Source organism: Streptomyces sp. Tue6028, from assembly GCF_002300165.1.
Taxonomy (GTDB): domain Bacteria; phylum Actinomycetota; class Actinomycetes; order Streptomycetales; family Streptomycetaceae; genus Streptomyces; species Streptomyces siamensis.
Map to the genome: position 1 here is coordinate 56,129 of NZ_MLCE01000005.1, position 110,399 is coordinate 166,527.

Annotated in this window: 112 protein-coding genes, 2 pseudogenes and 1 riboswitch (2 of these 115 running past the window's edge); of the genes and pseudogenes, 59 read left to right on the top strand and 55 right to left on the bottom strand. The window is 72.5% G+C overall.

Annotated features, from left to right (window positions below; all coding sequences use genetic code 11):
- The 3 genes from rocD to BKI49_RS04020 form a co-directional block, all read left to right on the top strand.
- Positions 1–39: the end of an ornithine--oxo-acid transaminase gene (gene rocD / locus BKI49_RS04010; RefSeq protein ID WP_095932797.1), read on the top strand. It extends 1,200 nt beyond the left edge of the window; 39 of the gene's 1,239 nt are visible here — the last part of the coding sequence; the start codon falls outside the window, past its left edge; the stop codon is at positions 37–39.
- 100 nt (positions 40–139) lie between these two features.
- Positions 140–865, top strand: a complete 726-nt coding sequence (locus tag BKI49_RS04015) for a lysophospholipid acyltransferase family protein (RefSeq protein ID WP_095932798.1) — start codon at positions 140–142, stop codon at positions 863–865.
- 63 nt (positions 866–928) lie between these two features.
- Positions 929–1,942, top strand: coding sequence for an NAD-dependent epimerase/dehydratase family protein (locus BKI49_RS04020; protein ID WP_179332334.1), 1,014 nt, complete (start codon positions 929–931; stop codon positions 1,940–1,942).
- A gap of 103 nt (positions 1,943–2,045) precedes the next feature.
- On the opposite strand, the gene BKI49_RS04025 is transcribed toward BKI49_RS04020, so the two are convergent.
- From BKI49_RS04025 to BKI49_RS04060, 8 genes are all read right to left on the bottom strand, one after another.
- Positions 2,046–3,614: an alpha/beta hydrolase gene (locus BKI49_RS04025; protein WP_373557517.1), complete on the bottom strand. Its 1,569-nt coding sequence runs from the start codon at positions 3,612–3,614 to the stop codon at positions 2,046–2,048.
- A gap of 199 nt (positions 3,615–3,813) precedes the next feature.
- Positions 3,814–4,572 carry an urease accessory protein UreD gene (locus BKI49_RS04030; protein ID WP_095932917.1) on the bottom strand — a complete coding sequence of 253 codons (759 nt, stop codon included), beginning with the start codon at positions 4,570–4,572 and terminating at the stop codon, positions 3,814–3,816.
- 266 nt (positions 4,573–4,838) lie between these two features.
- Positions 4,839–5,516, bottom strand: coding sequence for an urease accessory protein UreG (gene ureG, locus BKI49_RS04035; RefSeq protein ID WP_095932801.1), 678 nt, complete (start codon positions 5,514–5,516; stop codon positions 4,839–4,841).
- A gap of 53 nt (positions 5,517–5,569) precedes the next feature.
- Positions 5,570–6,244 carry an urease accessory protein UreF gene (locus BKI49_RS04040; protein ID WP_095932802.1) on the bottom strand — a complete coding sequence of 225 codons (675 nt, stop codon included), beginning with the start codon at positions 6,242–6,244 and terminating at the stop codon, positions 5,570–5,572.
- A complete protein-coding gene (locus BKI49_RS04045) occupies positions 6,244–7,965 on the bottom strand; it encodes an urease subunit alpha (protein WP_095932803.1) in 1,722 nt (573 codons plus the stop codon). The genes BKI49_RS04040 and BKI49_RS04045 overlap by 1 nt, the downstream gene beginning before the upstream one ends.
- Positions 7,958–8,269 carry an urease subunit beta gene (locus BKI49_RS04050; protein WP_095932804.1) on the bottom strand — a complete coding sequence of 104 codons (312 nt, stop codon included), beginning with the start codon at positions 8,267–8,269 and terminating at the stop codon, positions 7,958–7,960. Before BKI49_RS04050 ends, BKI49_RS04045 begins: the two co-directional genes overlap by 8 nt.
- 14 nt (positions 8,270–8,283) lie before the next feature.
- A complete protein-coding gene (locus BKI49_RS04055) occupies positions 8,284–8,586 on the bottom strand; it encodes an urease subunit gamma (protein WP_095932918.1) in 303 nt (100 codons plus the stop codon).
- Positions 8,587–9,573: 987 nt separating this feature from the next.
- On the bottom strand, positions 9,574–9,852 hold the full coding sequence (locus BKI49_RS04060) for a type II toxin-antitoxin system Phd/YefM family antitoxin (RefSeq protein WP_028800395.1): 279 nt from the start codon (positions 9,850–9,852) through the stop codon (positions 9,574–9,576).
- A 220-nt stretch (positions 9,853–10,072) separates the two neighbouring features.
- Here BKI49_RS04060 and BKI49_RS04065 point away from each other — a divergent pair, with 220 nt between their 5' ends.
- The 3 genes from BKI49_RS04065 to BKI49_RS04075 all read left to right on the top strand — a co-directional run bounded on the left by BKI49_RS04065 (position 10,073) and on the right by BKI49_RS04075 (position 12,043).
- Positions 10,073–10,708 carry an ATP-dependent Clp protease proteolytic subunit gene (locus BKI49_RS04065; protein ID WP_095932805.1) on the top strand — a complete coding sequence of 212 codons (636 nt, stop codon included), beginning with the start codon at positions 10,073–10,075 and terminating at the stop codon, positions 10,706–10,708.
- Positions 10,709–10,715: 7 nt separating this feature from the next.
- On the top strand, positions 10,716–11,024 hold the full coding sequence (locus tag BKI49_RS04070) for a hypothetical protein (protein ID WP_095932806.1): 309 nt from the start codon (positions 10,716–10,718) through the stop codon (positions 11,022–11,024).
- A 377-nt stretch (positions 11,025–11,401) separates the two neighbouring features.
- Positions 11,402–11,566: riboswitch (cyclic di-AMP (ydaO/yuaA leader) on the top strand.
- Between the two features lie 3 nt (positions 11,567–11,569).
- Positions 11,570–12,043 carry a C40 family peptidase gene (locus tag BKI49_RS04075; protein ID WP_095932807.1) on the top strand — a complete coding sequence of 158 codons (474 nt, stop codon included), beginning with the start codon at positions 11,570–11,572 and terminating at the stop codon, positions 12,041–12,043.
- A gap of 124 nt (positions 12,044–12,167) precedes the next feature.
- Here the strand turns inward: BKI49_RS04075 and BKI49_RS04080 are convergent, their stop codons facing one another.
- Entirely contained in the window at positions 12,168–12,785 is a 618-nt protein-coding gene (locus tag BKI49_RS04080) for a LysE family translocator (RefSeq protein WP_095932808.1), read from the bottom strand.
- Positions 12,786–12,895: 110 nt separating this feature from the next.
- Between BKI49_RS04080 and BKI49_RS04085 the strand changes: the two genes are divergently transcribed.
- Positions 12,896–13,822, top strand: a complete 927-nt coding sequence (locus BKI49_RS04085; protein ID WP_095932809.1) for a LysR family transcriptional regulator — start codon at positions 12,896–12,898, stop codon at positions 13,820–13,822.
- An 8-nt stretch (positions 13,823–13,830) separates the two neighbouring features.
- Here BKI49_RS04085 and BKI49_RS04090 read toward each other — a convergent pair whose 3' ends face one another.
- Positions 13,831–14,289 carry an ATP-binding protein gene (locus tag BKI49_RS04090; protein WP_095932810.1) on the bottom strand — a complete coding sequence of 153 codons (459 nt, stop codon included), beginning with the start codon at positions 14,287–14,289 and terminating at the stop codon, positions 13,831–13,833.
- 213 nt (positions 14,290–14,502) lie between these two features.
- Here BKI49_RS04090 and BKI49_RS04095 point away from each other — a divergent pair, with 213 nt between their 5' ends.
- The gene (locus BKI49_RS04095; protein ID WP_095932811.1) at positions 14,503–15,360 is read left to right on the top strand and encodes a helix-turn-helix domain-containing protein; all 858 of its coding nucleotides are present in this window, start codon (positions 14,503–14,505) and stop codon (positions 15,358–15,360) included.
- A 9-nt stretch (positions 15,361–15,369) separates the two neighbouring features.
- The gene (locus BKI49_RS04100) at positions 15,370–15,594 is read left to right on the top strand and encodes a DUF397 domain-containing protein (RefSeq protein WP_095932812.1); all 225 of its coding nucleotides are present in this window, start codon (positions 15,370–15,372) and stop codon (positions 15,592–15,594) included.
- A gap of 21 nt (positions 15,595–15,615) precedes the next feature.
- Here the strand turns inward: BKI49_RS04100 and BKI49_RS04105 are convergent, their stop codons facing one another.
- Positions 15,616–16,740 (bottom strand): 8-amino-7-oxononanoate synthase, encoded by a 1,125-nt coding sequence (locus tag BKI49_RS04105; RefSeq protein ID WP_095932813.1) that lies wholly within the window; start codon positions 16,738–16,740, stop codon positions 15,616–15,618.
- A gap of 160 nt (positions 16,741–16,900) precedes the next feature.
- On the opposite strand from BKI49_RS04105, the gene bioB reads away from it, so the two are divergent.
- The 4 genes from bioB (at position 16,901) to BKI49_RS04125 (ending at position 21,164) form a co-directional block, all read left to right on the top strand.
- Positions 16,901–18,142, top strand: coding sequence for a biotin synthase BioB (gene bioB, locus BKI49_RS04110; protein ID WP_095932814.1), 1,242 nt, complete (start codon positions 16,901–16,903; stop codon positions 18,140–18,142).
- The gene (locus BKI49_RS04115) at positions 18,135–19,415 is read left to right on the top strand and encodes an adenosylmethionine--8-amino-7-oxononanoate transaminase (RefSeq protein ID WP_095932815.1); all 1,281 of its coding nucleotides are present in this window, start codon (positions 18,135–18,137) and stop codon (positions 19,413–19,415) included. Before bioB ends, BKI49_RS04115 begins: the two co-directional genes overlap by 8 nt.
- Position 19,416: 1 nt before the next feature.
- The gene (gene bioD, locus BKI49_RS04120; RefSeq protein ID WP_095932816.1) at positions 19,417–20,133 is read left to right on the top strand and encodes a dethiobiotin synthase; all 717 of its coding nucleotides are present in this window, start codon (positions 19,417–19,419) and stop codon (positions 20,131–20,133) included.
- A 311-nt stretch (positions 20,134–20,444) separates the two neighbouring features.
- Positions 20,445–21,164 carry a class I SAM-dependent methyltransferase gene (locus BKI49_RS04125; protein ID WP_095932817.1) on the top strand — a complete coding sequence of 240 codons (720 nt, stop codon included), beginning with the start codon at positions 20,445–20,447 and terminating at the stop codon, positions 21,162–21,164.
- Between the two features lie 100 nt (positions 21,165–21,264).
- Here BKI49_RS04125 and BKI49_RS04130 read toward each other — a convergent pair whose 3' ends face one another.
- Positions 21,265–21,639: a fic family toxin-antitoxin system, toxin component gene (locus tag BKI49_RS04130; RefSeq protein WP_095932818.1), complete on the bottom strand. Its 375-nt coding sequence runs from the start codon at positions 21,637–21,639 to the stop codon at positions 21,265–21,267.
- A 4-nt stretch (positions 21,640–21,643) separates the two neighbouring features.
- Entirely contained in the window at positions 21,644–21,883 is a 240-nt protein-coding gene (locus BKI49_RS04135) for a toxin-antitoxin system antitoxin component (protein WP_028800409.1), read from the bottom strand.
- A 219-nt stretch (positions 21,884–22,102) separates the two neighbouring features.
- On the opposite strand from BKI49_RS04135, the gene BKI49_RS04140 reads away from it, so the two are divergent.
- From BKI49_RS04140 to mug, 10 genes are all read left to right on the top strand, one after another.
- Positions 22,103–23,002 carry an ABC transporter ATP-binding protein gene (locus BKI49_RS04140; protein WP_095932819.1) on the top strand — a complete coding sequence of 300 codons (900 nt, stop codon included), beginning with the start codon at positions 22,103–22,105 and terminating at the stop codon, positions 23,000–23,002.
- Between the two features lie 7 nt (positions 23,003–23,009).
- Positions 23,010–25,577, top strand: coding sequence for an ABC transporter permease (locus tag BKI49_RS04145; protein ID WP_095932820.1), 2,568 nt, complete (start codon positions 23,010–23,012; stop codon positions 25,575–25,577).
- Between the two features lie 66 nt (positions 25,578–25,643).
- Positions 25,644–26,525, top strand: coding sequence for an LLM class F420-dependent oxidoreductase (locus BKI49_RS04150; RefSeq protein WP_095932919.1), 882 nt, complete (start codon positions 25,644–25,646; stop codon positions 26,523–26,525).
- 108 nt (positions 26,526–26,633) lie between these two features.
- The gene (locus BKI49_RS04155) at positions 26,634–27,059 is read left to right on the top strand and encodes a GNAT family N-acetyltransferase (protein WP_095932821.1); all 426 of its coding nucleotides are present in this window, start codon (positions 26,634–26,636) and stop codon (positions 27,057–27,059) included.
- 218 nt (positions 27,060–27,277) lie between these two features.
- Positions 27,278–28,603 carry a hemolysin family protein gene (locus BKI49_RS04160; protein WP_095932822.1) on the top strand — a complete coding sequence of 442 codons (1,326 nt, stop codon included), beginning with the start codon at positions 27,278–27,280 and terminating at the stop codon, positions 28,601–28,603.
- The gene (locus tag BKI49_RS04165) at positions 28,600–29,613 is read left to right on the top strand and encodes a hemolysin family protein (protein WP_095932823.1); all 1,014 of its coding nucleotides are present in this window, start codon (positions 28,600–28,602) and stop codon (positions 29,611–29,613) included. The genes BKI49_RS04160 and BKI49_RS04165 overlap by 4 nt, the downstream gene beginning before the upstream one ends.
- A gap of 301 nt (positions 29,614–29,914) precedes the next feature.
- Positions 29,915–30,697 (top strand): SGNH/GDSL hydrolase family protein, encoded by a 783-nt coding sequence (locus BKI49_RS04170; RefSeq protein WP_095932824.1) that lies wholly within the window; start codon positions 29,915–29,917, stop codon positions 30,695–30,697.
- Positions 30,698–30,757: 60 nt separating this feature from the next.
- Positions 30,758–31,108, top strand: a complete 351-nt coding sequence (locus BKI49_RS04175; protein WP_095932825.1) for a DUF4326 domain-containing protein — start codon at positions 30,758–30,760, stop codon at positions 31,106–31,108.
- A 59-nt stretch (positions 31,109–31,167) separates the two neighbouring features.
- Positions 31,168–32,610 (top strand): adenylosuccinate lyase, encoded by a 1,443-nt coding sequence (purB, locus tag BKI49_RS04180; protein ID WP_095932826.1) that lies wholly within the window; start codon positions 31,168–31,170, stop codon positions 32,608–32,610.
- Positions 32,607–33,155 carry a G/U mismatch-specific DNA glycosylase gene (gene mug, locus BKI49_RS04185; RefSeq protein WP_095932827.1) on the top strand — a complete coding sequence of 183 codons (549 nt, stop codon included), beginning with the start codon at positions 32,607–32,609 and terminating at the stop codon, positions 33,153–33,155. The genes purB and mug overlap by 4 nt, the downstream gene beginning before the upstream one ends.
- Before the next feature lie 29 nt (positions 33,156–33,184).
- Here mug and BKI49_RS04190 read toward each other — a convergent pair whose 3' ends face one another.
- Genes BKI49_RS04190 through BKI49_RS04200 form a run of 3 tightly spaced genes read right to left on the bottom strand, consistent with a single transcriptional unit; the run spans position 33,185 to position 35,330 of the window.
- Positions 33,185–33,628: a hypothetical protein gene (locus BKI49_RS04190; RefSeq protein ID WP_095932828.1), complete on the bottom strand. Its 444-nt coding sequence runs from the start codon at positions 33,626–33,628 to the stop codon at positions 33,185–33,187.
- Between the two features lie 41 nt (positions 33,629–33,669).
- Entirely contained in the window at positions 33,670–34,392 is a 723-nt protein-coding gene (locus BKI49_RS04195) for an ABC transporter permease (RefSeq protein WP_095932829.1), read from the bottom strand.
- A 2-nt stretch (positions 34,393–34,394) separates the two neighbouring features.
- Positions 34,395–35,330: an ABC transporter ATP-binding protein gene (locus tag BKI49_RS04200; RefSeq protein ID WP_095932830.1), complete on the bottom strand. Its 936-nt coding sequence runs from the start codon at positions 35,328–35,330 to the stop codon at positions 34,395–34,397.
- A gap of 108 nt (positions 35,331–35,438) precedes the next feature.
- Here BKI49_RS04200 and BKI49_RS04205 point away from each other — a divergent pair, with 108 nt between their 5' ends.
- The 3 genes from BKI49_RS04205 to BKI49_RS04215 all read left to right on the top strand — a co-directional run bounded on the left by BKI49_RS04205 (position 35,439) and on the right by BKI49_RS04215 (position 38,538).
- A complete protein-coding gene (locus tag BKI49_RS04205) occupies positions 35,439–36,605 on the top strand; it encodes a sensor histidine kinase (protein WP_095932831.1) in 1,167 nt (388 codons plus the stop codon).
- 14 nt (positions 36,606–36,619) lie between these two features.
- The gene (locus BKI49_RS04210) at positions 36,620–37,282 is read left to right on the top strand and encodes a response regulator transcription factor (protein WP_028800423.1); all 663 of its coding nucleotides are present in this window, start codon (positions 36,620–36,622) and stop codon (positions 37,280–37,282) included.
- A 98-nt stretch (positions 37,283–37,380) separates the two neighbouring features.
- Positions 37,381–38,538: an ROK family transcriptional regulator gene (locus BKI49_RS04215; protein ID WP_095932832.1), complete on the top strand. Its 1,158-nt coding sequence runs from the start codon at positions 37,381–37,383 to the stop codon at positions 38,536–38,538.
- 48 nt (positions 38,539–38,586) lie between these two features.
- Here the strand turns inward: BKI49_RS04215 and BKI49_RS04220 are convergent, their stop codons facing one another.
- Positions 38,587–39,348, bottom strand: coding sequence for a GntR family transcriptional regulator (locus BKI49_RS04220; RefSeq protein WP_095932833.1), 762 nt, complete (start codon positions 39,346–39,348; stop codon positions 38,587–38,589).
- Positions 39,349–39,676: 328 nt separating this feature from the next.
- The gene (locus tag BKI49_RS04225; RefSeq protein WP_095932834.1) at positions 39,677–40,561 is read right to left on the bottom strand and encodes an RNA polymerase sigma-70 factor; all 885 of its coding nucleotides are present in this window, start codon (positions 40,559–40,561) and stop codon (positions 39,677–39,679) included.
- Between the two features lie 113 nt (positions 40,562–40,674).
- On the opposite strand from BKI49_RS04225, the gene BKI49_RS04230 reads away from it, so the two are divergent.
- Entirely contained in the window at positions 40,675–41,328 is a 654-nt protein-coding gene (locus BKI49_RS04230; protein WP_095932835.1) for an NADPH-dependent F420 reductase, read from the top strand.
- A gap of 243 nt (positions 41,329–41,571) precedes the next feature.
- Complete coding sequence (locus tag BKI49_RS04235; RefSeq protein WP_095932836.1) at positions 41,572–42,402, top strand: alpha/beta fold hydrolase; 831 nt, start codon at positions 41,572–41,574, stop codon at positions 42,400–42,402.
- A gap of 525 nt (positions 42,403–42,927) precedes the next feature.
- Here BKI49_RS04235 and BKI49_RS36405 read toward each other — a convergent pair.
- Positions 42,928–43,341: pseudogene (locus BKI49_RS36405) on the bottom strand (hypothetical protein); the annotation flags it as partial.
- On the opposite strand from BKI49_RS36405, the gene pdxR reads away from it, so the two are divergent.
- On the top strand, positions 43,332–44,783 hold the full coding sequence (pdxR, locus tag BKI49_RS04245; protein WP_095932837.1) for a MocR-like pyridoxine biosynthesis transcription factor PdxR: 1,452 nt from the start codon (positions 43,332–43,334) through the stop codon (positions 44,781–44,783). The pseudogene BKI49_RS36405 and the gene pdxR overlap by 10 nt on opposite strands.
- 318 nt (positions 44,784–45,101) lie before the next feature.
- Positions 45,102–46,697, top strand: coding sequence for an alkaline phosphatase D family protein (locus BKI49_RS04250; RefSeq protein ID WP_095932838.1), 1,596 nt, complete (start codon positions 45,102–45,104; stop codon positions 46,695–46,697).
- Positions 46,698–46,802: 105 nt separating this feature from the next.
- Here BKI49_RS04250 and BKI49_RS36290 read toward each other — a convergent pair.
- A pseudogene (locus BKI49_RS36290) lies at positions 46,803–46,877 on the bottom strand (pentapeptide repeat-containing protein); the annotation flags it as partial.
- A gap of 223 nt (positions 46,878–47,100) precedes the next feature.
- On the opposite strand from BKI49_RS36290, the gene BKI49_RS04260 reads away from it, so the two are divergent.
- The 3 genes from BKI49_RS04260 to BKI49_RS04270 all read left to right on the top strand — a co-directional run bounded on the left by BKI49_RS04260 (position 47,101) and on the right by BKI49_RS04270 (position 52,787).
- On the top strand, positions 47,101–48,501 hold the full coding sequence (locus tag BKI49_RS04260) for an SWIM zinc finger family protein (protein ID WP_095932839.1): 1,401 nt from the start codon (positions 47,101–47,103) through the stop codon (positions 48,499–48,501).
- Positions 48,498–51,149 (top strand): DUF7824 domain-containing protein, encoded by a 2,652-nt coding sequence (locus BKI49_RS04265; protein WP_095932840.1) that lies wholly within the window; start codon positions 48,498–48,500, stop codon positions 51,147–51,149. The genes BKI49_RS04260 and BKI49_RS04265 overlap by 4 nt, the downstream gene beginning before the upstream one ends.
- Before the next feature lie 198 nt (positions 51,150–51,347).
- Positions 51,348–52,787 carry a GNAT family N-acetyltransferase gene (locus BKI49_RS04270; RefSeq protein WP_095932841.1) on the top strand — a complete coding sequence of 480 codons (1,440 nt, stop codon included), beginning with the start codon at positions 51,348–51,350 and terminating at the stop codon, positions 52,785–52,787.
- Between the two features lie 129 nt (positions 52,788–52,916).
- On the opposite strand, the gene BKI49_RS04275 is transcribed toward BKI49_RS04270, so the two are convergent.
- On the bottom strand, positions 52,917–54,143 hold the full coding sequence (locus BKI49_RS04275; RefSeq protein WP_373557518.1) for a trans-sulfuration enzyme family protein: 1,227 nt from the start codon (positions 54,141–54,143) through the stop codon (positions 52,917–52,919).
- A 60-nt stretch (positions 54,144–54,203) separates the two neighbouring features.
- Here BKI49_RS04275 and BKI49_RS04280 point away from each other — a divergent pair, with 60 nt between their 5' ends.
- Complete coding sequence (locus tag BKI49_RS04280) at positions 54,204–54,776, top strand: Lrp/AsnC family transcriptional regulator (protein WP_257004613.1); 573 nt, start codon at positions 54,204–54,206, stop codon at positions 54,774–54,776.
- 61 nt (positions 54,777–54,837) lie between these two features.
- Entirely contained in the window at positions 54,838–56,529 is a 1,692-nt protein-coding gene (locus BKI49_RS04285) for a DUF885 domain-containing protein (RefSeq protein ID WP_095932842.1), read from the top strand.
- Between the two features lie 43 nt (positions 56,530–56,572).
- Here the strand turns inward: BKI49_RS04285 and BKI49_RS04290 are convergent, their stop codons facing one another.
- Both BKI49_RS04290 and BKI49_RS04295 read right to left on the bottom strand, forming a co-directional pair.
- Complete coding sequence (locus BKI49_RS04290; protein WP_095932843.1) at positions 56,573–57,088, bottom strand: immunity 21 family protein; 516 nt, start codon at positions 57,086–57,088, stop codon at positions 56,573–56,575.
- Positions 57,089–57,156: 68 nt separating this feature from the next.
- On the bottom strand, positions 57,157–57,747 hold the full coding sequence (locus BKI49_RS04295; protein WP_095932844.1) for a rhodanese-like domain-containing protein: 591 nt from the start codon (positions 57,745–57,747) through the stop codon (positions 57,157–57,159).
- A 201-nt stretch (positions 57,748–57,948) separates the two neighbouring features.
- Between BKI49_RS04295 and BKI49_RS04300 the strand changes: the two genes are divergently transcribed.
- Complete coding sequence (locus BKI49_RS04300) at positions 57,949–58,395, top strand: Lrp/AsnC family transcriptional regulator (protein ID WP_095932845.1); 447 nt, start codon at positions 57,949–57,951, stop codon at positions 58,393–58,395.
- Positions 58,396–58,555: 160 nt separating this feature from the next.
- Here the strand turns inward: BKI49_RS04300 and BKI49_RS04305 are convergent, their stop codons facing one another.
- The 5 genes from BKI49_RS04305 to BKI49_RS04325 form a co-directional block, all read right to left on the bottom strand.
- Positions 58,556–61,558, bottom strand: coding sequence for an AAA family ATPase (locus BKI49_RS04305; RefSeq protein ID WP_095932846.1), 3,003 nt, complete (start codon positions 61,556–61,558; stop codon positions 58,556–58,558).
- A complete protein-coding gene (locus BKI49_RS04310; RefSeq protein WP_095932847.1) occupies positions 61,555–62,718 on the bottom strand; it encodes an exonuclease SbcCD subunit D in 1,164 nt (387 codons plus the stop codon). The genes BKI49_RS04305 and BKI49_RS04310 overlap by 4 nt, the downstream gene beginning before the upstream one ends.
- Positions 62,719–62,812: 94 nt before the next feature.
- The gene (locus tag BKI49_RS04315; RefSeq protein ID WP_095932848.1) at positions 62,813–63,439 is read right to left on the bottom strand and encodes a YigZ family protein; all 627 of its coding nucleotides are present in this window, start codon (positions 63,437–63,439) and stop codon (positions 62,813–62,815) included.
- A 218-nt stretch (positions 63,440–63,657) separates the two neighbouring features.
- Positions 63,658–64,200 (bottom strand): SixA phosphatase family protein, encoded by a 543-nt coding sequence (locus BKI49_RS04320; RefSeq protein ID WP_095932849.1) that lies wholly within the window; start codon positions 64,198–64,200, stop codon positions 63,658–63,660.
- On the bottom strand, positions 64,197–65,006 hold the full coding sequence (locus BKI49_RS04325) for a hypothetical protein (protein WP_095932850.1): 810 nt from the start codon (positions 65,004–65,006) through the stop codon (positions 64,197–64,199). The genes BKI49_RS04320 and BKI49_RS04325 overlap by 4 nt, the downstream gene beginning before the upstream one ends.
- A 499-nt stretch (positions 65,007–65,505) precedes the next feature.
- Here BKI49_RS04325 and BKI49_RS04330 point away from each other — a divergent pair, with 499 nt between their 5' ends.
- From BKI49_RS04330 to BKI49_RS04340, 3 genes are all read left to right on the top strand, one after another.
- A complete protein-coding gene (locus BKI49_RS04330) occupies positions 65,506–67,362 on the top strand; it encodes a TIGR03767 family metallophosphoesterase (protein ID WP_095932851.1) in 1,857 nt (618 codons plus the stop codon).
- Between the two features lie 84 nt (positions 67,363–67,446).
- Positions 67,447–67,854: a CoA-binding protein gene (locus BKI49_RS04335; RefSeq protein ID WP_095932852.1), complete on the top strand. Its 408-nt coding sequence runs from the start codon at positions 67,447–67,449 to the stop codon at positions 67,852–67,854.
- 98 nt (positions 67,855–67,952) lie between these two features.
- The gene (locus BKI49_RS04340; RefSeq protein WP_095932853.1) at positions 67,953–68,393 is read left to right on the top strand and encodes a GNAT family N-acetyltransferase; all 441 of its coding nucleotides are present in this window, start codon (positions 67,953–67,955) and stop codon (positions 68,391–68,393) included.
- A 37-nt stretch (positions 68,394–68,430) separates the two neighbouring features.
- Here the strand turns inward: BKI49_RS04340 and BKI49_RS04345 are convergent, their stop codons facing one another.
- Positions 68,431–69,279, bottom strand: a complete 849-nt coding sequence (locus tag BKI49_RS04345; protein ID WP_095932854.1) for an alpha/beta fold hydrolase — start codon at positions 69,277–69,279, stop codon at positions 68,431–68,433.
- A gap of 183 nt (positions 69,280–69,462) precedes the next feature.
- Here BKI49_RS04345 and ppk2 point away from each other — a divergent pair, with 183 nt between their 5' ends.
- Positions 69,463–70,347, top strand: a complete 885-nt coding sequence (gene ppk2, locus BKI49_RS04350) for a polyphosphate kinase 2 (protein ID WP_095932855.1) — start codon at positions 69,463–69,465, stop codon at positions 70,345–70,347.
- Positions 70,348–70,460: 113 nt separating this feature from the next.
- On the opposite strand, the gene BKI49_RS04355 is transcribed toward ppk2, so the two are convergent.
- On the bottom strand, positions 70,461–70,820 hold the full coding sequence (locus tag BKI49_RS04355; protein WP_179332330.1) for an ArsR/SmtB family transcription factor: 360 nt from the start codon (positions 70,818–70,820) through the stop codon (positions 70,461–70,463).
- A 17-nt stretch (positions 70,821–70,837) separates the two neighbouring features.
- Here BKI49_RS04355 and BKI49_RS04360 point away from each other — a divergent pair, with 17 nt between their 5' ends.
- Entirely contained in the window at positions 70,838–72,049 is a 1,212-nt protein-coding gene (locus tag BKI49_RS04360) for a cation diffusion facilitator family transporter (protein ID WP_257004614.1), read from the top strand.
- Between the two features lie 66 nt (positions 72,050–72,115).
- Here BKI49_RS04360 and BKI49_RS04365 read toward each other — a convergent pair whose 3' ends face one another.
- On the bottom strand, positions 72,116–72,673 hold the full coding sequence (locus tag BKI49_RS04365; RefSeq protein ID WP_095932856.1) for a YbaK/EbsC family protein: 558 nt from the start codon (positions 72,671–72,673) through the stop codon (positions 72,116–72,118).
- 175 nt (positions 72,674–72,848) lie between these two features.
- On the bottom strand, positions 72,849–73,421 hold the full coding sequence (locus BKI49_RS04370; RefSeq protein WP_028800452.1) for a helix-turn-helix domain-containing protein: 573 nt from the start codon (positions 73,419–73,421) through the stop codon (positions 72,849–72,851).
- A gap of 102 nt (positions 73,422–73,523) precedes the next feature.
- Between BKI49_RS04370 and BKI49_RS04375 the strand changes: the two genes are divergently transcribed.
- Complete coding sequence (locus tag BKI49_RS04375; protein ID WP_095932923.1) at positions 73,524–74,381, top strand: EamA family transporter; 858 nt, start codon at positions 73,524–73,526, stop codon at positions 74,379–74,381.
- Positions 74,382–74,434: 53 nt separating this feature from the next.
- On the opposite strand, the gene BKI49_RS04380 is transcribed toward BKI49_RS04375, so the two are convergent.
- Positions 74,435–75,232, bottom strand: coding sequence for an acyltransferase (locus BKI49_RS04380; RefSeq protein WP_257004616.1), 798 nt, complete (start codon positions 75,230–75,232; stop codon positions 74,435–74,437).
- A 128-nt stretch (positions 75,233–75,360) separates the two neighbouring features.
- Here BKI49_RS04380 and BKI49_RS04385 point away from each other — a divergent pair, with 128 nt between their 5' ends.
- Positions 75,361–75,894: a gamma carbonic anhydrase family protein gene (locus BKI49_RS04385; RefSeq protein ID WP_095932858.1), complete on the top strand. Its 534-nt coding sequence runs from the start codon at positions 75,361–75,363 to the stop codon at positions 75,892–75,894.
- A 138-nt stretch (positions 75,895–76,032) separates the two neighbouring features.
- Here BKI49_RS04385 and BKI49_RS04390 read toward each other — a convergent pair whose 3' ends face one another.
- On the bottom strand, positions 76,033–76,689 hold the full coding sequence (locus BKI49_RS04390) for a DedA family protein (protein ID WP_095932859.1): 657 nt from the start codon (positions 76,687–76,689) through the stop codon (positions 76,033–76,035).
- Between the two features lie 239 nt (positions 76,690–76,928).
- Here BKI49_RS04390 and BKI49_RS04395 point away from each other — a divergent pair, with 239 nt between their 5' ends.
- From BKI49_RS04395 to BKI49_RS04405, 3 genes are read left to right on the top strand one after another with little or no spacing between them, the layout of a single operon-like run.
- A complete protein-coding gene (locus BKI49_RS04395) occupies positions 76,929–77,393 on the top strand; it encodes an SRPBCC family protein (protein WP_095932924.1) in 465 nt (154 codons plus the stop codon).
- Entirely contained in the window at positions 77,390–77,728 is a 339-nt protein-coding gene (locus BKI49_RS04400) for an ArsR/SmtB family transcription factor (RefSeq protein ID WP_095932860.1), read from the top strand. The genes BKI49_RS04395 and BKI49_RS04400 overlap by 4 nt, the downstream gene beginning before the upstream one ends.
- Positions 77,729–77,775: 47 nt before the next feature.
- Positions 77,776–78,216, top strand: a complete 441-nt coding sequence (locus tag BKI49_RS04405) for an SRPBCC family protein (protein ID WP_095932861.1) — start codon at positions 77,776–77,778, stop codon at positions 78,214–78,216.
- A gap of 98 nt (positions 78,217–78,314) precedes the next feature.
- Here the strand turns inward: BKI49_RS04405 and BKI49_RS04410 are convergent, their stop codons facing one another.
- Positions 78,315–78,752 carry a DUF4442 domain-containing protein gene (locus BKI49_RS04410; protein ID WP_095932862.1) on the bottom strand — a complete coding sequence of 146 codons (438 nt, stop codon included), beginning with the start codon at positions 78,750–78,752 and terminating at the stop codon, positions 78,315–78,317.
- A gap of 85 nt (positions 78,753–78,837) precedes the next feature.
- On the opposite strand from BKI49_RS04410, the gene BKI49_RS04415 reads away from it, so the two are divergent.
- The 3 genes from BKI49_RS04415 (at position 78,838) to BKI49_RS04425 (ending at position 82,626) form a co-directional block, all read left to right on the top strand.
- Positions 78,838–79,872, top strand: a complete 1,035-nt coding sequence (locus tag BKI49_RS04415; RefSeq protein WP_095932863.1) for a DUF8017 domain-containing protein — start codon at positions 78,838–78,840, stop codon at positions 79,870–79,872.
- Positions 79,873–79,958: 86 nt separating this feature from the next.
- Positions 79,959–80,987, top strand: a complete 1,029-nt coding sequence (locus BKI49_RS04420; RefSeq protein WP_095932864.1) for a DUF8017 domain-containing protein — start codon at positions 79,959–79,961, stop codon at positions 80,985–80,987.
- A 235-nt stretch (positions 80,988–81,222) separates the two neighbouring features.
- Positions 81,223–82,626 (top strand): MFS transporter, encoded by a 1,404-nt coding sequence (locus tag BKI49_RS04425; protein WP_257004617.1) that lies wholly within the window; start codon positions 81,223–81,225, stop codon positions 82,624–82,626.
- Here BKI49_RS04425 and BKI49_RS04430 read toward each other — a convergent pair.
- From BKI49_RS04430 to BKI49_RS04445, 4 genes are all read right to left on the bottom strand, one after another.
- Positions 82,588–83,433 (bottom strand): spermidine synthase, encoded by an 846-nt coding sequence (locus BKI49_RS04430; RefSeq protein WP_095932866.1) that lies wholly within the window; start codon positions 83,431–83,433, stop codon positions 82,588–82,590. The two genes, BKI49_RS04425 and BKI49_RS04430, sit on opposite strands and share 39 nt — an antisense overlap.
- A 106-nt stretch (positions 83,434–83,539) precedes the next feature.
- Positions 83,540–84,382: a patatin-like phospholipase family protein gene (locus tag BKI49_RS04435; protein WP_095932867.1), complete on the bottom strand. Its 843-nt coding sequence runs from the start codon at positions 84,380–84,382 to the stop codon at positions 83,540–83,542.
- A 127-nt stretch (positions 84,383–84,509) separates the two neighbouring features.
- On the bottom strand, positions 84,510–85,679 hold the full coding sequence (gene tuf, locus BKI49_RS04440) for an elongation factor Tu (protein WP_095932868.1): 1,170 nt from the start codon (positions 85,677–85,679) through the stop codon (positions 84,510–84,512).
- 317 nt (positions 85,680–85,996) lie between these two features.
- Complete coding sequence (locus BKI49_RS04445) at positions 85,997–86,731, bottom strand: DNA alkylation repair protein (RefSeq protein WP_095932869.1); 735 nt, start codon at positions 86,729–86,731, stop codon at positions 85,997–85,999.
- 49 nt (positions 86,732–86,780) lie between these two features.
- Here BKI49_RS04445 and BKI49_RS04450 point away from each other — a divergent pair, with 49 nt between their 5' ends.
- The gene (locus tag BKI49_RS04450; RefSeq protein ID WP_095932870.1) at positions 86,781–87,581 is read left to right on the top strand and encodes a TVP38/TMEM64 family protein; all 801 of its coding nucleotides are present in this window, start codon (positions 86,781–86,783) and stop codon (positions 87,579–87,581) included.
- A 367-nt stretch (positions 87,582–87,948) separates the two neighbouring features.
- On the opposite strand, the gene BKI49_RS04455 is transcribed toward BKI49_RS04450, so the two are convergent.
- Positions 87,949–89,118: a thiolase family protein gene (locus BKI49_RS04455; protein WP_095932871.1), complete on the bottom strand. Its 1,170-nt coding sequence runs from the start codon at positions 89,116–89,118 to the stop codon at positions 87,949–87,951.
- A gap of 102 nt (positions 89,119–89,220) precedes the next feature.
- Between BKI49_RS04455 and BKI49_RS04460 the strand changes: the two genes are divergently transcribed.
- A complete protein-coding gene (locus BKI49_RS04460) occupies positions 89,221–89,682 on the top strand; it encodes a winged helix-turn-helix transcriptional regulator (RefSeq protein WP_095932872.1) in 462 nt (153 codons plus the stop codon).
- Positions 89,683–89,848: 166 nt separating this feature from the next.
- Here BKI49_RS04460 and BKI49_RS04465 read toward each other — a convergent pair whose 3' ends face one another.
- From BKI49_RS04465 to BKI49_RS04475, 3 genes are read right to left on the bottom strand one after another with little or no spacing between them, the layout of a single operon-like run.
- A complete protein-coding gene (locus BKI49_RS04465; RefSeq protein ID WP_373557519.1) occupies positions 89,849–90,574 on the bottom strand; it encodes a cupin domain-containing protein in 726 nt (241 codons plus the stop codon).
- Positions 90,571–91,512 carry a DUF6807 domain-containing protein gene (locus BKI49_RS04470; protein WP_095932873.1) on the bottom strand — a complete coding sequence of 314 codons (942 nt, stop codon included), beginning with the start codon at positions 91,510–91,512 and terminating at the stop codon, positions 90,571–90,573. The genes BKI49_RS04465 and BKI49_RS04470 overlap by 4 nt, the downstream gene beginning before the upstream one ends.
- The gene (locus BKI49_RS04475; RefSeq protein ID WP_179332331.1) at positions 91,509–92,780 is read right to left on the bottom strand and encodes a Gfo/Idh/MocA family protein; all 1,272 of its coding nucleotides are present in this window, start codon (positions 92,778–92,780) and stop codon (positions 91,509–91,511) included. Before BKI49_RS04475 ends, BKI49_RS04470 begins: the two co-directional genes overlap by 4 nt.
- Before the next feature lie 333 nt (positions 92,781–93,113).
- Here BKI49_RS04475 and BKI49_RS04480 point away from each other — a divergent pair, with 333 nt between their 5' ends.
- Together BKI49_RS04480 and BKI49_RS04485 are read left to right on the top strand one after the other, a co-directional pair.
- Positions 93,114–93,989 (top strand): undecaprenyl-diphosphate phosphatase, encoded by an 876-nt coding sequence (locus tag BKI49_RS04480; protein WP_095932875.1) that lies wholly within the window; start codon positions 93,114–93,116, stop codon positions 93,987–93,989.
- A 161-nt stretch (positions 93,990–94,150) separates the two neighbouring features.
- Positions 94,151–94,330 (top strand): hypothetical protein, encoded by a 180-nt coding sequence (locus BKI49_RS04485; protein WP_028800472.1) that lies wholly within the window; start codon positions 94,151–94,153, stop codon positions 94,328–94,330.
- Positions 94,331–94,612: 282 nt separating this feature from the next.
- On the opposite strand, the gene BKI49_RS04490 is transcribed toward BKI49_RS04485, so the two are convergent.
- On the bottom strand, positions 94,613–95,353 hold the full coding sequence (locus BKI49_RS04490; protein WP_095932876.1) for an SDR family NAD(P)-dependent oxidoreductase: 741 nt from the start codon (positions 95,351–95,353) through the stop codon (positions 94,613–94,615).
- A 238-nt stretch (positions 95,354–95,591) separates the two neighbouring features.
- On the opposite strand from BKI49_RS04490, the gene BKI49_RS04495 reads away from it, so the two are divergent.
- Positions 95,592–96,086 (top strand): nuclear transport factor 2 family protein, encoded by a 495-nt coding sequence (locus tag BKI49_RS04495; protein WP_095932877.1) that lies wholly within the window; start codon positions 95,592–95,594, stop codon positions 96,084–96,086.
- A 211-nt stretch (positions 96,087–96,297) separates the two neighbouring features.
- On the top strand, positions 96,298–97,893 hold the full coding sequence (gene lnt, locus BKI49_RS04500) for an apolipoprotein N-acyltransferase (protein WP_095932878.1): 1,596 nt from the start codon (positions 96,298–96,300) through the stop codon (positions 97,891–97,893).
- Here lnt and BKI49_RS04505 read toward each other — a convergent pair.
- Positions 97,811–98,722, bottom strand: coding sequence for a Gfo/Idh/MocA family protein (locus BKI49_RS04505; RefSeq protein ID WP_095932879.1), 912 nt, complete (start codon positions 98,720–98,722; stop codon positions 97,811–97,813). The genes lnt and BKI49_RS04505 overlap by 83 nt on opposite strands.
- A 16-nt stretch (positions 98,723–98,738) precedes the next feature.
- A complete protein-coding gene (locus BKI49_RS04510) occupies positions 98,739–100,085 on the bottom strand; it encodes an FAD-dependent monooxygenase (protein WP_095932880.1) in 1,347 nt (448 codons plus the stop codon).
- A gap of 125 nt (positions 100,086–100,210) precedes the next feature.
- Between BKI49_RS04510 and BKI49_RS04515 the strand changes: the two genes are divergently transcribed.
- On the top strand, positions 100,211–100,801 hold the full coding sequence (locus BKI49_RS04515; protein ID WP_095932881.1) for a TetR/AcrR family transcriptional regulator: 591 nt from the start codon (positions 100,211–100,213) through the stop codon (positions 100,799–100,801).
- 142 nt (positions 100,802–100,943) lie between these two features.
- Positions 100,944–101,405 carry a hypothetical protein gene (locus BKI49_RS04520; protein ID WP_095932882.1) on the top strand — a complete coding sequence of 154 codons (462 nt, stop codon included), beginning with the start codon at positions 100,944–100,946 and terminating at the stop codon, positions 101,403–101,405.
- Positions 101,406–101,531: 126 nt separating this feature from the next.
- On the opposite strand, the gene BKI49_RS04525 is transcribed toward BKI49_RS04520, so the two are convergent.
- From BKI49_RS04525 to BKI49_RS04555, 7 genes are all read right to left on the bottom strand, one after another.
- Positions 101,532–102,089, bottom strand: a complete 558-nt coding sequence (locus tag BKI49_RS04525; protein ID WP_095932883.1) for a hypothetical protein — start codon at positions 102,087–102,089, stop codon at positions 101,532–101,534.
- 207 nt (positions 102,090–102,296) lie between these two features.
- Complete coding sequence (locus tag BKI49_RS04530) at positions 102,297–102,980, bottom strand: uracil-DNA glycosylase (protein WP_095932884.1); 684 nt, start codon at positions 102,978–102,980, stop codon at positions 102,297–102,299.
- A 243-nt stretch (positions 102,981–103,223) separates the two neighbouring features.
- Positions 103,224–104,807: an ABC transporter substrate-binding protein gene (locus tag BKI49_RS04535; protein WP_095932885.1), complete on the bottom strand. Its 1,584-nt coding sequence runs from the start codon at positions 104,805–104,807 to the stop codon at positions 103,224–103,226.
- 362 nt (positions 104,808–105,169) lie between these two features.
- Positions 105,170–105,931 (bottom strand): SDR family oxidoreductase, encoded by a 762-nt coding sequence (locus BKI49_RS04540; RefSeq protein WP_095932886.1) that lies wholly within the window; start codon positions 105,929–105,931, stop codon positions 105,170–105,172.
- A gap of 17 nt (positions 105,932–105,948) precedes the next feature.
- Positions 105,949–106,710 carry a 3-oxoacyl-ACP reductase FabG gene (gene fabG, locus BKI49_RS04545; RefSeq protein ID WP_028800483.1) on the bottom strand — a complete coding sequence of 254 codons (762 nt, stop codon included), beginning with the start codon at positions 106,708–106,710 and terminating at the stop codon, positions 105,949–105,951.
- Positions 106,711–106,913: 203 nt separating this feature from the next.
- Positions 106,914–107,297, bottom strand: coding sequence for a DUF3037 domain-containing protein (locus BKI49_RS04550; protein WP_095932887.1), 384 nt, complete (start codon positions 107,295–107,297; stop codon positions 106,914–106,916).
- On the bottom strand, positions 107,294–108,076 hold the full coding sequence (locus BKI49_RS04555) for a HipA family kinase (RefSeq protein ID WP_095932888.1): 783 nt from the start codon (positions 108,074–108,076) through the stop codon (positions 107,294–107,296). Before BKI49_RS04555 ends, BKI49_RS04550 begins: the two co-directional genes overlap by 4 nt.
- 237 nt (positions 108,077–108,313) lie before the next feature.
- Here BKI49_RS04555 and BKI49_RS04560 point away from each other — a divergent pair, with 237 nt between their 5' ends.
- Positions 108,314–108,787, top strand: a complete 474-nt coding sequence (locus tag BKI49_RS04560; protein WP_095932889.1) for a Rieske (2Fe-2S) protein — start codon at positions 108,314–108,316, stop codon at positions 108,785–108,787.
- 18 nt (positions 108,788–108,805) lie between these two features.
- On the opposite strand, the gene BKI49_RS04565 is transcribed toward BKI49_RS04560, so the two are convergent.
- A complete protein-coding gene (locus tag BKI49_RS04565; RefSeq protein ID WP_095932890.1) occupies positions 108,806–109,444 on the bottom strand; it encodes a cysteine hydrolase family protein in 639 nt (212 codons plus the stop codon).
- A 144-nt stretch (positions 109,445–109,588) separates the two neighbouring features.
- On the opposite strand from BKI49_RS04565, the gene BKI49_RS04570 reads away from it, so the two are divergent.
- Positions 109,589–110,056: a pyridoxamine 5'-phosphate oxidase family protein gene (locus BKI49_RS04570; RefSeq protein WP_095932891.1), complete on the top strand. Its 468-nt coding sequence runs from the start codon at positions 109,589–109,591 to the stop codon at positions 110,054–110,056.
- 228 nt (positions 110,057–110,284) lie between these two features.
- On the opposite strand, the gene BKI49_RS04575 is transcribed toward BKI49_RS04570, so the two are convergent.
- A protein-coding gene (locus BKI49_RS04575) for a LysR family transcriptional regulator (RefSeq protein WP_095932892.1) crosses the window boundary here: on the bottom strand, positions 110,285–110,399 show its end. It continues 788 nt past the right edge of the window; only the last 115 of its 903 coding nucleotides appear in the window; its start codon lies beyond the right edge, outside the window — the gene reads right to left on this strand; the stop codon is at positions 110,285–110,287.

A 110,399-nucleotide genomic window follows, 5' to 3' on the forward strand; every position in this document is an offset into this window, starting at 1 on the left:
CTCGGGGCTCTGGAGAAAGTTCTGACGCAAGGGGTCTGATACCGGCCACGAGGCCACAGAGAGTGACACCGGAATGGTTACGCCCGGCGACGGCCGCGCCTACACTGATCGCTCCCCGGGGGAAACGAGGAGTGCCCCAGTGTTTTATTACGTGCTCAAATACGTGCTTCTGGGTCCGCTGTTGAGACTGGTCTTCCGGCCTCGGATCGAGGGCCTTGAGCACGTACCGTCGTCGGGCGCGGCCATCGTCGCCGGCAACCACCTGTCGTTCTCGGACCACTTCCTGATGCCCGCGATCCTGAAGCGGCGCATCACCTTCCTCGCGAAGGCCGAGTACTTCACGGGTCCCGGCATCAAGGGCCGGCTCACCGCGGCCTTCTTCCGCAGCGCCGGGCAGATCCCCGTGGACCGCACCGGCAAGGAGGCGGGCCAGGCGGCGATCCGCGAGGGCCTCGGCGTACTGCGCAAGGACGAATTGCTGGGCATCTACCCGGAAGGGACCCGTTCGCATGACGGCCGTCTCTACAAGGGCAAGGTCGGCGTCGCGGTGATGGCCCTCAAGGCCCGGGTCCCGGTGATCCCCTGCGCGATGATCGGCACCTTCGAGGCGCAGCCGCCCGGCAAGGTCATCCCGAACATCCATCCCGTCGTCATCCGCTTCGGCAAGCCCCTCGACTTCTCCCGCTACGCCGGGATGGAGAACGAGAAGGCGATCCTGCGCGCGGTCACCGACGAGATCATGTACGCCATTCTCAGCCTCTCGGAGCAGGAGTACGTCGACCAGTACGCGGCCGTCGTGAAGGCCGAGGAGGCCGAGGAGAAGGCGGCGAACGCCCGCAAGTTCCGACGGATGCCGCTGAGCTGAGCGGAACGGAATCCACCTGCACCGGACGTACGTCCTGTACATTTTTTACGTATGAGACGTGCTGTGGTGATCGGAGCGACCGGACAGATCGGACGCGCGGCCGTGGACGCGCTGGCCCGCGACGGCTGGGACGTGACGGCCGCGTCCCGCGGCGGAGGCCGCGACGACGGCTGGCCCGCGCAGGTGCGCGCCGTCGGGCTGGACCGCGCGCAGGACACCGCCCTGGCCGCGGCGGTCGGTGACGGCTGCGACGTGCTGGTCGACGTCGTCGCCTACGGAGCCGAGCACGCACGCCAGTTGACGGGGCTCGCCGGCCGCGTCGGCTCCGCCGTGGTGATCTCCAGCGTGTCGGTCTACGAGGACGACAAGGGGCGCGGCTTCGACACGCAGTCGGAGCCGGACGGATTCCCCGAGTACCCGGTGCCGATCCCGGAGAGCCAGAGCACCGTGCGGCCCGGCGACGGCACGTACAGCACGCGCAAGGCGGCCCTGGAGCGCGATCTCCTCGCCGCGGGCGACCGGTTGCCGACGACCCTGCTGCGCGCGGGTGCCGTGCACGGCCCGAACTGCCGTACGCCCCGCGAGCTGTACTTCGTCAAGCGCAATCTGGACGGCCGCCGTCGGCGCGTCCTCGCGTTCGGCGGCCTGAGCCGCTTCCACCCGGTGAGCGTCCACACCGTCGCCGAGCTGATCCGGCTGGCGGCCCGGCGGCCGGGGTCGCGCGTCCTGAACGCCTGCGACCCCGAGGCGCCCACGGTGGCGGAGATCGCCGCTTCGATCGACGCGGCGATGGGCGTGCGGGCCGAGGACGTGCTGGTGGACGGTCCGCCCCCGGCGCCCACGGTCGGTGACACGCCATGGACGGTGCCGCTGCCCGTCGTCTGCGACATGCGTGCCGCCGAACGGGAGTTGGGCTACCGCCCGGTGGTCCGGTACGCCGACAGGCTCCCCGAGACCATCGCCTCGATCGAACGCCGACTGGCCGGCCGGGACTGGCGGGAGGCCTACCCCGACATGGTCCGCGCGTACGGCGACCTCTTCGACTACGCGGCGGAGGACGCTTGGCTCGCGTCCTGAGCGAGAGGTCCGACCCGACAGGAGCCGGGCCGGACCGCGCGTGGAACGACCGGAACGAGTGAGGGGGCGGCCGGAGTCCGGCCGCCCCCTTCCCGCAGGCGGGTTACGGCTTCGGCGTGGCGTGCGGCGCGCAGGTCACGTCGGCCGCGTCCGTCCGGCCGGAGAGCAGGTAGCCGTCCACCCGCTCGTTGATGCAGGGGTTGACCAGCCCGGTCACACCGTGCGAGCCCGCGCCCTGCTCGGTGATCAGGCGGGAGCCCTTGAAGCGCTTGTGCAGTTCGACGGCGCCGGCGTACGGGGTGGCGGCGTCACGCGTGGACTGCACGATCAGGACGGCGGGCAGGCCCTTGCCGGTCTTGACGTTCACCGGGGTCTGCTGCTTGGCGGGCCAGGTGGCGCACGGCAGGTTCATCCACGCGTTGGCCCAGGTCATGAACGGGTAGTCCTTGTGGAGCCGGGTGTTGTCCCGGTCCCACTTCTGCCAGCTGGTGGGCCACTGGGCGTCGGTGCACTCGACGGCCGTGTAGACGGCGTTGCCGTTCTCCGAGGCGATGTTGCCCGCGGTGTCCGACAGGTCGGGGGCGGCCGCGTCGACGAGCGCCTGCGTGTCACCCGCGACGTACTTGCTGAACACCGTCGCGACCGGCACCCAGGAGGAGTCGTAGTACGGCGCGCTCTGGAAGAAGGAGATCAGCTCGGCGGGGCCGACGACGCCTCCGAGGGGGCTCTTCTTCGCGGTGGCCCGCAGCTTCAGCCACTGGTCCTGGACCTCGGCCCGGGTGTCGCCGAGGTGGAAGGTGGCGTCGTTCTTGGCGACCCAGTCCTGCCAGTCCTTCCAGCGGCCCTCGAAGGCGATGTCCTGCTCCAGGTTGGCCTGGTACCAGATGTTCTCCCTCGACGGGTTGACGACGCTGTCGACCACCATGCGGCGGACGTGCCCCGGGAAGAGCGTGCCGTAGACGGCTCCCAGGTACGTACCGTACGAGACGCCCAGGTAGTTGAGCTTCTTCTCACCGAGGGCGGCCCGGATGACGTCGAGGTCGCGTGCGGTGTTCGGCGTGGTCATGTGCGGCAGCATCGCGCCGCTGCGCTCGGCGCAGCCGTCGGCGTACTCGGCGGCCAGCTTGCGCTGGGCACGCTTGTCCGCCTCGCTGTCCGGGACCGGGTCGGCCTTCGGCGCCTTCACGAACTCCTGCGGATCGATGCAGGAGATGGGGGCCGAGTGGCCGACACCGCGCGGGTCGAAGCCGACGAAGTCGTACGCCTTGGCGGTGTTCGCCCAGACGGGGCTCTTCGTGGTCACGCGGCGCGGGAAGCGCATGCCGGAGCCGCCGGGGCCGCCGGGGTTGTAGACGAGGGCGCCCTGGCGCTCGTCCTTGGTGCCCGTGTTCCCGATACGGTCCACGGCCAGCTTGATCTGCTTGCCGTTCGGGTGGGCGTAGTCGAGCGGGACGCTGACCCAGCCGCACTGGATCGGCTTCTCCAGGCCCCAGTCCGCGGGACAGTCCTGCCAGTCGACGCCGGCCTTGGCCGCCCGCTCCGCGGCGATCGCCGCTCCGCGCTGCTCCCGGTCCTGCCCGTGACGCGACGCGGCGGTGGCCGACGGAGCCGTGACGGCTCCGGCGATCAGGGTCGCCGTGACGAGCGCTCCGGCCGAACCGAGCGCCGTCATCCGTCTCGACGGTCTCTTAGCCCTCAAGTGTGGCCTCCCCGTACATCGTTGCGATTGGTAGGGGGATCCTTTCGGCTGTGAGGTCCCTGAGAACAGATGCGACAGGGCTTCTTTACTAATCCGATAACCGGTGCGCGTTGTGCCGTTGAGCGGAGACGTCTCCGTCCGTCCACGAACAACGGGCCACCGCGGCCCGCGGTCAGCCGAGCAGGCGCAGCGCCTCGTCCAGCACGCGCCGCAGTCCGAGCCCGTCGGGTGCGAGTGCGGTGACGAGCACGGCGGGCCCGGCGAGCGGAGCCAGCGCCGCGTGCTCCCCCAGCATGCGGGGCTCGGGCAGGTGGTCGGCGAACTCCGGGCGCACGACCACGAGTTGGCCCACCGCGCGCAGCCTGGCCAGGACGGCGGGGCCGTCCCAGCCACCGGGCGCGCCCGGACCGCAGGCCAACTCCTGGTCCAGCAGCACCCGTCCGTCCAGTCGCACGACAAGACGGCTGGTGAGCCGACCGGGTTCCTCGCCCACGCGCCCGAGCACCTGTTCCTCCCGGAACACCAGCCGGGCGCGTCCCTGGAGGTCGATCCGTGAGGAGACGCACAGGTCGCTGCCGCCGGCGGAGATCAACTGCTCGGGAAGCCAGTGCAGTTCACCTCCGTCGGCGACGGAGAGCCGGACGTCGTAGCGCGCCTCGCCCTTGTTCTGGCCGGGCAGCGCGATCGTCGCGGCGGCCGACCCCACCCTCAGGCGCGCGCCCTCGTCGGCGTGCGCCTCGACGGTGAGGTGGTCGCCACCGAGCGGGCCGCTCATCGCTCCGACGAGCATGACGCGGGCCTCGGCGCCGTGGGACCGGATGCGGCGCACCGCGAGCGGGCCCTCCCCCTCCAGCACGGGCAGCGAGGTGCCGCCCCGGCCGTCGTCCCTTGCGGCGATCCGCGCGGTCGCCCGCACGCCCGCCGTCGTCAGGCGACCTGCCCGGCCCGCGCCACCCGGCCGACTCGGGCGCCCCGGCCCGCTGCCGTCCGCCGACGGCGTCCCCCCGTGCGGCGGGCCGGCACCGTCCACCGGGTCGGCACCGCGCACCGAACCGGCACCGTCCACCGGACCGGCACCGTTCGCCCGGCCGACGTCGCGCACCGGACCGACACCGTTCACCCGGCCGACGTCGCCCACCGGACCGACCTCGCCCGTCCGGCGCGCGCTGTCCATCCGGTTCACGCCGTCCATCCGGTTCACGCCGTCCACGCGGCGAGCCGCTCCCGCACCCAGCCGGCGACGGCCGCGACCCCGTCCTCGGTACGCAAGGACTGGAAGACGACCGGGAGTTCGGCGCGCTGCGCCTTCGCGTCCGCCGCCATCCGCCCCAGATCGGACCCCACGTGGGGTGCGAGGTCGGTCTTGTTCACGACGAGCAGATCGGCGGTGGTGACACCGGGCCCGCCCTTGCGCGGAATGTCGTCGCCGCCCGCGACGTCGATCACGAAGATCTGCGCGTCGACGAGCCCCTTGGAGAAGGTGGCCGTGAGGTTGTCACCCCCGGACTCCACGAGGATCAGGTCCAGCGGACCGACCTCGTCCTCCAGGTCCTCGACCGCTTCGAGGTTCGCGGAGATGTCGTCCCGGATGGCGGTGTGCGGGCAGGCCCCGGTCTCGACGGCGGCGATCCGCTCGGGCGGCAGCACCGCCTCCCGCAGCAGGAACTCCGCGTCCTCCCGCGTATAGATGTCATTGGTGACGACGGCGAGGGACAACTCGTCGCGCAGCGACCGGCAGAGCGCGGCGACGGTGGCGGTCTTCCCCGAGCCGACCGGCCCGCCCAGCCCGATCCGCAGGGCACGGCGTGCCCCGTCCGGACGATGGGCGTCGGCGCTGACAGCGGACGCACCGTCATGGGTGTGATCGAGATGCACGATGAGTCTCCAAGGTGGTGTGAGGGCAGCGGCGGCGAGGGGGCGGGGTGCGCCTACGACGCGAAGAGGCGTACGGGCCAGGCCGCGTGCGCCTGAGCGCCGATCTCCAGCAGCGGGGCCGAGGCCGCGGGCAGCACGTCGACGCCGTGGTCGAGCACGCCCCGCGCGGCAGCGGCGGCCGCGCCGGCCACCCGGTCCAGTTCCGGCGCCAGTCGGGCCAGCACCGCGCTGGCGTCGAACGGATCGAGGCTCAGCAGCCGCACGGTGGCCGTCGCCGGCCCGCTGACACTCTCGTACGCGGAGCAGTACGCGGCGTCGTCCGCCGCGAGGCCGGCGGCCCGGGCCGTCACGCCGAGAACGACGGGCTGGTGCGCGCCCTTGGGGAACTCCCTGGCCAGCGCCTCGAGTTCGGCCGAGGGCCAGGCCGCCCGAGCCGCTCTCATCAGCTGTCGCCCGAGCCGTCGCGCGGCGGCCCGCAGGGCAGGTGACGGTGTCCGGGCGTCGGCGGCGGCGTCCAGGGCCGCCGGGTCGGCCCCGAGCGCCGCCGCCGCGGCCAGCGAGGCCGAGACGAGACCGGCCGTGTGCAGCCGGCCTCGGCAGAAGTCCTCCAGGCTCGCCGCCCCGGTGACCCGTCCGGACTTGACGGCCGCCTCCGCCCCGCCGGAGTGGGCGTGCCCTCCGGCGGGGAAGCGTCCGTCGGCCAGGACCAGTAGTGCCGCGCGGGACATCAGAAGAGGAAGTAACGCTGGGCCATGGGCAGTTCCGCGGCCGGTGTCGCCTCGACCAGTTCGCCGTCGATGTGCACGGCGAAGCTGTCCGGGTCGATCCGCACCCGCGGTCGCGCGTCGTTCTCGCGCATGTCCGCCTTGGTCACCGCCCGGGTCGACTCGATGGCGACGAACCGCTTCCCGAGGGAGAGCCGTTCGGGCAGCCCGTCCTCGATGGCGAGCGGTGCGACGAAGTTGAACGAGTTGGCGGCCGGTGCCCTCCCGACGGCGCCGTACATCGGCCGGGGCAGGATCGGCTGGGGAGTCGGGATCGACGCGTTGGCGTCGCCCATCTGCGCGTACGCGATCTGGCCGCCCTTGATGACGAGGTGCGGCTTGACCCCGAAGAAGGCGGGCTCCCACAGCACCAGGTCGGCGAGTTTGCCCGGCTCGACGGAGCCGACCTCGCGGGCGAGGCCCTGCGCGAGCGCCGGGTTGATCGTGTATTTGGCGACATAGCGACGCACCCGGTGGTTGTCCGCGCGCCCGTCACCCGACAGGGCGCCGCGCCGCTGCTTCATCACGTGGGCCGTCTGCCAGGTCCGCATGATGACCTCACCGACGCGTCCCATCGCCTGGGAGTCCGAGGAGATGATCGAGATGGCGCCGAGGTCGTGCAGTATGTCCTCGGCCCCGATCGTCGACGGCCTGATCCGGGACTCGGCGAACGCCAGGTCCTCGGGCACCGCCGGGTTCAGGTGGTGGCACACCATCAGCATGTCGAGGTGTTCCTCGGCGGTGTTGACGGTGTAGGGCCGGGTGGGGTTGGTGGAGCTGGGCAGCACGTAGGGCTCGGCGACCACGGTCATGATGTCCGGCGCGTGCCCGCCGCCCGCACCCTCGGTGTGGTACGCGTGGATGCCGCGTCCGCCGATCGCGGCCAGTGTGTCGCCCACGAAACCGGCCTCGTTGAGGGTGTCCGTGTGGATGGCGACCTGGATGCCCGTGCGGTCCGCGACGGTGAGCGCGGCGTCGATCGCCGCGGGCGTCGAGCCCCAGTCCTCGTGGATCTTCAGGCCCAGCGCGCCGCCGCGGATCTGCGACAGCATCGCTTCGTGCGAGACGGTGTTGCCCTTGCCCAGCAGGCCGAAGTTGAGCGGGTACTGCTCCATCGCCTCCAGCATCCGGGCCAGGTGCCAGGGGCCGGGCGTGACGGTGGTCGCCTTGGAGCCCTCGGCGGGCCCCGTGCCGCCGCCCACGAGCGTGGTGATCCCGGAGGCGAGTGCCTCGTCGGCGATCTGCGGGCAGATCAGATGCACATGCGCGTCGATGGCACCCGCGGTCAGGATGCGCCCGTTGCCCGCGATGATCTCGGTCTCGGGGCCGATCACCAGATCGGGGTGGACGCCGTCCATGGTGTCCGGGTTGCCGGCCTTGCCGATGCCGGTGATCCGGCCGTCGCGGATGCCGAGGTCGGCCTTGACGATTCCCCAGTGGTCGACGACCACGACACCCGTGATGACGGTGTCGGGCGTGCCGTCCGCGCGCGTGGCACGCGACTGCCCCATGGACTCGCGGATGACCTTGCCGCCGCCGAACACCGCCTCGTCACCGGCGAGTCCGGGACCGCCGGACCGGTCCTCCTCGATCTCGATCAGCAGGTCGGTGTCGGCGAGGCGGATGCGGTCGCCGGTGGTGGGGCCGAACAGGTCGGCGTACGCGGCGCGCGAGATCTCAGGCATCGAGGGCACCTCCGGTCTCACCGCGCAGTCCGGGCACCACACGGGCACCGGCGAGCGGGACGAGTTCGACGTCGACGGGGATCCCCGGCTCGAAGCGCACGGCGGTGCCGGCGGCGACGTTCAGCCGCTTGCCGCGCGCCGCGGCACGGTCGAAGTCCAGGCCTGGGTTGGCCTCGGCGAAGTGGTAGTGGGAGCCGACCTGGACGGGCCGGTCGGCGGCGTTGAGGACGGTCAGCCGGGTGACTTCGCGACCCTCGTTGAAGACGACGGGCCCGTCGGCGTAGAAGATCTCTCCGGGAATCATGGCGCTGCTCCCCGTCAGACGATGGGGTCGTGGACGGTGACGAGCTTGGTGCCGTCCGGGAAGGTCGCCTCGACCTGGACGTCGTGGATCATCTCGGGGATGCCCGACATCACGTCGTCGCGGGTGAGGATCTTCCGGCCGGAGGCCATGAGTTCGGCGACGGTACGTCCGTCCCGCGCGCCTTCGAGGATGTGCGACGTGATGAGGGCGACGGCCTCGGGGTGGTTCAGTTTCAGTCCGCGGGCCCGGCGCTTCTCGGCCACGTCGGCGGCCACGTGGATCAGCAGCCTCTCTTGCTCGTGCGGGGTCAGTTGCACGGCGTACCACCTCACAGTCCTCGCTCCGGACCGTGCGGGGTCCGGTGGCCGCAGCCACCGAAACCCCTGGTGGCGTGGATGCGCACGCTAGTTGGCCGGGGTTTCAGGGACGTTAACCGGCCTGTGGCCGAGTGTCGGCCCGCCGGCGGGCCGCGCCGGACCCACGGGGCGCCTCGCGGCGTGCGGGTCGTCGCGGGGATCTCCGGTGCCGCGGTGCCGGGGCCGGCGTGTCGCACCGCGGGTCCCGGGCGGGCGTGATCGAGGCCCGCGCCGGGCGTCGGGGTCGGCACGCCCGGTCACGGTCCCCCCGCCGTCGACCGCGCTCGACCGTCTCGGCCGGGCAGCCGCAGCTCGCCGTGGACGCCGGGCGGCGCGGCGGTCCGTGTGTCGTGGCGCGGAACCGGCCCCGCGCGTCGCGCCGTCGGGCGCGCTCTCCGTGCCGCCGCGGCCACTCCGCCGGAACACGGGCTGCCGACGCGCGGGGAGCCGTGGAACCCACCCCGGGGCGACGAAGCCAGCGTCCGGGACGCCGCCGCGGGCCGGACCGTATACGGCATGTCGCGGCCGCCCCGTTCGGCCCGGTCGCGGTCGTGCCCCTACGGCCGGTCTCGGCCGCGTCAGTACGACGGGACGGGGCCCGACGCGATACGGCGCACCTGAACGGCGGAAAACGAGGAGCGACGCGATACGGCGCACCTGAACGGCGGAACGCGGAGCGACGCGATAGGGCCGGTCGTGACCGCGTCAGTACGACGGGACGCGATACGGCGCGCCTCAACGGCGGAACGCGGAGCGACGCGATACGGCCGGTCGTGACCGCGTCTGAGCGACGGGACGGCGGCGACACGATGCGGCCGATCGGCGCCGTCCCTGAACGACGGAACAGGGCGACCCGACGCGACCGGTCGTGGTCCTGCCCCGCGCGGGCGCGCGTCCACCCCGCCGTGCGGCGGCGGGCGCACGGCACGCGGACCGCGCCGGTTCCGTCTAGGAGGCGCTCGGCCCCCGGTGCTCGGCAGCGATACCGAAGCGCTGGCGCTCGCGCGGCGCCGACGCGACCTCGCGAACGCTGGAGAGGGAGCTGATCACCTGCTCGTCGGCGGGGTCCTGGAGTTCCTCGAGGCGTTCCAGGTCGGCGGCGGAGACCAGCGCGACGAGAGGCTTCCCGTGCCGCGTCACCACGACGCGCTCACCGCCGTACACCACGCGGTTGATCAGGTCGGCGAGCTCAGCCCTGGCTTGCGTCACCGGAATCTCGTAGGCCATGCCGTCCAGCTTAGACCGGTGTCCCGAACCCACCCGGAGCGAACGATCTCTCCCCGGCCGGTCCCGTGCACCCCCAGGGCCCCACCCGTGTACTCCGCCGGGCCCCACCCGTGCCCCCCGGGCTCCTCCCGTCCGTGTTTTCGCTGTCAGCGAGTGCCCATCGACAAGCTCTGTACGTCCTGTACATTTTTCACAGAGTCCCTCAGAGGAGGCGCGCACCATGTCCGAACCGTCCGCCCGCTACGTCCTGCCCGAGTTCACCGAACGCACCAGCGCGGGACACCGGACCCTGGATCCGTACTCGAAGCTGCTCGACGAACGGATCGTGTTCCTCGGGACGCCGATCGACGACACGTCGGCGAACGACGTGATGGCGCAGTTCATGCATCTCGAATATCTGGCCCCGGACCGCGACATCTCGCTGTACATCAACTCCCCGGGCGGCTCGTTCAGCGCGATGACCGCGATCTACGACACGATGCAGTTCGTCACCTGCGACGTGGAGACGACCTGCCTCGGACAGGCCGCGTCGGCCGCGGCCGTCCTGCTCGCCGGCGGCACACCGGGCAAGCGGTTCGCCCTTCCGGGTGCCCGTGTCCTCATCCACCAGCCCTCGTTGCCCGAACCCGTCCAGGGTCAGGCGAGCGACCTGGCCATCCAGGCCGAGGAGTTGATCCGAACCCGCGGACAGCTGGAGGAGATGCTCGTCCGGCACACGGGCCAGAGCCCTGAGCGGGTCGCCGCCGACATCGAACGCGACAAGATCCTCGACGCACCGGCGGCGGTGGCGTACGGACTGATCGACCGGATCATCCCGAGCCGCAAGAGCTCGCGCAGCACGCCCGGCGGGAGGTGACCGGCCGATGCTCCCACCGGAACTGCCCCCGCTCCCGGCGCTCACGCGCGCCGAGTCCGAGTTGATCGACCGTTACCTCGACGTCGTCGACCTGCTCGGCCGCATCAACCCGGCGCGCCCGGGCGACACCTACCGCGGCCTCAGGGCCGCTCAGGCACTGGTGGTCAAGGCGACCGCACTGCGTGACGCGCTCACCCTGATGCACCAGCGCGGCGAGAGCGAGGTGCACGCCCCGACGCTCGCGCAGGCACTGCGCGTGCTCGACGGCGAGCGGCGCGCGTCCCGGGTCACCGTGCCGCCCTGCTCCGGAAGTTGACGCGCCACGGGCGCGCACACCCGGGCCGCGACGTACGCCGACGGGCGAGACGTCCGGCCCGGGTTTCAAACGGACCAGAAGGATTACCCCCCGTTGGAGTATCTGCGGGTCCTTTGTACGACGCCCCCGAGTTGCGCAACGCGCGTGGTCATGAGCCGGAATTTAACGTTCCGTTGCAGGTACGGGCGTCGTCGCGCACCTCAACACCCGCCCGAACAAAGGGGTGTCCACCCGAACGGGTGAGTGGTGAGTAACGCCACAAATCACCGGTTCCGCTCGGCATTTCCGACTCTCATGCGTGAAGATCCCTTCCGACGACAAGCCCCCGCCACAGCGGCGGGGCGATCCGGGCGGACGCCGAGTCCTGCCGCCGCCCGGATGTCCGGTCGACAGAAGTGGATCGGCAGGAGTGGAGGACCCAGCACGACGGGCCGCCGGAGAGATCCGGGCGGTCCTTGGGGTGAAGCCGCAGTACGCGGCCGGGCTACTTCGCCAGCCCGAATCCGACAGGTCATCCTTCACAGGCGGCTGACGAAGGGTTGCGCATGACTGCGCTCAATCGTGTCCCGTCGCTGTGGACCCGGGCCGGTACGGCCTCGGCTCTGACCATCGCCGCCGTCGGCGGCAGCCTGGTGGTCCCCGGCGCCGCTCCCGACGCCGAGGCGGCCACCGTGGCGACGAAGGCACTCCAGGTCGCGGCCTCGAAGAAGGGCGCCCCCTACAAGTGGGGGGCCACCGGACCGCGTCGCTTCGACTGCTCCGGGCTGACCCTGTACTCGTTCAAGAAGGCGGGCAAGAAGCTCCCTCGAACGGCCGCGGCGCAGTACAACAAGACCCACCACATCTCGGCCTCGCACCGCAAGGCCGGAGACCTGGTGTTCTTCCACTCGGGCCGGAGCGTGTACCACGTCGGCATCTACGCCGGGAAGGGAAAGATCTGGCACTCCCCGAAGACCGGGGACGTCGTGAAGCTGCAGAAGATCTGGACGAGGAGCGTCTGGTACGGACGGGTGAGCTGATCCACCCTTCGGTGGCGGCGGCGCGGGGCCGCCGCCACCGAAGGGCGTGCGACAGGAGACCGCGAGGGCTCGCTCGGCGGGCCGCCGGCGCGATCGGCGCCGCCCCGGCCCGTGAGGCGTGCGCTCAGCTCCTCAGGGGCTCCAGGACGAGGACCAGACCGAGCATCGTCAGGGCCGAGCCGGTGACCGCCTCCACGGCCCGTGCGGCGCGCGGTGCGCGCAGCCACCGCCCGAGCCGGTCCACGAGGAGCGCCACCGCCGGGAACCACACCAGGCCCAGGACCACCACGATCAGTGCCAGCAGCAGGGTCCGCGGCATCGCGGGACTGCCCGCCGGCACGAACTGCGGCAACAGGCTGAGGAACGTGATCGGGGCCTTCGGGTTGAGCGCGTTGGTGACGAAGCCCTGCCGCAGCGGACGCGCGCTGCCCCCGGTCGCCTCCGCGGCCTCCTCGCGCGACCGCACCGGCGAGCGCAGCGTCCGCACCCCGAGGTAGAGCACGTAGACACCGCCGAGCAGTTGCAGTGCCCGGAAGAGCGCCGGCACGGCGGTGAGCACCGCGGCGACCCCGGCGACGGCGAGCGCCGTGTGCAGGAGCAGTCCACCGACGATGCCGAGCGCGCTGGCGAGGCCGGCCCGGCGCGAGACCAGGCCGTTGCGCACCACGACGGTGAAGTCCGCACCCGGCACGGCGACCATGCCCGCGGCGACTGCTGTGAAGGCGATGAGCTGAGCGTCCATGGACCCCAGATTGCCTCTGCCGGGCCTTCAGCAGGTATGTCGAATATCCTGGGTCGGTCTTAAGCATTCGTTTAGAGCGGCGCGGTCGCGGCGAGATCCGGGGTGGTCCCATGTACGACCCGACGCGGCTCGCGGCGCTGGTCGCGGTCGCCGAGGCGGGGTCGATCACCCGGGCCGCCGAACGGCTCGGTTACACCCCTCCCGCGCTCTCCCAGCAGCTGGCGAAGCTGGAGCGCGAGGCGGGCGCGACGCTCCTCGTCCGGTCCCATCGCGGGACGCGGCTGACGGGCGCCGGCGAGCTGCTGGTGGCGCGGGCGCGCCGGGTGCTCGACGAGATGGAGCGGGCCCGGCACGAGCTGGCGCACCTGGCCGGCCTGTCCGGCGGCACACTGCGGGTCGGCACCTTCCAGACGGCGGGCATCCATCTGCTGCCGCCCGTGCTGAGTGCCTTCCGCCGGACCTACCCGGACGTGGAGCTCGCGGTCGCCGACTACGAGCCGCCCGCCGGTGTGGCGGCCGTCGCGGCGGGCGAGGTCGACCTGGCCCTGACACACACCTACGAGCCCGCGGCCCCCGTCGCCGTCCCGTCGTCCGTGAGCCTGGAGCCGGTACTGGTCGAGGAGCTGGTGCTGGTGACCGCCCCGGGGCACGTCCTGGCGGGCGACTCGGCCCGGCTCCCGCTGGGCGAGCTCGCGGGTCAGCCGCTGATCAGCATGGCTCCGAACCATCCACCCCGGCAGGGTGTGGAGGCGGCACTCGCCCGCGCGGGGGCCACCCCCGCGGTGCTGGTCGAGACTCCGGTCTACGCGCTTGTGTGCGCCCTGGTGAGCGCGGGGCTCGGGGTCGCGGTCGTGCCGGAGATGGTCGCCAGGACGGCGGCGACTCCGGTGGGGACGCGCCTGCTGGAGCCGGGAGATCTGCGCCGTACGATTTCGGTCGTCCATGGGACCGACGAGACGTCACCTGCCGCCGACGCGTTCCGTGCGCTGCTGCGCGGCACCTTCGAACGGGCCGGCCGCCACCGCCCGGACAACTGAGCCGTCGCTCAGGGCTCTTGCGGGCCCCCGGCCACCACCGGCTGGACCCGTGCCGTCCAGGGCAGTTCGATCGAGACGGTCTTGCCGCCCTCGCGGGTGGGCCGGACGGTGAGTCTGCCGCCGCACTCGGCGGTCAGCCAACGGATGATCACCATGCCGCGTCCGTTGTCCTGTTGGACGGCCGCCGGAAGCCTCTTGGGGAAACGCGGGTGACTGTCGGTGACTCCGAGGCGAAGCTGTTCGTCCCGTTCCAGCCGGACGTCGACGGTGAAGGTGGGCGACTGCCCGAACGTGTGCTGGACTGCGTTGGTGGCGAGTTCGGAGACGATGAGCCGTACGGTGTCGGCGACTTCGGAGTCGCACGGCAGACCCCATTCGACGAGTACGTCGGCGACGAACTTGCGGGCCGCGGAGACCGAGGCGGGATCGCTCGGCAGGGTGACGGATGCTTCCTGGTGATCTGCCATGGCGACGTCGTCCCTTTCCCACGGGACCGGGAGTCCGACACGGAGCGGATGGTTCGAGTACGGTCCCGGACTGGTGCTTCGCGCCAGACTGCCATTACCGGGCCGGTCACGGGTGCGATCCACCAAGATATGCATATATCTGTCGCTCGAAGCGGTGAACTCTGCGACGGCAGAGCGTATTTGGGCGGCTCGGAAGGAGTAAGGAGTACGGCCATGCAGCACGGTCCCGCGGTGCGCCGCCGCAAGCTCGGTGCCGAACTGCGCGCGCTGCGCGCCGACGCGGGCCTCACGAGCGGTGAGGCCGCCCGGCTCCTGGGCTGGCACCAGTCGAAGGTGAGCCGGATCGAGACCGGGACCAGCGGTGTGAAGCCCACGGACGTGACACGGCTGCTGGACGTCTACGCGGTCGAGGACCCCGAACTGCGCGACCTGCTGACCGTGTTGGCGGGCGCCGAGGACGACGGCAGGCATCACTGGTGGCACGCCTACCGCGGGGTGCTGCCGCCGGCGTACCGGGACTTCATCAGTCTGGAGTCGCAGGCGCGCGGGATGCGGACGCTGGAGACGTCCGTCGTACCCGGACTGCTCCAGACGCCCGAGTACGCGCGCGCCGTGACACGGGCCGCCGTCGACGGCCTTGAGGACTGCAAGCTCGACGCGCTCGTCGAGGTGCGCCTCGCCCGGCAGGACGTGCTGCGCTCGTGTCCGCCGCTGGAGCTGAACGCCGTCCTGGACGAGGCGGTGTTACGGCGCGAGGTCGGCGGACCCGAGGTGATGGCGCACCAGTTACGGCGGTTGCGCGAGGCCGCGGCGCTGCCCCAAGTGCGGCTTCAAGTACTACCGTTCACCGCCGGAGCGCACATCGGCGTCACCGGGCCTTTCGTTATCTTCTCATTTCCGAACACAACTGATCTGGATGTGGTTGTTCTCGACCACTTGACGAGTAGCCTCTATCTCGAGCGGAAAGAAGACCTTCAGGCCTACAGCGAGGCCTTCGACGCTCTTCAGTTCCACGCCCTTTCGCCCGAGGAATCGTTGGACTACATCGCCGGGATAGCTGACGGCGCGTAAGGAGGCACCATGTCTGCACTGCCTCGGAACGTACCTTCCAGTACCTCACTCCACGACGCACGGTGGCTGCGCAGCAGTCGCAGCACGGGAATGAACAACTGCGTCGAGACGGCACGGCCCGGCCCGGGCCCCTGGTCCGGACTGGTGGCCGTGCGCGACTCCAAGAACACGACGGGACCCGCCCTGCTGTTCGCCCCCGCCGCCTGGGAGGGCTTCATCAGCGGACTCGGCTGACCCCGTACCCGCACACCGCGATCACCGCGTCCGGCTGATCACGCTCACGGCGTGCTCGATCTGCTCCTCGGTGAGGTCCGCGCGAGCGGTCAGCCTCAGCCGTGAGATGCCGTCGGGCACGGACGGGGGACGGAAGCACCCGACGGCGAGTCCCGCCTCACGACAGTCGGCCGCCCAGCGCACCGCTCGCTCGGGGGACGGCGCGCGCACGGAGACGACGGCGGCGTCCGGCCGTACGGCTTCGAGGCCCTCGGCCGTCAGGCGGGTGTGCAGGACCGTCGCCACCGCGCGCGCCCGGAGCGCGCGTTCCGGCTCCCGGCGCAGCAGCCGCAGAGCCCCCAGAGCGGCTCCGGCCGCGGCGGGTGCGAGGCCCGTGTCGAAGATGAACGTACGGGCCGCGTTGACCATGTGGTCGATGACGGCAGCCGGGCCGAGGACCGCGCCGCCCTGGCTCCCGAACGACTTCGAGAGCGTGACCGTCACGACGACGTCCGGCGCTCCCGCGAGCCCCGCCGCGTGCGGCGCGCCCCTGCCGCCGTCGCCCAGGACACCGAGTCCGTGCGCGTCGTCGACGACCAGTCCGGCCCCGTACTCCCGGCAGGCGTCCGCGAGTTCGGCCAGCGGAGCGGCGTCCCCGTCGACCGAGAAGACCGTGTCCGAGACGACGACGGCGGGCCCCTGGTGGGTGCCGAGCGCCTTGCGTACGGCGTCGGGGTCGGCGTGCCCGACCACCTGTGTGGTGCCCCGGGCGAGCCGGCAGCCGTCGATCAGCGAGGCGTGGTTGCCCGCGTCGGAGACGACCAGTGAGCCGTGCGGTGCGAGGGCGGTGACGGCGGCGAGGTTGGCCGCGTAGCCGGAGGAGAAGACGAGGGCGGACTCGAAACCGCAGAAGTCGGCCAGTTCGCGTTCCAGCTCGCCGTGCAGTTCGGTCGTCCCCGTCACGAGGCGGGAGCCGGTCGCGCCGCCGCCCCACCGGTGCGCGGCGTCCGCCGCCGCCCCCGTGACCTCCGGGTGCCGCGCCAGTCCGAGGTAGTCGTTGCTCGCGAGGTCGAGGAGCGGCGAGTCGGCGGGGCGCGGACGCAGCGTGCGGACGAGTCCGGCGGCGCGACGCGCCCGGGCCTGCTCGTCGATCCAGCCGAACGCCATGTGTCCTCCGGACCGTAGGGGCGGGTGTTTTGTAGGCAGTGCACAGACCCTAGCGGCCGGGCCAGCGGGCCAGGGTGTGGCAATACCCACACGTCGAACCGTCTCTCTTGTGCAAACTCTCCTTGGCCGGGAGTGGTCGCATAAGCAAGGATCGGGCCTCATGGACCTGCTGAACACGCTGGTGGACAAGGGGCTTCGGCGCGAGCTGCCGACCCGCGACGAGGCGCTGGCCGTACTGGCCACCTCCGACGACGACGTGCTGGACGTGGTGGCCGCGGCCGGCAAGGTGCGCCGGCAGTGGTTCGGCCGACGGGTGAAACTCAACTACCTCGTCAACCTCAAATCGGGCCTGTGTCCGGAGGACTGCTCCTACTGCTCGCAGCGGCTCGGCTCCAAGGCCGACATCCTCAAGTACACCTGGCTCAAGCCCGACGAGGCCTCTCAGGCCGCGGCGGCGGGTCTCGCCGGCGGCGCCAAGCGGGTCTGCCTGGTGGCCAGTGGGCGCGGTCCGACGGACCGTGACGTGGACCGGGTCTCCGACACCATCAAGGCGATCAAGGACCAGAACGAGGACGTCGAGGTGTGCGCCTGCCTCGGCCTGCTCTCCGACGGCCAGGCCGAGCGGCTGCGCGACGCGGGCGCGGACGCGTACAACCACAACCTGAACACGTCCGAGGGGACGTACGGGGACATCACGACCACCCACACGTACGCCGACCGGGTGGACACGGTCCAGAAGGCGCACGCGGCGGGACTGTCCGCCTGCTCGGGCCTGATCGCCGGCATGGGCGAGTCCGACGAGGACCTCGTCGACGTGGTGTACGCGCTGCGCGAGCTCGACCCGGACTCCGTTCCGGTGAACTTCCTGATCCCCTTCGAGGGCACCCCGCTCGCCAAGGAGTGGAACCTCACGCCGCAGCGCTGTCTGCGGATCCTCGCGATGGTCCGGTTCGTCTGCCCGGACGTCGAGGTCCGTATCGCGGGCGGCCGCGAGGTCCATCTGCGCAGCATGCAGCCGCTCGCCCTGCACCTGGCCAATTCGATCTTCCTCGGCGACTACCTCACCAGTGAGGGCCAGGCCGGCAAGGCGGACCTGGAGATGATCGCCGACGCGGGCTTCGAGGTGGAGGGCGCGGGCGAGGTCACGCTGCCCGAGCACCGGGCAGCCGCGGGCGGCGGCTGCGGCTCGCACGCGGACGCGGACGCCGGATGCGGTTCGCAGGAAGGCGCCGGATGCGGCTCGCACGCGGACGCCGGGTGCGGCTCGCACCAGGGCGGCGGCGTGTGCGGCTCCGCCCCGGCGGCCGCCGCCACCGTCACGGAGCAGCCCTCCGACGCGCGCACCGACCTCGTCGCCGTACGCCGTCGCGGGGCCGGAACGGATCTCGCGCCCAATGCCTGAGTTGTCCGTCAGGGAACTGCTCGACCTCGACCGGCGCCATGTGTGGCACCCCTACGGGCCGATGCCGGGACGTCAGGAACCGCTCGTCGTGGAGTCGGCGAGCGGTGTCCGGCTGCGCATGGCGGACGGTTCGGGCGAGCTGATCGACGGCATGTCCTCCTGGTGGTCGGCCATCCACGGCTACAACCACCCGGTCCTCAACGAGGCCGCACGCGGTCAACTGGACCGCATGAGCCACGTGATGTTCGGCGGACTCACCCACGAACCGGCCGTACAGCTGGCGAAGCGTCTTGTCGACATGTCGCCCGAGGGGCTGGAGCACGTCTTCCTCTGCGACTCCGGCTCGGTCTCGGTCGAGGTCGCCGTCAAGATGTGCCTCCAGCACTGGCGCTCGCTCGGCCGCCCGGGCAAGCAGCGGCTGCTGACCTGGCGTGGCGGCTACCACGGGGACACCTGGCAGCCGATGTCCGTGTGCGACCCGGAAGGCGGGATGCACGAGCTGTGGCAGGGAGTCCTCCAGCGCCAGGTGTTCGCCGAGGCGCCGCCCGCCGAGTTCGACGAGGCCTACGCCGACCGGCTGCGTGAGCTGATCGGGCGGCACGCCGACGAGCTCGCCGCGGTGATCGTGGAGCCGGTGGTGCAGGGCGCGGGCGGGATGCGGTTCCACTCCCCCGAGTACCTGCGGGTGCTGCGCGAGGCGTGCGACACGCACGACGTGCTGCTCGTCCTCGACGAGATCGCCACCGGCTTCGGCCGGACGGGCGCGCTGTTCGCCGCGGACCACGCCGGTGTCACTCCGGACGTGATGTGCGTCGGCAAGGCTCTGACCGGCGGCTACATGACGATGGCGGCGACCCTGTGCACCCCGCGGGTCGCCGACGGCATCTCGCGCGGCGAGGTTCCGGTGCTCGCGCACGGGCCCACCTTCATGGCCAACCCGCTGGCCGCCTCGGTCGCCTGCGCCTCGATCGACCTGCTGCTCGCCCAGGACTGGCGGACCGAGGTCAAGCGGATCGAGACGGGTCTGCGGGACGGGCTCGCGGAAGCCGCCTCGGTACCCGGGGTACGGGAGGTACGGGTCCTCGGCGCGATCGGTGTCGTGCAGCTCGACCACGAGGTGGACCTGGAGGCGGCGACGGCTGCCGCGGTCCGCGAGGGCGTGTGGCTGCGGCCGTTCCGCGACCTCGTCTACACGATGCCGCCGTTCGTGACGGGTGACGAGGACGTGGCACGGATCGCTCGCGCGGTCCGCGCCGCGGCACGGGAGGGATGACATGCCGGTACTGGTGATCACCGGGACGGGCACGGAGGTCGGCAAGACGGTCACGACCGCCGCCGTGGCGGCCGTGGCCCTCGCCGCCGGTCGTTCCGTCGCCGTGCTGAAGCCCGCGCAGACGGGTGTGGGTCCCCGCGAGTGCGGTGACGCGGACGAGGTGGCCCGGCTCGCGGGCCCCCTGACCACGCGCGAACTCGGCCGTTTTCCTGAGCCGTTGGCGCCCGCCACGGCCGCGCGGCGGGCCGGCCTCGTCCCGGTGCGGCCGCAGGAGGTCGCGGACGCGGCGGGCAAGCTGGCCGCCGACCACGACCTCGTGCTCGTCGAGGGCGCGGGCGGACTGCTCGTACGGTTCGACGACGAGGGCGCGACGCTGGCCGACGTGGCGCGGCTGCTCGACGCGCCCGTGCTCGTGGTCGCCGCGGCGGGCCTCGGCACCCTCAACAACACGGAGCTGACGGCCCGTGAACTCCGGCGGCAGGGGCTGGACTTCGCCGGAGTGGTCATCGGCAGCTGGCCCGACTCCCCCGACCTGGCCATGCGGTGCAATCTGGCGGATCTGCCGGAGGTGTCGGGCGGGCCGCTCCTCGGCGCGATCCCGGCCGGCGCCGGCGCGCGGGCCCCGCTCGACTTCCGTGCCCGGGCGGCGAGCTGGCTCGCCGGGCCGCTCGGCGGGACCTGGGACGCGCACGCCTTCACCGCGACACATCCCGCCTGAGGCGACTTCGAGGGCGGGGTACGTCCGGGGCGGCGATGCGCCCGGAGGTGCGGCGCGCGCCGCTACGTCCGGGGTGCGGAGCCGGAGTCTTGGGCGTGCGGCACCGGTACGTCCGGACGGGCCGAGCCGGCGTTCCGGCCGTGCGAAACCGGTACGTCCGGACGGGCCGGGCCGCCGTCCTGGCCGTGCCGATCGGGTGTCCCCGTACGGCTGTTCCGGTGCGCCGCGGCGGCTCGTGGGCCGGGTCGCGCGTGCGGCGGAGCTCCCGGGGGGACAATCACGGTAGGGCGCGTCGTCCCGGGAGGTCTTTCATGCCGTTCACGCCGCTCAGCCCGGCCGGCTCCCGCAAGGTGGCACGAGACGCGGTGCACCATCCCCTCTTCGCCCGCTACTACGCCCGCATCAGCGTGGCGGCCGAGACGCGGATGGGCATGGGCGGGATCCGCGACCGGCTGCTCGCCGGACTGTCCGGGCGGGTCATCGAGATCGGGGCGGGCAACGGCCTGAACTTCGCGCACTACCCGCACACCGTCTCTGAGGTCGTCGCCATCGAACCCGAGCGGCTGCTGCGGCAGTTGGCGGTCGAGTCGGCGCTGCGTTCCGAGGTGCCCGTCGACGTCGCACCCGGTACGGCCGAGGCCCTGCCGGTCAAGAGCGAGGCCTTCGACGCCGCCGTGGTGTCGCTGGTCCTCTGCAGCGTCCGCGACGTGCGGCGCGCCCTCGCCGAGCTGCAGCGCGTGCTGCGACCGGGCGGCACCCTGCGGTTCTTCGAGCACGGCAGGGGCGGCGGACCCGCGATGACCTTCACCCAGCGCGGCCTGGACCGCACGGTCTGGCCCCGCCTCACCGGCGGCTGCCATCTGGCCCGCGACCCGGTCGCCGCGCTGCGGGACGCCGGGTTCGAACTCGGCCCGTACCGGCGGCTGATGATGCCCGAGAAGGGGCCGCGGCTGCCCACCTCGTACTGCGTGCTGGGCACGGCGTGGCGCCCTCGCCTCACCGAGCCGGAGAAGCCGGGGCCGACGGTGTGACCGCAACGGCCGGCGGCAGGAGCGATCGGCGCGGCAGTTGCGGCCTGTGCGGCAGGACCGGCCGACGCGACCGAAGCGGCCCGCGCCGCCGATCCCGTACTCACAGGCTCCAGCGGCGCAGCTCGTACGCGATGTCGTGCACCGTCGCCTCACCGCTCTTCACCAGACGCGCCAGCTCGCGCACCTGCTCGGGCGAGGTGACGACCTTCAGCCCGCTCGCGACGAGATAGGCGTACGCGACGGCCGAGGCGAACATGGCGTTGGAGCGTTCCAGAGCGGGGACGTGCAGCAGCAGCTGGAGCAGCGCGGCGGCACGGGCGTGCGGACTGTCGTAGACGGGGATGCCGAATATCTCCGCCTCGTGCCGGCTGACGGCGGCGACGAGCGCTCCCCAGTCCGTGACCTGGGGATCCCCGGGTGTCTTCTGTTCGGCGATCATGAGGAGCCAGGCAAGGTCGACTCTGAGATTGCTCAACGGATCAACGACGACCTTCGCGCGTGCCTTCTCGGTCCGCGCCGAACTCCTCGGCGAAGACGGATTCGTATTGCTTCATGAAATCGGCGGCGGCCTCCACGAACGTGTGGCCGACCTCCCCGGTGTCCTGCCGGACCAGCTCTTCGATGTAGCGGTTCACACTCATCCCGCGCTCCAGCGCTCGCTCGCGGGCGGCGCGGGCCGTGCCCTCGTCCACCCGTACGTTCAGCTGAGTCTTGGCCATGCTTCGAAGCTAGCGCCGGATCGCTAGCACCGGCAAGGGGGGCCGGCGCATCCGGGGGTGGAGTGCCCCGGGTGGAGCATGGCCCTTACACCGGCATCGTGGGCACGACCTGCGGTGGAGGCCGACCGGCACCTCGGGGGGATACCAAGTGTGCCCCCGGTCACATTAGGCTCTGCCGGGACATAAGGAGTCGGGACGTCGATCGCTGAGGAGGCGGCCTTGTCCACACCTGCTGCGGAGCATGCTCTCGGGCGCGCGGAGGGGGACCAGATCGCCGCCCGCGCCCGGGGCCTGACCAAGGCCTACGGCTCGGGCGAGACGACGGTGCTCGCCCTCGACTCGGTCGACGTGGACATCGCGCGCGGCCGCTTCACCGCGGTGATGGGCCCGTCGGGGTCCGGGAAATCCACCCTCATGCACTGCCTGGCGGGGCTCGACACGGTCTCGGCCGGTCAGGTGTGGCTGGGCGGCACCGAGATCACCGGCCTGAAGGAGCGCGAGCTGACCCGGCTGCGGCGGGACCGCATCGGCTTCATGTTCCAGTCGTTCAACCTGATCCCGACGCTGAACGCGGCGGAGAACATCACGCTGCCGATGGACATCGCGGGCCAGAAGCCCGACCAGAAGTGGCTCGACCAGGTCATCGACACGCTGGGGCTGCGCGCACGGCTGAAGCACCGGCCCGCCCAGCTGTCCGGCGGCCAGCAGCAGCGCGTCGCCTGCGCCCGCGCGCTCGCCTCGCGCCCCGAGCTGATCTTCGCGGACGAGCCGACCGGCAACCTGGACTCCCGTGCGGGCCTGGAGGTCCTCGGCTTCCTGCGCGAGGCGGTCGACGACCTCGGCCAGACCGTCGTGATGGTCACGCACGATCCCGGTGCCGCCGCCCACTCCGACCTGGTGCTGTTCCTCGCCGACGGACGGATCGTGGACGAGATGGAGCGCCCCACGGCGGACGCCGTCCTGGAGCGGATGAAACGCTTCGACACGATCCGGGTGACCTTCGACGGCGCGGGCGACGGACCCGGCATCGACACGGCGCCCGCCACCGGCAGTGTCGGCCGTCCGGGCGAGCCCGGCGACTCCATCGAATCCAGCGACGTGACCCTGGACAAGGACTGAGGCGGTCGTGCTCAAGGCGACACTGCGAAGCTTTCTCGCGCACAAGGGGCGGCTGCTCCTCTCGGCGCTGGCCGTCGTGCTGTCCGTCGCGTTCGTCGCGGGCAGCCTCATCTTCTCCGACACGGTCACCCGTACCTTCGACCGGCTCTTCGCCTCCACCGCGGCCGATGTGACGGTGGAACCGAAGAACGACCTGGACTCGCAGATCCCGACCGGCGCCACCCAGACGGTGCCCGCCTCGCTCGCGGACCGGCTGGCGAAGGTCGACGGCGTCGCCGCGACCCATGTGGACGCGGCCGTCGAGAACGCCACAGTCGTCGACGCCGACAACAAGTCGGTCGGCCCCACCACCGGCGCCCCCACCATCGTGACCAACTGGGAGGTCACCGAACGCAGTCCGGTGAAGCTGACCTCCGGCCACGAGCCGAGGGGTGACGGCGAGGCACTCCTGGACGCGGACACCGCCGAGAAGAAGCACGTCGGCGTCGGTGACACCCTGACGGTGCAGGCGCAGCCCGGCTCGTTCAAGGTGCGGATCGTGGGCATCGCCACTTTCACCACCACCAACCCCGGCGCCGCGCTGCTGTTCCTCGACACACCGACCGCGCAGACCAAGCTGCTGGGCAGTCCCGACGCCGCGACGAGCGTCTCCCTGGACGCGGCACCGGGGGTGAGCGACGCCGTCCTCAAGCAGCGCGTCGCCGCCGAGCTGGGCACCCGGACCTACGAGCTGAAGACGGCCGAGGAGCAGGCCAAGTCCTCCTCCGAACAGCTCGGGGGCTTCCTGGACGTCATCAAGTACGTGATGCTCGGCTTCGCGGGCATCGCGGTCCTGGTGGGCATCTTCCTGATCGTCAACACCTTCTCGATGCTGATCGCCCAGCGCACCCGTGAGCTGGGGCTGTTGCGCGCGCTGGGCGCGGACCGGCGTCAGGTACGCCGGTCCGTGCTCACCGAGGCGCTGCTGCTGGGTCTGGTCGGCTCGACGCTCGGGCTGGCCGCCGGAATCGGTCTCGCGCTCGGGCTGATCAAGCTGATGTCCGCGTTCGGCATGAACCTCAAGTCGACCGAGATGGTGATCGGCTGGGCCACCCCCGTCTCGGCGTACGTGGTCGGCGTCGGCGTCACCTTCGTGGCGGCCTATCTGCCCGCGCGGCGCGCGGCCGGCGTCTCCCCCATGGCGGCCCTCGCGGACGCCGAGATCGCCGGCGTGGGGCGGCCCCTGCGGATGCGCGCCGTGGTGGGTTCGGTGGTCGGCGTGGCCGGTGTGGCCGCGCTCGCGGGGTGCGCCGCCTCGTCGAAGACCTCGACGGCCGCCTCTCTGCTGGGCCTGGGCGTCGTCCTGACGCTCATCGCGACGGTGATCGCGGGCCCGCTCCTGGTGCGGCCGGTGATCCGGGTCCTGGGCGGGGCCTTCCCGGCCCTGTTCGGCTCGGTCGGCCGGATGAGCCAGCGCAACGCGCTGCGCAATCCGCGTCGCACGGGCGCCACCGCGGCGGCCCTGATGGTGGGCCTCGCCCTGGTCGGCGGGATGTCCGTGGCGAGCGCGTCGATGACCAAGTCCTTCGACCAGCAGATCGACAAGACGCTCGGCGCGGACTTCGTGATACAGAACAGCAACTTCCAGCCCTTCTCGCAGGAGCTCACGGACAAGGTCCGCGGCACGGACGGCGCCGGGCTGGTGGTCCGTCAGCGGTTCACGCCGGTCGCGGTGCGGCTGCCGGACGGGAAGCGCGTCGAGACGACCGCGGCGGCCTACGATCCGCGACTCGACGAGGTCGCCCACGTCACGTACGCGCAGGGCGACACGGCGGCGGCGCTCGGCGACGGCCGTATCGCCATGGACAGGAAGTTCGCGAAGGAGCACGACGTCCGGGTGGGCAGCACCGTCCCTGTCGAGTTCCCCGCCGGCCGCAACGCCCGCCTGACGGTGGGGGCCCTCACCGACCAGGACTCCGGCGAGGGCTTCGGTATGCAGGGTGGCCTGTTCTTCGGCTTCGGCACCATCGAGAAGTATGTGCCCGGCGGGCAGGACTCCGCGCTGTACGTGAACGCGGCGTCGGGCACCACGCCCGACCAGCTGCGCACGAACCTGGAGAAGGCCCTCGACCCGTATCCGCAGGTGCAGGTCCGCGACCAGGCCGACTACAAGAAGCTGATCCACGATCAGATCGCGGTACTGCTGTATCTCGTGTACGCGCTGCTCGGGCTCGCGATCGTCATCGCGGTGCTCGGGGTGGTCAACACCCTGGCGCTGTCGGTCGTGGAGCGCACCCGTGAGATCGGTCTGCTGCGCGCCATCGGGCTCGCCCGCCGTCAGCTGCGCCGGATGATCCGGCTCGAGTCGGTGGTGATCGCCGTGTTCGGAGCGGTTCTCGGTCTGGCGCTGGGTCTCGTCTGGGGCGTCTGCATCCAGCAGGTCCTCGCCCTGCAGGGCATGAAGGCACTCGCCATCCCGTGGGCGACGATCGTCGCCGTCGTGGTCGGTTCGGCGGTGGTGGGCATCGTCGCCGCCCTGCTGCCGGCCCTGCGCGCCTCCCGGATGAACGTGCTGGCCGCGATCGCGCACGAGTGAGGTACCCGCCTCCTGTCCGCCGCCCGGGCGCAAGTCGACCGTGACCGAGGAGAGTTCATGTCCCGCCTGTTGCGTCCCTTCCGTTTCGGCGTCAGCCTGCTCGCACCCGCCCCGGTCGACGAGTGGCACGCGAAGTGCCGCCGGGCGGAGGACCTGGGATACGACGTGATCACGGTGGCCGACCACCTGGGCCTGCCCGCGCCGTTCCCGGCCCTGGTGGCCGCCGCTCAGGCGACCGAGCGGCCGCGCCTCGGCACGTTCGTGCTCAACGCGGGCTTCTGGAACCCCGCGCTGCTGGCCCGCGAGGTGGCCACCACGGACGCGCTGACGGGCGGGCGTCTCGAACTGGGCCTGGGCACCGGCTACGTGGAGGCGGAGCACCGGACGGCCGGACTGCCCTGGGGCACACCACGTGAGCGCGTCGACCATCTCCAGTACACCATCGAGGAGTTGGAGCGGCTCCTGAGCTCGGAGGACCACCAGCCGCGCCCCGTCCAGTCGCCCCGGGTCCCGCTGCTGATCGGGGCCAACGGCGACCGGATGCTGCGGCTCACCGCCGAGCACGCCGACATCGCGGCGTTCACCGGGGCGCGCACCCTGCCGGGCGGCAGACTGGAACCGGTCACGGCCGCGGAGCTCGACCAGCGCGTCGCCGTGTACCGGGAGGCGGCGGCCGGGCGGAAGGAGCCCGCCGAGCTCAACCTGCTGATCCAGATCGTCACCGTCGCCGAGGACCGCTCCGAGGCGATCCGGCCGTGGCTGCCCCGTATCCCCCAGCTGACGGAGCAGCAGGTCCTGGAGCTGCCCATCGTCCTGGTGGGCACGCTGGAGGAGATCACCGAGCGGTTGCGGACGCAGCGTGAGCGGTACGGCATCTCGTACCTCACGGTCCTGGAGCCCCACATGGAGGCGTTCGCTCCTGTCGTCGAGGCGTTGCGCGGCGCATGAGAGCCCGCCTCGCACACCCCGCGCGTCCTCGGCGACGGCGGTGTCGACGACCGTGTCCGGATGATGGAATTCCGTGCCACCGTCCGGACCGGGTGATGGGATCGCCGCATGACTGAGCTGCGGATACGGGCCGCCGCGCCCGCCGACGTCGACGCCGTGCTGGGCTTCTGGAAGGTGGCCGCGGAGGGGACGAGCATCAGCGACGACCGGGACGGCGTCGAACGGCTGGTGGCCCGCGACCCGGAGGCGCTGATCCTCGCCGAGCGCGACGGAGAACTCGTCGGCACGGTGATCGCGGGCTTCGACGGGTGGCGGTGCCATCTGTACCGCCTGGCGGTGCATCCGGAACGGCGCCGGCTGGGCATCGGCTCCGCGCTCCTCGCGGCCGCGGAGGAACGCTTCGTACGGCTCGGAGGACGGCGCGGGGATGCCATGGTGCTTCAGCGGAACGAGACCGCGCACCATGCCTGGCGCGCGGCCGGGTACAGGTCCGAAGAACACTGGCGGCGCTGGGTGAAGCCGCTCTCCGGCTGAGAGGTGCGGCGGGGGCGCCGCCCGGGAACATCCCCGACCGGAACACTTTGCCCGTCCTTTACCATTGGAAGATCACTCGATCATCCGATGACACATGAAAGGTGTGAGCGTCCGCCCATGGGCGAGCCTCCCAGTAGCCGATGCCGTGATCCGCACGGCGACCGCCGACGTCGCGCGGTCCTCCCGTCCCTGGCCGACCATGGGACGGAGGTGACCCGATGACCGAAGTGCTCCTCCTCCTGGTGGCGGTGCTGCTGTCCCTCGCCTGTGGCGCCTTCGTCGCGGCGGAGTTCTCGCTGACCACCGTGGAGCGCAGCGAGCTGGAGCGCGCCGCGGAGCGCGGTGAACGCGGTGCGTCCGGCGCCCTCAAGGCCGTACGGAACCTCACCTTCCAGCTCTCCGGCGCCCAGCTCGGCATCACCGTCACCAACCTGGTGGTCGGCATGCTCTCGGAATCCTCGATCGCGAAACTGATCGCGGGTCCGCTGGAGGCCGTCGGCATCTCCCCCTCCGCGTCGCAGTCGGTGGCCCTGGTCATCGGTACGGCACTGTCGACGATCTTCCTGATGGTCGTCGGCGAGCTCGTGCCCAAGAACTGGGCGATCTCGTCACCCCTCGCCGTGGCCAAGCGGGTGGCGACACCACAGCGCTGGTTCAGCGCCGCGTTCCGCCCGTTCATCACGCACCTGAACAACACGGCCAACCGTGTCGTACGCCGCTTCGGCCTCGAACCCGCCGAGGAGCTGGCCTCCGCGCGCGGGCCGCAGGAGCTGGTGGCACTCGCCCGGCACTCCGCCAAGGAGGGCGCCCTGGAGGCGGACACCGCCGAGCTCTTCGTGCGCACGCTGAACCTGGCCGACCTGACGGCGGAGAACGTGATGACCCCGCGCGTCCAGGTCATCGCGCTGGACGTCCAGGCGACCGCAGAGGACGTGGCGAACGTGACCCGGGCCACGGGCCTGTCCCGCTTCCCCGTATACCGCGGCAGCCTCGACTCGGTCGTCGGCGTCGCGCACATCAAGGACGTACTGACCGTGCCGGCCGAGCGTCGCGCGCAGACGTCCGTCTCCCAGATCGTGCGCGAGCCCCTCCTCGTCCCCGAATCGCTCACCGTCGACCGGCTGCTCGACCGGCTGGCCGGCAAGCGCACCATGGCCGTGGTCATCGACGAGTACGGCGGGACGGCCGGGGTCGCCACCCTGGAGGACATCGTCGAGGAGGTCGTCGGCGAGGTGCGGGACGAGCACGACCCGCACGAGACACCGGACCTCGCCCCGGTCGGCCAGGACGAGCACGGCCGCGAGCTGTACTCGGCCGACGGCTCCGCCCGCATCGACCAGCTCGCACGGGTCGGGCTGCGGGTGCCCGAGGGCCCGTACGAGACGCTCGCCGGCTTCGTCGCCGCCGAGCTCGGCCGCATTCCCGCCGTCGGCGACACCGTCGAGGTCGCCGACTGGCGGCTCGACGTGGTGGACGCCTCCGGGCGGCGCGCCGCCCGGGTACTGATGCACGCGCCGAGCGACCAGGAGGAGGGGGCGCGATGACCGCCGTACAACTGCTGATCGGCCTCGCGACGCTCGTCGTGAACGCCTTCTTCGTGGGCGCCGAGTTCGCGCTGATCTCGGTGCGCCGCAGCCAGATCGAGCCACACGCCGAGCAGGGCGATCGGCGGGCCCGCAGCGTGCTGTGGGGACTGGAGCACGTGTCGGCGCTGCTCGCCGCCGCGCAGCTCGGCATCACCCTGTGCACGCTGGTCCTCGGCATCGTCGCCGAGCCCGCGATCGCCCACCTGCTGGAGCCCGTGTTCCACGCGATGGGAGTGTCGTCGAGCGCCGGTCACGCGGTCTCGTTCGTTATCGCGCTGACCCTGGCGACGTATCTGCACATGCTGCTCGGCGAGATGGTGCCGAAGAACATCGCGCTCGCGGAGCCGGTGCGCACCGCGCTGCTGCTCGGCCCGCCGCTGGTCGCGCTCTCCCGGGCGCTGCGCCCGGTGATCTTCACGGTCAACGCCTTCGCGAACGGACTGCTCAAGGTGATGCGGGTGGAGGCGAAGAACGAGGTCTCCGCGACCTTCTCCGACGACGAGCTGGCCCGGCTGGTGCAGGACTCCGGCGCCGCGGGGCTCATCGACGACCGCGCCAAGGAGCGGCTGCACGACGCCCTGGAGCTCGGCCGCAGGCCGGTGTGCGACGTGGTGCTGCCACTGGAACGCGTCGTCTACGCGCGCGTGGGCGTCACCCCGGAGCAGCTGGAGCGGCTGTCCGCCGAGTCGGGCTTCTCCCGCTTCCCCGTCGTCGACGACGGCCGCCGCATCGTGGGCTACCTGCACGTCAAGGACGCGCTCGACGCGACACCGCGCGACCTGCCGTTCCGTGTCCAGGACATGCGGTCCATCGCGCGGGTCCGCGAGACCACCCCGCTCGACGACGTCCTCACGGCCATGCGGCGCAGCCGCACGCATCTCGCGGCCGTCATGGGCAGCGACGGGCGGCTCGCGGGGCTGGTCACGATGGAGGACGTACTGCGGGAGCTGTTCGGTCAGCCGGCCTAGCGGACGCCCCGGGCGGACCGTCGTGGACCCCGATGGTGGCCCGGGCCGTGCGCGGGTGGGCCTGCCGTGCGCTCCGACGCGCCGGGGGTTCCTCGGGCGTCGGGGCCCCCGGCGTTCGGCCCCTCCCAGGGGCTGCTCCGGGGGCTGCCGGGGTCGGAACGCGGCAGGCGTCCCCCCGGGCGTTCGCCCCGAAGGGCGGCTCCCGAAGTCCCGGCGCGCCACGCGTCTCCGGTCGAGGTGGGGCGGGGGCGACGGCCCGACCGACCGACAAGTATGTGATCGGGTTACCATCTTTGGCGCCATGCAAACGAATGCCACCTACACCAGCCTCGTCGCGGTCGGCGACTCCTTCACCGAGGGAATGTCGGACCTGCTGCCCGACGGTTCATACCGCGGATGGGCCGATCTCCTCGCGAACCGGATGGCGGCCCGAAGCCCCGGTTTCCGGTACGCCAACCTCGCGGTGCGCGGCAAGCTCATCCAGCAGATCGTCGACGAGCAGGTGGACGTGGCAGCCGCGATGCGGCCCGACGTCATCACCCTGGTCGGCGGGCTCAACGACACGCTGCGGCCCAAGGTCGACATGGGGCGTGTCCGCGGTCTCCTGGAGGAGGCCGTGGAGCGGCTGGCCCCCGCCTGCGAACAGCTGGTGCTGATGCGCAGCCCGGGCCGCAACGGTCCGGTGCTCGAACGCTTCCGGCCCCGCATGGAGGAACTCTTCGCCTGTGTCGACGACCTCGCGGCACGGCACGGCGCGCTCGTGGTGGACCTCTACGGAGCGCCGTCGCTGGCCGACCCCCGTCTGTGGGACGTGGACCGGCTCCACCTGACGCCCGAGGGGCACCGCAGGGTCGCGGAAGCCGTGTGGCAGACCCTCGGCCACGAGCCGGAGGACACCGCCTGGCGGACGCCGATGGCGGCCACGGCCCCGCCGCGCTGGCTCGCCCGGCGCACCGCCGACGCGCGGTTCGCCAAGCAGCACCTGCTGCCGTGGATCGGGCGCCGGCTGACCGGCCGGTCCTCCGGCGACGGCCGTCCGGCGAAGCGGCCGGAACTGCTGCCGTACGAGGGGCCGGCGGCATAGCCGCCGACACCCGGACGGCGCCGTGGGGTACACAGGAGTCGTACCGCTGAAGGGAGCCCCGTGCCCACGACCGTGATCAACCTGAAGGGCCACATCCGCGAGTTCGGTCCCCGGCTGGAAACCGCCCCCGACGATCTCGTCTACGTGGGCCGCCGCTGGACCATGGGCCATTGGGACCTTCAGCAGCACCCGCTGTACAACCCGTTCGCGCCCGACACCGCCACCAAACGGCGCGACGGCACCCGCGCCGAGGTCATGGTGAAGTACCGGGCGTATCTGCTGGAACGGCCCGAGCTGCTGGAGCTGGTGCCTGCTCTGCGCGGGAAGACGCTGGCCTGCTGGTGCGCTCCCGAGCTCTGCCACGGTGACATCCTGGCCGAGATCGCGGACGGGTCGGCGCGGGACTCGTAGCTTCCCACGAACAACCCCGCGGCGCTGGCCTGCAGGAATCGCCAGTAGAATCCGTACACGTGACTGCTGCGCCTGCAAAGCCCCGTATCCCCAACGTCCTCGCCGGACGCTATGCCTCCGCCGAGCTCGCCACGCTCTGGTCCCCCGAGCAGAAGGTCAAGCTGGAGCGTCAGCTCTGGCTGGCCGTGCTGCGGGCCCAGAAGGACCTCGGGATCGAGGTTCCGGACGCCGCCATCGCCGACTACGAGCGTGTCCTCGACCAGGTCGACCTCGCGTCGATCGCCGAGCGCGAGAAGATCACGCGCCACGACGTGAAGGCGCGGATCGAGGAGTTCAACGACCTCGCCGGGCACGAGCACGTGCACAAGGGCATGACCTCCCGCGACCTCACCGAGAACGTCGAGCAGCTGCAGATCCGGCTGTCGCTGGAGCTGATGCGCGACCGCACGGTGGCCGTGCTGGCGCGTCTCGGCAAGCTCGCCGGCGAGTACGCCGAGCTGGTCATGGCCGGCCGCTCGCACAATGTGGCCGCTCAGGCGACCACCCTCGGCAAGCGTTTCGCGACCGCCACGGACGAGCTGCTCGTCGCGCACGCCCGGGTCGAGGAGCTGATCGGCCGCTACCCCCTGCGTGGCATCAAGGGCCCGGTCGGCACCGCGCAGGACATGCTCGACCTGCTGGGCGGGGACGCGGCGAAGCTCGCGGACCTGGAGCAGCGCATCGCCGGGCACCTCGGCTTCTCGCAGGCCTTCACCTCCGTCGGCCAGGTCTACCCGCGCTCCCTCGACTACGAGGTCGTGACGGCCCTCGTGCAGCTGGCGGCGGCCCCGTCCTCGCTGGCCAAGACGATCCGTCTGATGGCCGGGCACGAGCTGGTCACCGAGGGCTTCAAGCCGGGCCAGGTCGGTTCCTCGGCGATGCCGCACAAGATGAACACCCGCTCCTGCGAGCGCGTCAACGGCCTGATGGTCATCCTGCGCGGCTACGCGTCGATGACCGGCGAGCTGGCGGGCGACCAGTGGAACGAGGGCGACGTGTCCTGCTCCGTGGTGCGCCGGGTAGCGCTGCCCGACGCGTTCTTCGCGCTGGACGGTCTGCTGGAGACCTTCCTCACCGTGCTCGACGAGTTCGGCGCGTTCCCGGCCGTCGTCGCGCGCGAGCTGGACCGCTACCTGCCGTTCCTCGCGACGACGAAGGTCCTGATGGGCGCGGTGCGCGCGGGCGTCGGCCGCGAGGTCGCCCACGAGGCCATCAAGGAGAACGCCGTCGCGTCCGCCCTCGCCATGCGTGAGCAGGGCGCCGAGCGCAACGAACTGCTCGACAAGCTCGCCGCGGACGAGCGCATCCCGCTCGGTCGCGCCCAGCTCGACGAGCTGATGGCGGACAAGCTGTCCTTCACCGGTGCCGCGGCCGACCAGGTCGCCGTCGTCGTGGGCCGGGTCGAGGAGATCGTGAAGCAGCACCCGGAGGCCGCCGGCTACACGCCGGGAGCGATCCTCTGACGCGGCTCACACCCGCGGACCTCGAGGCCGCCCGCGACCGGCTGGTGCCGGATGTCGTCGCGGACGGCCTCGACGTGCTGTTCTGCGGTATCAATCCGGGTCTGATGACGGCCGCGACGGGTCACCACTTCGCCCGCCCCGGCAACCGCTTCTGGCCCGTGCTGCACCTCTCCGGCTTCACTCCCCGGCTGATGAAGCCGGCGGAGCAGCAGGAGCTGCTGTCCTACGGGCTCGGCATCACCAATGTGGTGGCGCGGGCCACCGCCCGGGCCGACGAGCTCGGTGCCGACGAGTACCGCGAGGGCGGGCTGCTGCTGGCCGCCAAGGTGGAGCGGCTGCGGCCGCGGTGGCTGGCGGTGGTGGGCGTGACCGCCTACCGGGCAGCGTTCGGTGAGCGCGGGGCCCAGGTGGGGCCGCAGGACCGGACGTTCGGATCCAGCCGCGTGTGGGTGCTGCCCAACCCCAGTGGGCTCAACGCTCATTGGACGGCGGCGACGATGGCCGAGGAGTACGCCCGGCTGCGGGAGGCCGCCGCCGAGGGGTGACGCGCCCCAGGAGTGACGGGCCCGACGGGTCAGGGTGGGTCGATCTCCGTGATCACGGCGAGGAGCTGGAACGGCAGCTCCTTGTCCCACTGGGAGACTCCGAGGGCCACCCAGCGGTCGTGGTGATCGGGCTTCCACAGGTGCACGTCCGGTACGTGCGAACTCAGGTCGCCCCACGGCTCGGGTATGTCCTCGCCGCTCGCCGTCCGCCCGAACACGCTTCTCAGGCTGATCCGCTGAGGTGCTCCCCAGCGGCGGGTGAGCAGCTCCGACAGACCGTCCCGGTCGGCCTCGTACTGCTCCTCCGTCTCCTCCCATGCCGTGCCGTCGTCCTCCCAGAAGTCCTCGCTCGTCGCCAGTTCGGCTATGTGGTAGCCGGGTCCTGCGGTGCCGACGTCCGACCGGCTGTGCTCCGCCGGGAAGTCCGCGGAGCACAGCCGCTCGATCGTGGCGAGGTGCTGCGCGCTGGTCATGCCATCCAGTAAAGCGGCTGCCACTGACAATTGGCGTCCCGTCAGGCGTCCCGGCGCCGCATGCTCCACGCTCCGGCCGTCAGGGCCGCCGCCGCCCAGAGCGCCGTGACGCCGAGGCCCGTCCAGGGGCCGAGGGCGCCGTCCCAGTTCTCGTGCAGCACCACCTGGCCCGCCTTGTCCGGCAGGAAGTCCGCCACGGTGCCCGACGCTCCGCCGACGACGAAGGACACGATCAGGAGGAACGGGATCAGGATGCTCAATGTGGCGACTCCACTGCGCAGGACGGCCGCGATTCCCGCCGCGAAGAGGGCCATCAGCGCCAGATAGACGCCGCAGCCGACAGCGCCGCGCAGTTCCTCGCCCCACGTGAGCGTGCTCGCCCTGGAGCCGAGCACCGCCTTGCCGACGGCCAGGCTCACACCCCCGGAGACCAGACCGATCACGAGGGCGGGACTGCCCACGGCCACGGCCTTGGCCGCGAACCACCGCACGCGGTCGGGAACCGCGGCGAGCGAGAGGCGCAGGGCACCTCCTTGGAATTCCGCCGAGACCGCCTGCGCGCCGAAGGTGATCGCCGCGATCTGTCCGAAGCTGACGCCGAAGAACGTGGAGAACAGCGGGTCGAACTCCTCCCCGGAGTCGTCCAGTCCGGCGAGGGCGGAGAAGGCGGTGGTCGCGAGGAGGACGGCCGCCAGCCCCCACAGGAGCGACCGCAGCGTACGGATCTTGATCAACTCCGAGCGGAGTGCGGGTGCGAACGTCATGGTCAGGCCTCCTGAGTCTGCGGCGTGGTCGGGGTGGCGGCGAATTCGGTCTCGACGCCCGTCAGATCCAGGTAGGCCTGCTCCAACGTGGCCTCTTCCGACGCGAGTTCGAGGATCGGGAGGTGCGCTGCCGAGGTGAGGCGGCCGATGTCCTCCACGCGTGCGTCGAAGGCCGTCCAGCGGCCGCCCTCGCCCTCGACGGCCTCGATGCCGTGCCGGGCGAGCAGGTCGCCCAGCGCGGCTCCGTCCGTGGTGCGCACCCGCACCCGGGGCTGCACGCGCGCGTGGATGAACTCACGCATGGGCATGTCCGCCAGGAGCCGGCCGCGGCCGAGGACCACGAGGTGGTCGGCGAAGGACGCGGTCTCGTTCATCAGATGGCTGGAGACGAGGACGGTGCGGCCCTCGCGGGCCAGCTCGCGCAGCAACTCCCGGATCCAGATGATCCCTTCGGGGTCGAGCCCGTTCGACGGCTCGTCGAGCAGCACCACCGGCGGGTCCCCCAGGAGGGCGGCCGCGATGCCGAGGCGCTGACGCATCCCCAGGGAGTACGTCTTGACCCGGCGCCGGGCGACGGAGCCGAGTCCCGACTGTTCCAGCACCTCGTCCACCCGCCGTTCCGGGATGCGGTTGCTCGCGGCGAGCGCCCTCAGGTGGTCACGGGCGGTCCGCGAACCGTGTGCGGCCTGTGCGTCGAGCAGGGCGCCCACGTGGCGCAGGGGCTCGTCGAGCGTGGCGTAGGCACGGCCTCCGACGGTGGCGGTGCCGGACGTGGGCCGGTCGAGGCCGAGCACGAGCCGCATGGTGGTGGACTTTCCGGCGCCGTTGGGACCGAGGAATCCCGTGACACGGCCCGGGAGAACGCTGAAGGTGAGGTGGTCGACGGCGCGCTTGGTGCCGTACTCCTTGGTCAGGTCCTGGACGTCGATGCTGGTCATGGCGACAGCGTGGCCGGTGCGGACCGGGTAGGGCCTCCCCCGCCGGTGGAGATCGTCTCCCCCGCTCGGGGGAGGTCCGTTGTCAGTGGCTCCTGGCACGATGACGCAATGGCCCGCTTTCTGCGCCCGCTGGTCCGGGGGACGACGTACACACGACTGCTGCACCTGTGGGTGCCGATGCTGTTCGTCTCCGTGTGGTTGTTCATCGACATGTCGAAACCGTGGGTGCCGGCCGCCCTGCTCGTCCCGCTGGGGCTGATCCCCGCGGTGCGCCGGGGTGAGGGAGTACAGGCGCGCTACATGCTGGCGCCCGGGGAGCGGGAGACCCCGGAGTCGGCCTTCTCCGTCTCGCCCGCGGTCACCTGGCGCGACCGGCTGCGGACGGTGCTCTGGCTGGAGGCGCGCATGGGCCTCGGGTGGGTCCTGGCGCCCGCCACGGTCTGGCTGCCGGCGACGGCGGTCGTCCTCACCCAGGCCTCGTTCCGGTCGGTGTCGATCGACACCCCGATCGCGACGCTCCATGCCGATCCGCACTGGGCGTACGCGCTGCTCGTCCCGCTGCCGCTGATCGCGCTGTACGGCGTGGTCGTCGGGCTCGGTGAGCTGATCACGGCGATCGCGCGCCGGCTCCTCGGCCCCTCGCCCACCGAGCGGCTCGCGGCGCTGGAGGAGCGCACCGAGCAGCTGCTGGAGCGCAATCGCATCGCCCGCGAGCTCCACGACTCGATCGGACACGCGCTGACCGTCGCGGTGGTCCAGGCCGGAGCGGCCCGCGCGGCCGGTGACCCCGCCTTCACCGAGCGAGCGCTGGCGGCCATCGAGGACACGGGCCGTGCCGCCCTGGAGGATCTGGAGCGCGTGCTGGGCGTGTTGCGGGAGGCGGAGCGGCCGGTGAGCAGCCGCCCCACCCTGGCCGATGCCGACCGGCTCCTGGAGTCGGCGCGCGCGTCCGGGGCCAAGGTCGACGCCGAGGTCACGGGCCCGTTGGACACGGTGCCCGGTCCGGTGTCCCGGGAGGGTTACCGCATCCTCCAGGAGTCGCTCACCAACGTGTTGCGGCACGCGGGCAGCGTCCCCGTCCAGGTGCGTGTCGAAGTCCGGGACGAGTCGCTGGAGCTGGAAGTCCGCAATCTGCTGACCTCGGACATACCGGGGCCCGGCCGGGGCAGCGGGCTGCGCGGCATACGGGAACGGGCAGCGTTGCTCGGCGGTCGCGCGCGGACGGGTCCGGACCAGGGCGAATGGCAGGTGCATGCAGAGCTGCCGCTGAGTTGATCTAGGCTGGCCGGATGCCGGTCACCGTTCTTCTCGTCGACGACGAACCCCTCGTACGCGCGGGTCTGCGCGCCGTCCTGGAGGCGCAGTCCGACATCGAGGTCGTCGGGGAGGCGGCGGACGGTGCCGCGGTGATCCCCCTGGTGCGGCAGCTGCGTCCCGACGTGGTCGCGATGGACGTCCGTATGCCCCTGCTGGACGGCATCGAGGCGACGCGCGCGGTGCTGCGCACAGTGAGCGATCCGCCGAAGATCCTCGTGGTGACGACGTTCGAGAACGACGAGTACGTCTACGAGGCGCTGCGCGCGGGAGCGGACGGGTTCCTCCTGAAGCGGGCGCGACCGGCCGAGATCGTGCACGCGGTGCGACTGGTCGCCGAGGGCGAGTCGCTACTGTTCCCTTCGTCCGTAAGGCAGTTGGCCGCCGAGTACGGCGACACTTCGGGCAATCCCGCCGCCCGGGCCGCCATGGAGCGGGCCGCGCTGACCGAGCGGGAGGCGGAGGTCCTGCGCCTGATGGCCAGGGGTCTGTCGAACGCGGAGATCGCCGCACGGCTGACCGTCGGCACCGAGACGGTGAAGTCCCACGTCAGTGCCGTACTGGCGAAGCTGGGGGCCCGGGACCGCACCCAGGCGGTCATCGCGGCGTACGAATCGGGGTTCGTGGCACCGGGCTGATCACGACGCGCCGACGGTGAAGGGGTCCCGGCACTCGCCGGGGTGCGCCCCGCCGAGTACGATCCGCCCAACACGCGCGCGAGCTGGGAGGACGGACGTTGGGGCGGTTGACCGGCGGGGACCCCTCTCTGCTGCGAAGGATCAATTCCGCGGTGGTGCTGCACGCACTGCGCGCCACGGACTGCGCGACCCTCACCGAGATCACCCGGGTGACCGGACTGTCCCGGCCGACGGTCGAGGGCGTCGTCGAGGGCCTCATCGAGAACGGACTCGTCGTCGAGAAGGCGGCCGAGGAAGGCGCTGCACGGCGCCAGGGGCGTCCGGCGCGCAGGTTCCGCTTCCGGGCCGAGGCCGGCCATCTGCTGGGCCTGGAGATCGGCCCGCACCGGGTCGCCGCGCTCCTCGCCGACCTGGACGGCCGGGTCATGGGCGCCATGGCGAAGGACGTCGACGAGGCCGCGTCTGCGGACGAGCGGCTCGAACGGCTGCGGGTGGCCGTCGCGGAGCTGCTGCGCCGGGCGGGCGTCTCCCGCAACTCCCTGCGTGCGGTCGGCGTGGGCAGCCCCGGGATCGTCGAGGCGGACGGCACCGTGCGGCTGGGCACGGCGCTGCCCGAGTGGACGGGCCTGCGGCTGGGCGAACGGCTGAGCCGTTCCTTCAAGTGCCCGGTGCTGGTCGAGAACGACGCCAACACGGCAGCGGTCGCCGAGCACTGGAAGGGCGCGGCCACCGAGTCCGACGACGTGGTGTTCGTCCTCGCGGGACTGAGTCCGGGCGCCGGCTCGCTGATCGGCGGCCGGCTGCACCGTGGGTACGGGGGCGCGGCCGGCGAGATCGGCGCGCTGCATCTGCTGGGGCGCGACGTCACCCCGGAGACCCTGCTGTCCACGACGGACGAGCCCTTGCACCCGCTGGACGAGCAGGCCGTGGCCGAGGTCTTCGCCCTCGCGCGCAACGGCGACCAGCGGGCCCGCGCGGCCGTCGACCGTTTCATCCAGCGCCTGGTGCACGACGTGGCGGCACTCGTCCTCGCCCTCGACCCCGAACTGGTCGTCATCGGCGGCTGGGCGGCCGGGCTGGACGGTGTACTGGAGCCGCTGCGGCGCGAGTTGGCGCGCTACTGCCTGCGCCCGCCGAAGGTGACGCTGTCGATGCTGGGCGAGGCCGCCGTGGCGACGGGCGCCCTGCGGCTGGCCCTCGATCACGTGGAGGAGCAGCTGTTCGCGGTCGAGGGCACCGTGACGGCGCGCCGCTGACCCGCGAAGCGCGCCGCGCCCCGGGCGTGACCGGGGCACGACGTGGGCTCAGGAGGCGCGGCGCTCCGGGTCGTGATGTATCTCGACCCCGCCGGAGTCGCCGAAGGTCAGCCGGCAGGTGTCGGCCCGGTACGTGGCGACGGAGACCGCGGCGGTACGCCCCTCGGCGAAGAACCGGGTCGTGACGACGAGCACGGGAGCTCCGGGGAGCCGGTCGAGCTCCTTGGCGTCGTCCGCGCGCGCGGAGCCGAGCTCCACCGCCCGATCCTGGTTCTCCAGGTCCAGCCGCTGGAGCTCGCGCAGCACGGCACGCGCGCGTGCCGCCCCCGAGGGCGCGTCTATGGCCGACAGGTCCGGGACCGAGGACGCCGGCACGTAGAGCAGCTCGGCGGCGACCTGCTGACCGTGGGTCACCCTGGAGCGACGCACCGTGTGGACCTGTTCGCCGTGTGCCGTCTCCAGGAAGCCGGCCACCGAAGCGGGCGGCGCCGCCACCGTGCAGTCCGTAGCCTGCCACGCGTCGTCGGCCGCACCCGGCCAGGTGTGCTGCGCGGATCCCACGGCCACGCCCACGCGCGGCGGCGCGACGGTGGTGCCGACACCACGGCGGCGCTGGAGCCTGCCTTCCAGTTCGAGCTGTTCGAGGGCCTGCCGCAGGGTGGCCCGGGCCACGCCGAAGCGGGCCGCCAGGTCACGTTCGTTGGGCAGGATCTCGCCGACCGAGAACTCGGAGTCCAGTGCCTCACTGAGCACGGTCTTGAGATGCCAGTACTTAGGCTCCGGCACCGATTCCAACTGCGTGGTCCCCACCCTGTCCTCCGCAATCGCCGTGGCCCGGCGGCGTTTTAGCGCCCTTGTTTATTAAAGGTTCTTGCACTATCTCTGCGACGATAGGCCCGGCCCCACCCTTGGTCAAGACCAATCCTCGATCCCTTACGCAGTGCACAGGCGCGTTGCCGCAGAGCGTTCACGGGGCGTTCTCACGGGGCGATCTTCCGGACACAACGCCGAAAGCCCCCGTCCAGAGGACGGAGGCTTTCGGCCACGTACGGGGGCGATCCGGACGGCGCGCGCCGACACGGGCCGCCACGCCCGGCCCGCCACGCCCGGCCCGCGGCGGCTCAGCCGCGGATGCGGCTCATTCGACGTCGAGCGCCAGCAGCTTCTCGGGGTTGCGCATGATGTAGATGCACTGGATCCGGCCGTCCACGACGTCCAGTTGGAAGACGCTGTCGGGCTTCGTACCGGACATGATCACGAGCGCGGGGCCGCCGTTGATCTCCAGGAAGCGGAACGAGACGTGCGGTACGCCCTTCTTCGCGGCGCCCTGCAGGAACCGCCCCACCTTGTCGGCGGACTCGATGACCCGCAGCGGAGCCTGCGACCGCCCGCCGCTGTCGCCGACGAGGCGGACGTCGGGGGCGAGCATGGCCATGAGCCCTTCCAGGTCGCCGTCCGCGGCGGCGGCGAGGAACCGCTCGGTGAGGTCGCGGCGTTCGGCGGGATCGACCTCGTACCGCGGCCGGCGCTCGTCGACGTGCTTGCGCGCCCGCCCGGCGAGTTGGCGCACCGCGGGCTCCTCGCGGTCGAGGACGGCGGCGATGTCCGCGTACGGGTAGCCGAACGCCTCCCTGAGGACGAAGACGGCCCGCTCCAGCGGCGAGAGGGACTCCAGGACGACGAGGACGGCGAGCGAGACCGAGTCGGCGAGGACGGCCCGCTCCGCGCTGTCGGGGACGGTGTCCGCGAAGTGCGTGACGTACGGCTCGGGAAGCCACGGCCCCACGTACGCCTCTTTGCGCGACTGCACTTGGCGCAGTCGGTCGATGGCGAGCCGGGTGGTGACGCGGACCAGATAGCCGCGCGGCTCGCGCACGTCCGAGCGGTCGGCGCCGGACCAGCGCAGCCAGGCCTCCTGCACCACGTCCTCCGCGTCGGCGACCCTGCCGAGCATGCGGTAGGCCACCCCCGTCAGCAGGGGGCGGTGCTCTTCGAAGACGTCGGTCGCCGTGTCGGGTGCCACGGCTCCATCCCACCCGACGCATCCCGTCATGTCCAGGCGGATTCGGTCGCCGCCGGAGCAGAATGACCCGCGGGCCACCGGTGGCCGGCGGCCCCGACCCTGGAGGAGTGACGATGCGGTACGCGGTTCTGGGCACGGGCGAAGTGGGACGCACCCTCGGCGGCAAGCTGATCGAACTGGGTCACGAGGTGTCGTTGGGTTCGCGGGTGAAGGACAATCCGGCAGCCGTGGAGTGGGCCGACAGCATGGGCCCCGGCGCGGGCCACGGTACGTTCGCGGAGGCGGCGGCCTTCGGCGAGGTCGTCGTGAACGCGGTGGGCGGCCGGGTGGCCCTCACCGTGCTGCGTTCCGTCGACGAGGAGCATCTGGACGGGAAGATCGTCCTCGACGTGTCCAACCCCATCGCCTTCGAGGAGGGGCAGGTGCGTCTGGCCCCCGTCGAGTCGGACAGCGTGGGTGAGCAGATCCAGCGGGCCTTCCCGAACACACGCGTGGTGAAGAGCCTGAACACCATCAACTGCTATCTGATGGTCGACCCGGCGCTGGTGCCCGGGGAGCACCAGATCTTCGTGTCCGGTGAGGACCAGGTCGCGAAGGAGCAGGTGACGGCGCTGCTCGGGGAGTTCGGCTGGCCTCCGCACCGCGTCATCGACCTCGGTGGCATCCGCACGGCCCGGGCCGCGGAGATGATGCTGCCGCTGTGGCTGACGCTGTTCCAGCACATCGGGCACCCCGAGTTCAACGTGGAGGTGCGCAGGGCGCGTTGAGCACGGTGAGCGCGGGGCCGCGTGGACGCATGCACCCGGCCCCGCGCCGCCCTCAGGACCTCGGACCACCCTCAGGACCCGTGTCCCCGTGTCCCCATGTCCGCGACCCCCGCGACCGCGACCCGCGAGTCCGCGTCCCAGGGTTCTCGGCGCGGGGGCTACCCGTCGGTAGCAGTTGCTGACAAGCTGTCTACAAGACTGTCCGTCAGCGTGTCCCATGCGTCCCAGACGAGGAGCAGCCCCATGTCCGCCACGGTCTCGTTCAGCCTCCCCACTTCGCGCGGCCCCAGGACCGTCACCGTCTCCTACGCGCGCGTGGGCACCGGTGAACCGCTCCTGCTGCTGCACGGGATCGGTCACCACCGGCAGGCCTGGGACCCGGTGCTCCACATCCTGGCCGCCGAACGTGACGTCATAGCCGTCGACCTGCCCGGCTTCGGAGAGTCCCCGGCACTGCCCGACGGGCTCACCTACGACCTGTCGACGGTGGTGCCCACGCTGGGCGCGCTCTGCGAGGCACTCGGCATCGAACGGCCGCACGTGGCGGGCAACTCGCTCGGCGGGCTGCTGGCCCTGGAGCTGGGCCGCGAGAAGCTCGTACGGTCCGTCACCGCGCTCTCGCCCGCCGGCTTCTGGTCGCCGGTCGAGCGGCGCTACGCGTTCGGGGTGCTGAGCGCCATGCGGGTGGGGGCCAGGAGGCTGCCGCTCCCGGTGGTCGAGCGGCTGTCGCGGACGGCCGCCGGACGGGCGGCGCTGACGAGCACCATCTACGCCCGGCCGGGGCGCCGTTCACCCGAGGCCGTCGTCGCCGAGACCCTGGCGCTGGCCCACGCCGAGGGATTCGCCGAGACCCTCAGGGCGGGCACCACGGTCCAGTTCACGGACGACGTCCCGGGCCTTCCCGTCACCGTGGCCTGGGGAAGCCGTGACCGGCTGCTGGTGCGCCGCCAGGGGATCCGCGCCAAGCACATCATTCCGCGTGCCCGGCTGGTGCGGCTGCCCGGTTGCGGACACGTCCCGATGAACGACGATCCCGCGCTCGTCGCCCGCGTCATCCTCGACGGCAGCCGCTGAACGGCGCCCGACGAGAGCCAGGGCACCGGAGCCGAGGGCGACTCCGGCGCCCACCAGGCCGCTTCCGACGGCCTGCGCGGCTCCGTAGGCGCCCGTGCCGACGAGCGGCGCGCTGCACGCCGCCGCGACGGGGATGAGGCCGGAGAACAGGGTCGCGCGCTCCGCGCCGATGCGCTGCACGCCCATGTACCAGCACACGAACCCGACGACCGTGACGACCGCCGCCTGCCACAGCAGCGCGGCGGTCTCGGTGGCGTCCGGCACCCGCAGCCACGCGCTGCCGCCCGTGAGCAGCCCCGTCACGGCCGACTCCACGGCGGCGACCCCGCAGACGGTGGCCGACAACAGCCGTGGCCCCAGCGGCCGCAGGACGGGTACGGCCAGGACCGCGAAGCCCACCTCGCCGCACAGCGCGCCCACGGAGCAGGCGATGCCCGCGGCGTCCGTACGGCCCCACCCCTGGACCGTGAAGGCGCCCAGTGCCACGAGCAACGACCCGTACAGGACGCGGCGTCGAGGCCGGCGTCCCTCCTGGAGGGGCACGACGACCGCCACGACGACCGGGGCACAGCCCACGAAGACACCCGGGACCGCGGGTTCCGCCGTCCGTTCGGCGGCGATCACCGCGAGGTTGAAGCCGACCATGCCGACGGCCGCGAGCAGCGCGAGACGGCTCCACCGACGCGCGTCGAGGGAGCGCAGTCGCGTCATGGAGCCCCGGCCGACCAGGGGCAACAGCAGCAGGCAGGCCAGTCCGTAGCGGAGGAACTGCCCACCCGCGTACGGGTAGTGGCCCAGGACGCTGTTGGCGGTGAAGGAGCCTCCGACGAGGACACAGGCGAAGGCGGCGAGCAGGGCGCCTCGGGCGGTGGTGGGGTTCATGAGGGCGACGCTATGAAGGCGCGTGGTCCGGTTTAAGGTCCACTTCCATGACGTCATCGGGGACCAATCACAGCGAACCGGCGGGGCCCGGGCCCTCGGACGGTGCTCCGTGGGCGGCCGCCTGGGAACTGCTACTTCCGGCCGCTTCGGCCCCCGCACGCGCGCGTGGCCGGACCCTTCAGGCGGCGCTCCGCGAGGCGGTCCGCACGGGCCGGCTCGCTCCGGGGACCCGGCTGCCGTCCAGCCGCGAGCTCGCCGCCGACCTCGGCGTGTCACGGGGCCTGGTCACCGAGGCGTACGAGCAGTTGACGGCCGAGGGCTACCTGCGCAGCGACCGGGGGGCCGGGACCTGGGTCGGCGACGCGGTCCGGGCGGCCGGTCCCCGCGCGCGTGACCTGGCCCCGCGGAGCTCCGGAGCGCGGGCCGACTTCGTGCCCGGTACGCCCGACCTGTCGCTGTTCCCGCGCACCGCGTGGGCGGCCGCGCACCGCGGCGTGCTGGCCGAACTGCCGCACCACGCCCTGGGTTACCCCGATCCGCGCGGGCTGCCCCGGCTGCGCATCGCGCTCGCCGAGCTGCTCGCGCGGCGCCGCGGCGTGGTCGCCGATCCGGAACGGATCGTCGTGGTCTCAGGAGTGGCGCAGGCCATGGCCCTGCTCGGATTCGTGCTGCACGCGCGCGGGCTGCGCACCGTCGGCGTGGAGGACCCCGGCAGTCCCGAGCACGGTGCGCTGTACGCCTCCGCCGGCATCGGCACCGTACCGCTGCCGCTCGACGGCGAAGGACTGGCCGTCGGCCCGCTGAAGGCCTCGGGGGTGCGCGCGGTGGTGACGACGCCGGCTCATCAGTTCCCCACGGGCATCGCCTGCTCGGCGCGGCGCCGCGCCGAACTCCTCGACTGGGCCCGCTCGCTGGACGGGCTCGTGATCGAGGACGACTACGACGGGGACTTCCGCTACGACCGTGCCCCCGTGGGCGCCCTCCAGGGGCTCGACCCGGGGCACGTCGCCTACACCGGGTCGGTCAGCAAGTCCCTCGCCCCGGGCCTGCGGCTCGGCTGGCTGCTCGTACCGGCCTCGCTCTCCGAGGAGGTCGTCGAACGCAAGCGCACCATGGACCTGGGGAACCCGGTCGTCGACCAGGCGCTCCTCGCCCGCTTCCTGGAGCGCGGGGACTACGACCGGCAGCTCCGCCGCTGCCAGCGCGCCTACCGGGAACGGCGCGACGCCCTCGTGGCCGCGCTGGCCTCGCACTTTCCCGGTACCGAGGTGTCCGGTGTCGCGGCCGGCCTCCACGCCATCGCGGCCCTGCCCGGGCGGTACGGGCCACTCGACCGTTTCCTGGAACGCACCCGTGCGGCGGGCGTGGCCGTGCGTCCGCTGGCGCAGTACGGGACGGCGGTCGAGGACGGCTTGCGGCTGGTGCTGGGGTACGCCCATCTGTCGCCCGCGCGGATCCGCGACGGGGTGGCGCTGATGGCGGACGCGGTGCGCGACTGATCCCGTCGGCGCGTTCCCACTCCCGGCGCGCATGAGCGCACGCGGACCCGCCGCGCACGAGCACACCCACCTCGGCGCGCTGGAGCGCACGGACCCTCCGCCCGCGACCGGGGCCCTGGAGCACACGGACCCGCCGCCCGCGACCGGGGCCCTGGAGGTCCTGTCCCGTGCCTCGATGCCCACCGGTGTCCGCATGCCCGGAACGGCGGTTCCCCTGCCCCTGGGGCCAGTTGTTCACTTGTGGTTTCCGTGTGCGCTGCGGCGCACCAGTAGTTGTGGCACTGCACACCGGCCGGATCCGTCCCAGGAGGCGCATTCATGTCGCACCGTCCGCCAAGCCACTTCCCCGGTCGTCGCAGCGTGCTGCGCGGCTCCCTCGCCGCGTCCGCGGCGCTCGCCCTGCCCACCGCGCTCGGCTCGGCACCGGCGTTCGCCCTGTCCGGACGGCCCAAGGCGGGGTGGGGCGTCCAGGCGGGCGACGTGACCGCCGACTCCGGCCTCGTGTGGGTCCGCTCCGACCGCCCCGCGCGGATGATCGTCGAGACGTCGGCGACCGAGTCGTTCCGCCGTTCCCGCAGATGGCAGGGGCCGCTGCTCGGCGCGGACACGGACTTCACGGGGACCACCAGGCTGCGCGGGCTGCCCGCCGGCGAGCAGATCCACTACCGCGTCCTGCTCGCGGACCCCGACGACCCGCGGCGCACCGGCGAACCGGTGACCGGCACCTTCCGCACGACGCCCGCCGGACGGCGGCGTGGCGTGCGCTTCCTGTGGTCGGGCGACCTGGCGGGACAGGGCTGGGGCATCAACCCCGACATCGGCGGCTACCGCATCTACGACGCCATGGCCCGGCTCGATCCGGACTTCTTCCTGTGCAGCGGCGACAACATCTACGCCGACGGACCGATCGCGGCGACCGCGACGCTCCCCGACGGCAGCACCTGGCGGAACATCACGACCGAGGAGAAGTCCAAGGTCGCCGAGTCGCTGGCCGAGTTCCGCGGCAACTTCCGCTACAACCTGCTGGACGAGAACCTGAAGCGCTTCAACGCCCAGGTGCCGTCGATCATCCAGTGGGACGACCACGAGGTGCGCAACAACTGGTACCCCGGCGAGGTGATCGCGGCCTCGGACACGCGCTACACGGAGAAGAGCGTCGACGTGCTGGCCGCTCGTGCCCGTCGCGCCTTCAGCGAGTACTTCCCGCTCTCCACACTGCGGCCGGGCGACAAGGACGGCCGCGTGTACCGGGTCATGCGCCACGGCCCGCTTCTGGACGTCTTCGTGCTCGACATGAGGACCTACCGCAACGCCAACTCCCCCGACACCCAGACCACCGACCCGCAGGGCATCCTCGGCGCCGAGCAGCTGGAGTGGCTCAAGCGCGAGCTGTCGCGGTCGCGCGCGGTGTGGAAGGTGATCGCCTCCGACATGCCGCTCGGCCTGGTCGTGCCGGACACGACCGAGGGGAAGCCGAACATCGAGGCCGTGGCACAGGGCGACCCCGGCGCGCCCCTCGGACGCGAGTTGCAGATCGCGGAGCTGCTGCGGTTCGTCAAGCACCGGCGGATCACCGGTACCGTCTGGCTGACCGCCGATGTGCACCACACCTCGGCGCAGCACTACCAGCCCTCGCGGGCCGCCTTCACCGACTTCGAGCCGTTCTGGGAGTTCGTGTCCGGGCCTCTCAACGCCGGAGCCTTCCCGGCGAGCGCGCTGGACGGCACGTTCGGACCGGAGCGGGTGTTCGTGAAGGCACCGACCGCGTCGAACGTCTCGCCCGCGGGCGGATACCAGTTCTTCGGCGAGGTCGACATCGACGGAGACAGCGGCGAGCTCACGGTGCGGTTGCGGGAGCAGGACGGGACCGTGCTGTTCACGCAGGTGCTCCAGCCGGGGCGCGTGGGCCAGTAAGGTCTCGCGGCTCCCGTACCCTCGAGCGGGTGGGCCGCGCACCGGAGTCATCCCCCGGTGCGCGGCCCGCCTGCCTGCCGTGCGGACCGACTCGGCGCGGCTCAGGTCGACTCGGCTCAGCTCGGCGCGGCTCAGGTCGACTCGGCTCAGGTCGACTCGACTCAGGTCGACTCGGCTCAGCTCGGTGCGGCAGGGCCGCGCGGCTCACTCGGCCCGGCGCGGCCCGGCGCGGCGCGGCGTGACTCACCTCGGCCCTCGCCGGGTGGCTCGGCCCGGCACGGCGTGGGTCAGGGCGCGGTACGGCTCGGCGCGGCGGTGGTCGCTCGGCGCGGCCCAGTCCGGACCGTCCGCAAGTACGCGCAGGTCAGAGCCGATTGTCAGTGGTCACCTCTACGGTTTTTCCATGACGCGATCTTTCCAGGCCGTGGCCTACACCCGACCCTCCGCGCTGGAGTCCGCACCGGGCGGACAGCGGCTGGGACTTGAGACCTCGCAGGGCGCGACGCCCACGGGGATCGAGGCCCACCCGCGCTTCTTCGCGGGCTTCCTGACCTCCCCTCAGGTCGCAGCGGCCGGGCTTCTGGCGGTGGCCGACGTCGCCGCGGCCCGCTACTACCAGCGGCAGTTGAGCGCGTCCCTGGACCCGGTGGTCACGGGCAACGGCGACCGGCTCCGCTTCGAGTCCTTCTCCGGCTGCGGCGGTGTGTACGCGCGCCTGGACGTCCTGACCCCGGGTCTCGACGGCGGCGAGGTCGGCCACGGCACGACCAATGTCGACGTCAACAACCCGCTGCGCGAGGCGCTTTCCCGCATCGGCACGGACGATCCGCTGCACCTGCGGGTCGGCCCCGACGACATGACGGTGACCACGCTGGACGGCCCCGTCGTCGAGAAGAAGGTGCCGCTGCCGGACCGCTGGTTGCGGGGGTTCGCCGAGGCCCAGGTGACAGCGGCCGGTTTCGACCTGCGGGCCGATCTGCCGGCGGCCGAGGCAGTGCGTTTCCTGCGCTCGCTGCCGCGCGGCACCGCGCGCGGCGCGTCGCGTGGAGCCCATTGGGTGGTGCCGACGGGGCGCGGCCTGCGGCCCACGACCCGCCCGGTGCCGGGGGCGGTGTGCCTGCCCGGTCCGGACCGTCTGATCGCCCTCCAGCGGGTGCTGCGCCACGCGTCGGCGCTGCGGGTGTACGGCCCTCCGGTGACCGGCGAGACCACCGCCGCGGCCTGGGAGGTCGTCCTGCCGGGGATGCGCCTGACGCTGACGCTGTCGCCCGACTCCGCTCGCGGGTTCTCCGGGGAGGGCGGGGTGCTGGACGCCCTCGCGACCGACGAGGCCGCCGAGGACGCGGAGTTGATCGCCGTGCTGCTGGCCTGGGAGCCGCGCGTCGACGTGGGAGACCTCGCCGTCGCCTCCGGCCTGCCGGCCGAGCGGGTGCGCGCCGCCCTGGTCCGCCTCGGCACCTCGGGCCGCGTGGGGTACGACACTGCGGAGGCGGCGTACTTCCACCGCGAGCTGCCGTACGACGCCGAGCGGGTGGAGCGCCACAATCCGAGGCTGCGGTCGGCCCGGGCCCTGGTCGCCGCGGGTGCGGTCGCCCTGGACGGCACGCTCGGCACGGTGACCGCCGAGGACGGCCACGTCCACCGAGTGCGCGACGACGCGGGGACGCTGAGCTGCTCCTGCCTGTGGTGGGCCAGATACCGGGGAGGACGCGGACCGTGCAAGCACGCGCTGGCGGTGCGCATGGTGCGGCGGGGAAGCACGACGGGGCAGCGGGAGACGCGGATCGACGGGGGTGTGCGATGAGTCGCGAGGCACTGGTCACAGCGGTACGGGCGGGGCAGACGATCGAGGTCACCGGCCTCCTGGACGGGATGACGGATGCCGAACGACGGGCGTGCCTGCCCGCGTTGAAGGAGCTGCGCAAGGAGTTGCGGGGCGCTCCGTGGAGCGCCCCGTCCCGCAAGGCCTATCCCGCGCTGCACGCGGCCGGCGCGGCATGCCACACGGGCGCCGCTGGGGCGGCCACCTGGATCGCGGCGGCCGACATGCGCTGGTCCCAGGCCTCCCCCGGCGTGCTCCTGCACGTCCTGGGCGACCGTGAGCCCGAATGGCTCAGCGGCGTGGCCCACCGACTCGCGCAGCGGCCGGTCACCTCCCGGGTGCCGTACGCGTTGACGGCGGGCCTGGTGCGGCTGTCGGGCTGCGAGACGCCGACGACCGACGCGCATGTGACGGGCTGGTTCGAGCACATCGGAAGCGCGTGGCACCAAGGCGACACCGTGGTCGAGCGCCTCCGCCGGGAGCCGCACCTGCCGGTCATGGTCGCCGCGCTCTTCGAGTCCCTGGAGGTGACCGGCCGGGTCGGGTGGCTGTTCGGTGACGGTCCGGACAGCTGGTACAGCGCACTCGCGCGGCTCACCCGGGAAGGCGCCCTCGACCGCAAGGTCATGGTGGACGCCTGTGTGGCCCGGCTGCTGCGCGGTGGCGCGGCCGCCGACCAGCGGCTGTTCCTGCGCCTGTTGACCTGCCTCGACCTGACGCGGGACGAGGAGCGGGAGCGGTCGGCGGACTGGACGGCACTGGCCTGCGACGCGGCGTCGCCGGTGGCTTGGCACGCCCAGTCCGTACTGGCTTCCCTCGTCCTGGACGGCGAGCCGGCGCTCCGGCTGCTCGCCGAGATGACCTCGGGGGTGCTGTTCCGGCCGGAGAAGAAGCTCGTCCGGGCCCAGCTCATCCTGTTGGGCAAGGTGCTCAAGCGTGATCCGTCGAGCGCGCCCGACCTCCTGCCGGCGGTGGCGCAGGCGTTCGGGCACCAGGACACGGAGGTGCAGGAGCGCGCGCTCAAGCTCGTGGAGCGGCACTTCGCCCGGCTGGACGGAGCGGACGGTGCCCGTGAGCGGATCGCCGAACTGGCGGCGGAGTTGAGTCCCGGGCCACGTGCCCGGGCGGAGCGGCTGCTGGGCGCCGGTGTGGTGGATTCCGCGCCGGTGGTCCACGCGGAGGTGCTGCCGCCTGTGCCGGAGCGCCCACGGCTCGCGCCGGCGCCGGGATCGGCGGTGGAGGTGGCCGAGGAGGTCGGCGCCCTGCTGGCGTCGGGCGGCGACGTCGCCACGTTCGAGCGCGCGTTGGACGGTCTGGTCCGGCATGCGCACGACGATCGGGAGGCGCTGCTGGAGGCCCTGCGTCCCGCCGTCGCACGGCGCTGGTGGGTGGACGCCGACGTCTCCGACACGCAGGTGGACCGGTACTTCCGGGAGTCGCCCCACGGCCTGGAGGTCCTCCTCGCGGCGTTGCTCGGGCGGGTGCGGACGGCCACGCTCCACGCGGCGGTGCAGCAGAGGCCGGACAGGGGCGACTGCCCGCACCGTGCCCTGTCCCGTGTCTTCGACGCGCGTCTGTGGGAGGTGGCCCATCGGATCCGTACCGATCCGCTGCCGTTCCTGCTGGCCACCCCCAGCTGGTCGACGGGGCTGCTGGAGCCGGACGAACTGGTGGCACGCCTGGCCGAGTACCGGCGGCTCGACGCCCGGGCGGGAGCGGCGGACTTCGCCCAGGCACTGCTGCGTGTCCGGCGGGACGGCGACGGGGCGCCGGCGGCCGCGGCGGCACGAGCACGGGCGCTCGGCACACCCGAGGGGTACCGGCTGGCCCAGTGGCTCACCGCGCAGGGCCCGCGTCTCCCGCTGAGCCGCCGGCGGACCGCGGGCGCCCGCATCCTGCTGGAGATGGGCGAACTCGACGAGATACAGGGACAGTTCCCGCCGGAGTTCCGGCGGCTGGGACGTCCGCAGTCCGTCTTCAAGAACCGCACGTACTGCCCGCACTGGGACCGGGCGGAGCGGCAGCACTGGTCGGCGGTGCTGCCCGGCCGCCGGGAGATGGTGGCGGCCCGCGTGCTCGGCGACCTCGCCTCGGCCGCCGTGGACGACAGCCGGAAGGAGGCCGCGATTCTGCCCCTGCTGGCCGAGGCCGACGGCGAGGCGGGCGAGGCCCTGCACCTGTGCGTGGCGTACGGGCTGGCGGCGCGCGACCCGGAGGACCGGCTGTGCGCCGTGGACGCCCTGCTGGTCCTGGCTGCGCGCGGTCAGCTCGACGCGGAGCGGCTCGGTGCCGATCTCGGCCAGTTGGTGCGCCGCGGTTGTGTGAAGCCGCTGCGGCTCGCCGAGTCGATACGCACCGCGGCGGCGACCGGCGCGTACGCCACCGTTTGGTCGGTGCTCCGTGACGCGCTGCCGATCCTGCTGGCCGACCTCGCGACGGACGGTACGGGCGGCAGTGCCACCCGCGGGCTCGGGGACCTGCTGGAGGTCGCCGCGGACTGCGCCGAGCGGTCGGGGGCACGCGGCGATCTGGCACATCTCGCCCGGGCCGCCGGGCGGCGCGGCTCGTCGCGGCTGGTCACCCAGGCCCGCCGCCTACGGATCGCGCTGACACAGGAGGCAGCCGCCTGACGTAGGCCCGGCCCGTCGGCGGCATGACCCGAGGGGGACGCACCGCTTCTGACGAGTCTCGTGACCAGTGCGGAACACGAGCGGTCCGGGCCGAGCAAAGGACCCTTAAAAAGAACTGCAAAAGGGGCAGAACGACACTTAACCGATCAGTCACAAAGCGTTCGTGATCACGCAACACCGTTCCTTCACAGTGGCTGTATGACTCCTGACATGTCTGATGTGACCCGTGCGAAGCACGGGCGCCCCATACACCACTGGCGGCGGGACGTCGTCGAACTCGCCGCCCTGTTCACGGCCGTGGCCGTCGCCGACGCCGTCGCCAACCTGATCGGGCACGGGCCCGACGGCCCTGCCCTGCTCGTGATCTCGGCGGTGATCCTGGTCGCCACGGCCGGCTTCCACATCTGGTGGGCACGGCGCCACGGCCACGCCCCGCCGGCGGACGATACCGGCGCCCGGCCCGGCGCCCACGGGCGACGGGCCGGGCGCTCCGGAGAGCCCGCCGCGACCCCGCAGACCACCGCCGGGGAGACCGTGCTGTGGCGGATGCGTACGACGGTGCAGGACGCGCCGGGTTCGCTGGCGGCGCTGTGCACGGCACTGGCCGGGCAGCGGGTCGACATCCTGAGCCTGCAGACGCATCCGCTGGCGAAGGGCACCGTGGACGAGTTCCTGCTGCGCGCCCCCGCGGACCTGGACGCCGCCGAGATCACCCGGGCCGTGTCCCGGGCGGGCGGTGCCGGGACGTGGATCGAGCGCGCCGACGCCCACGACCTGGTGGACGCTCCGACCCGGGTGCTCGGCCTGGCCACTCGCACAGCACTCGACGCCGCCGAACTCCCCCTCGCTCTCCGGCAGTTGCTCGGCCGCTGCACCATCCGGTCGCTGCCCGGCAAGTCGCCGGTCTCCGGACGGGTGGAGGAGGGCGCGCCCGTGGAGGGTGCCCTGGAGGGCACCGTCATGCGGCTGCGGGCCCCGGAGGGCGGTGTGATCACGGTGGAGCGGCCGTATCTGCCGTTCACGCCGACCGAGTTCGCGCGGGCGAGGGCGCTGGTGGAGCTGGACGCGCGGCTCGGTCCGCGGATTCCGCGCAGCCAGGACGTACTGACGCTGCCCGAAGGCAACGCCATCACCGTGCGACGGGCCGACGGGTCCGACGTCGAGGCGGCCAAGGCGATGCACGAGCGCTGCTCCGCGCGGACGCTGAGCATGCGGTACCACGGCCCGGTGGGCGACGCGGACCGCTACCTCACCCACCTGCTCAGCCCGCGCTTCGGTCGCACCCTGGCAGTGCAGACCGCGTCGGGCCGCATCGTCGGGCTCGGACACCTCCTCTGGGACGGGGACGAGACGGAGATCGCGCTCCTCGTCGAGGACGACTGGCAGCGGCGCGGCATCGGCAGCGAGCTGCTCGGCCGACTGGTGGCCCTGGCCGTCGAGGCCGGCTGCGAGAGCGTGTACGTCGTGACGCAGGCCTCCAACACCGGCATGGTCGCCGCCATGCGCGGCCTCGGTCTCCCCCTCGACTACCAGATCGAGGAGGGCACCCTGGTCATCACGGCCCGCCTGGAGCCGGCCGGCCCGGCGCGGCTGCCGCAGGGCGAAGAGCAGCGCGGGGAGCGCGTCGCGCGCGACTGACCGTGTCCCGTACGGACGCCTCGCCGTCCGGCCCCCCGTGGGTCCGGACGGCGAGGTCGAGCCGGGCGTCCGCCGTCACTCGGACCGGCCCGGCTCCTCCCCCGCTCCCACCCCCGGCGTGCCGCTCCCCTACGCCACGGGCACCGTGTTCCCCAACGCCGCGTCGAGGTCGGCCCAGAGGTCGTCGACGTCCTCCAGGCCGACCGACATCCGCAGCAGCCGGTCGCTGACGCCGGCGTCGTGGCGGTCCTGCTCGGGCACGATGCGGTGGCTGATCGAGGCCGGGTGCTGGATCAGGCTGTCCACGCTGCCGAGGCTCACGGCCGGGGTGACCAGACGGACCCCGGCGATCACGTCGTGCGGGTCCCCGTGGACCTCGAACGCGATCATGGCACCGCCGATGTGCGGGTAGTGGACGCGGGCGACGCGCGGATCGGCGGCGAGGCGCCGGGCGAGTTCGGCGGCGTTCGAGGACGCGGCCCGCACGCGTACGGGAAGCGTGGACAGGCCGCGCAGCAGCAGATATCCGGCCAGCGGATGCAGGACACCACCGGTCGCGAACCTCACCTGGCGCAGCCGTCGGGCGAACTCCTCGTCGCAGGCCACCACGCCGGCCATCACGTCACCGTGGCCGCCGAGGTACTTGGTCGCGCTGTGCAGGATCAGGCGCGCGCCGTGTTCGGCGGGACGCTGCAGCACGGGGGTGGCGAACGTGTTGTCCGCGAGCAACGGCACGGAGCCGCAGGCGTGCGCGACGGCCCTGAGGTCCACCTCGGCGAGCGTCGGGTTGGCCGGCGACTCGACCATCACCAGACCGGTGTCCGGCCGCAGTGCGTCGGCGATGCCCGCCGGATCGACCCAGGTGACCTCGCTGCCCAGCAGACCCGCCGTCAGCAGGTGGTCGCTGCATCCGTACAGCGGGCGTACGGCGACGACGTGCCGCAGGCCCATCGCGTTCCTGACCAGCAGGACGGCGCTCAGCGCGGCCATGCCACTGGCGAAGGCGACCGCGCTCTCGGTGCCTTCGAGCCGGGCGAGCGCGGTCTCGAAACGGGCGACGGTCGGATTGCCGAGCCGTGCGTAGACGGGCGGACCGTCCGGTTCGGCGCCGTCCGCGGCGAACGCGTCGATGCGGGCGGCCTCGCCCCGGCTGTCGTACGAGGGGTAGGTCGTCGACAGATCGATGGGCGCGGCGTGAAGTCCCTGGGCGGCGAGATCGTCCCGCCCGGCGTGCACGGCCTCGGTGGCGAGCGCCCGGACCAGGGGCGCGGCGGACACCTGACGGGTTCCGTTCAGGTCGTCCCGGGCGTCGCGAGTGCCATATGCGTCATATGCGTCGTACACAACGGAGTCCATGCCGCGAAGCCTGAACACCGAACGGACCGTGAGCGCCACATCCCGTGTTACGTTCGCGCCATGGCCGATTCCGTCGTACTCGATCCGGTGGATCTTCATCTGCTGCGGCTGTTGCAGAACGACGCCCGGACGACGTACCGCGACCTCGCCGCACAGGTCGGTGTCGCGCCCTCGACCTGCCTGGACCGGGTGACCCGGCTGCGCCGTGCGGGGGTGATTCTCGGCCATCAGCTGCGGCTGGACCCGGCGAAGCTGGGCAGGGGTCTCGAAGCGTTGCTGTCCGTGCAGGTCAGGCCGCATCGACGGGAGCTTGTGGGGCCCTTCGTGGACCGGATAAGAGCGCTTCCGGAGTCCCGCACGGTCTTCCATCTCACCGGTCCCGACGACTATCTCGTCCATGTCGCGGTGGCGGACATGGCGGATCTGCAGCGCCTGGTGCTCGACGAGTTCACCTCGCAGCGCGAAGTGGCGCGGGTAGAGACCCGGTTGATCTTCCAGCAGTGGGACTGCGGTCCGCTGCTGCCTCCCCGCCGGGACGCGCACACGGGCCAGCCGTCCGCGGAACCGTCCGTGCGGTCCGGCAGGACCCCGGTGCCCGAGCAGCCCGCCAGGCCGACGGCGGGGGCCGGCTGATCCGGCACAAGAGCCGGATACCGGGCTGACGCGACACCCGTCCTCATATGAGGATGTCCGCATGTCACAGACGAAGAGCCCGCTGCCCCGCGAGGTCGCCGACACCTATGTCGACGAACTCATCGCCCTCGACCCGGTCCTCGGAACGTACCTCGGTGTGAAGGAGAGTCACGGCAAGCTCCCCGACACCTCGCCCGCCGGCCAGGAGGCGGTCGCGGAGCTCGCACGGGCGACGCTCGCACGGCTCGACGACGCCGAGCGGCTGCCCGGGGCGGACAGTGACATGGAGCGCCGGTGTGCCCGGCTGCTGCGCGAGCGGCTCACCGCCCAACTCGCCGTCCACGACGCCGGCGAGGGCCTGCGCGCGGTCGGCAACCTGCACACGGCGCCGCACACTGTGCGCGAGGTCTTCACCCTGACGCCGGCCGACACGGAGGAGGACTGGGCGGTCATCGCCGAGCGGCTGCGCGCCGTGCCGGCGGCCCTGGTGGGATACCGCGAGTCCCTCGCCCTCGGCCTGGACCGCAAGCTGTACGCGGGCCCGCGCCCGACAGCGACCTTCATCGGGCAGCTCACCGAGTGGTCGGACACCGACGGGCAGGGCCTCGGCTGGTTCGAGGACTTCGCGTCGGCGGGCCCGGACGCGCTGCGGGAGGAACTCGACACCGCCGCCCGCGCCGCCACCGAGGCGATCGTCGCGCTGCGGGACTGGATGCGCGACGTGTACGCGCCCACGATCGAGGGCGCGCCCGACACGGTGGGCCGTGAGCGGTACGCGCGGCTGGCCCGCTACTTCAACGGCACGGATCTCGACCTGGACGAGGCGTACGCCTACGGCTGGGCCGAGTACCACCGGCTGCTCGGCGAGATGAAGTCCGAGGCCGAGAAGATCCTGCCCGGCGCCGCGACCCCTTGGGTGGCGCTCGCGCACCTCGACGAGCACGGCAGGCACATCGAAGGCGTCGACGAGGTGCGGACCTGGCTCCAGGGCCTCATGGACGAGGCGATCGAGGCCCTGGACGGCACGCACTTCGAACTCGCGGAACCGGTACGGAAGGTGGAGTCCCGCATCGCACCGCCCGGTGGCGCCGCGGCACCGTACTACACCGCGCCGTCGCAGGACTTCTCCCGCCCCGGACGGACGTGGCTGCCGACCATGGGGCAGACCCGCTTCCCCGTCTACGACCTGGTCTCGACCTGGTACCACGAGGGGGTGCCCGGCCATCACCTCCAGCTCGCCCAGTGGGTGTACGTGGTCGACGACCTCTCCCGTTACCAGGCCACCGTCGGCCAGGTCAGCGCCAACTGCGAGGGCTGGGCGCTCTACTCGGAGCGGCTGATGGACGAGCTGGGCTTCCTCACCGACGCCGAGCAGCGGCTCGGGTACCTCGACGCGCAGATGATGCGCGCCGCCCGGGTCATCGTCGACATCGGCATGCACCTGGAGCTGGAGATCCCGGCCGACTCGCCCTTCCACCCCGGCGAGCGGTGGACACCCGACCTGGCGCAGGAGTTCTTCGACGCGCACAGCAGCCGCCCGGCCGACTTCGTGGAGAGCGAGCTGACCCGCTACCTCACCATCCCCGGCCAGGCCATCGGCTACAAGCTCGGCGAGCGTGCGTGGCTGCTGGGCCGGGAGAACGCGAAGAAGCGCCACGGCGACGCGTTCGACGCGAAGGCCTGGCACATGGCGGCCCTGTCCCAGGGTTCGCTGGGCCTGGACGACCTGGTGGACGAGCTGTCCCGGCTCTGAGCCGCGCGTACGGAGCGGCCGGGACCGGTACCCGCCCGGCCGCTCAGTGCGTCAGCCGACGCAGCTGCACCAATCCGAGCCAGGTCTCGGGGCCCGGCTCCGCGTAGGCGGCGCGCACCGCGTACCGGCCGGGTTCGAGAGCGACCCGCAGATGGTCGGTGCGCTCGGAGGCGGTGCCGGGCCAGGCCGCGTCGAAGAGGACCACCGGCCCCGGCACCTTCCACTGCACCTCCGGCTCCCACGCGGCCCCGGCCAGCGCGGCAGGTACACCGGAGAGGAGCTCCTGCTCGGACTCGGCGGCGCACCACCGTACGAAGGTGGCGTACTCGGGGAGGTATGCCGTGGAGGCGGGCTGGTCGCCGAGGACGAGGGCCCTGGTGTCCCCGACCGGCACGAGGCCGATGAACCCTTCCACGTCACATGCCCGGTCGTAGTCGGAGGACATGTCGTCGCCGTCCGCCCCCGACCAGAACGGCAGCACGACCTCCGGGATCGCTATGAGGGGTCCGCCGCCCGACTCCACCCAATCGACCGCACCTGGGTCCGCGTATCTGGCCATGCGCAGAAGCTACACGCCCGGGACCGCAGGGGTGTTCGGTGTCCCCCACCCTGTCCGATACGAGCGGATCAGCAGCCGCAGTCGTCCGTGCCGACCGGTGCGGTCAGCGGGTCCGCCGCGCGCCGCTCCCGGCCGTCCCAGGTCTCGAACTCGAAGCCCTCACGGGCCCAGTACTCGAAGCCGCCGAGCATCTCCTTGACCTGGAAGCCGAGTTGGGCGAGGGCGAGAGCCGCGCGGGTGGCGCCGTTGCAGCCGGGGCCCCAGCAATAGGTCACGACCGGAACCGACTTGTCGAGGATCTGCTCGGCCTGTTCGGGGATGAGCGCGGTGGGCAGGTGGACGGCGCCGGGGATGTGGCCCTGGTCCCACGACTCGGTGGAACGGGAGTCGAGGACGACGAAGCCGGCGTCGCCACCCTCGGCCAGGGCGGCGGCGACGTCGGACACGTCGGCGTGGAAGGCGAGGCTCGCGCCGAAGTAGGCGGCGGCAGCGGCCGGGGACGCGGGCGCGACCCGCAGGACGGGGTTCGCACCCGCCGACCCGGTCGCGGTCGCGCCGGTCGTGGTCCCGGTGGTCGTGGTGCCCGCCTCGGGCTGCGTCGTCGTCACGCTGCCGGTGGCGGTGGTGACGGTGGTGCTGGTGGCGGCGGTCGCGGTCATGGTCTGGCCTTCCCTCCCGGGTCCCGCCGGCCGGCGCCGGATGCGCGCACCCTCCGCGCGTCCGGCGGCCCGGTGCTTCCTGCGCACCCGGCCGAGCGGAACGTTCTGACCAGAAATCTACGGTCGGTGATCCACTTCCTGAAGTGACGATCCACGGCCTCTCTCTTGATCGGCCGGGGATTCGCCTGCTATCCATCGCACATGACCGCGTATTCCCCGGACGCCACCGACTGGCGCATCCTCGATGTCCTCCAGCGGGAGGGGCGGGCGAGTTTCGCCGAGCTCGCCCGCGCCGTCTCCATGTCCGCGAGCGCGGTCACCGAGCGGGTGCGCCGCCTGGAGGAAGCCGGCGTCATCCGGGGCTACGCGGCCGTCGTCGATCCGGAGAGCCTCGGCCTGCCCATCCTCGCGTTCGTCCGGCTCAGGTATCCCCATGGCAACTACAAGCCGTTCCACGACCTCGTCGCGGCGACGCCCGAGATCCTGGAGGCGCATCACGTCACCGGCGACGACTGCTTCGTCATCAAGGTCGCCGCACGCTCGATGAGCCACCTGGAGGAGGTGTCGGGCAGGATCGGCGCCCTGGGCTCGGTGACGACCAGCGTCGTCTACTCCTCCCCGCTTCCCCGGCGGCCCCTCAGCCACTGAGTCCGCCGCGCCGGGCGGCCGGGTGGCGAGACGTCCGGCGGCCGGCGCGCCTGACACACGGGGGCCGGGTCGCGCCGGCATGCGAGGGGCGGGCCGAGGGGCACCCGGCCATCCGTCGGTACCGGCGGGCCGCCGAACGACAGGGCAGCGGTGCGCCGTGTCAGTCGACGGCGCCCCTCTGCCGTACGACCGAGCCTGTCCTCCCCTTCACCACTTCCAGTTGGGCGTGCACACGCCGCCGCAGATCGGCGACGTGGCTGACGATGCCGACGCTGCGATCGCGCTCCCGCAACGAGTCGAGGACGTCGAGGACCTCGTCGAGGGTCTGGTCGTCGAGACTGCCGAAGCCCTCGTCGATGAAGAGGGTGTCGAGCCGCACGCCCCCCGCCTCGTCGGTGACGACGTCCGCGAGGCCGAGGGCCAGCGCCAGCGAGGCGAAGAACGTCTCGCCGCCGGACAGCGTCGCCGTGTCCCGCTCGCGTCCGGTCCAGGCGTCGACGACATGCAGGCCGAGTCCGCTGCGGCCACGGCCGGCACGGTCGGCGGAGTGCACGAGCGTGTAGCGCCCGGAGGACATGCGGTGCAGGCGCGCCGTCGCCGCGGCGGCCACCTGTTCCAGGCGCGCGGCGAGGACGTACGACTCCAGGCGCATCTTGCGTTCATTGTCCGCCGACGTGCCCGCCGCGAGGCCGGCCATGCGGGCGACGCGGTCGTACTCCTCGCGCAGCGGGGCCAGCCGGCGTACGCCTCTGTCGGCGCGCCCGGACAGGGCGTCCAGCCCGGCGCAGCGCCGGGCGGCGGCGTCCTGTGCGGAGGCCGCGTCCCGCAGGCGGCGGGCGGCGGACTCGGCGGCCCGCTCCGCGGCGGGCAGGTCGGCGGGCGGCCGCTGGGCGGCGTGCACCGTGTCGGCCTCGGCGAGCACCGCGCGTACGGCCGCCTCTTCCGACTGCCAGGCGTCGAGCCTCCGTTGCAGTTCCCGGTGGGCGGCGTCGTCGAGCAGCGCGGCGGCGGCCGCCCGCGGGGTGTCGAACCCGGCACGGAACGCCGCGTCGGCGAGCCGGGCGTCGGCCTCCTTGAGCCGCTGGGCGGTGTCCTCGGCGGCGCGGACGGCGTCCGCGGCCTCCGTCAGCAGCGCGACCTGCCGCTCCAGCTGTGCGGCGCGCGCGGACACGCTGCCCGCGTCGCCGCGTGCCTGCGTCAACTCCCCTTCGAGGCCGGCCTTCTCGCGGTCCAGTGCCTCGCGGAGGGAGGCGCGCGAGGCGACACGGCGGGCGGCTTCCTGCTGGGCGTCCGTCCGCCGCCTGTACTCGCGCTCCGCCTGCTCCCGCGCCTCACGCGCCGCGTGCAGGCCGGAGGCGGCGGAGCGGGCCTCGGCGTGCCGGTGCTCCAGCTCCTCGGTCTCCTCGGCCAGGCGCGCGGTGGGGGTGTCGCCCGCCTCGGCGGTCGCGGCGGCCAGCGCCTCGCGCACGACGCCGAGCCGTCGCTCCGCTTCGGCGCGCTCCTCGTCGGCGCTCTGGAATCCGGCGAGGGCCCGTTCCTCGGTCTCGCGGTCGACGTGTCCGTCGATCTTCTCTGCCGGTGCCGGGTGTTCGGTGCCGCCGCAGACGGCGCAGGGCTGACCGTCGACGAGGCCCGCGGCGAGTTCCGCGGCGATGCCCTTGAGCCGCTGTTCCTTCAGGTCGAGCCAGTGGGCGCGCGCTTCGGTGGCCCGCTCGCGCGCGGCGAGGGCCCGCTCGTGTGCGGCGTCCGTGTCGCGTGCGAACTGGTCCCTCTGCCGGGCCGCGTCGAGCCGCCTGAGGGCCGGTTCGCGCTGGACGGCGAGCTGCTCGGCGCGTGTCGCCGCGTCCTGTGCGGTCTCGATGTCCGACTCGATGCCGGCGCGGGTGTCCTCCCACGCGGCGAGCCAGACTTCGGTCTCCTGGAGGACGTCCTCGTCGACGCGCTCCTGGCGGTCCAAGGAGGCGCGCTCCGTGGTCAGTTCGGCCAGGCGCCGTTCGGCCCGGCGCGCGGATTCCAGGCCGCCGAGCTCCTCGGCCGCCTTGCGGGCGGCGGTGGCGAGTCCGGGCGCCCCGGCGTCGGCGAACGTCTGCGGCAGACCGGCACGCGCGCGTGCCTCTTCGGCCGCCGCGCGCCGGTGCTCGGTCCCGGCGAGGTCGCGCAGGTCGAGCGCCGGAGCCACCGCCTCGGCCTTGCGGGCGCGCTGCATGCGCGCCTGGGCCTCCTGGTGGGCGTCTGTGCGCTCCTCCAGACGCGTGGCACGCTCCCGAGCCGCGGTGAACCGGCGCCGGAGTCGGTCCACTTCACGTACGTCGTCGAGCTCGCGGTCCGCGGCGGCGTGCGCGGATTCGGCGGCGGTGCGTGCGCAGTGAGCGATCGTGAGGCGCTCGCGGGCGGTGCTGCGGGCGACGGCCGCCCAGGCCAGGACGGACTCCGCGAGGCCCGGTTCACCGGGCTTCAGCTCGGGCAGGGCGATCTCGACGCCGCTCCCGGCCTCCTGTTGCATGCGGTGCGCGTCGGCCAGCAACTCGGCGTCCCCCGCCCGCACTTCGGCCTCGGTGGTGCGGCGCCGCTCGGCGAGGCGCTTTTCGACCTCGGCGAAGCGGTGGGTGTCGAAGAGGCGGCCGAGCAGCTTTCCGCGGGCCTCGGCGTCGGCCCGCAGGAAGCGCGCGAAGTCGCCCTGGGGCAGCAGCACGACCTGGCAGAACTGCTCGCGGCTCATGCCGAGCAGCTGGGTGATCTCCTCACCGATCTCCTGGTGAGAGCGGCTGAGGTCCTTCCAGGAGCCCGCCGACGCGTCGTACTCGCGCAGCCAGCTCTGGGCCTTCTCGGTGGTCGTGCCCGTGCCGCGCTTCTTGGGCCGCTCCCAGGGCGGCTGCCGGGTGATCTCCAGCCGGCGTCCGGCGACGGTGAGGTCGAGGCGGATCTCGGTGCGGGTACCGGGTGCCGCGTGGTCGCTGCGCAGACCGAGGCCTTGGCCCGTCTGGCGGGCGCCCGGCACCGCGCCGTACAGCGCGTAGCACACGGAGTCCAGGACGGAGGTCTTGCCGGCGCCGGTCGGTCCGTGGAGCAGGAAGAGTCCGGCGGCGGACAGCTCGTCGAAGTCGACCGTCTGGGGTGCGCCGAAGGGTCCGAACGCGGTGATGTCGAGGCGGTGCAGTCTCACCGGGCGACCTCCCGCACGGCCTCGTCGGCGCGGACGGCGTCGAAGGCGTCGCTCAGCACGGCCTGCTCGTGCGGGTCGGGGCCCGCACCGCGTACATGGGCCACGAAGTCCTCCGCGATCTGCTCCTCGCTGCGGCCCGCCAGCCGCCGGGCGTAGGAGGTGTCGGGTTCCTCGGGGGCGCGCTCCGGGTCGAAGGCGAGGCTGAGGGTGTGCGGGAAGCGCTCGGACAGCCGGGCCATGGGATCGGCCGGGCGGACCGGGTCGGTGAGGGTCGCCTCGACCCATGCCTCCTCGTGGCGCGCCAGCTCCGGATCGGCGAGGAGGTCGTCCAGGCGGCCCCGGACGCGGGCGAGGGCGCGGGGTACTGGGCAGTCGATCCGCTCCGCTTCGACGGAGCCGTCGGCACCCAGGTCGACCAGCCACATCGTCTTACGGTGGTCGGCCTCCGAGAAGGAGTACGGAAGCGGGGAGCCCGAGTAGCGCACGCGCTCGGTGATGGTCTGGCTGCCGTGCAGGTGTCCGAGCGCGGTGTAGTCCACGCCGTCGAAGATTCCGGCGGGCACGGAGGCGACGCCGCCGACGGTGATGTCCCGCTCGCTGTCGCTGGGCTCGCCGCCGGTGACGAAGGCGTGGGCGAGGACCACGGAGCGGGTGCCGGGCGGGCGGGCGGCGAGGTCGGCGCGGACCCGCTCCATGGCGGCGGCCAGCACCGTCTCGTGTCCCGGCTTGTCCACCCCGAACTCGTCCTTCACGAGGGCCGGTTCGAGGTACGGCAGGCCGTAGAAGGCCACGTCGCCGTGCTGGTCGGCGAGGACGACGGGGGTGCCGCACGCCGAGGGCTCGGTCCGTAGGTGGATGCCGGCCCGGCCGATGAGTCCGGCGCCGACTCCGAGCCGGCGGGCCGAGTCGTGGTTCCCGGAGATCATCACCGTGGGCACACCGAGGTCGGCCAGCCGGTGCAGGGCGTCGTCGAAGAGTTCGACGGCGGCGAGGGGCGGCACCGCCCGGTCGTACACGTCCCCCGACACGACCACCGCGTCGACGCCGCGCTCGCGCGCGGTCGTGACGAGATGGGCGATGAACTCGGCCTGGGCGCCGAGCATGTTCACCCGGTGGAACGCCCGGCCGAGATGCCAGTCGGAAGTGTGCAGGAGCCTCATGATCCCCGAGACTAACGGGCGGGTCGGACATCACGGGCGGCTACTCCCGTGTCCCCCGTCCGCCGTCTCGGCGGTGGGGTGTCCGCTCGGTCCGTCACGCGTCCCCGTACGCCTCTCCCCCGAGTTCGAGTTCCGCCGCCCCGGACGTCGCGTCCGCCAGCCAGGCGCGGAAGGCCTCCACGTCGGCGTCCGGCAGCCCGATCTCGATGGTGACCACCTCGCCGTACCGCACGTCGCGCACCTCGCGCCCGGCGGAGCGCAGGTCGTTCTGCACCTTGCCGGCCCGCTGGTGGTCCACGGTCACGGTGGCGAGCCGGAACCTGCGGCGCGTGATGGTCCCGAGCGTGTCCAGGGCCTCACCCACCGAGCCGCCGTAGGCCCTGATGAGTCCGCCCGCGCCCAGCTTGACCCCGCCGTAGTAGCGGGTGACGACGGCCACGACGTACCGCATGTCGCGGCGCAGCAGCATCTGGAGCATGGGGACCCCGGCGGTGCCTCCCGGTTCGCCGTCGTCGCTCGCCTTCTGCACGGCCGCGTCGGCGCCGATCACGTACGCGTAGCAGTTGTGCGTGGCGTCGGCGTGCTCCTTGCGGACCGCGGCGACGAAGTCCTGGGCCTCCTGCTCGGTGGCGGCCGGGGCGAGGGCGCACAGGAAACGGGAGCGATTGATCTCGGTCTCGTGCACACCCGCGCGGGCCACTGTGCGGTACTCGTCCTGCATCGGGCCAGCGTATGCGCTGCACGCGCGCGTGCCGTACGCCGCCTCCCGCCCCGCACGCCCTTCTCCCGCCTCCGGGCCGGGCCGCCCTTGGTGACCGCTGCGACGGGTGTCGGCAGTGTCACGTCCGAGGGGCTCGTGCCGGCCCCCGCCCGCGGTCTCAGGACCGCGATTCGGCCCCCGCCCGCGGCCTCAGGACCGCGATTTCCTCCCCGGCGCCGTCACGACTTCTTCCCCCTCGGCACCGTCACGTCGGTGAGCAGTGCCAAGGAGGGCGCGAGCTCCTGCCAGCTCCCGCCGTGCCAGGCCAGGACGGCGACGGCCGAGGTCGGGAACTTCGTGCGCACCTGGTCCAGGGTGTCGTCCAGGCCGTCCCCGGCGAGGTCGAGGATGAGGTCCTCGACCCCCGGGTTGTGCCCGATCAGCAGCAACGTCCTGACGCGCTCCGGGACTTCCCGGACGGCCGCCAGCAGCTCGGGTGCGTCCGCCCCGTACAGGCGCCGGTCGAACCGTACGGGAGGCGGGGTGCCCCACTGTTCGGCGGCCAGTTCCCAGGTCTGTCGCGCGCGGACGGCGGTGGAGCACAGCGCGAGGTCGGGCAGCCAGTCGGCGCCTGCGAGCGCCCGCCCGGCGGCCGGGGCGTCACGACGGCCGCGCGGCGCGAGCGGCCGCTCGTGGTCGGGCACGCCGGCGGGCCACGCGGACTTGGCGTGCCGCAGGACCACGAGCCGCCGCAACGGCCCGGCGGCCGCACGCGGTGTCACGACGCCGCTCCGATGTCCCTGGTGAGTTCGAGCCCGAGGAGCCGGTCCGCGTAGGCGTACGTCTCGAAGCGGGCCCCCTCCGGTACGTCGGACTCCTCCACCCACCGCAGGACGCCGAGGACGCCGGGAACGTCCAGGTCGTCCTCCCAGGCGGTGCGCAGTCGCTGCCGTACGTCCTCGGGCACGGGCCGGGAGGGCCTGGTCGCCCAGGCGGCGACCGCGGCGCGCCAGCGCGCGAGCGTGTCCTCGGCATCGGCCAGGGCGGCCGCGTCGAGGCGCAGGGGGTCGTCCCTGCGGTGCTGGAGCAGGGCGAGGCGCAGGACGGTCGGGTCGGGGGCTCCGGTGTCGGCGCCGGGGCCCGCCCCCGCGCCGAGGCCGGGTCCGGTCTCGGGTCCGCCGCCGGGTTCCACGGGGGCGACTCCCACGCGTACGTCCCCGGAGGCCGCATCGTCCGCGGTCCCACCGGGGGACGCCGCGGCGTCCGTCGCCGCGCTCCCGGGCGTGAGGACCTGGAGGGTGTGGGTCGCGCCGAGGCCGCCCGTGGCCTCGCGGTGGTCCTCGAACGGCCGGATACCGAGCGCCGCCGCACTCGCGCGCAGCGCGTCCGGCTCCGCCACGGAGCCGGACGTCGCCCAGACGGGGGTCCCGCCGAGCTCCAGAGCGCGGACGAGGACGTCGGCGACGAGGAGCACCCGCAGACCGGTGGTGTCGAACCCGGGCGGGCGCGCGTGGACGCGGACCAGGCTGCGGCGGGCCGGGACGGCGTCGGTGGGCTCGCCCGAGCGGGCGTCGATGATACGGAGCACGAGGTGAGCGTAGGCGCGCCGGCAGCCGGACGCAGGGAGATGGAGCCCATTCCGGACAGGCGTTCGCGCTTCAAGATGTCCGGCCGGTGCGTCCGACCCGCGTGCGGGCCATGCCGGAGTCCACGCACCGGGCCGGCCGCCGCGCGCATCGGGCGTCGGGCATCGCGCGGTTCGGCGACCATCCGGTTCCGCGATCACCAGGTTCGGCGATCACCCGGCCCGACGATCGCCCGCTTCGGCGATCGCCCGCTTCGGGCACCGGGCACCCGGCCGGGCGACCCGCGCGGCGGACTCACCACCTCGCGCTCGGGCTGCCGTCGACTTCGGCGGCGCATCACACGGCGTTCATGGGGACGCCACACAGGTGCACCGGAAACCTGAATGAGTGGTTCCGCTCAAGGAGGCCGCGCGGCGACGCCGCACGCATCCGACACGGCCGACACCGCCGACACCGGCACCGCCGATCGTGAGAATCACCGGAGACCGAAGGGCCGACCCCATGACGGGCACCGAACCCGCCGCCACGCTGAACCGCCGCCGCCTGTTGCTCGCCTCCGGTGCCGCCGTCGCCGCCGGAGCCGCCGGGACGACCGGGGCGTTCCTGCCCGGCCGACGCCGCGCCGCGACGGCGGACGCCCCCGGGCACCCGGCCACGCGGGCTCCGGCTCCGCGGGCCCCCGCCGGACGGGAGTCCCGAGCCGTCCGGCGTCCCACGCCCTACGGCACGACGACGCTGGAGACGACGGCACGGCTCGGCGGAGCCGCGGGGTCCGGCTCGTACCGGCGGCTCGTCCCGGGCCCGGGCTGGCCGCTCACCGTGCGGACGGAGCTCGCCGCCGCCGTCACCGGGCGCCAGGGCCGGCGTACGACACTGGCCTGCTTCGTCCAGTTCACCGACCTGCACCTCACGGATGTGCAGAACCCACTGCGCACGGAGTTCCTGCGGTCGCGCGGGGCCTCCGCGTGGCGGGCGCAGGAGGCGCTCACGGTGGCGGGCGCGGTGGCGATGGTGGAGCAGGTGAACGCCCTCGGGGCAGGCCCGCACACGGGGCTGCCGCCCGCGTTCGTCATGACGACGGGCGACAACGTCGACAACAACTCGGTGATCGAGCTGGAGTGGTTCCTCACGCTGATGAGCGGCGGCCGGATCACCCCGAACACCGGTGATCCGGCGGCCTACGAAGGCGTCCAGAACTCCGGGCTGCCGCTCTACTGGCACCCGGACGACGCCGCGCTGCGCGACCTGGACAAGCGGCGCGGGCTCCCTCTCGTCCCCGGGTTCCTCGAGGCCGCCACCCGGACGGTGTCCAGCCCCGGTCTGCGCGTCCCCTGGTACTCCACGGTCGGCAACCACGACGACCTGCCCGGCGGTTGCCTCTCGCCGACGCTCCACGACATCGCCGTCGGCTCCCGCAAGCTGCTGTCGGTCCCGGACGCGGACGCCGCCGCCTACGCGCGGGCGCTGCGTACCGGTGACGACCCGCGGAGCGAGGTGCTCTCGTCGGTCCTGCGCAGGCACGCGGCCTCGGCGCGTACCGTGACGCCCGACGAGCGGCGCCGGCCGTTCACCCCGCGCGGCTATCTGGCGGCACATCTCGACCCCGCGCACACCGGTGCCGGTCCCCGTGGCCACGGATACACCGAGGACCATCTCGACGGCGAGCGGATGTACTACAGCTTCCGGATCGCCGAGAACGTCGTCGGCGTGAGCATCGACACGACGTACCGCGGCGGCCACTACGAGGGCTCCCTCGGCAGCGATCAACTGCGCTGGCTCGAACGCACCCTGGCGGCGCACAGTTCCCGGTCGTACGACGCCGACGGACGGCTCGTCCGACGTCCCGGGGCCGACGACGCGCACATCCTGGTCTTCAGCCACCACCACAGCGCCGGCATGACCCGCCGTCCGGACGCCGCCCCCACCGACGAGCGGCGCCACGACGGTGCGGAGGTGGTCGCCCTGCTGAGCCGGTTCCCGAACGTGGTGGCCTGGATCAACGGCCACAGCCACGTCAACCGGATCACCCCGCACGGGCACGCGACGCCGGCACGCTCCTTCTGGGAGGTCAACACCGCGTCCCACGTGGACTATCCGCACCACGCGCGCCTCATCGAACTGGCCGACAACGGCGACGGAACGATCTCCCTGTTCACCACGCTCATCGAATCCGCCGCCCCGCACCGCACCGCCCCCGGCTTCGACGACCTGTCGGCGGTGGGCCTCGCCTCCCTCTACCGGGAACTGGCGTACAACGCGCCCGGCCTCGCCGCGGGGATGTCGGGCGGCGTGCAGGAGGGCTGGGCGGGCGGAGCCGGTGACCGCAACACGGAGCTGCTGCTGGGAATCACCCGGTGACGTCCGCTGTTGTCCCGCTGAGCGCCCCGATACGGGCGTTCACCGTGACGAGCTGCGACGACAGGGACCCCTAGGAGGCCGAGCATGTACGGCGACCCGGCAACGATCCGCAAGATCCTCACCGAGCTGGGCGACACCTGGGCGATCGTCGGCCTCTCGTCGAACGAGCGGCGCGCCGCGCACGGCGTCGCCGATGTCCTCCAGCGCTACGGCAAGCGCATCGTCCCCGTGCACCCGAAGGCCGAGACCGTCCACGGGGAGAGGGGCTACGCCACCCTCGACGACATCCCGTTCGAGGTCGACGTGGTCGACGTCTTCGTCAACAGCGATCTCGCGGGGCCCGTCGCCGACGAGGCGGCGGCCATCGGCGCCAAGGCCGTCTGGTTCCAGCTCGGTGTCGTCGACGAGTCCGCGTACGACCGGACCCGCGCCGCCGGCCTCGACATGGTCATGGACCGCTGCCCGGCCATCGAGATCCCGCGCCTCGGCTGACCCCGGGCTCGGGCTCGCGGCGAACGCGGTGACGGGCGCCCGGAGTGCGCCGGGAATTGTGGTTGACGGCGCGGCCGCGGCACCGGTTTCCTGCTGCGGTGTCCACTCTTCGCATCGAGCAGCCGAACGACGACGCCCGTCTGGAGGACTGGCGGCACGTCCACAACGTGATCGTGCCGGCCGCCGCCATGTCCCTGGACGACGCGCGGGAGCGTGCCCGGCGGTACCGCCTCGAAGTCGCCTACCTCGGTGACGTCCTGGTGGGGTGCACGACCGTGCGCCCGCCCACCGACGACCCCGCCACGGCCACGGTCATCGCCCGTGTGCTCGCCGAGCACCGCGGTCGTGGCTTCGGCGAGGAGCTCTACTCACGCGGCCTCCAGGAGGCGCGCGGGCTGGGCGCCGAGGTGATCGAGACGGTCGTGCTCGCGGCCAACGACGACGGCCTCCGCTTCGCCCTGAAGCACGGTTTCGTCGAGGTGGAGCGCTATGTGCTGCCCGGCGAGAGTGCCGAGTGGATCGATCTGCGACTGGCCTGACGGGTCCCGGAGGGCGGCCCGGCGGACGCCGGGCGCGTCACCGGCCCCGGGCGAGGAACGCCGCGACGGTTCCGCTGAAGCCGCGCGGGTCGTCGAGCCACGGATAGTGGCCCGCGCCCGGGCGCACGCTCAACTCGGCCCGCGGGAAGAGGTCCGCGACGGTCGCGGCGACGCGCGGGAGGGGACCGCTGTCGAGTTCTCCCGCCACGAGCAGGACCCGCGCGTCCCAGGCGGCGAGGGCGGCCCGGGTCTCGGCGGGACGGAAGGCGCCGGGTGCCGCGTACAGCTCCGCGGCCTCCTCGTTGGTCTCCTCGACCTCGGTCGCGGCATGCGCCCGGGCGGTCGCGTCCCAGCTCCCGTAGAAGAAGGGCGTGGCGGCGTCCCAGTCGGCGTCGCTCGCGGTGCCGGCCCAGATCCGTTCGTAGGCGGGGTGCCCGGCCTCGAACCACGGTTCGGCCTTGCGCAGCGCGGCCGCCTCCAGGCGGTGTTCCACGGTGAAGTCGACGCCGAGGGCGCGCGCCCGCCCGGCGACCAGCGTCAGGGTGCGGACGCGTCCGGGATGTCCGGCGGCGTACTGGAGGGCCAGGTCGCCGCCCGCGGAGTGCGCGAGCAGATCCACCCGGTCCAGGCCGAGATGCGCGCGGAGCGCCTCGACGTCGTCGGCCTGCCGGTCGCAGCGGTACGTCGCCGGATCGGCGGGGGTTCCGGAGTCGCCGGTTCCGCGCAGGTCGAGCAGGATCAGCCGGCGGTGCCGCGACAGTCCTCCGAGGTCCCCCAGGTAGGAGGAGGCCCGCATCGGGCCGCCGGGCAGGCAGAGCAGCGGTTCGCCCTCGCCCAGGACGCGGTAGGCGAGGCGGGTTCCGTCGGGAGCGGTGAAGGCCGGCATGCCGCCATCCTCGTGAGCGAGCGCCCTCCGCGGCAATCCGTTTCCCGCGCAAGGCCGTTCATTCCCGCGGACGACCGCGCACGGCCGTGCATTGCCGCGGACCACCGCGCACGCCCTTCGCGTCGGGTTCTCCCGCCGTACGCCTGCGGTTGCTTCCATCGGAGGGACGAAGGTGAGGGCGGGATGACGGAACTGCTGACAGGCATGCGAGTCGACTACACCGACCACGACGACCCCGTACTGATCCGGCCGGACGGCAGCCCGGTGGACACCTGGCGGGAGAACTATCCGTACCCGCAGCGCATGGAGCGCAAGGAGTACGAGTGGCACAAGCGGCTCCAGCAGATCGAGTTGCTGAAGCTGCAGAGCTGGATCAAGGAGACCGGCCGTCGGCTCGTCGTCGTCTTCGAGGGGCGGGACGCGGCCGGCAAGGGCGGCACGATCAAACGGTTCACCGAGCATCTCAATCCGCGCGGGGCGCGGGTGGTGGCCCTGGAGAAGCCGACCGAACGCGAGCGCGGTCAGTGGTACTTCCAGCGGTACGTGGAACACCTGCCGACCGCGGGCGAGATCGTGATGTTCGACCGGTCCTGGTACAACCGGGCCGGCGTGGAGCGGGTGATGGGCTTCTGCACGGACGACGAGTACCGACGCTTCATGCGGCAGGCACCCGCCTTCGAGCGGATGCTCGTCGACGACGGGGTGGACCTGGTGAAGTTCTGGTTCTCCGTCTCGCAGAGCGAACAGCGCACGCGGTTCACGATCCGCCAGGTCGACCCGGTACGGCAGTGGAAGCTCAGCCCCATGGACCTGGCCTCCCTCGACCGCTGGGACGACTACACGGCCGCCAAGGTCGCCATGTTCCGCGAGACGGACACTGCGCAAGCGCCCTGGACCGTGGTCAAGAGCAATGACAAGAAGCGGGCCCGCGTGGAGGCGATGCGCAGCGTCCTGGCGCGCTTCGACTACGCCGACAAGGACGAGGAGGTCGTCGGCAGCCCGGACCCGAGCATCGTGGGCGCGGCGGCGAACCTGCTGGAGGCGGGCGAGGACGACACCGGACACTGAACTCCGGCACCGGACCGGGCCGAGTCGGGGTGGGGTGGGGCGGGCCGGGCCGGGCCGGGCCGGGCCGGGCTGCGGGACGAGGCCCTGCCCCGCGGCCGCACGACGAGAGGCCGTCAGTCGTGCGGCGGACGGTCGCTGATGCGGTGGTCGGCCAGGTTCAGGGCCTCGTCGACCACCCGGCGCAGATGACCGTCACCGAGCGAGTAGATCACCCGGCGCCCTTCCTTCCGGGTGTTCACGAGTCCGGCGAGCCGGAGGCGGGCCAGATGCTGGCTCACGGCCGGTCGGGCGGCCCCGCACGCGTCCGTGAGCGTCGTGACGTCGGCCTCGCCGCCGGTCAGTGCGTGCAGCAACGCGAGGCGCGTGCGGTCGCCGAGGAGTGCCAGCAGCTCGGCGGCGAGAGCGAACTGTCCCTCGCCGGGGGTACGCGGGTGCGCATCATGCGCAGGTGACAGGTGCATGCGTGCGCTCATACGCACATAATGGCCTCATGGACGCCGACACGTCCACTCCCGCACACCGGAAGGGGACTCCCGTGAGCGACCACCGCTACTCGGACGAGGACCACGATCACGGCCACGGCCGTGTGCACGACCACGAGCACGGTCACGGCCACCTCCACGACCGCGCGCACAGCCACGCCCGCTCCCCCGCGCCCGGCTCCTCCCCCAGCGCCGGGCACGGGCAGGGCCACGACCACGGGCACCGCCACGCGCACACTCCGGGGAGCCGTCTGCGGCACCTGATCACGCCGCACTCGCACGCGACCGCCGACAAGGTCGACTCCGCACTGGAGTCGTCGGCGCGGGGCATGCGCGCGCTCTGGGTGTCGCTCGTGGTCCTGGGCGCAACGGCCCTGGCCCAGGCGGTCGTCGTCGTGATGTCGGGGTCGGTGGCACTGCTCGGCGACACCGCGCACAACGCGGCGGACGCCCTGACGGCCGTGCCGCTGGGGATCGCCTTCGTCCTGGGCCGCCGTGCCGCGACGCGGCGCTTCACGTACGGCTACGGGCGGGCGGAGGACCTCGCGGGCATCGCGATCGTGCTGACGATCACGGCGTCCGCGGCCTTCGCCGCCTGGACGGCGATCGACCGGCTGCTCGACCCGCAGCCCGTGCGGCACGTCCCGGTCGTCGCGGCGGCAGCCGTGATCGGCTTCCTCGGCAACGAGTGGGTCGCCCGCCACCGTATCCGCGTGGGCCGAGAGATCGGCTCCGCCGCCCTGGTCGCGGACGGGCTGCACGCGCGGACGGACGGCTTCACCTCGCTCGCCGTGCTGGTGGGTGCGGGGGGCGCGGCACTCGGCCTGCAACTGGCCGATCCACTGGTCGGGTTGGCGATCACCGCGGCGATCCTGGTGGTACTGCGCGATGCCGCCCGGGAGGTGTTCCGGCGGCTGATGGACGCCGTGGACCCGGAGTTGGTGGACCGCGCCGAGCGGGCGCTGCGCGAGGTGCCGGGCGTGCACGGGGTCGGTGAGCTGCGGCTGCGCTGGATCGGGCACCGGCTGCGCGCCGAGGTCGCGGTGGTCGTCGACGGCGAGGCGAGTGTCCGCGAGGCCCACCGCATCGCGGTCGAGGCCGAACACGCCCTGCTGCACGCGGTGCCGAGACTCACCGCCGCGCTGGTGCACGCCGACCCGGCGACCGCGCCCGGGGAGACGGACCCGCACCTGGCGCTGGCGCACCACGCGGCGGCCTGACCGCCGCGCGCTCGACGGCCGGGCGCCCTCGCGGGCACGGGCCCGGACGCCTCGCCGAACCGCGGGTCAGGTGACTCCGAGCCCCTCCAGCACCACCGCGTTCGGCAGCTCGGCGAACATCTTGCCCGGCACCAGCAGCTTGCCCCGCCGCCGCCCGCTGCCGACCAGCACATAGGGCAGTTCGACGACGGCCGAGTCCACGAGCAGCGGCCAGTCGGCGGGGAGCCCCAGCGGCGTGATGCCGCCGTACTCCATGCCGGTCTCCCCGGTCGCCGTGTCCATCGGCGCGAACGAGGCCTTGCGGGAACCGAGTTGACGCCGCACGACTCCGTTCACGTCGACGCGGGTGGCGGAGAGGACGACGCACGCGGCGAGCGTGGTCTCGCCGCCCCGCTTGCCCGCGACGACCACGCAGTTGGCGGACTGGTCGAGCAGCTCCGCTCCGTAGTGCTCGACGAACGTGGCGGTGTCGGCCCAGTCGGGCTCGGTGTCGACGTAGACGATCTGGTCGGCCGGGGTGCCGCCCCGCCACTCGCGTACGGCGTCGGCGACCGGCCGGGTCAGTTCGTCGAGGCAGTCGGGGGCGGGCGTGGCGGTGTCGAAGCGTCCGATGGGTGCGCGCATGACGGCACGCTAACAGCCGTGCCGGCGGGGTCGGCCGGACGTCTCGGCACGCGAACGGCACGGCCCGCGGGACGCCTCGGTGCGCGAGGAGCAGGACCCACGGGACGCCTCGATGCACCAGGAACACGGCCCGCAGGACGCCTCGACGCACGAGGAACAGGACCCGCGCGACGCCTCAGTGCACGAGGGGGACGGACACCGCCATGACCATTTCGACCGGCACGTCACCGTCGTTGCCGTACCGGTGCGGGGTGTTGGCCTCGAAGGACGCGCTGGCGCCGGCGGGGACGAGATGCTCGACCCCGTCGACGGTGAGGGTCAGTTCGCCCTCGGTGACGTGGACGAGTTCGACCGTGCCCGTCGGGTGCGGGTCCGAGGGGCTGCCCTCGCCCGGCATCAGCCGCCAGTCCCACATCTCCAGCGGACCGGGGGCCTCGGTGCCCGCGAGGAGCCGGTTGTAGCTGCCCGCTTCGGTGTGCCACAGCCGCACGGCCTGCTCGGCGGGGACGATACGGACCTTCGGCCCCTGCTCGTAGTCGAGCAGGGTCGTGATGCTGACACCGAGGGCGTCGCCGATCTTGACGACGGTGCCCAGGCTGGGGTTGGTCCTGGCCTGCTCGATCTGGATGAGCATGCCGCGGCTGACCCCGGCGCGTGCGGCGAGCGCATCCAGGGTGAAGCCGCGCTCGGTGCGCCAGCGCTTCACGTTGCGCCCCAGCGACTGGGTCAGCAGGTCGAGGTCCGACACATTCCGTCCAATATTCTGGATGACAGAGTTCAATCAGGTGAACTATTGTGTGGTGCACCCGATCGTTCACCGAACTGTACTGCGAGGGGCCCGATGACGGCACTGCCAGCATTCTTCGCCCTGGCGACCAGCCTCATGTGGGGCCTGGCCGACTTCGGCGGAGGGCTGCTCACCCGTCGCATGCCGGCCCTCACGGTGGTCGTCGTCTCCCAGTCGATCGCCGCCGTGGTCCTGGGGGCGATCGTCGTGGCCACCGGCGGCTGGAGCGCGTCCGGACCGCAGCTGTGGTTCGCGTTCGCCGCGGGCCTGGTCGGCCCGGTCGCGCTGCTCTCCTTCTACAAGGCCCTCGCCCTGGGCCCGATGGGCGTGGTCTCCCCGCTCGGTTCCCTCGCCGTGGCCGTCCCGATCACCGTGGGACTCGTCCTCGGGGAGCGTCCCGGGCCGATCCAGTTCGCGGGGATCGCGATCGCCGTCGCGGGCGTGATCCTCGCGGGCGGACCCCAGTTGCGGGGCGCTCCCGTGCAGCGGCAGGCGATCCTGCTCTCGCTGCTCGCGGCGCTCGGCTTCGGCACGGTCTTCGCCCTGATCGCGGAGGCGTCGTCGTCGGTCACCGGACTCTTCCTCGCCCTCTTCGTGCAGCGCGTGACCAATGTGGCCGCGGGCGGCGCGGCGCTGCTCGCCACCGTCGGGCGCGGCGCCCGGGCGCTCCCCGAGGGCGGCTTCCCCTGGCCTTCCCTGCCCGCGCTCGCCTTCGTCGGACTCGCCGACGTCGCGGCCAACGGCACGTACTCCGTCGCCGCCCAGCACGGCCCGGTCACCGTGGTCGCCGTCCTCGCCTCGCTGTACCCGGTGGTCACGGCACTGGCGGCGCGCGGCTTCCTCAGCGAACGGCTCCGCGGAGTGCAGGCCGCGGGCGCCGGCCTCGCCCTCGTCGGCACCGTGCTTCTGGCGACGGGCTGACTCCGCGTCCGACACGAAGCGCGGAAGGCCGAGGCCGCACGGCCGGCACCCGTTCAGGACTCCGCGCGCACGTCCCCGGTGGCGTCCTCGGCGTCGAGGTCGAGTTCCGCGAGCCGGGCCGCGGCCTCTTCGTCGAGCCCGGAGAGTGCCAGCAGCTGCTCCGGGGTCACGCCGTCGGGAATCGGCACGGGCGCCGGGGTCCGCAACGGCGGCTGCCAGCCGGCCACCGGGTCCCAGCGCCGCACGACGCGCGCCGGAGCGCCCGCCACCACGGCGTGGTCCGGCACCTGACCGCGCACCACTGCACCGGCCGCCACCACGACGTTCCGCCCGATGCGGGCGCCCGGCAGGATCACCGCGCCGGTCCCGATCCAGCACCCGGGCCCGATCTCCACGGGTTCCATCCGCGGCCACTGCTTGCCGATCGGCTCGTGCGGATCGTCGTACGAGTGGTTGGTGGAGGTGACGTACACGTACGGTCCGAAGTAGCAGTCGCTGCCGATCGTCACCGTCGTGTCGGCGATGACGTGGCTGCCGCGACCCAGGACGACACCGTCGCCGATGCGCAGGATGGGGTCGGGTCCGAGGTCCAGGTCGGGCATCAACCCGGCGGTCAGCGTGACCTGTTCGGCGACGATGCAGTGCGAGCCGAGATGGATCCAGGGTTCGCCGAAGACCGTGCCGAGCGGGAACGCGAGTCTGGTACCTGTTCCCATCGACCCGAAGCGGAAGCGCCCCGGGCGCTCGGCCGAGACGGCTCCCGTGCGCTGCACCCAAGCCCAGCCCGCGTGGACGGCGCGCTGAGCCAGGCGCCGCCGCCATGATGAGAACGTGTTCTTGCTCTTGGGCACCCGCTCACCGTACTCAGCGCGAGCTGCGCCGATGAGCTCGTGCGGCTGTGATCTTCACCCCACCGGAGCAGCAGGCGATGGCATACGGTGCCGGTGTACCGACGCGACGAGAAGACGGTGGGGCGGCGATGACGCAGCAGGCGTTGATCATGGGGATCGGCGGCAAGGACCCGCAGGTGGACCAGGAGGCCTTCGCGGCACCCACCTCCGTGATCATCGGGGACGTCACCCTGCACGCGGGTGCGAGCGCCTGGTACGGCGCGGTGCTGCGCGCCGACTGCGGTCCCATCGTCATCGGCGCCGACAGCAACGTGCAGGACAACTGCAGCCTTCACGTGGACCAGGGCTTCCCCATCACGATCGGCGAGCGGGTCTCCGTCGGGCACAACGCGGTGGTACACGGCGCCACCGTCGAGGACGACTGCCTCATCGGCATGGGCGCCACGGTGCTGAACGGCGCGGTGATCGGCGCCGGTTCGCTGGTGGCCGCGCAGGCGCTGGTCCCGCAGGGGATGCAGGTGCCCCCGGGCTCCCTCGTCGCGGGCGTGCCCGCCAAGGTGAAGCGGCAGCTGACCGCCGAGGAGCGCGAGGGCATCTCGCTGAACGGCACGCTGTACGTCGAGCTGGCGAAGGCCCACCGGGCCGCGCACGAGGAGAACTGAGCCCCGCCCCTCAGCTCAGCCCGGTCTCCCGGTCGCCCGGTCGCTGTCGCCGTTGACGACGGTGCGGCCGAAGCGGCGCGGCACGGGAGGGCCGGGTGCGCCCGAAGACGACCAGGGCTCGGACGCCCGCCGTCCGGTTCAGTCGCCGGCGGGCGCCGCGACCGGCTCCACGCCGGCCTCGGCCCGCTCGGCCGACGCCCGCTTCGCCTTGCGCTTGACGATCAGCATCGAGGCGAGGCCGACGAGCACCGCCGCGACGAGACCCAGCCACGAGAAGCGCTTCAGCCAGGACTCCGCGACGACACCGACGTAGTAGATGACCGCGGTGGTGCCGCCCGCCCAGACGATGCCGCCGAGCACGTTGGCGATCAGGAACTTCCAGTACGGCATCCGCAGCACGCCCGCGAGCGGGCCGGCGAAGATCCTCAGCAGGGCGATGAACCGGCCGAAGAAGACGGCCCACATGCCCCACTTCTGGAAGGAGCGCTCGGCCGTGGCGACGTGCCCCTCACTGAAGTGCCGGGGGAACTTGGCGCCGAGCCAGGCCAGCAGCGGACGCCCGCCCTTGCGGCCGATGGCGTATCCGATGGAGTCGCCGACGATGGCGCCCAGGCTGGCGCAGGCACCCAGGACGACCGGGTTGATGCCCTCGTGCTGGGAGGAGAGCAGTGCCGCCGAGACCAGGATGATCTCGCCGGGCAACGGGATGCCCAGACTCTCCAAGCCGATGACCAGGCCCACGAGCGCATAGATGCTGACCGCGGGCACCGTCTCGAGCCAGTCCTGGACGTGCAACGCCGGTACCTCCCGTTTCACTGTGCCTGGTCCGGGCACATGCGCCGCACATGATCACCCGGGGTGCACTTCCCCCTGAGTACACGCCGGAAGCCTACCTGGTCGGTCTCGCCCGACGGAGGCCCCGAGGGTGCCGCGGAGCTCACACCTGACCCCCATCGAGCAACCAAAGGTTGCACATCACGGAGGAGCGCTCTAGAGTGATACGCAACTAAAGGTTGCACATGGAGGTCGGTGGGATGGAGTACGGCAGCATCGAGCGGGAGATCTACGTCGAGGCCACGCCCGAGGTGGTCTACGAGGTGGTCAGCAGGCCCGAGCACCTGCGGGAGTGGTGGCCGGACGAGGCGGAGTTCGAACCGGTTCCCGGCGGCACCGGAGTCATCACGTTCGGCGACGCGGCCACCCCCGAGGCGACGGCCGTGCCGCTCACGGTGGTGGAGGCCGACCCGCCGCGGCGGTTCTCCTTCCGGTGGGTGTACGACGAGGGCGTGACCGCGTCGGCGTCCAACTCCCTCCTGGTCACCTTCGACCTGGTCCCGTCCGGCGCGGGCACGCTGCTGCACCTCACCGAGGCCGGGTTCCGCGAGAAGGGCTGGGAGGCGGCCGTCCTCGAGGAGCAGTACCTCGACCACGTGTCCGGATGGGATCACTTCCTGCCGCGCCTCGTCTCCTACGTCTCCCGGCTGGTGTCGGCGTCATGAGCGTCACCGTCGACGACGACCTCTGGTCGGCGGTCGGGGACCCCATACGACGCCGGATGCTCGACCTGTTGCTGAGCGGCGGCGGTGGTACCGCCACCACGTTGAGCGAGCGGCTGCCGGTCACGCGGCAGGCGGTGGCCAAACACCTCGGCGTGCTCGACCGGGTCGGTCTGGTCCATGTCACGCCGTCCGGACGCGAGCGTCTTTATCAGGTCGACGAGGCCCAACTCGCCCGTGCCGTGGCGCAGTTGTCGTCGGTCGGAGCCGCGTGGGACGCCCGGCTCCAGCGCATCAAGCGGATCGCCGAAGCGATCCAGCGCAGCAAGGACAGCTGACCGACCGCGCCCGCGCACGGGCGCCCCCATACGAAAGAGGTATCGAGATGGTGGACATCCTGCACAGGATCGGCGCCACGGCGTCGCCCGACGACGTCTACGCGGCCCTGACCACGATCGACGGGCTGTCGAAGTGGTGGACCGAGGACACGGAAGGCGACAGCGAGGTCGGGGGCGTCGTCCGGTTCCGCTTCGCGCCCGGCGGGTTCGACATGAAGGTCCTGGAGGCCCAGCCCGCCGAGCGCGTGCTCTGGGAGGTCGTCGACGGCCCCGAGGAGTGGATCGGCACGCAGATCACGTTCGAGCTCAAGCAGGAGGACGGCTTCACGATCGTGCTGTTCCGGCACGAGGGCTGGAAGGAGCCGGTGGAGTTCATGCACCACTGCAGCACCAAGTGGGCGACCTTCCTGATGAGTCTCAAGAAGCTGGTCGAGACCGGCAAGGGTGATCCCGCGCCGCACGACGTCATGATCAGCAACTGGCACTAGCACCCGTCGGTCGGCCGTAGGCCCAGGGACCTTCGCCGGCACGGCGAGGGCCCCGGCCGGGGCGTACGTCCCGGCCGGGGCCCTTGCCAAAAGGCGGCTCAGCCGTTCGGACGCAGCGTCCAGACGACCGTCATCTCACCGGTGACGGCTCCGTCAGCGCGCTGGATGGCGATGGCGACCGGGAACTCGGGACGCCGGCCGGCGTCGAGTTCGGCGACGACGTCGGCGGCGGGCCGGCCCAGGGTCGCGGTGGCCGTGACGGGCCCCATCGCGAGCTTCTTGTAGGCGATCTCGGCGCTCACCGCGAGCGGCACGGCGCGCGAGAGCTGGTCCCCGAACGCGGCGAGGACGATCGCTCCGCTCGCCGACTCCCCCAGCGTGAACATCGCTCCGGCGTGCGGCCCGCCCACGTGGTTGTGGAAGTCGCTCTGGTCCGGCAGCGCCACCACGGCCTTGTCCGGGCCGGTCTCCACGAACTCGAGGTTCAGGGTCCGGGCCATCGGCACGGTGGCGGCGAGCATCTCGCCGATCGTCATCTGGTCTGCGCTCATACCGGCATGTTACCCGTGAGTAGCAACCCTTGGCCAGCGCGCGCCGATCACCGCCGTATCGTTACGCCCCATGTGGCCAGGAGAGCAGCCGCCCGCGGGCGGACAGAATCCCCAACAGCCCACCGGGGGCGGACAGTCGAACCCGCAGCCGTACGCCGGAGCGGGAGGAACGGGCCCCCTGCCGGACGCCGGAGCCGGGCAGCCGAACCCGTACCAACAGCCGGGGTACCAGCAGCCCAATCCCTATCACCAGGCACCGGCCCCCTGGAACGCCCCGACGGTCACCGCGGACTCCGCGACACCGCCCGCGGGCCGCGGCGACGGCAGGCGGACGAAGGTCGTCGCCCTGGTCTCGGCCGCGGCGGTCGTCATCGGCGCCGGAGTGACCGGCTTCGTCCTGCTCGGACCGGGCAAGGACGACGGGGCGGGACCCGAGCCGACCGGGTCGCCGTCCGCGCCGTCGAGCCCGGCGAGCGATCCGCGGGGCACCGAGGGCGCCGAGAAGCCGACCGTGGCCGGCTGGAAGACCGTGGTGAACCCCAAGCGCGGCATCGCCTTCGACGTCCCCCCGCAGTGGGGACTGAAGTCGACGGGCTGGGTCACCTACGTCTCCGAGGACGACGACCCCCGGGACGAGCCCCTCGCCGCCGTCGCGGCCCCCGCGCTCCTGAAGGAGAAGTGGTGCGGCTCCGACGACGACAAGGACGGAACCGAGGACTACACGATGCTCGCGGGCGCCGGAACCAAGCGGAACAACGGGGCGAGGAGCCCCGAGGCGGCGGCCCGCGACGACGCCGCGGCATGGGTCTACGGCGCCTACACCCAGCCCGACAAGGACCTGGTGACGTCCGGCGCCGTGGAGCCGTACACGACGAAGTCCGGCATCAAGGGCAGTCTGGCCACGGCATCGTCGTCGGGTGTGGAGAAATCGAAAAAGTGCGCCGGCGACGGGAAGGCGACCGTCTTCTCCTTCAAGGACCCCTCGAACGACATCGTTTCGTGGGAGTTCTTCGGGGCGAAGGGGGTGTCCGAGGAGGTCTCGGACACGACGGTGCGGAAAATCGTCTCCACCGTACGGCTCTACGACGTCCCCCCGGCGTCCTGACTCGTTGCCCGAGTCACTGATCCGGTACACGTCTGACGAAACGCGGTGACCCAAACGTGTCACGGGCGGCACTAGGGTTACTGCCCATGTGGCCAGGACAGCAGCCGCCCGGGGGCGAGCAGAACCCGCAGGACCAGAACCCGTACCAGCAGCCGGGGTACCAGCAGCCGAATCCGTACCAGCAGCCCGGCTACCAGCAGCCCGGGTACCAGCAGCCCAACCAGTACGGGCAGCCGCAGTGGGGTTCCCCGTCGGAGCCTCCCGGCGCGCCTCAGCCGGCGGGGGGCAGCGGCGGCGGTGGCGGCGGCAACAAGACGAAGATCACGGCGATCGTCGCGGCCTCGGCCGTGGTGATCGCGGCCGGAGTCACCGGCTTCCTGGTCCTGGGCGGCGGCAACGACGACGACAAGGCGGGCGGCAAGCCGTCCAAGTCGCCCAAGAAGTCCGCCTCCACGTCGGCGAGCCCCAGCGGCGACGACAACCCGCGCGGCGGCGACGAGGAGAAGGCGACCATCGCGGGCTGGAAGGTCGTCGTGAACCCCAAGTGGGGCACCGCGTTCGACGTCCCGGCGGACTGGGAGGTCAAGACTCCCGGCACCTTCATCGGCTTCGAGGACGACAAGAAGGGTGACGGCTCGGCGCTGATCGGCATGTCCGCACCCGCGTTCCTCAAGGAGAAGTGGTGCACGTCCGACGACGACAAGGACGGGTACAAGAGCGACACCGCGCTGGCCGCGGCGGGCACCAAGGGCCAGAGCGGCGCCAAGAACACCGACGACGTCGCGCGCAACGACTCGGCGTGGTGGGTCTTCGGCGGCTACACCGACCAGAAGAGCGCCTCGAAGAAGCTGCTCACCATCGGCAAGCCGAAGGCGTACACGACGACGTCGGGTGTCGAGGGCAGCGTCGCGACCACGTACTCGTCCGGTGTGCCCAAGAAGGGCAAGTGCGACTCCAACGGCAAGGCGACCACCTTCGCCTTCAAGAACTCGGCGGGCGACTTCGTGTCCTGGACCTTCTACGGTGCCAAGGGTGTGAGCGAAGAGGTGTCGGACGCGACCGTGCAGAAGATCCTCAGCACGGTACGACTGCACGGTGACCCCACGGGGTCCTGAACCCCGAGGGACGGTCCGAGCCCGCCGAACCGCCGCGACCGTCCTTGAGCGACCGTCCCGAGGCGGCGGCTGCGACAGCCGTCCGAGCACGGGGCGTCCGCCCCGCCCGAGTCCGCATTCCCGCGTCCTCCCTGGCCGCCGCGCACCCGCGCGGCGGCCGGGCGGCGACCCGGCGATGTCCGACAGCGGCCTAATCGGTTTGGCAAGCAGTGGCTCCTGCGGCGATAGTCAGCCGGTGAACACTGCCGCCGACTCCCCGCGCCACCTGCGCCGTCCCTCCTGGGCGGGCCGGAACTACACCCTCCTGACCGCCGCCGCGGTCGTCACCAACCTGGGCAGCCAGGGCGCGCTGATCGCCGCGGCCTTCGCGGTTCTCGAATCGGGCGGCGACGGCGGCGACGTGGGCCTCGTGGCGGCGGCCCGGACCCTGCCGCTGGTGCTCTTCCTGCTGATCGGCGGTGCGGTCGCGGACCGGCTGCCGCGGCATCGGGTGATGGTCGCGGCCAACGCCCTCAACTGCGTGTCCCAGGCCGTGTTCGCCGCCCTGGTGATCAGCGGTGACGCGCGGCTGTGGCACATGATGCTGCTGTCCGCACTCGGCGGCACCGGGCAGGCGTTCTTCAACCCCGCGGCGGAGGGCATGCTGATGTCCTCGGTCGCCGGGGAGCAGGCGAGCCGCGCCTTCGCGATGTTCCGGATGGCGATGCAGGGCGCGGGGCTGGGCGGCGCGGCCCTCGGCGGCGCGCTGGTGGCCGTCCTCGGGCCGGGCTGGGTGCTCGCCGTGGACGCGCTGGCGTTCGCGCTCGCCGGTGCGCTGCGCTCGTTCCTCGACGTCAGTCACATTCCGCCGCGCGAGCCCGGCGGCGGGCTGCTCGCCGATCTCCGCGACGGCTGGCACGAGTTCGTCGGCCGGCCCTGGCTGTGGACGATCGTCGCGCAGTTCTCCGTGGTCGTCGCGGTCGTCGGCGCCGCGGACGCCGTGTACGGACCGCTGGTCGCCCAGGACAGCCTCGGCGGTCCGGGTCCGTGGGGCCTGGCCCTCGGCGCGTTCGGCGCCGGGACCGTCGGCGGTGCGCTGCTCATGACCCGCTGGAAACCCCGTCGGCTGCTGCTCGCGGGCACCCTCTGCGTCTTCCCGCTGGCCCTTCCCGCCGCCGCGCTCGCGGTCCCCGTGCCGGTGGGCCCGCTGTGCGCGGTGATGTTCGCCAGCGGTCTGGCCATCGAGGTGTTCGGTGTGTCCTGGATGACCGCGCTGCACCAGGAGATCCCCGAGGACAAGCTCTCGCGCGTCTCCGCGTACGACTGGTTCGGGTCGATCGCCATGGTCCCGCTGGCCACGGCGCTGGCGGGCCCCGTGGAACAGGCCGTCGGGCGCACGACCGCCCTGTGGGGCTGCTCCGCGCTGGTCGTGCTGGTCACGGCGGCGGTGCTGTGTGTGTCCGACGTGCGGAACCTGACGCGGCGGACGAAGGAGCTGGCGCACGGCGCACCCGGGCGCGGGGCCGACGCGACCCCCGGTGAGGCGGCCGTGGCGGACGGCCTGACCAGGGCCGCGGCCGTGGCCGGCGGTTCCCCCACGGCGACGGCCGGCGCGGCCGGGTCAGCCGATGCCGAACGCTCCGGCGGGCGGCTCGGGTGAGGCGACCGCGTCCTCGTCACAAACGGGTTCCGCGGCGCCGGTGAACTCCCGCAGCGCGGGGCCGTGTTCCACCCGCGCGGGGAAGGCGTCGGCGGCCGTCCGCCGGGCGAGGGCGGCCGTGTCGAGGGGGCGGTGGGAGGCCACGAGCACGGCGTTGCCGAAGCGGCGGCCGCGCAGTACGCCGGGTTCGGCGATGAGGGCCAGCTCCTCGAACACCGCGGAGAACGTGGCGAGCTGGGAGCGCAGGAAGTCGAAGGGCGCGGCGTCGGCGAGGTTGGCCAGATAGACACCGTCGGCGCGCAGCACCCGCTCGGCGGCGCGCGCGTACGCCAGCGTGGTCAGGTGCGCCGGTACGCGTGAGCCGCCGAAGACGTCCGCGATCAGGATGTCCGCGGAGTCGGGCGCCGCCGCTTCGAGCCAGGCCCGGGCGTCGGCGCCGTGCAGGGCGACATCGACGTCCTCGGGCACCGGCAGGTACTCGCCGACCAGGGAGAGCAGTGCGCGGTCGGCGTCCACCACGTCCTGCCGGGAACCGGGCCTTGTCGCGGCGACGTAGCGGGGCAGGGTGAGCGCCCCGCCGCCGAGGTGCAGGACGTCCAGCGCCCGGCCCGGCGCCGCCACCGTGTCCAGCACATGCCCGAGTCGGCGCGTGTACTCGAACTCCAGGTGTGTCGGCTCGTCGAGATCGACGTACGACTGCGGTGCGCCGTCCACCGTCAGCAGCCATGCCCGTTCCCGGTCGACGTCGGGCATCAGCTTCGCGGTGCCGTGATCCACGGCGCGCGTCACGGGTATCGGCTCGTCCACGCGTCCATTGTGCCGTGGCGGCCGGGGGCGCAGGGCACGCGCCCGTGGCAGGGCGCGGCATTCGGTCCGGCGCATCGTGTGCCGGGACGTCCGGGAGCCGCTCGGCTCAGGCCCGCCAGACCTCGGCGATCCGCGCCGCGTGCGCCGGGGCCTGCGCGCGTCCGGCCTCGGCCGCTGCTGCTCTGGCCGCGGGGTCCAGGGGGTTGCGTCCGAAGGACCGCCGCGCGGTGGCGCTCGGGGAGACGACCGCGACCTGTGCGCCGTCCTCGGTCAGCCTGCGGCCCTGTTCGGCGGCGGAGATCAGGGGGCCGCCGCCCGTCGCGATCGGGGCGAGCACGACGACGCGGCCGTAGCCGGCGGCGAGGTGGGCGTTGGCCGGTGAGTGGGTGCCGCCGTCCATCCAGCGCCGACCGTCGACGGTGACCGGCGGCCACGCCCCGGGCACCGCGCAGCTCGCGGCCATGGCGTCCGCGAGCGGCACTCCGCTGTCCTTGTCGAAGACGCGCAGCTCGCCGGTCGCCGTGTCGACGGCGGGCATCCGCAGCGCCCGCTCGGGCCAGTCGTGCGAGACGAGCCGGCTCTCGATGGCGGAGCGCCGGGTCGCCTCGTCGGCGGTGCTCGCCGCGAGCGCCGTCCTGCCGATCTTCCGGCCGTACTCCTCGGGGGTGCGGGAGGTGAGCGTCGCCCAGGCGTACCGCAGGTAGGCGCTCGCGGGCAGGCGTGCCGCGATCTCACCGCTCTGGGGGCCCAGTTGGCGCCGGTACAGCTCCAGCGGGGTGAGTGCTCCGGAGGCCAGCTGGGCGCCGACGGACGCGCCCGCCGACGTACCGATCACCACGTCGGCGTCGCTCAGGTCGACGCCTTGCTCCGCGAGGCCGTGGAGCAGTCCGGCGAGCCAGCCGATTCCCCCGCTGCCCCCGCCGCCGAGCACAAGTGCCTTGTCCGCCACGGTGCTTCTCCCCCTCGACGACACTGCCACGACACTGTCCGCGATCAGTCTCGCGCACGGCACCGACAGCGCGACGAGCGGGTGTCCGCCCCCTCTCAGGGGCGGACACCCGCCGTCCCGACGGCGGTCAGCCGACCGACGTCACCGTGCCGGCGCCGACCGTCCGGCCGCCCTCGCGGATCGCGAAGCCGAGCCCGGGCTCCAGCGGCACGTCGCGGCCGAGCTCCACCGTCATGGTGACGGTGTCCCCGGGCCGGGCCACCGCCGTCGCGCCGAGGTCGACGTCGCCGACCACGTCCGCCGTGCGGATGTAGAACTGCGGCCGGTACCCGGTGGAGACAGGGGTCGTGCGCCCGCCCTCGCGTGCCGACAGCACGTACACCTGCGCCGTGAAGCGGCGACTGGGTACGACGCTGCCGGGCGCGGCGACGATGTGCCCGCGCCGGACCGCGTCGCGGGGCACCCCACGCAGCAGCAGCGCGACGTTGTCGCCGGCCTGGGCCTCCTCCATGGGCTTGCCGAAGGTCTCCAGGCCGGTGACCACCGTGTCCACCGCCGCGCCGAGCACTTCGACACGGTCTCCGACACGGATGGTGCCGCGCTCCACGGCACCGGTGACGACCGTGCCGCGGCCGGTGATGGTGAGCACGTTCTCGACCGGCAGCAGGAACGGCGCGTCGAGGTACCGCTCGGGCATCGGCACATAGGTGTCCACCGCATCGAGCAGGGCGTCGATCGCCGCCGTCCACCGCGGGTCCCCCTCCAGGGCCTTGAGGCCGGAGACCCGTACCACGGGTACGGAGTCGCCCCCGTAGCCGTGTGCGGAGAGCAGCTCGCGGACCTCCAGCTCCACCAGGTCGGTGAGCTCCTCGTCGCCCGCGTCGGCCTTGTTGAGGGCGACGACGATGTGGTCGACGCCCACCTGACGGGCGAGCAGCACGTGCTCGGCGGTCTGCGGCATGATCCCGTCCAGCGCGGAGACGACGAGGATCGCCCCGTCGAGCTGGGCCGCGCCCGTGACCATGTTCTTGACGTAGTCGGCGTGGCCCGGCATGTCCACGTGGGCGTAGTGCCGGGTGTCGGTCTCGTACTCGACGTGCGCGATGTTGATGGTGATGCCGCGCGCGGCCTCCTCCGGCGCCCGGTCGATCCGGTCGAACGGTACGAAGGTGCCGGACCCGCGCTCGGCGAGCACCTTGGTGATGGCGGCGGTCAGGGTGGTCTTGCCGTGGTCGACGTGCCCCATGGTGCCGATGTTCAGGTGCGGTTTGGTGCGCACGTAAGCCGTCTTGGGCATGGCTGTACCTCGAAGCCTCTTCAGTGTCAGCGGAACTGAGTGATGGCCCCGGCGCGAACGGCCGGGACGGGGACCCCAAGGACGCGCCGACCCTCCCCCTGCGGGGTCCGCCGGACGATCCGGGAAGGGTCAGCTTCGGGCGCCGTCTACGGCTGCCACGACGATCGGGACGGCAGCCTTCGGCGCATCCGCCACTGCGGATGCTGCGAGAAGGAAGGCGTACCGGAACATGGGGAGATCATCTCCGACGCGTCCGTCCGCGTCGAATGGTTTTCGGTGCCGAGGCGGCGGGTGGTGCGGCTGGTGCCCCGGGGTTTTCAGGGGCCGATGTTCTTGAGCGCCTCGCGCACGGACAGCGGAGCGAGACTGCCGCGCTCGCGGGCGACGAAGTCCCGTACCGCCCCGGGGTCCGTCTTCGCGTACTCGCGCAGACTCCAGCCGATCGCCTTGCGGATGAAGAAGTCGGGGTGCCCGGCCCGGCGGGCGCAGTACGAGAAGAGCCGCGCGGTGTCGGTGTCCTCCTTGTAGCGCAGTTGGTGGAGCAGCGCCGTGCGCGCGACCCACAGGTCGTCGTCCTCGATCCAGGCGTCCATGTCGGCCTTCAGCTCCGGGTCGGCGGCCACCAGCCCGCCCACCACGTGCGCGGCGAGCGCGTCGACGGTGTCCCACCACGGGACGGTGCTGACCAGGTGGCGGGCCACCGGCAGGAATCCCGACGACAGCCGCTTCACGTGGCGGCGCAGGAAGTCGACGGCGAAGTAGTGGTATTCGCGCTCCGGCAGCTCCCAGCAGCGCAGGGCGAGCGCGGTGCAGTCCGCTTCGTCGGGGCGCGCCGTGCCCGCCAGGACGGTCCGCGACAGGGCGCGGCGGCCGGGCGTCGTCAGACCGAGGAAGGGGGCGACGTCCTTCATGTACGCGCGCATCGACGCGGCCCGGTCGGGGTCGGCCGCCGCGGAGTAGCCCGCGATGAGGCGCGGCAGTACGGCGTCCGCGAAAGCGCTGCTCGGCGCCGCGAACCGTGCACCTGACGTTCCGGAAGCTGTGACGCCCATGAGACGAACCATACGGCGATCACACACATACGTCGGTTAGTGTCACCGGATGCTCGATGCCACCACCCGCTCTGGGGGCACCGCCACGGCCACTCCCCGGGCCGCCGCTACGGAGCTCGCCCTCACCACTGAATCCACCGCCGCCGCGCCCGCGGCACTGATCGCCGGGCGCACCCGGCTGGCCGCCCGGTGCGGCAGAGTGCTGCTGTCGCCCTGGTCGCGCTTCTCGCTGCTCGTGGCGCTGCTCGCGGCGGCCGCGTCGACCGTTCTGCTGTTCGAACCACAGCGCCTGCTGGCCGACGGCTGGCCACCTCACCTCGGGGGCGCGGCGGCAGCCGCCGCGTTCGCCGTGGCGTACGGGCTGTGCACGGTCGCCTTCGTGCCCCGTCCGCTGCTCAATCTCGCGGCGGGCGCCCTCTTCGGCTCCCAACTGGGCCTGGGCACCTCGCTCGCGGGCACGGTCCTGGGTGCCGGGGTCGCCTTCGGGCTGGGCCGGGTGCTCGGGCAGGACGCGCTGCGTCCGCTGCTGCGCGGCCGTTGGCTGAAGGCCGCGGACGGTCAGCTCAGCAGACACGGGTTCCGCTCGATGATGGTGGCCCGGCTGTTCCCCGGGGTGCCGTTCTGGGCCGCCAACTACTGCGCGGCCGTCTCCCGCATGGGCTGGATGCCCTTCCTCCTCGCCACCGCGCTCGGTTCGATCCCGAACACGGCCGCCTACGCCGTCGCCGGCGCGCGGGCCTCGACGCCGACGTCGCCCGCGTTCCTGATCGCCATGGGCTGCATCGCGGTGCCGGGTCTCGTGGGCGCGGTGGTGGCGTGGCGCAAGCGGCACCATCTGCGCGCCACCTGACCGCACGGCCGTACGCGGGCGCAGGCGGCCCCCGCACGTGGGTCGCGTCCGCCCGCGCGGCGGCCGGGGCCATAACTGCCCCTGCCGCTTACGGCAGCGGGCCGTGACGGCTCGCGCCCCATGCGCGGAAGCCGGCTTCGGCGGTCCGCGCCGTCCACGGAAACCGGCCTCGGCAGCTCGCGCCGCGCGAGAAAACCGACCGGGCAGTCCGCGCCCTCCGCGGAAACCCGCCTCGGCAGCTCGCGCCGCGCGAGAAAACTGACCGGGCAGTCCGCGCCGTCCACGGAAACCGGGCTCGGCAGTCCGCGCCGCGTACGAAACCCGACCGCGGCAGTCCGCGCCGTCCGCGGAAACCCGCCGGGGCTTGCTACAGCGCTTCGATCACCATCGCGTTCGCGAGGCCGCCCGCCTCGCACATCGTCTGGAGTCCGTAGCGGGCACCGCGAGTCCTCATCGCGTGGACGAGCGTGGTCGTCAGGCGGGTACCGCTCGCGCCGAGCGGGTGGCCGAGCGCGATGGCGCCGCCGTGCACGTTGACCTTGGACAGGTCGGCTCCCGTCTCCTGCTGCCAGGCGAGGACGACGGCCGCGAAGGCCTCGTTCACCTCGAAGAGGTCGATGTCGCCGAGGGACAGTCCGGCCGAGCGCAGCACCTTCTCGGTGGCCGGGATGACGCCGGTGAGCATCAGCAGCGGGTCGGAGCCGGTGACGGCGAAGCTGTGCAGCCGGGCGAGGGGGCGCAGGCCGAGGCGGGCCGCGGTCTCGCTCGACATGATGAGCACGGCCGACGCGCCGTCGTTGACGGGGCTCGCGTTGCCCGCGGTGACGGCCCAGTCGATCTGCGGGAAGCGCTCGCCGAAAGCGGGGTCGTAGTACGCGGGCTTGAGCCCGGCGAGTATCTCGGTGGTGCTGCCGGGCCGGACGGACTCGTCGCGCGTCACGCCCTCCAGCGGGGCGACCTCCGCGTCGAACAGGCCGCCGTCCCAGGCCGCGCCCGCCTTCTGGTGCGAGCTCACCGCGAAGGAGTCCATCTGCTCGCGCGAGATGCCCCACTTGGCGGCGATGAGTTCGGCGCTGATGCCCTGGGGGACCAGGCCCTCCGGGAAGCGTGCGGCGACTCCGGGCCCGAAGGGGTCCTTGCCCGCCGGCACGTTGGACCACATCGGGACGCGGCTCATCGACTCCACACCGCAGGCCACGGCGATGTCGTACGCGCCCGACATGACGCCCTGCGCGGCGAAGTGCACGGCCTGCTGCGACGAGCCGCACTGGCGGTCCACGGTGGTCGCGGGCACCGTCTCGGGGAATCCGGCGGAGAGCACGGCGTACCGGGTGGTGTTCATGGCCTGCTCGCCGACCTGGTCGACGGTGCCTCCGATGACGTCGTCGATGAGCGCCGGGTCGACTCCCGAGCGTTCGACGAGGGTCCGCAGTGTGTGGGCGAGGAGCTCCACCGGGTGGACGTGGGCGAGGGAGCCGTTGGGCTTGCCCTTGCCGACGGGAGTGCGTACGGCTTCGACGATGACGGCGTCACGCATGTTCGATCTCCAGACTCACTCAGTTCGTTTTCCAAACCCGCTAAGTGACTCAAGAGTAGCTTAGTGGGTTGGATAATCCAACCCACCCGGTAGACTGATGGCATGAAGGACGCACGCCCCTGCTCGATCGCCGACACCCTGGCCCTGGTCGGCGAGAAGTACTCCCTGCTCGTCCTGCGCGAGGTGTCACTGGGCGCCCGGCGGTTCGACCAGCTGGTCCGCAACATCGGCGCCCCGCGCGACGTGCTGACGGCACGCCTCAAGCGCCTCGTCGACGCCGGCGTACTGGAGAAGGTCGAGTACAGCGACCGCCCCAAGCGCTATGAGTACCGGCCCACGTCGTCCGGCCTGGAGCTGGTACCGGTCCTGATGACGCTGATGGCCTGGGGCGACCGCCATCTGCACGCGGACGGCGACCGTCCCATGGTGATCGAGCACATCTGCGGCCACGAACTGGTCCCGCAGATCGTGTGCGCCGAGTGCCGCGAGGATGTGCACCAGCACGACCTGACGGCCCACCCGCAGGCACCCGGCTGGACGGTGACGGGCCCCGCGGTGGCCTAGGTTCCACCCATGCTTCGCGGAGCCGCAGGGGCCGTGGGGCAGTGGGCGCCCGCCCGGCCGCTCCGGCGTGTCCGGGCAGCCCACGACCGGCGCGCCTGGGGGGCGTTTGGACCAGGTCGGATCGCGTCGCGGACCCGCGCTGATCCAGACGAACTCCCCTGGTTTTCTAGGCGTTCCCCTTGTAGACGTCGAGCCGCCCGCACATGCCGAACCGGCCGTGCGCGGACGGCTGTTCGGCCCGGACGGCGGCGTCGGCGAGGTGCGACGCGTCGCCGCGCTCCAGCCGGTCGAGCTGGTCCCCCGTGACCGCGGCCGCCGCCTCGGCACCTCGCCGCCACCGCTCGCGCCACTCCGCGAGGCGGGGCCGCACCAGCCGCGCCGCGGCCCGGTGGAACGCGGCGAGCGGCTCGGGCCCGTCCGCGTCGCGCAGCGCCCGGTAGCCGTCGAGGGCCAGGTCCCGCCGGGCGCGGGCGAACCGGGCCTGCTCCTCCTCCGACGCGTCCACCGGGATCACCGTGGCCGCCGCGTACGTCTCGGGATCGGTCAGGTGCTCCGGGGGCAGCGTGAGGACCGCGTCGCCCGCCTCCGGCAGTCCGCTGTTCTGCATGAGGACCGTGATGCGCAGGTCGTCCTCGTTGACCAGCCGGTGGATCGTGCCGGGAGTGAACCAGGCGACGGTCCCGGGTGCGAGCGGCGTGACCTCGTACCCGGAGGTGGTGAGCGTCTGCACCGCCCCCCGCCCTCCGGTGACGACGTACGCCTCCGAACACGTCAGGTGCACATGGGGAGTTCCCCCGCGAACGCCGTCGGCGGTGGGCCAGTCGTACACGCGGAGGTGCGAGACGGCGACGGCTCCGGGCAGCCCGGCGAAACCGGCGGTCGCGGCGCTCACCAGGGGTGCTCTTCCAGGTACTTGGCCACCTCGGCGGCCCCCCGGACACCGTCCGCCACCACCACCCGGTAGCGCCGGGTGAGGGTGTCCCCGGGCGCGAGCTCCAGTTCGTCGAAGAAGGCGATCGAGGGGGCGACGGCGGCGAAGGGCTCGTTGCGGACGAACCAGTGGGCCGGATGCCCGCCACGGGCCCCGGCGTGATCGTTCTCCGGGGCGTGCGCGAAGACGAGCGTGGCGTGCCCGTCGGCACCGTCGTGCTCCCCCGAGTACGCGATCCAGGGCGCCTGCCGCCCCATCAGCGCGGGCCCTTCGGCCTCGGGTCCGACGACCCGCCCGCCGCGGAAGGCGCGCGGCCCGCGCCAGAACAGGCCGGTGTAGCCCGCCATCTCCCGCCCCGCGGTGGTCGGACTGCCGAAGCGCAGCGGCTCGGTGCGGCGGTTGGTGACCGCGGTGGTCCAGGTCAGGGCCCAGGAGCCCGCCTCCGGGTCGATGTCGTGCACCTCTATGCGCCGCTCCTCCTCGGCCCACAGCTCGCCGTCGTACGGATGCCAGGTGAGGCGCTCCGCGATCACCGCGCGGCCCCCGCCCGAAGCCACCTCGTCGAACGCGACGTGCGCCATCGACCCGACGCGCTCCGGGAGTTCGCGATAGCCCTGCCCGTGGACGTACGTGTTGCCGCCCCACAGGTTCTGGCCGGAGAGGTGCGAGGCCGTCATCTGCAGGCCCTTGTGCCAGCGGTGGTCGTTGGGCCGGTAGTCCGTGACGACGTCGCCGGACAGCGTCCGGAGCGGATGCAGGTACGGCTTCGGGGCCTCCCAGGCGGCCTCGGGCCGGTAGACGTAACTCAGCAGCTCGACACCCGTGGTGGCGTCACTGATCGTGATGCGGTCGCCGTGCGCATGGACGACGCGCGGGCCGTCGGCCGGTACTCCGGTCATGCCGACACCTCCTGTCCCGCGCCGGGTGCGGTCTCCCCTGTCGTCCCGCCTGTTCCGGACGGATCCGGCGCCTCGCGCGGGCCCGACGCCGCGTGCGCGCCGGGCGCGGCCGGCGCCCAGCCCGGCGCACCACCGTGCAGGGCCGTGTAGTACGGGTCGCCCGGGCCGATCTCCCCGGCCCGGACGGTCGTGTCCGTGAACGCGGACTTGTACAGCGCGCTGATCAGTTCCAGGCTGGTCCGCCCGTCGGCACCGCTGCTGCGCGGCCGTTCACCGGCGCGCATGCTCGCGATCAGGTCCCGCAACTGCGCGAGGTGCGAGCTGGGCACGTCCTCACCGAAGTCCCGCCAGCCGGCGGCCTCCGCGTCCGGCACGTCCGGCGCCGGCGTGATGCGCCAGTCGTCGTTCCGGTGTCCGTACAGGTGGGTGAGCTCCACGGTGGCGCGTTCGCAGTCGACACGGATGCGGCTCACCTCGTCCGGACTCAGCACGCTGTTCACGACGGTGGCCAGCGCGCCGCTCGCGAAGCGCACGAGGGCGGTCGAGACGTCCTCGGTCTCGATGTCGTGCACCAGACGCCCGGCCATGGCGCGCACCTCGCTCCACGGCCCCAGCAGATCGAGCAGCAGATCCATCTGGTGGATGCCGTGCCCCATCGCGGGCCCGCCGCCCTCCGTCGCCCAGCGTCCGCGCCAGGGCACGGCGTAGTAGTCGGCGTTGCGGTACCAGGTGGTCTGGCAGTGCGCGACGAGGGGACGCCCGAGGGCGCCCCCGGAGATCAGCCGCCTCACGTGCCGGGCGCCGGATCCGAACCGGTGCTGGAAGACGATCGAGGCGTACGGGCCTTGGTCCCCGCCCTCCGCCGCCTCGACGGCGTCGAAGTCGGCGAGCGTGGGGACGGGCGGCTTCTCGCACCACACCCAGGCACCCGCGCGCAGCGCCGCGACGGTCTGCTGACGGTGCAGGGTCGGCGGGGTGCAGACGGCGACCAGGTCGGGTCGCTGTTCCTCCAGCATCCGGTCCAGATCGGTGTAGGCGTGCGGGATCCCCGCCGTGGCGCAGAAGTCCCGCACGGCCTCCTCGGCTATGTCGACCGCGGCGACGATTTCCGTCTCGCCCTCCTCGGCGAGCCGGGCGAGCGCGGGGTGGTGGCTCCCGCGCGCGATGGCGCCCGCGCCGACGACGGCCGCCCTGATGCGGCGGCCCGCGAAGGGGGCGACCGCCGGGCGGCCCGGCAAGGTCTCGGTTGCGATGCTGGGTGTGGGCATGGACCTGATCAGCACTCCATCGGACGCGACACCGGACGTTGGCCAACGCTTGTCGGCACCGGGTGGAGCCAGGCCGGAGCAAGCGCTTTCCCTCGTGCCGCAACGTATGCGGCGTCGCAGCGGCCGGTCAACACCTCGACCGAGCACCGGACAAGCCCCGCACAGCCGCGGCCAACGCCCGCCGACGGCCCCTCTCGCCCGCCGCTGCGAAGCCCCTGTGGCCGACCTGTCACCCGCGGGCGCTACGCTGCCCTCATCGCCCGTGATCACCACACAAGCGTCACGGCGCGCCCATCGCCCCTTCCACGATCAGCACTTGGACCACGTAACTTCATGTCTTGGTTTGAATCCCTCATCCTCGGACTCGTCCAGGGGCTGACCGAGTTCCTTCCCGTCTCCTCCAGCGCGCATCTGCGGCTCACGGCGGCCTTCGCCGGCTGGAAGGACCCGGGCGCGGCGTTCACCGCGATCACCCAGCTCGGCACGGAAGCGGCGGTGCTGATCTACTTCCGCAAGGACGTCGGCCGCATCCTGTCGGCCTGGTTCCGCTCGCTCACGAACAAGGCGATGCGCCGGGACCACGACGCCCAGATGGGCTGGCTTGTGATCGTCGGCTCGATCCCGATCGGCGTGCTCGGCGTGACGCTGAAGGACCAGATCGAGGGACCGTTCCGTGATCTCCGCGTCACCGCCACGATGTTGATCGTGATGGGTGTGGTCATAGGCATCGCCGACCGGCTCGCCGCACGCGACGAGACGGGCGGCAGGCACCGGGCGGCCAAGCAGCGCAAGACACTTCAGGACCTGAACGCCAAGGACGGGCTCCTGTACGGCGTCTGCCAGGCGATGGCCCTGGTCCCCGGCGTCTCCCGGTCCGGCGCGACCATCAGCGGCGGCCTGTTCATGGGCTACACCCGTGAGGCGGCGGCCCGTTACTCCTTCCTCCTGGCGATGCCGGCCGTGCTCGCCTCCGGCACCTTCGAGCTCAAGGACGCCACCGAGGGCGGTCATGTCTCCTGGGGCCCGACGATCTTCGCGACGATCATCGCCTTCACCGTCGGCTACGCCGTCATCGCCTGGTTCATGAAGTTCATCTCGCACAAGAGCTTCATGCCGTTCGTCTGGTACCGGATCGCGCTCGGCATCGTCATCATCGCGCTGGTGACGACGGGCGCGCTGAGCCCGCACGCGGCCGAGTCCGCGGGCTGAGCCGACGGCCCGCCGCGCAGCCGGGACGCTGTCCCGTGGGTGACGACGTACGGTTCACCGCCCCGCGGCACGGCTCCCGACCGTCGGTCGTGACGAAGCGCATACGGGATGCGTAGCGGTCCGGTAGCGCAGTGTCAGTCCTTGCCCCTAGGCTTGTGCGCATGTCCCCCGATTCCACACCCTCTGGTTCCGTGCGGTCTGCGGCCGCGTTAAACGAGCAGATCCGCGCCCTGTGGACCCGCGCCGGCGGCTCCCTGTCCGCCCAGGAGCGCGCGGAGTACGAGCTGCTCGTCGTGCGGTGGGCGGAGGCGATCCGGGGCGAGGTCGTCGAAGCCGCCTGACCGGCCCGGGTACAGCCGGCCGCACACCGCCCGCGGAGCCCTGGACGCGACCGGGGCACTCTCCCGGAGCCCACGCTCCATGAGGCCCTCCGAGGGCCGCCCGCCCGAGGCATCCTCCGAAGACCGCCCGTCCCGACGCCGCTCGTGGGATCCGGGCAGGCAGCCTCGGCTCACCGTCCCGTCCGGGACCCTGGTGGCCCGGAACCCGGCGGCCCAGCACCCTCTGACCGGCCGATCGGCGCCGGCCGGACCGCATCCCTCGGGTCGGCAGCCCCGCGCCCGTCACCGTCCTCCGGACACCCGGAGCACCGCCCCTGTCGTGTACGACGCCTCGGGGGACATCAACCACGCGATGGCGGCGGCGATTTCGTCGGCCTCGCCCACCCGGCGCAGCGGGATCGACGAGGCGGCCCGCTCGGCGCGGCCGGGGTCTCCCATCGTCGCGTGCATCTCCGTGTCGATCATCCCGGGCGCGACCGCGTTGACGCGGATGCCGTCGGGGCCCAGCTCCTTGGCCAGCCCCGTCGTCAGCGCGTCGACGGCAGCCTTGGTGGCCGCGTAGTGCACGAACTCTCCGGGGCTGCCCAACGTGGCCGCGGCCGAGGACACGTTGACGATGACACCGCTCCCCCAGGCGGCCATCGAGCGGGCGGCGCGGCGCGAACAGAGCAGCGTGCCCAGCAGGTTGACCTCCACCACCCTGCGCAGATCGACGGGGTCGGCGTCCGCGAGTCTGCCCAGCGGACCGGTCACCCCGGCGTTGTTCACCAGGCCCGTGACCGGGCCGAGCCGCTCCGCAGCCGTCTCGAAGAGCCGGTCCACGTCGTCCGCGTCGGACGTGTCCACGCGGACGGTCACACAACGCGCTCCGGCCGCGCGAACGGCGGTCGCGGTCCACTCGGCGGCCTCGCCGTCACTGACGTACCCCACCACCACGTCGTGCCCGTCCGCCGCGAGGCGCCTGCACGTGGCGGCTCCGATCCCCCGACTGCCACCCGTGACGATCGTGACCGGACGTGTCATAAGAGCCTCCTCGCGCCGGGAATCGGTCACCTTCGACCGCATGTGGATCACCTACGATCCCAGACGGGCGGACGCCCCTGCCGGGCAGGGAGCGTCCCGGCGCCGGGGCGAGCGGCTCTCTCCGGCGGGCTCCGGCCCCACCGGCCGCGGCAAGGGGCCACCGCGCGGCCTCGAAGCGGCCACCGAATGTCGCCGCACGCCCCTTGGCGTGGCACGCCCCGTGGCCAACACTGAGCCGATGACGCAGCGTGTGGAGCTCGCCACCGTGATGGACAGGCTCGCCGTGGACGGACTCGTCACCGAGTACGCCGTGGCCGTGGACGACGGCGACTGGGAGGCGTACCGAGGGTTGTTCACGGCGGACGGGCGCGCGGACTACCGCTCGGCCGGCGGCATCGAGGGAGACGCCGCGCACATCGCGGAGTGGCTGGCCCGGAGCATGCAGTTGTTCCCCATGCGCCAGCACCTGATCGTGAACCGCCGGGTTCGGTTCGGGATCCTCGATCAGGACACCGGCGACACGGCCCGGGTGCAGGCGGACTACATCAATCCCATGCGGTTCGCGACGCCGGACGGCGCCTCGCCGGGACCGGACGGTGGTTCCACCGCGCCCGATTTCGTGTGCGGCGGCCGGTACGCCTTCGGTCTGGTGCGTACGGACGACGGCTGGCGGCTGCGGGAGGTGGTCGTCCAGGAGAAGTGGCGGCGCACCCCGGCGCCGGCGTCCACGTGAACCCCTGAGGTCCACCCGTGGCCTCCCGGGCCCCGGCTCCCACGGGCCGCTGAGCTCCTGACGGCACCGGCGGCCTCCGGAGTCCCTGACGTCCACCGCGGCTTCCCGAACCCCTGAGGTCACCGCAGGAACGCGCCCCGTCCGAGGCCCTCTGTCGGAGATCGCCGAGGGCGCGCACACTGGAAGGACCACCTGGGGAGGGAGGCGCTGTATGCAGAGGCCGGACGGTCGGCCCGGTCGGCTCGGGCTGTGGCTCGGCTCTCCATGGCGGCGCGGGGTCCTCGCCGCACTGGCGGGCGCCCTGCCCGTGTTCGCCTTCCCCACACCGTCCTGGTGGTGGTTCGCATACGTCGCCCTGGTGCCCTGGATCCTGCTGGTCCGCTCGGCACCGACCGGAAAACGGGCCGCGTACGACGGCTGGCTCGGTGGGCTCGGCTTCATGCTGGCCGTGCATCACTGGTTGCTGCCCAGCCTGCACGTGTTCACGGTGCTGATAGCGGCGCTGCTCGGGCTCTTGTGGGCCCCCTGGGGCTGGCTCGTGCGGCGGTTCCTGGCGGGGGCACCCTCCGCGGGCCATGTCGCCGCCGCGCTGATCGTGCTGCCCTCGGGCTGGCTGATGGTCGAACTCGCCCGCTCCTGGCAGGGATTGGGCGGCCCATGGGGTCTGCTCGGGTCGAGCCAGTGGGAAGTGGCGCCCGCGCTGCGGCTCGCCTCGGTCGGCGGTGTGTGGCTGCTCAGCTTCCTGGTGGTGGCGGTCAACGTCGCCGTCGCCGTCCTGATCGCGGTGCGCCGGTCCCGTGTGCCCGCCGTGGCCGGGCTGGTGGCGACCGCGGCCGTGACGTCGGCGGCGTGGGTGTGGTCACCGCGCCCGGACGTCGACGGCCGGGTCAGGATCGCCGTCGTGCAGCCGGGCGTCGTGGACGGCATCGGGAGCGGAACCGCGCGGTTCGCGCGCGAGGAGGCCCTCACCCGCACGCTCGCCGGGAAGGACGTCGACCTCGTCGTATGGGGCGAGAGCAGCGTGGGCTTCGACCTGGCGGACCGTCCCGACCTCGCGGACCGGATCGCCGCGCTGTCCCGGCTGACGGGCGCCGACATCCTGGTCAACGTCGACGCCCGTCGTTCCGACCGTCCGGGCATCTACAAGAGCTCGGTCCTGGTGGGCCCGCAGGGTCCGACCGGTGACCGCTACGACAAGATGCGGCTCGTCCCCTTCGGCGAGTACGTGCCCGCGCGTTCCCTGCTCGGCTGGGCGACCTCGGTGGGCAAGGCGGCGGGCGAGGACCGCCGGCGCGGCAGCGAGCAGGTGGTGATGAACGTGGGGCACGGGCTGCGCGTCGGCCCGATGGTCTGCTTCGAGTCCGCGTTCCCCGACATGAGCCGGCACCTCGCCCAGGACGGCGCCGGGGTACTCCTCGCACAGTCGTCGACGTCGACCTTCCAGCACAGCTGGGCGCCCGAGCAGCATGCCTCGCTCGCCGCGCTGCGGGCCGCCGAGACGGGACGCCCGATGGTGCACGCGACCCTGACCGGCGTCTCAGCGGTCTACGGGCCGAGCGGCGAGCGCATCGGCTCCTGGCTCGGCACGGGTTCGCACGCGGCGACGGTGTACGAGGTCCCGCTGGCCCGCGGGGTCACGCCGTACGTCCGGTTCGGCGACTGGCCGGTGTACGCGGCCCTGCTGGTGCTGGCGGCGCTGTGCGCGACGGAGGGCGTCCGCGCGCTCAGGCTGCGGCGGTCCGTTCCTCGACCTCACGTACCACCCGCTCGCACAGTTCGTGGGTGGCCAGCGCGTCACGGGCGCTGAGCACCTTGCCCGCGCGTACGGCGTCGAGGAAGGCGAGGACCACCTGCTCGATGCCGCGCTGCCGGGCCACGGGGACCCAGTCCCCGCGCCGCCGCACGGTGGGCTGGCCCTTGTGGTCGACCACCTCGGCGAGGTTGACCACCTGACGCTTGGTGTCCTGGCCCGAGACCTCGAGGATCTCCTCGTTCGATCCGCTGAGGCGGTTCATCACGCCCAGGGCGGTGAATCCGTCGCCGGCGAGTTGCAGCACGACGTGGTGCAGCAGTCCGTCCGCGACCCGGGCCCGCACGGTGACGTCGTCGACCGGCCCCGGCGCCAGGAACCGCAGGGTGTCCACGACGTGGATGAAGTCGTCGAGGACCATCGTGCGCGGCTCCTCGGGCAGTCCTATGCGGTTCTTCTGCATCAGGATCAGCTCCCGCGGGTGGTCGGCGCACTGCGCGTACCCGGGTGCGTAGCGCCGGTTGAAGCCGACGGCGAGGCTGACGTTCCGCTCCTCCGCCAGCCGGACCAGCCGCTCCGAGTCGGCGAGCCGGTACGCGAGGGGCTTGTCGACGTACGTCGGTACGCCGGCCTCCAGGAGTCGCGTGACGATCTCCGGGTGCGCGACGGTGGCCGCGTGCACGAACGCCGCGTCGAGGCCCTGTGCCAGCAGGTCCGCCAGGTCGGTGTGGCGCTGCTTCTGCGGCAGGTGCAGGCCGTCGGCCACCCGGTGGAGCGTCTCGGGCGTGCGCGTGTGCAGGTGCAGTTCGATCCCCGGCTGCGCTCCGAGCACCGGCAGGTAGGCCTTCTGCGCGATGTCGCCGAGTCCGATGCAGCCGACCTTCACTGAGCTCTCCTCGCGTTCAGGTGCCGGCTCCGGTGACCGGCTCGGGCCCGGCCGGACGGATGGCCGGCGCGGCCTCGACGGAAGCATACGGCGGCTGCGGCGGTCGCCAGTCGGCGATGCCGTCGAAGCCCCGCAGCAGGAGCGCGGGCCCGGCCTTGGACAGCGCGGCGAGACCCGCGTTGCGTACGGCGATGCCGGCGCGGCTGGTCATCATGTCGATCCGTGCCACCTGGACGGCCTTGCGGGCGATGGCGGCGGTGCGCGGCGCCCGGACCGCGGAGTACGCGGCGAGGTCGACGGCGTCCGGGCGGGCGTGATGGGCGAGGACGATCGCGTCCTCGATGGCCTGGTTGCCGCCCTGCCCGAGGGTCGGCGGCATCGCGTGCGCGGCGTCGCCGAGGAGGACCGTCCGGCCGCGGTGGAAGGCCGGCAGCGGTTCGGCGATGTGGTGGACGTCGTGACGCAGCACGTGCGCGGGATCGGCGGCGGCGATCAGGGCGGGGATCGGGTGGTGCCAGTCGCCGAACCGGCGCAGGAGTTCCTGCCTCTCGTCGTCGGCGGCGCGCTGCCCGGCGGGGGCGAGAGCGGCGCCGTACGCGTAGATCCTGCCGTCCTTGAGCGGTTGGGTGCCCCAGATGCGGCCCCTCCCCCAGGTCTCGTGGGCGTCGAAGGCCTGGCGCGGTGCCGGGCTCACGATCCGCCAGGTGGTGAAGCCTGAGTAGACGGGACCGGGATGCGCGGGGAAGAGCACCTGCCGCACACCGGAGTGGATGCCGTCGGCGCCGACGACCAGTTCGGCCTCCAGGCCGCCGTCCGCGCCGGCGACCAGGGCGGGGCGTGCGGTGTCGCCCGGGTCGGCGAGCCTCGCCTCGGCAGCCGTCCGGACGGTGCCCTCGGGGAGCCGGGCGACGAGCCGTGCGACGAGTTCGGCGCGGTGCACGACCACGAGTGGGCCGCCGAAGCGCTCGGCGAGGGCGGAGGCGCTGGTGCGGGACACCCAGCGCCCTTGCGGGGTGCGCATTCCGCCGTCGCCCTGCCAGGCGGCGAGTCCCCTGATCTCGTCCCCCATGCCGATCACGTCGAGCGCGCGAAGCGCGTTGGGTGCCAGGGAGATGCCCGCGCCGACCGGCGTGAGCGAGCGGGAGCGCTCCAGGACGGTGACCTGCCAGCCGCGCAGGCGCAGGGCCACGGCCGCGGTGAGGCCGCCGATGCCGCCTCCGACGACGACGGCGCGGGGCAGGCCGAGCGGTTCCGCCGTGGCGGCCCTTGTGGCGGCCCGGGCGTCGGTGGACCGCGCCACGGTTCGTGCCGCTTCCGTTCCCGCCGACACCGGCCGAGCCGGAACCTCGGGCACCTCGGGCATGGCTCCTCCTGGCCCTCAGGGGTCACCACCCGACTGCGATGACCGCGTACACCAGGCCACTACACCTGTAGTTAGCCGACGTCTCGACCGTACTACAGATGTAGTGATCCCGATAGGTTGGTCCCATGCCCGTACGCAACACCGGCGCCGGTCGCGCCGAACTGATCGCCGACACCGCGCTGGGCCTGCTCGCCGAGCGCGGGATGCGCGGTCTGACCCACCGAGCGGTCGACGAGGCCGCCGGGCTCCCCCAGGGCTCGACCTCGAACCAGGCACGCACCCGGCTGGCCCTGCTGGAGGCCGCCGTACGGCGGCTCGCCGAGCGTGAGGCGCAGGTGCTCACGCCCGACGAGATGCCGGACCCGCGCGGCGGGCCCGATGCCCTGGCCGACGGACTCGCTCTGGCCCTGCACCGCTATCTGACCCGCCATCGTCACCTGCTCGTCGCCCGCTACGAGCTGGCGCTGGAGGCAACCCGGCGCCCCGAGCTGCGGGAGTTCTTCGACGCGGCGGGGCGGCGCTTCCGGGATCCGCTGACCGCGCTGGTCACGGCCGCCGGGTCGAGCGCCCCGGACCGGCATGTGCTGTCCCTGGTCGCCTGGTGCGACGGGATGATGTTCTCGTGCGTGGCCGGCTCGTTCCACGACGCGGTGCCGGGGATCGAGGAGCTGCGGGCGAGCTTCCGCGAGCTGTTGAGGGGAATGCTGGCACCCTGATCCCGGGCCGCCCGGCGAACCGTGCGCGGGCGGTCGGTTTTCCGGCGTCCGCGCCCATCGGAGGAACGGAAGGCTCACCCATGTGGGGCAACCTGCGCTTGTCCGCTCCCCAAATCCGCCGGGACACAGCAGAGTTGCGCGAGTGCATCGAACGACGACCACCGCAACGCTCCTGGTCGCCGCGGCTGTCACCGCCCTCTCGGGCTGTGTGACGGTCCAGCGGCCGCCCTCCCCAGGCCCGCCGCCCGCGCCGCCCCGGCCCGCCGCGCCGCGTCCGGACGGAAAGGGCGAACCGCAGATCGTGCAGGCACCCGCGAAGGAGGCGCTGGAGCTCATCGGGCCGTCCCGGAAGCCTTCGAAGCGTGCCCCGGCACCGCACCGGACCACTCCCCCGCCGGCCGCCACGACACCGGCGGCTCCGCCGCACCGCGACCGGCCGGCCCCGCGGCCCGCGCCGCACCGGTCCGACACGCACCCCGTCGAGCCGTCCGTCCCGACCGGCCTGCCACGAGGCTCGGACGTGTGCGCCCTGGGCAGGAAGTACGGCGGCTGGAAGGCGGACAGCCCGGAGGCGATCATCTGCAAGAAGGCGTACGGCCCCTGAGGGATTCCGGTCGGTGCCGTGCCCGTCCCGAGGCGGGCACGGCTTCATCGGTCCCCGTGGACAGGCCGGCCCGGTCGGAGGCCGTGCGCGTCCCCCGGACACACCCGGAGCGGGGTCGGTGCGTTACTAGGGGCATCTTCTCGGCGGTCCCAGCGTCTCGCCTCCCGGACCGCCGAGACGGTCGGGGAGGCTGTCCCCGTCCGGGATCCCGTCGTGGGCGAGTCTCGTCTCCAGGCGGGCGATCGCCGCGCGGATCCCGTCGCCGTAGCTGTCGTCGCCGAGGGCGCCGACCGCGCCGCGTGCTCTGCGCAGGTGGCTGCGCGCGACCTCGCCGTGACCGAGTTTCACATAGTCGGCGGCGAGGTTCAGGTGGAGGGACGGGTAGAAGGCGCGGACAGCGAGCGAGTGGTGATGCTCCGCGAGGCGCCCGTCGCTCAGTTCCTCGGCCGCCGACAACGCGCGCAGGTCCCAGGCGAGTTCGTCCGAGGGGTCGTCCTGGGTGTCGGCCATGTAGTGCGCCAGCGTGCAGCGGTGCAGCGGGTCGCCGTCCTCGCCGATCTCCGCCCACAGGTCCAGGAAGCGGCCCCGAGCCTCCTCGCGGTCCCCGCCGTGGTGCAGCATGACGACCTGTCCGATCCGGGTCATCATGGCGTCCGGCGCCGCCTGCTCCTGTTGCTCCGCCACCGCGTCCTCCAGGCTCGTCGCTGTCCCTACGACGCTAGCCGGAGCCACTGTCGATCGGGCTCAGGCGCCCCCGTACGCCGCTGGGCCAGGCCGGTGACGGGCTGGGATGCGGACCCCCGGACGAGGCCGTCGGAGGACGGCGACGACCGACCCCGGTCACGGCGACGGCCGACCCCGGTCCGGAGGGGGCCGGCCGCAGGTCCCCCGTCAGCCCAGGTCGGGAATCCGCCAGTCGATCGGCTCGTGCCCCTGACGGGCCACCGCCTCGTTGATCTGCGTGAACGGGCGCGAGCCGAAGAACTTCTTCGCGGACAGCGGCGAGGGGTGCGCCCCCTTCACCACCACGTGCCGCTCCTCGTCGATCAGCGGGAGCTTCTTCTGCGCGTAGTTGCCCCACAGCACGAAGACGGCCGGGTCGGGCCGGTCGGCCACGGCGCGGATCACCGCGTCGGTGAACTTCTCCCAGCCCTTGCCCTTGTGCGAGTTGGCCTCGCCGGAGCGCACGGTCAGCACCGCGTTCAGCAGCAGCACTCCCTGCTGGGCCCACGGCATCAGATAGCCGTTGTCGGGGATCGGGGCGCCCAGTTCCTCCTTCATCTCCTTGTAGATGTTCCGGAGGGAGGGCGGGGTCTTCACACCCGGGCGGACCGAGAAGCACAGGCCGTGCCCCTGGCCCTCGCCGTGGTAAGGGTCCTGGCCGAGCACGAGGACCTTCACCCGCTCGTACGGTGTCGCGTCCAGCGCCGCGAAGACCTCCTCACGCGGAGGGTAGACAGGACCCTTGGCGCGCTCCTCCTCGACGAACTCCGTGAGTTCCTTGAAGTAGGGCTGCTGCAGCTCCTCGCCCAGGACGCCGCGCCAGGACTCGGGCAGCATGGCGATATCGGTCACGTCAACTTCCTCCGATGTGCGGTCACTTCCAGACCACAGAACCTACCGTCGCCCACTGACAATCGGCTCCGGGCCCCGCTCCCCCGCCGGGCGGACGGGACCGACGGGACGGGTGGCGTGACCGGCCCACGGGAATCGGCCTCCCGCCCGCGGCCTCCCGCTCACGGGCTCTCCCACCGTGAGCCCCGCCCCGCGAGCTCTCGCACCGCGGGCCCTCGCACCGCGAACGGAGACCGGCTCTCCCTACCAGCTCGTCTTGCGGTGCAGTTCCCACATCGTCATGATCGTCGACGGGTCCAGGGCACGCTCACCGCCCGAGATGTCCTCGCTCGCGGCCACGTACTGCTTGCCCTGCCACAGCGGCAGCAGCCGGGCGTCGTCGACGAGGATCTGCTGCGCCTCCTCGAACTCCTTCACCACGGCGGCGCGGTCGCTCTGCCGACGGGAATCGGGCAGCAGCTGGTTGGTGATCCGCGGCGACGGATAGGGCGTACCGAGCGCGTTCTGCGTGCCGACGAAGGGCGCGATGAAGTTCTCGGCGTCCGGGAAGTCGGGGAACCAGCCGCGCCCGAAGACCGGGTACTCGCCCTTGCGGTAGCCCGCCTCGTACGTCTTCCAGGGGCGGCTCTTGAGGGTGATGCTGAACAGCCCGGAGCCGTCGAGCTGGGCCTTCAGCTCCCGGAACTCCGGTGCGGTCTCGGAGCCGTAGCGGTCGGTCGTGTACCAGAGGGTCAGCGGCACCCGCTGGGTGATGCCCGCGTCCTTGAGGATCTTCTGCGCCTTGGTCCTGCTGGGGTTCCCGTAGCTGTCGAAGAAGCCCGTGGAGTGCCCGATCAGGCCGGCCGGGACCATGGAGTACAGGGGGTCGACGGTGTCCTTGTAGACCTTGTGCGCGATGGCGGGCCGGTCGACGACCTGGGCGACGGCCTTGCGGACGGCGAGCTTCTTCGCCCACGGGTCCTTCGGGTTGAAGACCAGGTAGCTGATCTCGGTGCCCGCGCCCTCGATGAGCTGGATGCCGTGCTGGGAGTCGCGGCTCTGGAGCTGGACGATGTCCGAGGAGGCGAGTCCTCGGTAGGTCACGTCGATCTTCTTGTCCCGCAGGGCCTCGACCATCTGGGACGAGTCCTGGAAGTAGCGGATGGTGACCGAGTCGTTCTTGCGGTCGGCGAAGCCGTCGTAGTGGTCGTTCCTGACGAGTTCGGCCTTCTTGCCCTCTTCGTAGGACTGGAGGGTGTACGGCCCGGACCCGAAGACCTTGCCGTCCTTGCGCAGGGCGTCGGCGGGGTAGTCGTCGGGGTCGACGATCGACATGGCGGGCGTGGCCAGCACGAACGGGAAGGTGGCGTCGGACTTCTTGAGGTGGAAGACGACCTCGCGGTCGCTCAGGGCCTGGACCCGGCCCAGGTTCCCGAGCAGGCCCGCCGGACCGCCGGGGACGTCGATGGTCCTGATCCGTTCGATGGAGTGCTTGACGGCGTGCGCGTCGAGCGGGTCACCGTCCGAGAACTTCATGTTCGGACGGAGCTCGCAGCGGTACGTCCGCTTGGAGGCGTCCGTGAATCCGCAGCTCTTCGCCGCGTCGGGCTGGGGCGTCACCGCGCCGTTCGGGTAACTGAGCAGCGTCTGGTAGATGTTGCGGAACAGCTCCCAGGAGCCGTCCCAGGAGGCGGCCGGGTCCAGTGTGCTCGGAGCGCTGGTGGTGCCCACCACGATCGGACCTTTGTCGTCGGACGATCCCGAGGAGAGAACGCCACACCCGGCCACCAGGGTTATGGACGTGATCGCCGCCAGCTGCCGCCGCAGACGTAGGTTCCGGTTGAACACGCGCACACTCCTCGATCTGCCGTACCAAGGGTCGGCAGACCATACCGCAGCGCCCCGCCCGTGGAACATGTTCACGGCAGGGCACTTGATCAGCATGAATGTGACTACGTTGTCAGGATTCTGTGATGCCGCGGGCGGTCCGGATATCGAACGCGGCACCTCTCGACAACGTCGGTGTTTTTGTCAACTCCCCACAAGATGCGGAGCGCTGCGGTCCGGCACGGAGCTCACGCTCCGGGTCCACCGGCGGGCCCGGAACGTGCCTCTCGCTGGAGCGATGCGGCGCTCCGCGGAACCGACGTCGGGTTCCGCGGAGCGGGGTGTCCGCTGCGCCGGGCGTCACTCGACCCCGGCGCCCGTCGTCACTCGACGCCGGCGTTGAGGAAGATGCCGCCGTCGACGACCAGCGTCTGCCCGGTGACCCAGTCCGACTGCTGCGAGGTGAGGAACGCGGCGGCGCCCCCGATGTCGGAGGGCACCCCGAGCCGGCCGAGCGGGTAGGCCGCGGCGGCCTCGGCCTCACGGCCCTCGTACAGGGCGGCGGCGAACTTGGTCTTGACCACGGCGGGCGCGATGGCGTTGACCCGCACCTTGGGCGCGAACTCGTGCGCGAGCTGCACCGTCAGGTTGATCATGGCGGCCTTGCTGACGCCGTAGGCGCCGATGAACGGGGAGGGGGCGAGGCCGGCGACCGAGGCGATGTTCACGATCGCCCCGCCGTTCTCGCTCTGCCAGGCCTTCCAGGTCTGCTGCGCGAAGCCCAGCGCCGAGATCACGTTGGTCTCGAAGACCTTGCGCGCCACATTGAGGTCGAGCTCGGCCATCGGCCCGAAGACCGGGTTCGTACCGGCGTTGTTGACCAGGTAGTCCACGCGGCCGAAGGCCTCCATCGTGCGCTCGACGGCGAGGGCCTGGTGCGCCTCGTCGTGGGCCTTTCCGGCGACGCCGATGACGCGGTCGGAGCCGAGTGCCTCGACGGCCTCCTTCAGGGCCTCCTCGTTGCGGCCGGTGATGCAGACCCGGTCACCGCGGGCGACCAGGGCCTCCGCGACGCCGTAGCCGATGCCGCGGCTCGCGCCCGTGATCAGCGCGACCTTGCCCGAGAGTTCGGGAAGAGTAGTCATGTCCTTTTCCCCCGGCCTCAGTTGAGCGGTCCGCCGGCCACGTACAGCACCTGGCCGGAGACGAATCCGGCGGCCTCGCCGGTGAAGAAGGCGATGGCGTTGGCGATGTCGTCGGGGTTGCCGACGCGCTGCACGGGGATCTGGGTGGCGGCGGCGGCCTGGAAGTCCTCGAAGCCCATGCCGACACGGGCGGCGGTGGCGGCGGTCATGTCGGTGACGATGAAGCCGGGCGCGACGGCGTTCGCGGTGACGCCGAACTTGCCGAGCTCGATGGCGAGGGTCTTGGTGAAGCCCTGGAGACCGGCCTTGGCGGCGGAGTAGTTGACCTGGCCGCGGTTGCCCAGGGCCGAGGACGAGGAGAGGTTCACGATCCGGCCGAACTTCGCGTCGACCATGTGCTTCTGGCAGGCCTTGGCCATCAGGAAGGCGCCGCGCAGGTGCACGTTCATGACCGTGTCCCAGTCGGTGGCGCTCATCTTGAACAGCAGGTTGTCGCGGAGCACGCCCGCGTTGTTGACGAGGATGGTCGGCGCGCCGAGCTCCTCGGCGATGCGCGCGACGGCGGCCTCGACCTGAGCCTCGTCGGAGACGTCGCAGCCCACCGCGATGGCCTTGCCACCGGCGGCGGTGATCTTCTCCACGGTGTCCTTGCACGCGGCCTCGTCGAGGTCGATCACCGCGACGGCACGGCCCTCGGCGGCCAGTCGTACGGCGGTGGCGGCACCGATGCCGCGCGCGGCACCGGTGACTACGGCGACCCGCTGCTCAGTGGTGGACATTGCTGGTTCTCCTCGCCCTTGGAAAGCCTGTCGGAAAGCCCGTCCCGGCAACCTTGGCATCTTCTCGGCGCCTCGGCGGTGCGGAATGGGCCTGCGGCTCACGGTACGCCCCTCGGGTGAGCGACCGCTTAGTACCTTCAGCAGACGTGACGCTAGAAGCCCTGGCACTCGGTGTCAACGGCACACCGCGCGCATGTGATCCATTACCTGACCAGCAGCTGGAGCAACCGCTCCGTCTCGGCCTCCGGATCGGTGGTCAGGCCGGTGTGCACGGGGCCCGGCTGCACGACTGTCGAGCGCGGCGCGATGAGCCACCGAAAGCGCCGCCCGGCATCGTCCCGTGCCGCCTGACCTGCCGCTTTCCCTCCCGCACAGACACCCTCGACGGCCCGCAGAGCAGCGCGCACGCCCGCCACGTCCGCCTCCGGGTCGAGCGCCCGCAGCTTGGACTCGTCCAGATGCGTCCGAACGGCGACGAAGGACTTGGCACGGCAGTACACCAGTACCCCCGCGTTGAAGCACTCGCCGCGTTCGACCCGCGGCACCACGCGCAGCAGCGCGTACTCGAAGACGTCCCGCTCGCTCACGCGTCCCCCTTGCCGGCGCCGATGGCCTCGATGCCCTTGATCCGCTCGTGGATGACCGCGGCCCGTGCCAGAAGCGGCTGCGCGTAGGCGTGCCGCAGCGCGTCGGCCGAGTCGAAGCCCGGCTCGTCGGCCAGCCACGCGTCCGGGATCTCGGCGGTCACCTCGGCGAGCAGCTCCTGCGTGACCAGCGGTGCCAGTTCCGCCGCGGCCGAGGCGAGGTCCGGCCCGAAGGGCGCGAGCGCGTGCTCGGAGACGTCGTACGGCTTGGCCGCGGACGTCTGGGCGCCGGGCCAGTGGTGGTGCCAGATCATGGTCGCGCCGTGGTCGATGAGCCACAGGTCTCCGCGCCACATCAGCATGTTGGGGTTGCGCCACGAGCGGTCGACGTTGTTGACCAGCGCGTCGAACCAGACGATCCGCCCGGCCTCCTCGGCGCTCACGTCGAAGGCGAGCGAGTCGAAGCCGATCGCGCCGGAGAGGAAGTCCATCCCGAGGTTCAGCCCGCCGCTGGACTTCAGCAGCCCCTGGACCTCCTGGTCCGGTTCGCCGAGTCCCATGACCGGGTCGAGGCCGATCGTCACCAGGCCCGGCACCCTGAATCCGAGCCGGCGGGCGAGTTCACCGCAGACGACCTCGGCGACGAGCGTCTTGCGTCCCTGCCCGGCACCGGTGAACTTCATGACGTACGTCCCCAGGTCGTCGGCCTCGACGAGCCCCGGCAACGAGCCGCCCTCACGCAAGGGCGTGATGTAGCGGGTCGCGATGACTTCCTTGAGCATCGCCCCAGGTTACTGGGGTGGACGGAGGGCGAGGACGCGACCCGTGGGTGTCCGCCGCGCCCGGCGGCCGAGGGTCCGGCGGTCCGCGCCGGCCGGGCCGCCGTCTGTCGGCCCGCTGTCGATCCTGTCGGCGCGCTGTCGATCCGGTCAAGAAGTCGCCAACCCCCTGAACAGGGCACACGCCCGAACCGTACTTGTCTACGGATCACCATCACGTCCGTTGAAGGGAAAGTCGGCATGACCAGCGAATCGCTTCACCCCGTCCCGGCACCGGCCCGGCGCACCGTCGTGGCGGCGGTCGGCGCGGCGGGGCTCGCCGTCGCGCTGACCGCGTGCGGGGACGACAAGAAGTCGTCCGGTTCCAGCGAGGTGAACGGAGGCGGCTCGGGCGGCGGCGACAACGCGGCGGCCGGAAACGCCGGTGGCACGGTGCTCGCCAAGACCAGCGACATCCCGGAGGGCGGCGGCAAGGTCTTCGCGGACCAGGGCGTCGTCGTGACCCAGCCGACGGCGGGCACGTTCAAGGCGTTCTCGTCCAAGTGCACGCACCAGGGCTGTGCCGTGAAGGGCATAGCGAACGGCGTCATCAACTGCCCCTGCCACGGCAGCCAGTTCTCCGCCGCCGACGGCAGCGTGAAGAAGGGGCCCGCGACGACCGCCCTGGCCGCCGCGACGATCACCGTCGAGGGCGACTCCATCAAGCTCGCCTGAGCCCCCTGGGCCGCGGCCTCAACGGCGCGGACGCTTGAAGCAGGCCAGCACGTCGTCGGTCGTCGCGATGGTGGCGACGAGGGCGAGCGTGTTGCGGATCATCGCGGGGGTGTAGTCGGAGGGCACCCCCGCGATGGCGTCCGCCGGCACGACGGCGGTGTAGCCGAGGTTCACGGCGTCGAACACGGCGTTCGGGATGGCCACATTGGCCGAGACGCCGGTCACCACGAGGGTGCGGCAGCCCAGGTTGCGCAGCAGCGGGTCCACGTCGGTGCCCGCGAGGGGGGACAGTCCGTGCAGGCGGCGTACGACGAGGTCCTCCTCGGCGACCACGATCGGCGACGCGATGCGGACGGCCGTCGTGCCGGTGAGCTGCTGGACGGGCAGCCGGGCAGCGGCGCGGAAGAGACGGGCATTGTGGTTGGCGCCCCGGCCGTCCGGGCGCCGTTCGGCCACGGCGTGGACGACCTGCATTCCGCTCTCGTGGGCCGCGGCCACCAGCCGGGCCACGTTGACGAGCGCCCCCGACGACCGTGCCTCCTTGGCGAGTTCGGGCAGTGCGCTGTCCTGGCCCACGACACCCTGCTGGCACTCGACGGTGAGCAGCACCGTGGTGGCGGGGTCGAGGAGTTCACTGAGCTGTTCGTGCGACGGCATGGCTCCCCCTGGTCGTCGAGGTCGGGGCGGGCGAGCGTAACGACCATTGCGTGGGGACGGAAGACGGCCCATGCTTTTCTGACGTGATGTCAGAGGATCTCTGTCGGCAGCGAAGCGGGCCGACGCGGAAGAAGAGGAGACCGCATGGCCGTCACTCAGCGCAGGGGCCGGAAGATCATGATGACCCCCGGCGAACTGGACGAGTTCCTCACCACCGAACGGACCTGCCGGGTCGCGACCGTGTCGAAGGACGGCGCGCCGCATGTCAGCGCCCTCTGGTTCGCCTGGGACGGCACATCCCTGTGGCTGTACTCGGTGGTGCGCAGCAAGCGGTGGGCGGAGCTGCGCCGCGACCCCCGGGTGGCCGTGGTGATCGACTCCGGTGAGCAGTACGGGGAGCTGCGCGGGGTCGAGTTGTCCGGCACGGTGGAGTTCGTGGGCGAGATACCCCGCGTCGGGGACCTGTGCGCCGAACTCGACGTCCCGGAGACGCTGTTCGCCCGCAAGAACTTCGGCCTGGAGGAGATGCCGCACGACGGCAGGCACGCGTGGATGCGGCTGACTCCGGAGGCCATCGCCTCATGGGACTTCCGCAAACTCCCCCTGCTCTAGACGGTGTCCGCCGGCCGGCCCTCCCGACGGCGCCGAACGGGCCGTCCGCCCCAGGGTTCTTGGGGCGCCCACCAGGGAGCGGCGACCGGTCTCAGGGTCCCGGGTCGCCCTCTCGCGCGGGGCGCCCCGGCCCGTCGCCCCAGGGTCCTCGCCCCGTCGCTCAGAGGTGATGCCGCGGCGCGGCGGGCGGACCGCTGCGCCGACCGGCCACGGCCCCGCCCGCGGGGCTCACTTGACGGCCTCCCCCGCTCCGCGCAGCGCTCGGACCGCCGCCCTGATCGACGGCCGGCGGTCGGCGTCGGCCCGCCACACGACGTACACGTGCCGGCGTACGCGCCGCCGC

Excerpts from the sequence above, each read along its gene's own strand:
- BKI49_RS04485 (WP_028800472.1), top strand. The coding sequence starts at position 94,151 with ATGTCCCCCGATTCCACACCCTCTGGTTCCGTGCGGTCTGCGGCCGCG.
- BKI49_RS04515 (WP_095932881.1), top strand. The coding sequence starts at position 100,211 with ATGCCCGTACGCAACACCGGCGCCGGTCGCGCCGAACTGATCGCCGAC.
- BKI49_RS04105 (WP_095932813.1), bottom strand. The coding sequence starts at position 16,740 with ATGGCGTTCGGCTGGATCGACGAGCAGGCCCGGGCGCGTCGCGCCGCC.
- BKI49_RS04355 (WP_179332330.1), bottom strand. The coding sequence starts at position 70,820 with ATGAGCGCACGCATGCACCTGTCACCTGCGCATGATGCGCACCCGCGT.
- tuf (WP_095932868.1), bottom strand. The coding sequence starts at position 85,679 with ATGCCCAAGACGGCTTACGTGCGCACCAAACCGCACCTGAACATCGGC.
- BKI49_RS04480 (WP_095932875.1), top strand. The coding sequence starts at position 93,114 with ATGTCTTGGTTTGAATCCCTCATCCTCGGACTCGTCCAGGGGCTGACC.
- BKI49_RS04565 (WP_095932890.1), bottom strand. The coding sequence starts at position 109,444 with ATGCCGTCGCACGAACAGCTCAGTGAACTCCTCGACCCCGCCACCACG.
- BKI49_RS04445 (WP_095932869.1), bottom strand. The coding sequence starts at position 86,731 with ATGGGCGTCACAGCTTCCGGAACGTCAGGTGCACGGTTCGCGGCGCCG.
- BKI49_RS04330 (WP_095932851.1), top strand. The coding sequence starts at position 65,506 with ATGACGGGCACCGAACCCGCCGCCACGCTGAACCGCCGCCGCCTGTTG.
- BKI49_RS04070 (WP_095932806.1), top strand. The coding sequence starts at position 10,716 with ATGCTCCCACCGGAACTGCCCCCGCTCCCGGCGCTCACGCGCGCCGAG.
- BKI49_RS04065 (WP_095932805.1), top strand. The coding sequence starts at position 10,073 with ATGTCCGAACCGTCCGCCCGCTACGTCCTGCCCGAGTTCACCGAACGC.
- ppk2 (WP_095932855.1), top strand. The coding sequence starts at position 69,463 with ATGACGGAACTGCTGACAGGCATGCGAGTCGACTACACCGACCACGAC.
- BKI49_RS04170 (WP_095932824.1), top strand. The coding sequence starts at position 29,915 with ATGCAAACGAATGCCACCTACACCAGCCTCGTCGCGGTCGGCGACTCC.
- BKI49_RS04205 (WP_095932831.1), top strand. The coding sequence starts at position 35,439 with ATGGCCCGCTTTCTGCGCCCGCTGGTCCGGGGGACGACGTACACACGA.
- BKI49_RS04235 (WP_095932836.1), top strand. The coding sequence starts at position 41,572 with ATGTCCGCCACGGTCTCGTTCAGCCTCCCCACTTCGCGCGGCCCCAGG.
- BKI49_RS04190 (WP_095932828.1), bottom strand. The coding sequence starts at position 33,628 with ATGACCAGCGCGCAGCACCTCGCCACGATCGAGCGGCTGTGCTCCGCG.
- BKI49_RS04275 (WP_373557518.1), bottom strand. The coding sequence starts at position 54,143 with ATGGACTCCGTTGTGTACGACGCATATGACGCATATGGCACTCGCGAC.
- BKI49_RS04540 (WP_095932886.1), bottom strand. The coding sequence starts at position 105,931 with ATGACTACTCTTCCCGAACTCTCGGGCAAGGTCGCGCTGATCACGGGC.
- fabG (WP_028800483.1), bottom strand. The coding sequence starts at position 106,710 with ATGTCCACCACTGAGCAGCGGGTCGCCGTAGTCACCGGTGCCGCGCGC.
- BKI49_RS04490 (WP_095932876.1), bottom strand. The coding sequence starts at position 95,353 with ATGACACGTCCGGTCACGATCGTCACGGGTGGCAGTCGGGGGATCGGA.
- BKI49_RS04200 (WP_095932830.1), bottom strand. The coding sequence starts at position 35,330 with ATGACCAGCATCGACGTCCAGGACCTGACCAAGGAGTACGGCACCAAG.
- BKI49_RS04400 (WP_095932860.1), top strand. The coding sequence starts at position 77,390 with ATGAGCGTCACCGTCGACGACGACCTCTGGTCGGCGGTCGGGGACCCC.
- BKI49_RS04470 (WP_095932873.1), bottom strand. The coding sequence starts at position 91,512 with ATGACCGGAGTACCGGCCGACGGCCCGCGCGTCGTCCATGCGCACGGC.
- BKI49_RS04095 (WP_095932811.1), top strand. The coding sequence starts at position 14,503 with ATGCAGCACGGTCCCGCGGTGCGCCGCCGCAAGCTCGGTGCCGAACTG.
- lnt (WP_095932878.1), top strand. The coding sequence starts at position 96,298 with ATGCAGAGGCCGGACGGTCGGCCCGGTCGGCTCGGGCTGTGGCTCGGC.
- BKI49_RS04100 (WP_095932812.1), top strand. The coding sequence starts at position 15,370 with ATGTCTGCACTGCCTCGGAACGTACCTTCCAGTACCTCACTCCACGAC.
- BKI49_RS04295 (WP_095932844.1), bottom strand. The coding sequence starts at position 57,747 with ATGACCGCGACCGCCGCCACCAGCACCACCGTCACCACCGCCACCGGC.
- BKI49_RS04335 (WP_095932852.1), top strand. The coding sequence starts at position 67,447 with ATGTACGGCGACCCGGCAACGATCCGCAAGATCCTCACCGAGCTGGGC.
- BKI49_RS04460 (WP_095932872.1), top strand. The coding sequence starts at position 89,221 with ATGAAGGACGCACGCCCCTGCTCGATCGCCGACACCCTGGCCCTGGTC.
- BKI49_RS04155 (WP_095932821.1), top strand. The coding sequence starts at position 26,634 with ATGACTGAGCTGCGGATACGGGCCGCCGCGCCCGCCGACGTCGACGCC.
- BKI49_RS04125 (WP_095932817.1), top strand. The coding sequence starts at position 20,445 with ATGCCGTTCACGCCGCTCAGCCCGGCCGGCTCCCGCAAGGTGGCACGA.
- bioD (WP_095932816.1), top strand. The coding sequence starts at position 19,417 with ATGCCGGTACTGGTGATCACCGGGACGGGCACGGAGGTCGGCAAGACG.
- BKI49_RS04415 (WP_095932863.1), top strand. The coding sequence starts at position 78,838 with ATGTGGCCAGGAGAGCAGCCGCCCGCGGGCGGACAGAATCCCCAACAG.
- BKI49_RS04160 (WP_095932822.1), top strand. The coding sequence starts at position 27,278 with ATGACCGAAGTGCTCCTCCTCCTGGTGGCGGTGCTGCTGTCCCTCGCC.
- BKI49_RS04405 (WP_095932861.1), top strand. The coding sequence starts at position 77,776 with ATGGTGGACATCCTGCACAGGATCGGCGCCACGGCGTCGCCCGACGAC.
- BKI49_RS04420 (WP_095932864.1), top strand. The coding sequence starts at position 79,959 with ATGTGGCCAGGACAGCAGCCGCCCGGGGGCGAGCAGAACCCGCAGGAC.
- BKI49_RS04455 (WP_095932871.1), bottom strand. The coding sequence starts at position 89,118 with ATGCGTGACGCCGTCATCGTCGAAGCCGTACGCACTCCCGTCGGCAAG.
- BKI49_RS04495 (WP_095932877.1), top strand. The coding sequence starts at position 95,592 with ATGACGCAGCGTGTGGAGCTCGCCACCGTGATGGACAGGCTCGCCGTG.
- BKI49_RS04230 (WP_095932835.1), top strand. The coding sequence starts at position 40,675 with ATGCGGTACGCGGTTCTGGGCACGGGCGAAGTGGGACGCACCCTCGGC.
- BKI49_RS04395 (WP_095932924.1), top strand. The coding sequence starts at position 76,929 with ATGGAGTACGGCAGCATCGAGCGGGAGATCTACGTCGAGGCCACGCCC.
- BKI49_RS04450 (WP_095932870.1), top strand. The coding sequence starts at position 86,781 with ATGCTCGATGCCACCACCCGCTCTGGGGGCACCGCCACGGCCACTCCC.
- BKI49_RS04210 (WP_028800423.1), top strand. The coding sequence starts at position 36,620 with ATGCCGGTCACCGTTCTTCTCGTCGACGACGAACCCCTCGTACGCGCG.
- BKI49_RS04310 (WP_095932847.1), bottom strand. The coding sequence starts at position 62,718 with ATGAGGCTCCTGCACACTTCCGACTGGCATCTCGGCCGGGCGTTCCAC.
- BKI49_RS04300 (WP_095932845.1), top strand. The coding sequence starts at position 57,949 with ATGACCGCGTATTCCCCGGACGCCACCGACTGGCGCATCCTCGATGTC.
- BKI49_RS04555 (WP_095932888.1), bottom strand. The coding sequence starts at position 108,076 with ATGCTCAAGGAAGTCATCGCGACCCGCTACATCACGCCCTTGCGTGAG.
- BKI49_RS04560 (WP_095932889.1), top strand. The coding sequence starts at position 108,314 with ATGACCAGCGAATCGCTTCACCCCGTCCCGGCACCGGCCCGGCGCACC.
- BKI49_RS04250 (WP_095932838.1), top strand. The coding sequence starts at position 45,102 with ATGTCGCACCGTCCGCCAAGCCACTTCCCCGGTCGTCGCAGCGTGCTG.
- BKI49_RS04360 (WP_257004614.1), top strand. The coding sequence starts at position 70,838 with ATGGACGCCGACACGTCCACTCCCGCACACCGGAAGGGGACTCCCGTG.
- BKI49_RS04270 (WP_095932841.1), top strand. The coding sequence starts at position 51,348 with ATGACTCCTGACATGTCTGATGTGACCCGTGCGAAGCACGGGCGCCCC.
- BKI49_RS04045 (WP_095932803.1), bottom strand. The coding sequence starts at position 7,965 with ATGCCTGAGATCTCGCGCGCCGCGTACGCCGACCTGTTCGGCCCCACC.
- BKI49_RS04290 (WP_095932843.1), bottom strand. The coding sequence starts at position 57,088 with ATGGCCAGATACGCGGACCCAGGTGCGGTCGATTGGGTGGAGTCGGGC.
- BKI49_RS04410 (WP_095932862.1), bottom strand. The coding sequence starts at position 78,752 with ATGACGATCGGCGAGATGCTCGCCGCCACCGTGCCGATGGCCCGGACC.
- BKI49_RS04080 (WP_095932808.1), bottom strand. The coding sequence starts at position 12,785 with ATGGACGCTCAGCTCATCGCCTTCACAGCAGTCGCCGCGGGCATGGTC.
- BKI49_RS04510 (WP_095932880.1), bottom strand. The coding sequence starts at position 100,085 with ATGCCCGAGGTGCCCGAGGTTCCGGCTCGGCCGGTGTCGGCGGGAACG.
- BKI49_RS04025 (WP_373557517.1), bottom strand. The coding sequence starts at position 3,614 with ATGACGGCGCTCGGTTCGGCCGGAGCGCTCGTCACGGCGACCCTGATC.
- BKI49_RS04385 (WP_095932858.1), top strand. The coding sequence starts at position 75,361 with ATGACGCAGCAGGCGTTGATCATGGGGATCGGCGGCAAGGACCCGCAG.
- BKI49_RS04195 (WP_095932829.1), bottom strand. The coding sequence starts at position 34,392 with ATGACGTTCGCACCCGCACTCCGCTCGGAGTTGATCAAGATCCGTACG.
- BKI49_RS04075 (WP_095932807.1), top strand. The coding sequence starts at position 11,570 with ATGACTGCGCTCAATCGTGTCCCGTCGCTGTGGACCCGGGCCGGTACG.
- BKI49_RS04315 (WP_095932848.1), bottom strand. The coding sequence starts at position 63,439 with ATGCAGGACGAGTACCGCACAGTGGCCCGCGCGGGTGTGCACGAGACC.
- BKI49_RS04570 (WP_095932891.1), top strand. The coding sequence starts at position 109,589 with ATGGCCGTCACTCAGCGCAGGGGCCGGAAGATCATGATGACCCCCGGC.
- pdxR (WP_095932837.1), top strand. The coding sequence starts at position 43,332 with ATGACGTCATCGGGGACCAATCACAGCGAACCGGCGGGGCCCGGGCCC.
- BKI49_RS04260 (WP_095932839.1), top strand. The coding sequence starts at position 47,101 with ATGACGCGATCTTTCCAGGCCGTGGCCTACACCCGACCCTCCGCGCTG.
- BKI49_RS04090 (WP_095932810.1), bottom strand. The coding sequence starts at position 14,289 with ATGGCAGATCACCAGGAAGCATCCGTCACCCTGCCGAGCGATCCCGCC.
- bioB (WP_095932814.1), top strand. The coding sequence starts at position 16,901 with ATGGACCTGCTGAACACGCTGGTGGACAAGGGGCTTCGGCGCGAGCTG.
- BKI49_RS04345 (WP_095932854.1), bottom strand. The coding sequence starts at position 69,279 with ATGCCGGCCTTCACCGCTCCCGACGGAACCCGCCTCGCCTACCGCGTC.
- BKI49_RS04165 (WP_095932823.1), top strand. The coding sequence starts at position 28,600 with ATGACCGCCGTACAACTGCTGATCGGCCTCGCGACGCTCGTCGTGAAC.
- BKI49_RS04060 (WP_028800395.1), bottom strand. The coding sequence starts at position 9,852 with ATGGCCTACGAGATTCCGGTGACGCAAGCCAGGGCTGAGCTCGCCGAC.
- BKI49_RS04265 (WP_095932840.1), top strand. The coding sequence starts at position 48,498 with ATGAGTCGCGAGGCACTGGTCACAGCGGTACGGGCGGGGCAGACGATC.
- BKI49_RS04040 (WP_095932802.1), bottom strand. The coding sequence starts at position 6,244 with ATGTCCCGCGCGGCACTACTGGTCCTGGCCGACGGACGCTTCCCCGCC.
- BKI49_RS04135 (WP_028800409.1), bottom strand. The coding sequence starts at position 21,883 with ATGGCCAAGACTCAGCTGAACGTACGGGTGGACGAGGGCACGGCCCGC.
- BKI49_RS04365 (WP_095932856.1), bottom strand. The coding sequence starts at position 72,673 with ATGCGCGCACCCATCGGACGCTTCGACACCGCCACGCCCGCCCCCGAC.
- BKI49_RS04285 (WP_095932842.1), top strand. The coding sequence starts at position 54,838 with ATGTCACAGACGAAGAGCCCGCTGCCCCGCGAGGTCGCCGACACCTAT.
- BKI49_RS04280 (WP_257004613.1), top strand. The coding sequence starts at position 54,204 with ATGGCCGATTCCGTCGTACTCGATCCGGTGGATCTTCATCTGCTGCGG.
- BKI49_RS04475 (WP_179332331.1), bottom strand. The coding sequence starts at position 92,780 with ATGCCCACACCCAGCATCGCAACCGAGACCTTGCCGGGCCGCCCGGCG.
- BKI49_RS04115 (WP_095932815.1), top strand. The coding sequence starts at position 18,135 with ATGCCTGAGTTGTCCGTCAGGGAACTGCTCGACCTCGACCGGCGCCAT.
- BKI49_RS04085 (WP_095932809.1), top strand. The coding sequence starts at position 12,896 with ATGTACGACCCGACGCGGCTCGCGGCGCTGGTCGCGGTCGCCGAGGCG.
- BKI49_RS04050 (WP_095932804.1), bottom strand. The coding sequence starts at position 8,269 with ATGATTCCCGGAGAGATCTTCTACGCCGACGGGCCCGTCGTCTTCAAC.